This is a genomic window from Mycolicibacterium austroafricanum, from assembly GCF_902705885.1.
Taxonomy (GTDB): Bacteria; Actinomycetota; Actinomycetes; order Mycobacteriales; family Mycobacteriaceae; genus Mycobacterium; species Mycobacterium vanbaalenii_A.
The window spans coordinates 1-115343 of the sequence record NZ_CACSIP010000075.1 but is presented as its reverse complement, the minus strand read 5'-3'; the positions used below and the strand labels follow the sequence as shown (position 1 = coordinate 115343).

Sequence of the window (115343 nt, the reverse complement as noted above, 5' to 3'; positions counted from 1 at the left end):
TCGACTCCTCGGGTGAGCAAATCAGGGAGTGGCTGCGCTCACCGCAGCCGTGAATGTCCTGGATGAACGGCACCTGGCGATGACCGGTACACCGCGAGCTATTTCACGACGCGGGGCAGTGCGGCGAACTCCTGCCGGATGATGTCGTCCAGTCCGCGCGTCGTCGACAACCACTCATTCAGTGCGCGTTCGACCAGCAGCATGCCGACTGACGCCAGAAGCCAGCACTCGCCGTCGGGCGACGGCAGCCCGCGGCGCTCGGCAATCACCTTCGCCACGGTTTCGCGGTTGGCTTCGTGATTTCTGCGCTCGCGGCCGAGTAACACGAGCGACGATGCGACCGCCTCCTGATACTGCGCGATTCGCTTGCGGATCCGCTTGAGGGAGGGTGCCAACACCGCGAACGCCTCGGCCATCGCCTCGTAGTCCGACAGTGTCTCGTCGCGGCCCAGATACACAGCACTGAAGGCGTGAATGAAGTCGTACTCGCCGAAGAACAGCACCGACTCTTTGGTGGGGAAGTAGCGGAAGAACGTCCGCGGTGAGACGCCGACAGCTTCGGCGATGTTGTCGGTGGTGGTCTGGTCGTAACCGTTGGCGCTGAACAGATTCAGCGCCGCTTCCACAAGTGCAGCCCGCGTCCGGTCCGCATGCTCGCCTCTCGGCGAACGATCGCCCCGCGCCATCGATCCGCCTCTCTGTAGGTCGCTCGCAAGAGACTACAACGCGTCGCGCGCACGTGCGTGCATCCTTGACACCTGTGGCCGCGCAGACGATACTCGCCGATAGTGACAGTCGACTGTCATTCTGCGGATCTGCGGGTCTGCGGGTCTGCGGATTAGCCGGCGGCCGAGAAAGGGCATCTTTCGAATGACCAAGCTGAGTGTGGACGGCATCGCGAACATCAATGACCTGCCTTTCGGGCAGGACCGTTCACGCGCGTGGCGGGAACTGCATTCAACCGGGGAGGCGGTGCTGTCGGGGGATGAGATCGTCCTCACCAGCGCCGAGGCCGTCGAGTTCGCCGCGAAGAGGCCCGAGCTCTTCTCCTCGGCGAAGGCTTTCGACAAGCTGGGCAGTCCTGTCCCGCTCATCCCGATCGCGATCGATCCTCCCGATCACACCCGGTTCCGCCGGATGCTCGACCCATTCTTCAGCCCGAAGAAGATGGCGGAGCGTGAACCCGAACTGCGAGAGCAGGCAGGCGAACTCATCGATGCGATCGTAGCGAAGGGCGAGTGCGAGGTAGTCGCGGACCTCGCGGTTCCGTTCCCATCCCGGGTGTTCCTCACCTTGTTCGGACTGCCGATCGAAGATCGGGACAGACTGGTCAACTGGAAGGACGCGATCCTGCAGTTCGCCGACCTCAACAGCGGAGAGCCGACGCCCGAGGTCCTCGCGTATGCGCTGGAACTGTACACCTACTTGAACGAATACATCGCTCAGCGGCGGACGGACACGTCGGGTACCGACATGCTCACCCAGTTGATCCATGACACCGACGACGGCGGGATGAACGACAACGAGATCCTTGGGTTGTGCTTCATGTTCGTGCTGGCAGGCTTGGACACGGTCACCTCGGCGGTGGGTTTCTCCTTAGCGAAACTGGCCGAAGATGGCGACTTGCGCCGCCGGATTGCCGACGACCATTCCCTCATTCCGGCCTTCATCGAGGAGATCCTGCGCGTCGAGAGTCCGGTTCCGTTCACCAACCGGGTGACCACGGAGGAAGTCGAGGTGGCTGGCCACGTGCTGCCCAAGGATGCCAGGGTGCTCTTGAGCTATGGCAGCGCCGACCGTGATCCACGTCGTTACCCGAAGGCAGACGACGTACAGATCGACAGGAAGTCAGCGCATTTCGCCTTCGGGCGTGGTCCGCACAGGTGTCTCGGCTCGCACCTCGCACGGCTGGAGCTGCGACTCCTACTCGAGGAGTGGCACACTCGTATTCCCGAGTACACCCTGGCAGTCGACGAGCCGCCTCAGGTGCCGTGGCCCACCAGCACTATGGTCCTGCGCTCGATTCCGCTGAACATCAAACCGGCTTAGCCAACCCGGTCAGTCGATCCGCGGAATGATCTTCCTCGGCGGTTGAATGCATGTGCTCGAGGTGGGCCTGGAAATCGCCGAGAGGCGGTGGGTTGACCCCCGGGTCGGTGACGCCGAGGTTCGCGAGCCGATTGCGTCTTCGACGACCTGCTGCACGCTTTGGCCGAACTGGACGTTCGGGTCATTGAGGATTGTGTGCTCCCGGCCGATGGCCAGCATGGCGACGCTGTAGAACAGTGAGAACGGCCGCCCGCCCCCGGCGAATCAGTCCAGTCTCGCAATCGCTTTGGCGGCGATCTCCGGGTTGTGCAGCGGCAGGATCGTCAGTATCGACCGGACCTGAATCGATGACTTCGCACCCCGCGACGAACGCCTGCGCGGTGGTGGAATCGAGGTAGTGGTTGCCAGACAGTTCGACGTGCGGGCGAGCCTGCCGCCGGGCCGCCGCGACGTCGAGGAGATGTACGCCTTGCGCTGCGAAGCAGGCAGCTCGCTGTGACGTGGCCACCCCGCGGCTCGCCGGTGGCGCCACCACACCTGTTGTCCCCGGCCCTCTACAGCCGACCGTCGACCCGGCAATCTGGATGCACCCAGTGCGGCGAACGCTTCTCCTTGAAAGCGAGAAAGCCTTCCGTGGCCTCGGGCCCCTCGAGGCTCACTCTCATCCCGATGCGGTCGTACAGGCCCAGGTAGTTGTCGAGGCTGCTCTTGACCAGGGCCCTGGCGTGCGGTGCCGTACGACAACATTGCGCCAGCACCTCGCGGGCGGCCGGCATGAGGTCGTCGTGAGCGACCAGCCGAGCAACCAGACCCCACTCGACCGCCTCTGCCGCGGACAACACCCGGCCGGTCATCATCAGGTCTCGGGCGCGCACCGGCCCCACCAACCTCGCCAGCATCTGGCTGTAGTAGGTGTCGGCGATGCCTCGGTACAGTTCGGGCACCCGAAACGTCGCCCGCTCGCTGACGACAGCCATGTCGCTGCACATAGCGATTTGCATTCCGCCGCCCTGAGCCAGCCCGTTGACGGCAGCGACCACCGGCTTGGCTGACTGGCGCAAGGCGTCGAACGGTGTCACGTCCATGTTGAGCACCGCGGTCAAGTCCATCCAATCATCGCCGGCCCGTCGACCGAGATCTCCGCCGGGAGCGAACACATCGCCGGTGCCGGTGATCAACAGACCGGCGAGGCTCTCATCGGAGTTGACCCGCGAAATCGCGTAGCGGATACCGAAATACATCGCCGCCGTCATCGCATTGCGTGCCGCGGGTCGGTCCAGCACGAGCACCGCGAACGCGCCGTCCCGCTCGAATTTCAGGAACGGCGTTCCCAACCAATCTCCGTCCGGCGGACGGGGGCTGATGTCAGTCGGTTCGGTCGACACGGAGCTCCTTCGATCAGGACAGCGACAGCCGTGCTGTAGTCGATCGGCTGCGCAACGGACACAGTGAAATATGACAGTGCTCTGCCGTAAGTGTCAATGTCATGGCCATTCACCCGCGTTGAGACGCAATACGCTCCGCCGGTCGGAACAACGTTGACTGTGGCAGTTGACTGTCATACTGTTCAAGTTCCTCAGTGGCCCGGAAGAAAGGCACGTTCGTGACCGGCAATCGATTCGTCGTCCTGAGCAATCCGATCGAGGGTGAGGACGACAAGTTCAACAAGTGGTACGACGAGGTGCATGTACCTGAGGTGCTCGAGGTTCCCGGGGTGGTCGCGGCCCAGCGATACGCCCTGGCCGGTCTGGACGTTCTCGGCGAGGATCTGCCCACCCAACCGCCGCCACCCACGCACCGGTACCTGGTGATCTACGAGCTCGATCGTGAACCGCAGGCGGTGATGGCGCAATTCGTCGAACGGATGAGTTCGGGGGAATTGTCGCTGAGCGAGACGCTCGACCTGTCCACGGTGTCGTTCAACTGCTGGACGCCCCACGGCAACAGGCGACTGGCCGACTGAGATGGCTGAACTGCGGTCGGTGATTCAAGCGCAGCGAGCCTGCAGGAGGTTCGATCCGGACGCCGCGGTGCTCGAAGCGGATATCGAACACATGCTACAGCTTGCAGTCCACGCGCCGAGCGCCGAGAACACCCAGCCCTGGTCGTTCGTCGTAGTCCGTGCCGAGGAGACTCGAAAACAACTGACCGACTGGTGGACTGAGACATGGAACGCCGGAGGCGGCGACCGCGTCAAGCAGAGCATTCAGGACAAGACACTGGTCGCGGACCTCGAATACGGCCTCAGCAAGGGAGGATTGGCTGTCGCGCCGGTGGTGGTCGTTGTCTGCGCCGACACTGACCGCGTCGCCGAGATCCACGCGCCGTCGTCGATCTACCCGGCCGTGCAGAACCTGCTGCTCAGCGCCGCTGATCTAAGCTATGGCTCCTGTCTGACCACCGGCCTCACCACGTTCGGGGTCGACCACGTCCGCGAACTCCTGCAACTGCCGCAAAACCTGATCCCGATGGCGGCCGTCTACATCGGCCGGCCGGCGAGAAAGCTGTCGCCGCCGCGCCGTCGCCCCGCCACCGAGGTCACTTACCGCGAAAAGTTCGGCGCCGCGTGGTGATCGGAAACTTCCCGACCAACGAGGCCGCTGCATGACATTGGCGATAACCGAAGACCACCGCGCGTTGGCGGAGGTCGCCCGATCGATGGTGACCGGGCGTGGTGGTGTGGCGAGCGCGCGCCGCATCCTCCTCGATTCCGGGATCGGCGGAAGGTGGTGGGCCGACGACGCGCTGTGGAAGGAGATCGTCACGACCGGGTGGCTCGGTCTGCATGTCGACGAAGTCTTCGGCGGGCAGGGCTACGGGCTGCCAGAGCTGACGATCGTGCTGGAGCAACTCGGGCGCGCGGCAATCGGGGGCCCGTTCTTGCCTACGGTCGTCGCGTCCGCAGTGGTCGCCGAGTTCGGTACAGATGATCAGCAGCAGCGTTGGTTGCCGCAGCTGGTCAGTGGAGACATGGTGGCCGGGATCGGTGCGAAAGGTATCGCTTCGACGAACGATTCGCGTGTATCCGCCACGTCGGTGCCGGCCTTGGCCGAGGCGGCGGCCGATGTGTTCCTAGTTCCGGTGGGCGATGACCTCGCGGTGATTCAAGCCGGTAATGGAGTGAGCGTCCGCACAATCGATTCGGTCGACCGGCTCATGCGATCGGTTGTGGTGGTGAGCCTGGATTCCGCCGAGGTGGCTGACATCTTCCCCGGCGCGAGCGCCGGGGTGACTCGGATCCTGCGGCTTCTCGCCTCGGCCGAGGCGGCGGGCGGACTGAGCAGTTGCACCGAGATGACATCCGCTTACGCCGCGACACGCCAACAGTTCGGCCGTCCGATCGGCTCGTTTCAGGCCGTCAAGCACCATTGCGCGAATATGCTGGTCGACACCGAACTCGCTGTGGCCGCCACGTGGGACGCCTCACGCGCCAACGGATCAGAGTCCGAGCTGGCCGCTACGATGGCGGCCGGACACGTGTTAGTCGCCTATCAGCGCGTGGCGTTGCAGAACGTGCAGGTGCACGGCGGCATCGGCTACACCTGGGAACATGACGCGCACCTCTACGTCAGGCGCGCCACGGTGCTGAAGATGTTTGCCGGGGATCAGGATGCGCTGCGCGACAGGGTCGCCGAGTTGCACGCGCAGGGTGTGCGACGTGGACATTCGGTGGACCTACCGCCCGAAGCCGAGCAGTATCGACAGGCCGCGCGGGATTTCCGCGCCGAACACGAAGCAACCGGTCCCGACGCTCGGCACAAGCTGTGGGCTCGCAGCGGATACCTGCAACCGCACTGGCCAAAGCCCTACGGCCGCGGCGCTGACGGTGTCGAGCAACTGATCATCGAGGAAGTGCTCGACGGGCTGGAGAAGCCGAACCTCGGGTTGGGCGAGTGGGTGGTGCCCACCTTGCTTCAGCACGGCAACACGGAACAGGTCGACCGGCTGTTGTGGCCCAGCCTCGAGGGTGACATCCGCTGGTGCCAGCTTTTCAGCGAGCCGGGCGCCGGGTCAGATGCCGCGGCGGTCACCACAAAGGCCAGCCGAGTCGACGACGGATGGGCCGTATCCGGCCAGAAGGTGTGGACAAGCGACGCGGTGAACTGTCAGCGTGGTCTCGCCACTGTGCGCACTGACCCGAATGCGCCAAAGCACAGGGGAATTACGGCGATGGTGATCGACCTCGCCGCTCCAGGCGTCGAAGTTCGTCCGCTCAGGGAGATCACTGGTGAAACATTGTTCAACGAGGTGTTCTTCGACGATGTGTTTGTACCCGACCGTGACGTGGTCGGCGACGTGAATGCGGGCTGGACCGTTGCAATGGCGACGTTGGGAAACGAGCGTGTGTCGATTGGCGGTGGCTCGGTCACGATGACCGCGGAGGCGCTGATCGATCTGCTCGCGCGCCACCGTCCCGGCGACACCGGACTCGCCCGCGATGTCGCGGCGTTACTGATCGAGCACTACACGCTGGTCGCGTTGAACCTGCGCCAAGCCGCCAGGGCAGTCTTCCATTCGGGGCCCGGCATCGAGGGCAACATCGCTAAGTTGTTTGGCGCCGAGCACGCCCAGCGGGTCGCCGAGCTCGCTCAACGGATCGCGGGTCCGGCGATTCTGCTCGGTGAGGAGCAGGGGGTCGTGCACGACTATCTGTACAGCAGATGCCTCACGATTGCCGGCGGTACGTCGGAGATCATCAGGAACCTCATCGCCGAGCGAATCCTCGGGCTGCCCCGAGAGCCACCGCGCCGGACTGGGAATATCTGAAGAACGGCAAGCTGATGCTGTGACGGTGTGACGACACCGGCACATGGATTCACCCGCCACTCGAGCGCAGCCGAATCACCGGTGGAGCAGTGCATTTCGAGGAGGCAGCGCAGAGGGCGCAGTTTTCAGCTTCATCGTTCGAACTACGTCTCGTCGATCTGGGGAGAGCGGGTATCGGATCCTCGAGTTCGTCATCACGGAATTGGCGCGATCGTCGTGGTGATACTCGGGTGCTTGCGCGGAAAGTTGGTCGTTGACAACGCCTGCGCATCATGTGACAGTCAACTGACAGTTCACGGATCGCGAAGTGTGAGGTGTGACGGATCATGAAGCCCGTCGGTGGTCACCTCACAGCGATGCATGGCGTACGTGCCAAGGCCGAACCAATTCGAATGATTGTGGCGGAGTGCGTGATTAGGTGACCGTGGCAGTAGTGCGATGGCGAAGCCGGGCACTTCATTGCGTTTTCGCGATCACGTGGCGAGAACTAGGAAACAATAGGAGCGGCTATGGTCACACAAGCCGATGCGGCAGGGTCCGAAAACGTCGACGTCCCGACGAAGTCTCAGGTCCGCGATCCAGCAGCGGTACGCTCCGTCGCCGAGGAGTGGCTGCGCGCACACGTCGGGGGCGACGTCGAGGTGGACGACGTTACTCAGCCCAACGGTGCCGGGGTCGCCAATGAGACCCTGCTGATCCAGGCCAGCCGCACCGTGGATGGGACACGCGAGACCATAGGTTACGTCGCTCGTATCGGCTCCACCGAGCACCTTTACCTCGATCTGGACGTCAAGACCCAATACCTGATGTACAAGGCACTGTCGACGGAGCCGCAGGTACCGTCGCCGCTAGTGGTCGGCTTCGAGTCCGACACAACCCTTTTCGGCCAACCGTTCTTCGTCATGGAGCGGGTAGAAGGCCGTGTGCCTGCCGACAACCCGCCCTTCTACGTGAGCGGATGGGTTCTCGAGCTACCGACGGCGCAGCAGCGCGAAGTGTGGCGCGGCGCGGTGGAGGCGATGACCGAACTGCACAAACTGGATGTGTCCAAGTTCCCATTCCTGCAGCGACCTCACTTGGGCAGTACGGGGTTGGAGCAGGAGCTGAACTACTGGTTGGCCTACGCCAAGTGGTGCGGTGCTGACCGTCTTTCGGCGGTGCAGGCCGCTTCGAGTTGGCTAGTCACTCATCTTCCTCGGGATGCGCAGCCGGGGCTCTCGTGGGGCGACTCGCGACCGTCGAACATCATCTATCAGGGCACGCGCGTGGCTGCGGTTTTGGATTGGGACATGGCTTCGGTCGCCGGTGCGGAGTGTGACCTCGGCTGGTGGGTCTGCATGGAGCGTGCCATGACAGGCGGCCGCGGGCTGCCGCCCGTTCCCGGATTCGGCTCACTACGCGAGACCATCGACCTCTGGCAGGAATTGATCGGCCGCCCTCCGGAGTATCTCGACTGGCACCTGGTGTTCAATGCGTTGCGTCTGCAGTTGGTGATGGTGCGGCTGCCGATGTTGCTACTCGCCGCCGGCCAGGTCACCCTGGACCAGGCCGGCCAACTCACGGCGGTCGGCAACATGGAATGGGTCGACGGACTGCAACATGGACCGCCCGAGCGCTTCGAATCGCGCTGGTCCGGCTGGGATAGTTGAGGCGCTACAGCGATGCAACCGATCACTGCACATCCGGCCGCTGAACCGTTCCGAATCGAGATTTCCGACGGCGTCTTGGCGGATCTACGTGACCGTCTTCGACGCACCCGATGGCCCAACCCCGCCCAAGGCGGCGACTGGGCCATGGGCACCAGCGAACCGTTCATGCGCCGCGTGGTGGCCCGGTGGCTGCAGGGTTACGACTGGCGTGCCTGGGAGGCGCGCCTCAACGCCTTCGAGCAATACCGAATCATGGTGGACGGCTTAGGAATTCATTGTCTGGTCGAACGCGGCAGCAGCCCCTCGCCGATGCCCATTATTTTGACCCACGGATGGCCGGGTTCTCCCGTCGAGTTGCTCGGGATGGTGGAACTACTGGCCCACCCAGAGCGGTTCGGTGGGTCGGTCGACGAGGCATTCACCGTCGTGGTCCCGAGCCTGCCAGGATGCGGGTTCTCTGACGCGCCGCCGGGTCCGATATCACCTCGCGATGTCGGTCGCCTCTGGGCCGAGATGATGAGCAACATCTTCGGCTTCGGCAGGTATATGGCTCATGGTGGGGACTGGGGTGCGGTGATCACATCCTGGATGGCGGTTGACCGACCGCGTGGTCTGGTGGGGGCTCACCTCAACGCTGCCGTGGTCACGGCACCTTGGACCTTCGCCAATGTTCTCCCCTCACCTGAAGAGACGGCGCACCTCGAACGGCTCGCCACGCTGCCGGATGAGGAAAAGGCGTATCAACTCGTACACGGCTATCGACCGCAAAGCCTGGCCTTCGCGGTCCACGACTCACCTGTCGGACTGGCAGCCTGGATCCTGGAGAAGTTTCACAACTGGACAGTGGGCAAGCAAGATATCGACCCGCCGTTCGATCTCGACGACCTCATCACCAACGTAATGTTTTACTGGCTGGGCGATCCCCAAGCAGTCAGTTGGATGTATCGCTACCTGGTTGACTGGAGCGGATTCACCCTGGGCGAGGGCGAATTCGCAAGCGTGCCTTGTGGCTTCTGTCTGTTTCCTGATGACACCGCGCCGGCTCCACCAGAGGCATTCGTGCGTCGCGCCTACAACGTCGCCCACTATCGGCTTGAGCCTCACGGCGGTCATTTCCCGGGACTCGAGCATCCGCATGAGCTCGTCGAAGACATTCGCAGGTTACGCGCCGAGCTTGGGTTGGGTTGAGCCTTAGCAAGATCGGAACTGTCGCAACGCCATACGTGAAGGGAGATCAACAGTTCATGACCATCCAGGATTTGTCCAGCGGTCTGGCGATCGAGAAGGAAAGCGTGGTCTCGGAGCAACCAACCGAACCATTCTGGGCCGAGAACCTGCTCTTCACCCTCTACGATCCTGAAGCTGATTTGGGCTTCTGGTTGCACCTGGGCACTGTCCCCAACGAGTGGGACATGTGGGAGGACCGGGTGTTGGTCTGCCTGCCGGGCGACGAGGGCGTGTTGACGATGTGGGGTTATTACCGCACGCCCCAAAAAGAGAAGCCGGCGGGACCGAACCTGGCTTTTCGCTGCATCGAGCCGTTCAAGCGTTGGCGTGTGACCTTCGACGGCTTCGCCCAGAACGTCTCCAACGCCGACATGCAGAATGGGCTCGTCCCGGACGGTCTGCGTAAACGGCTCGTCATCGACCTAGAGGTCGAATGCGCGACACCGGTATGGGACGCGCACACTGCAGCACACGGCAAGGGCGGCAACGGCGAGATGACCTCCCAGGGCTGGGCAAAGGAACACTACGAGCAGCTCCATCGGGCGCGCGGTCACGTCCGGGTGGACGAGACGACCTACGAAATCAATGCCACAGGATGGCGCGACCATTCGCGCGGACCGCGCGGGGGTGGTACCGGCGAACCGTGGGGCGGGCACGTGATAGCCGGGTGCATTTTTGAGAGCGGCAAGGGCTTCGTCTTTTCGACGTACTGGCGACCCGATGGTCGAATTACCCTGGAGGGCGCGGCCGTCATCGATCCGAGCGGCACACTTCACCCGGCGCAGATTCTTGAGCCACCGAGACTGGAAGACCTGCAGATGTCGGGCGAGCGACTGCCGATCCGCCTGCGTTGGGACGGCGGGGTAATCGACACCGTCATGGAAACCCGCCGCTCCATCTGGACGTCGATGCAGAAGCTGCTGGCCGTTGGAAAGGACCTTGACGGACCCGGCCTGATGTACGTGCTCAACTTTGGGCCGTGCCAATGGGATGGCGAGGTCGGCCAGGTCTACATCGAGCGATCCGATCCCTTGAACGCCCCACCCAAGCGTATCTGGTCGGAATAGTCAGATCGCCCGACCTGCCGACACCTACCCGACCTACCTGCGGACGCAGTACTGCGGCCCGGACACACCCCGGGCCTGCTCGGACGGCACGCTGTTCGAAGACCACGAGACCTCTAGTGAGTACCGTTGGCAGCGCGGCGAATTCTTCTCGAATGAGGTCGTCCAGTCCCCGATTGGGCCTGCTGCACGATCAGGTAACAGTTGCGGTCACGCGGCCTGACTGGCCGGTGTGGTCATGATTGCTTCGAATTCGATCGGGGTCAACCGTCCGAGTCCGGCTTGGCGTCGGCGGCGATGGTTGGTGCCACCGGGGCCATGCGCTCGCAGTTCATCACCGCGCGGGTCCGCCGGCTCGTCGCGGGCGTGATTGCCAGGCTCACTCGGTTGATCAGCGGTAGGCGGTGATGAGGGCCGTCGCAGCGACACTGCCGTCTGCGTTGACTGCGCTACCTTCGGCCACCGCAACTGCGCGCCCGTTTCGCACCGCGACTCCCTGATAGTGTCCACCTTCCTGCGACAGAAACGGGCGTAGGAAGTTCACCCGCAGGGCCATCGTTTGGGCGGCATCGGTGTTCACGTTGAGGACGGCCGACGCCGCCATCTCCGCGCCGGCGGCAACAACGCCTCCGTTGACAACTCCCATGGCATTGTTGAGTATCGGGTCGACCTTTTGAGCGAGAGTTGGGGAAGCCGCCCCTTCACCGACGTCGAGCGCCATCATCGCTGCGAAGTCTCGCTGGAGGCTTGGAGTGGCTACCTCATCAGCGTGTCCTCCGACGTCGACGGAAGCCGTGGTCGTGTACAAGTTGCGGGCCGATCCGGAGCCGATGACCACGTCATTGACCGTGAATTCGCATGCCGACAGGGCGATCCGATTCCGTCGTCCGACCGGCCAGGAGCGTGCGACGACAGGCGTATCGAGCACGTCGTCCGCCGTGTCGAAGACACCGGGAAGTAGATCCACGGACAGCTCTGTCGACATGCTCCACTCGTTCGCGTTCCTGCGTATGTGATTGCTTCCACCGCTGACCGCATCGACGAGGATGGCCAGGGAACCTACTGCGGTGAGCCCGGTGAGGGGATTGCGCTTCGTCCACAGCGGCATCGACATGGTCATGGCGGCCGCGTCCTCGTCGATATCGATCATCTCGATGCCGAAACGGGGAAGGAGATGCTCGGCAGTCGGAATTGCGAGCGGAACGCGGTCACGTCGCATGGAGCCGCTCACAGTGCGGCCAGGTCGAACGGCAGCCGGTGTGGTGATCGACCACCGGTGAGGTAGACCGTCGTCGATTGCGTGAAGAAGTCACGCGCGGCTTCGCCCTGCTCTTTCGGGCCCATCCCGCTTGCCTTCAACCCTCCGAACGGCACGTGGGGATCTGCGCCGGCAGTCTCAGAGTTGACATGAAGCACGCCGACATCGATCGAGTCGATCGCGGCCAGGGCCGCCGTCACATCCTGAGTGAAGATCGAGGCTGACAGCCCGAAGTCCCCTTCGTTCGCCATCTGCACGGCCTGGGCGAAACCGTCGGCCCGCTGCACCGCGAGAATCGGACCGAAGATCTCACGTTCCCAAATCGGCGCTTTCGGGTGCTCGACTTCGAGCACTGTGGGGCTTATGTAGAAACCCGTGTCGTCGGAGTTGGCTCGCCGTTGATCCGCAGCAGCGACCACGGTCGCACCCGCGGCGATGGCCGCGGCGACCTCGCTGGCAATGCGGTCCCGCGCGTAGCCGTCGATCACCGGGCCCACGTTGACCGACGGATCGAGCGGGTCGCCAATCTGCAACGCGGCTACTCGGCGCTGCAACAGTTGGAGGAATTCATCGGCGATAGGCGCATCGAGAACCAGGCGCGATGTGGCGGTGCACTTCTGTCCGGCGGATCTGAATGCGCCTGCAACTACCTGGTCGAGTGCCAGCTCAACATCAGCGTCGCGAAGAACGATCGCGGCGTTCTTGCCGCCCATCTCGGCCTGCACGCTGACGCCCCTTCGCGCACAGTCAGCAGCGATGTGCCTGCCCACCTGGGTCGAGCCGGTGAAAGTCACGGCGTTCACGAGGGCGTGGCCGACCAGCGCGGCACCGGTGGCGTTCTGCCCGTAGACCAAGTTGAGAACGCCATTGGGCAGGCCCGCCTCGGTGAACACCTGAGCAAGTCGCATCGCGAGAAGCGGTACCGACATCGCCGGTTTCCACACCACGGTGTTGCCGTACACGAGCGCTGCAGCGATCTTCCACGCCGGTATGGCGATCGGAAAGTTGAAGGGTGTGATTGCCGCGACGACACCGACCGGACGACGAACGACGAGAAGGCGCTCACCCCGGCGTGCCGACGAATAGACTTCCCCCGCCCCCCGATCAGCGGACCCGGCGTAGTACCTGAGAACCTGCGCCGCCCGACGGACCTCGCCGACCCCCTCGCCGAGTGTCTTGCCCTCTTCGCGCGTCAACTCGGTGCCGAACTCCTCGGCGCGCGACTCGAGCAGTTCGGCGGCGCGCCAAAGCACCTGGGCGCGCTCGTGAATCGGCGTGGCTGCCCAGTCACGCGCGGACTTCCGGGCTGCGCAAACCGCGTCGTCCACTTCGCCCTCGGTGGCTTCCAGACCTTCGGCCACGATTTGGCCAGGTAGGGCGGGATTGAGGTCCAGGAAGCGCTGTCCGCCACCTTCGCGCCACTGACCGTCGATGAGGTGGAGCAGCCTGAGTTGGTCTGGCACTGTTCGATTCCTCCGAAAGTCTTGGCGGCACAGCTGTGGTGGCCTGACCATCCGTGCTGGACCAGTGTGGCCACGCTGAGAATCTTGGTGAGATCAACTCAAGATAGTAGAGTAATACAACTATACGTTAAACTAATTCAGATACGCACCAGCGGTCAGGAACATCCACAGGAAGAGACATCGGTATGAAGTTCGGCATTCTTTTCACCTCTCAGCCCAACCCCGACACCGAGCCGTACCCGCATCGCGCAGTGCACGAGCGTGTCATCAGCGAGGTCGTCGAGGCCGATCGCCTCGGGTACGACTACGCCTGGATAGCCGAGCATCACGTGAGCACGCGATACGGCATCATGCCCGATCCTCTGACTTTCATCGCCCACTTGGCGCCGCAGACCTCGCAGATCCGCCTCGGCACCGGTGTCATGACGCTCCCGCTGCAGAACCTTCTCCGCCTCGCGGAGAACGCCGCCCTGGTCGACATCCTGAGCAACGGGCGCTTGATGCTCGGCGTCGGCTCCGGGTACCGCAAGTACGAGTTCGAGGCGCTGGGGGCCAATTTCGACGCACGCCGCGACGTTCAGGTCGAAGCACTCGAAGTGCTGATGACCCTGCTCACCGAGCACCGGATCGAGCACCACGGCGAGTACTACGATTTGTCGGTAGGTGGCGACTACGAGGTGCTGCCGCACAGTCTGCAGACGCCCTACCCCCCGCTCTACATGGCTGCCGCATCGGAGCAGTCCATCGGGCTCGGAGCCCAGTTCGGTCTCGGCCTCTTGCTCTCGACGCTCATGCCGTTCGGAGAGGTCGCCGAAGTATCGACCTTCTACCGGGACAAGTGTGATCAGACTGCGGAGGTGTACACCCGTAACCCCGGCTTCCGGGACATCGACCTGGCACGGTTCGTGTACGTCGCCGACACCGACGCCGAGGCGAAAGAGCAGAGCGAAGAGGGCATCCTCCGCCATATCGCCAGCTTCACCCAGGGACAGACCTCCGGATACCTCGGGACAGTGAATGCGGGCGACAAGAAGGTCTACTCCGAGATCGACTACGACAAGTTGACTCAGGAGACCATCCTGCACGGATCGCCCGAAACCGTCATCGATCGGATCAAGGAAATCGAACAGCGCACCGGGGCTACGTCGCTGATGTTGCACTTCCCGCCGTACTACGGCCCGGAGCGCACCGCGGCGACACTCCAGATGTTCGCTGAAACCGTGATGCCGAAGTTTCGATGACGACTTCGGCCGCTGTGCCGTCGCTGCCGTCGGTCGCGTTCATCGGGCTGGGCAACATGGGCCTGCCCATCGCAACAAACATCAGTCGGGTCTGCCCGGACTTGATTGCGTATGACCGGGATGCCAACCGCCTTCTGGCGGCAGGCGCGGCCGGGCTCAAGACCGCTGACGATATCTGCGCGATGCTCGATCGCGATTTCGATGTCGTGGTGGTGTCGGTCAATACGCCGCAGGCGCTCACCGAGGTCTTGACGGGACCGCAGTCGATTCTCTCCAGGCCTCGGCGGCCCACCACCGTCGTCGACGTCGGCACCACCGGTCCGACCGTGTCGCGCGAAATCGCCGAGCGATTGCGTATCGACGGGCACCGGTTCGTCGATGCCCCCGTCAGCGGAGGCATCGGCGGAGCGCAGCGCGGCGAGCTGACGACGATGGTGGGTGCCACCGGCGAGGACGAAGCCATCGACCTCGTCCTCCGATCGTTCTGCTCCACCGTGATCTACCTCGGTGACGCCGGGTTGGGAGCCGTCGCGAAGCTCGTCAACAACGCCTTGGCGATCGGGACGCTGGGCCTGGTAGGGGAGGTGCTCGCCTACGGCGAGGCGAACGGACTTCCTCGCGCCACGTTGATTGACGTGATCGCGTCAAGCTCCGGCGACAGCAGGATCCTGCGGTCCAAGCGGCACATCATCCGGGACAGCTCCTACAACGATGCGCAGTTCGACGTGCAAATCGCGCTCAAAGACCTGCGGCTGCTGTTGCAGAGTTCGTGCGCAGCTGTCGGTGACAATCCGCCGATACTTGACGAGGTCGAGCGACTCGTGGCCAGCGTTGCCGACACCTGCGTGGGGCCCACCGACGTCAGTGTCATCGCCGAACCTGCCAACCACGTCGGTCGCGGGCGCGGTCGGTGTTAGCCGTGCCGAACGACTGGCGGCTGGCTGCAGTACGCATCGGGCGGTCGCTGGATCGCCGCGCCGGCCTGCTCGTCGGCGGGGAAGACGTCGAACGATGCGTCGAGTTGGCGTACTTCCTGTGGTGTGTGCGCAGTGCGGACGGCACGGTTGTGGTGATCGACGCCGGATTCACCGATAGGGCAGCCTGCGATCACACGATCGTCGACTACGTCTCGCCGCAAGATGCGCTGGACGAGTTGGGGATCGATGCGGCAATGGTCAAAACGGTCGTCATCACCCACCTCCATTGGGATCACATGGGCGGCTTCGAGAGTTTCCCGTCCGCTCGATTCCTCGTCGCCAGGTCCGAATGGGATTGGACGATCGGACGTTTGGGTGACACCAGCCGGATGCTCGACGAGACCTATGACCGAGCCGGATTGCGTGAAATCGCCACCCTCCACCCAAGCCGAGTCGAGCTTGTCGAGGACGGACACACGCCGGTTCCAGGCTGTCGACTGGAGGTGGTCGGCGGCCATACCCCGGGGCACACAGTTGTCCGGGTGAGTACCAGAAACGGTGACGTCGCGCTTCTCGGCGACTTAGCCTACCTGTCAGCGAACGTGTCACTCGAAGTGGCGCCGATGATCTGCTTCGATCGTTGGCGTACAAGGGATCTCTACGGGTCCTACCGCTCCGAATCTCTTCGATTGGTGCCCGGTCACGACCCCGCGGTGCTCGACATGCTCGACGAACGGCTGTCGCCAACCATCGCAATCATCAAGTAAGTAGGAGGAATTTGTGACGAACGAGAACGGTCAGCGCGCCGCGGCCGGTCTGGCCACGATGCGCGGGATGCTGGGTCCCGAGGTCGTCGAGCGGCTCACCAAGCGAAACGAGATCGCGCCGAATTGGCACAGGTGGACAACGGAAGTCTTGTTCGGAGACGCATGGCAGGGTGCCGACCTCGATCTCCGGACACGGAGCATGATCACCGTAGCTGCGCTCATTCCGCTCTCCTTCCCGAGAGAGCTCGGGCTGCACATGCGAGGTGCCCTGCACAACGGAGTGACCATCGAGGAGTTGGCGGCAATCATCCAGCACGTCGGCTTCTACGCCGGATGGCCCGCGGCAGGCCAGTCGCTGAACATACTGACCGAGATTGCGTCCGAGACCGTTGACGACCACGTCTCCTGAGGGCCACGATGAGGGCGGTGGGTGGTAGGCCGCCCCGACAGCAACTCAGACGCCACCATCATTGGCGTGAAGGACATTTCGCGAAGAGAGCTGGGGGCCCCAATGTCCGAGTCGATGCTCGAAACAGATCGACCGCCGGTGGCGCTACGCATTGGCCATGAACGTGTCAGCACAGCCTCAGGCGGCGTGTACCAGCACGTCAATCCGTGTAACGGACGCCCAGACGCGACGGTGCCGATGGCGGGGGAGCTCGAGGTGGACCGCGCCGTCGATTCTGCCCACCGGGCATTCCTCGACTGGCGCAGGGTCAAGTCAGCCGAGCGCCGCCGAGTGCTGCTGAGGCTGGCGGATCTCGTCGAGGCCCACGCCGAGGATTTCGCTCAGCTGGGCGCGATGGACAACGGAACCCCCACGAGCATCGGGCACTACATGGTGGGGCTCTCTGTCGAGTGGACCCGCTATTACGCCGGGTGGGCAGACAAGATCAGCGGTGACGTGACGGCGGCTCTGAGGACCGAGGGCGAGTTCAGCTACACCCTGGCCCAGCCCTACGGCGTCATCGGTGCCATCATCACGTGGAATGGGCCGTTGATCTCGTTGGCCATGAAGGTGCCGCCCGCTCTCGCGGCGGGCAACACGGTAGTGGTGAAGCCCTCAGAGCTCACACCTTTCACCGCCGGTCTCTTCGCCGATCTCGCTCAGGAAGCCGGTATCCCTCCAGGTGTTGTCAACATCGTCACCGGAGGTGCCGACGCAGGAGCCGCGCTGGTGCGTCACCCGTTGGTTACGAAGATCTCGTTCACCGGTGGTCCGGACACCGCGCGGCGGATCATGCACACCTGCGCCGACGAGATCAAGCCTGTCGTCATGGAACTCGGCGGCAAATCAGGCAACATCATCTTCGAAGACGCCGACCTCGACGCCGCTTGTAGTGCGGGCACCATATCGTCGGTCGGCATAATGAGCGGGCAGGGTTGCGCATTCCCCACGCGGATGATCGTCGCACGCCCCATCTACGGCGAGGTCGTGGACCGAGTCGCTGCGATCGCCAATTCCATCAAGGTGGGCGATCCATTCGCCCCCGATACCCTTGCGGGCCCGGTCGTCAACGAACAGGCAGTGCAGCGGATCACTGGGATGGTCGGGCAAGCTCAGCGCGACGGGGCTCGGCTTATCACCGGAGGCCGTCGACTGGGCGGTGAGCTGGCGGAGGGTTACTACTTCGCACCGACGGTCTTCGCAGATGTCGATCCGAAGGCAGAACTGGCGCAGAAAGAGGTATTCGGACCGGTTCTCTCCATAATCCCGTTTGACGATGAACAAGAGGCTGTCGAGATCGCCAACGGCACTCCTTACGGGTTGTCGGGGTACATCTACACGAACGATCTACGCCGTGCACACCGCGTGGCCGAGGATCTGGAAACGGGTGAGGTCCTGATCAACGGAGCAGTCAATCTCGGTGTCACCAGGCCGTTCGGTGGTATCGGCGTGAGCGGAATGGGCAAGGAGGGCGGACGCGAGGGGCTCTATGAATTCGTCCGCATCAAGACCGTCAGTATGACGTGAAGACACGACGGTCCGCGTCTTCCGGCGCAGGCCCCGCGCAATCCACACCGCTAAATAGCTAAATAGTTTAGACTTCTCGACGAGAATCCCGGCGCACCGTTGCGGGCATGGCGCCCCAGCGGTCGCGGTGATACCTCCGACAGAAGGACCTCGAGGTCATGGACGCCATTCGCGAACGATTTTTACAGGGGAGCCTACGACGCATCCGGAGGGTTCGGTCCGATGAAACTGGACCGCCGCCTCAAGCGCTCACCGAAACGGACGAATCGCGGTTGTCCGACAACGGACCGGAAGAAATGCCGGCTGCCAAGACAGCCGATGCCATGGGGTCGGTGGCTACGCAGGATACGGGTCCACCCGGCTCACCTGACTCGAAATGCGGGCTTGCCCTCATCGCGGGGACCATGATCTTGGTCGTGCTTGGTACGACATCGGCCTGGCTCGGTTACCAGGCTCTGCAGGCTCAGCGCGCGAACACGGAGCGTGAACACTATGTTCAGGCGGCGCGTCAGACCGCGCTCAACCTCACGACCATCGACTACTCGCGTGCGGAGGCCGACGTGCAGCGCATTGTTGATGGCGCGACCGGTGAATTCCGCGAGGGCTTCAGCGAGCGGGCCCAGCCGTTCATCGACACAGTGAAGCGAGCTCAATCCCGGTCGGTCGGCACCGTGACCCAGGCCGGACTGGAGTCGATGAAAGACGGGCAGGCGCAGGCGATCGTCGCGGTCACGGTAACCACCGCCAGCGTCACAGGTGTCGAAGACGCTCCCAAGTCGTGGCGCATGCGCCTGGGAATGGAGAGCACCGGCGATGGCGTCAAGGTCTCGCGGGTGGAGTTCGTGCAATGACGAACGTGAAGTTCGATCCGGAGGCCGCCGTCGGGGTGGAACCACTGGTTCCGGAAACCTCTGAGCTGACTGCGGAGGTCACGGATGACAACGACAAGGGTGACGCAGGCCCCACCGCGTTAGGCGTGACCGGGGGGCGGAGGTCGGGTCGCAAACGCCGCAGCCGCTCCCGGCGCCGCACGGTCGCCTACGGGCTCCTGCCGATTCTGGCCCTGCTGGCAACCGTGGCCGCCGCATACCTCAAGTGGGAAGTCGTGCGATATCAGGAGACCGATCGTGCGGCGACCGAATCCGTGGCAGTGGCGCAGGATACGGCGGTGTCGATGCTGTCGTATAGTCCTGAGACCGTCGAACGGGATCTCGGTGTCCCATTGGACCGAATGACCGAGAAGTTCCGCGCGTCCTACCTTCAGCTCACCCGCGACGTGGTGATCCCCGGTGCCAAGGAGCGGCAGATTTCGGCTGAAGCCATTGTCAAAGCCGCTGCTTCGGTCGAGGCAGAGCCTGACCGCGCAACCGTCATGCTCTTCATCGACCAGAACATTGCGATCGGCCAGGACCCGCCGGTTGTCAGCGCCTCGAGCATCAGTGTCAGGCTCGACAAGGTCGGCAACCGTTGGCTAATAGCCGCTTTCGACCCGGTGTGAGTAGCCTGGCGTGGATCTGGTGTCGCTTCCGCACGATGGCCAAGCGCGGCTCGTCTGAAAGGTGGATCGCCGGTACTTGGACCCGTCGTCGAAGAAAGCGAGCTGCGGTTCTTGTTCCCGCGCCAACATGAGTGACAGTGCGAACTTCGTTGCGTGTCCACGAAGAGGCGCTTAGCCAAGTCGATCCGGTTTGGAGCGCACGCGGGTGAAGGTGCGAATCGCATCCGCCGTTGCCTCCGGTCGGTCGACCATCACATAGGTGCGGCTGCCGTGGAGGATCTGCAGCGAGGCACGCGGGAAGGCGCTGGCGAGTCGTTCAGCGTGACTTACCGGGAACATGGGATCGTCTGCTCCCCAGAGCACGAGGACGGGAACCGAACAGTTCTTGATCGCCTGCGCGGCCGCCAACGTGTACCGCCGGTCAAGACCCGTAGTGAAGCGAACGGCGTCTCGGCGCACACTCGCCGAGGCGAGGAACCCACCGAAGATCTCGGCGTAGGCGTGAGGATCGATGCCTCTGAGTGTGACGGCGTCGACGAATCTCGTGATCCCTCTGCGGGTTGTCAAGATCCTCAGTAGCAGTCGCCCGGCCAGTTCGCTGGCCCGGCAAACGCGCACGAGTGGCGCGAATGCCTGGGGCGGGAAGTGCTCGTAGCTGTCGCAGTTCGTCAGGACGATCTTCGCTATGCGGCTGAGGTCCAGCGTTGAAGCTCCCAGCGCGGACAGCAGGACGCCCCCACCGGTGTCATTCGCGACGAGCGTGACTTCACGGAGGTTCAGCAATTCGATGAATCGCGCGATGCGTTGGCCGGCCGCGACGACACCCAAGTCGGCACTACTCCCGACAGGCTGTGCGTGCGCTCCGAACGGCCAGGTCGGCGTAATGCAGCGATGATCGACCGAGAGGTGGCCCACAGTTTCGCCCCATAGTGAGCCGGTGACGTAGGCGCCGTGAACGAAGACGACGGGTGTGCCGTCTCCGTCATCGGCATACCGAATGTCGACACCGTCGACGGCGACAGAACGCGTCACGCGTCAGTCCAACGCTGAGTCGATAGATTTCACCATGTGACTAGTGGCGGACAGCGATAGTTCGTTGGTCGGTGAGGTCCCTGCACAGGTGCGCCGACGTCGGCCGCACTTTGCATCCGCCCCGCCTCAACGATTCCATTCGAGCGGGAGGGTTTCCAATCCGATGGTGAGGCCTGTTTCGAGCAGGTTGGCATCAGCTGGGATCGCGTAATCCGGAATCAGTCTGTGCCACTCCTCGAGCGCGATCTTCAATTCCAGACGCGCCAAATGAGAACCGAGACAACGGTGTGGGCCGGCGCCAAAAGCGATGTGATTATTTCGTGTCCGTGTGATGTCGATGGTCGACGCGTCTGGGAAGGCCTCCGGATCGCGCATAGCGGCCGCGAGCGGCACCGAAACCATGTCGCCGGCCTTCATCGGGCAGCCGTGGAACTCCGTGTCAACTGCCACCTTTCGGCCCGGGATGACGATCGCGTAGGCACGCATGAACTCTTCGATGGCGTTCGGTATCAGCCCCGGGTCCGATACCAGGCGGTCCCTGTCGTCCGGATTCATCGCAAGGTGACGGAAGGCCCACCCCAATGTCACAGAGACCGTGTCTAATCCAGCCAAGAACATCAGGAGTCCGAACGAACACAGTTCCTCATCGGTGACCGGTCGTCCGTCGATCTCGAAGCCGATGGCCTTGCTGAATAAGTCGTCCCGCGGCTCGGCACGGCGCTCCGCGATCAGGGCGTTGAATCTCTCGGCGACCATCATCATTGCGGAGATCATCGCGTCGTTGTCGTCACTCTGACCGCCGTGGAGGGCCGCGTGCTCCCACTCCATGAATTGGGGAAGCTCTTCTACGGGAAGGCCGATCAGCTCGAGGAAGATGCTGGTCGGGTACAGCTGGGCGAAGTCGGCCATGAAATCGCACGACCCTCGCTCGGCGAGGGACTCCACGAGCCCTCGGGCACGCTCACGGATCCGCTCGGCCATCCGTTGCACCGCGCTGGGCGAGAAATGCGGAGCGAGCAACTGTCGCCATCTCCGGTGTTCGTCACCGTCGAGCATCTCCGGTATCCATTTGTAGACCGGATTAGGGTCCTGCACGTAGATGGCACTGCTGGAGAAGGTATGTGGATCCTGAAGGACCTCCAGTGCGCCCTGGTAGTTTGCGACCGTCCAGAATCCCTGGCCGAATTGGTTGAGGAAGTAGGGGTACTCCTGCCCTGTCTCGGCCCACTTCTCGAACCAGGTCCCAGCCGGTTTGAGTTCGGTGTAATCGAAATTCAGCACCGGGCAGCTCGGCGCAGCAGATTTCGACGTATCAGTCGAAGTCATGCTCGTCCTCCTTGTTGACTCTATGGCGGATGCGATACCCACCGTGAGTGTGACGCTCGTTATACTACAAACTAGTTATACAGTTATATCGGCGCAAGTACTATGGAGTCCTGACGTTTCGCAGCGGGCTTCGCGGCGCCGGGCGGAAAGTCGGGAGGATCTACCGTGTGGTTGGCGCCGCGATCAGTGTGGTTGACAGCGTGTATGCCCTGTCATAATGTCAGCGCCACTGACAAGTCGGGGTCAGTGATCGACGCCCAGTCGCCATCGTTGTGGGGTCTTGTTGGGGCCGTTTGCCGGTCTGTCAAACACCCCAGCGTTAGCCCACTGCCCGCGTTGTCCAACTTGTTGTGGCCGACGTGCGGAAACGTCGAAACGAAGGGAGTGTAACGATGCGACTCCGTGTCGACAGAGACAAATGTTCGGGTCACGCTCGCTGTGGCGCTGTCTCGGAGGAGATATTTCCACTCGATGAGATCGGGTATTCATCGCTGGACGAGCGCGATGTTGAGCCGTCGGAGCTCGCGCTGGTCATCGAAGGAGTGGAGGCCTGTCCCGAACACGCTCTCGTGCTCGAAGACGACAGCTGAATAGTGGCTTGGCGCGGTGCATTCGAGCCGAATGCGCTACGTGACCGAAGCCGTCCGGCGCGGAACCGATGGGGACCGGCGTGTCAGTCGGGTCGGAGACGCTGCCGTTCGCGTGAATGTCCACGGGTTTTTGACAACTACCCGGTGAGATGAAACAGCTCGCCGACGCTAACGAAGAGAGTGCGGAAACAATGAGTGGACAACTCACCGGACGAGTGGCCGCCGTGACCGGCGCCGGCCAGGGCCTCGGGCGCGCCATTGCACATCGCTTCGCTTCCGAGGGTGCTGCGGTTGCGGTCGTCGACGTCGACGAGGTCTGTGGCAAAAAGGTCGCAGAAGAAATTTCAGCGGCGGGGGCGAGCGCGATCGCGGTCGGTTGCGATGTTGCGAGCCGAGATCAAGTCCACGCCGCAGCCGAGCGCATCACCGCAGAGTTGGGGCCCATCGACGTGCTTGTCAGCAATGCGGGTGTGGTTCGCGCGGCCATGTTGTGGCAGATGACGTTCGACGACTGGACGACGGTGCTCGACGTCCATCTCAACGGTGCATTTCACTGGCTACAGGCGGTGGTCCCGAGTATGCGCGAAGCGGGCAACGGCCGCATCATCTTCACGACTTCCGCGGCGGGGATCAACGGCACTGTGGGGCAGGTCAACTACTCCGCGGCGAAGGCCGCGCTGTTGGGCCTCACTCGATCAGCCGCGATGGAATTGGCCCGCTACGGCATCACCGTGAATGCGGTGGCGCCGGCGGCCGCGACTGCCATGACAGAGAAGATCCGCACCGATGAGAAGCTCAAAGACAAAGCTCTGAGCAAGATTCCGCTGCAGCGCTGGGCGGAACCGGACGAGATTGCCGGAACTTACGCGTTCCTTGCATCCGCCGACGCAGGCTATATCACAGGACAGGTGATCGCCGCAGACGGTGGAATGGTGATGGTGAGGTAGCGTCCGCGATCCGAGCCTGCGCTCCAGTATGCGGCTAGCTCTCGCAACGAACCCCGTGAGCAGTGCTGATACAGCCGACGTCCACTCGAAGCAGCGGCCGAACCCCACTTGGCCGGGCGAATGCCGGACGGCTGGCCAAGGAGGTGGGGTTGGGGTGATGCCGCGCGACGAGTGGCAGTGATTCCCGGTGAACAATGCGGGCGACCCGCATCGGTATGATCGTGCCGGCATCGTCAAAGTCTGGCGTCGATTCATTCCCGATCCAGGGGAGGTCCGGTCGTGGCGCCTCGGAGCACGACACCGCGTCGTACAGCGGAGGAGAGTCGCCGGCGTCTGGAGGAAGCCGCAATTACGTTGTTCAGTCAACGTGGCTATGACGGCACCGGGACGCGGGACATCGCCGCCCGCGCCGACGTGGCGGAGAAGTTGATCTTCCGCCACTACGGCGGAAAGGATGCCCTTCTCGCCGCAGCAGTCGAGACGGCGATGGAAGAAGTCCTGGATGCGTACGCCGAGCGTTGGTCCATCCTTGGGCGACAGAATTACGAGCTCGACGACATCATTCCCGCATACGTGCGGGAACTGCGGGCGTTGGTGCGCCAGTATCGACGGCCGCTGATAGACCTCCTTGCGTTACGGGCGGACCAGAATTCCTCAGACGCGGATTCGATCTTCGGCCCTGTGTTCACCAGTCTGCAACATCTGGTAGACGAGGAAGCGCGGCGACAATCATGGTCGTTGGCCGAGGCGAGTCTGATGATGCGATTGGTGTCCGGTCTGATCATCAGTTCGGCATTGTTACCGGATCTGTTCGCTTCGGATGACGATCCGGAACCGTCGGAGAACCAACTTATTAGCAGTTTGACGCACCTCATACTGCATGGCGCTGTGTCTTTGCCGCGCACCCCATAGAACGGGCCGCTTCTCCCCGACGGCAACTGCGCCCCTATGAATCTCGTCACTCTATTGACCTCGGTTCGGTCACGCCGTAATGTCAGCACCGCTGACAAAACGCGGAGGCTGCGCTTCAGCCGTGAGATCTCCGATGCCGCAACATCATCGACGATGGAAATGTGGTTCAGATATGACGCAGATAAACGCTGTTGTTGGCTCTCGGGAGCCGAAGCGGCCACCGGTCGGCTGGGAGCCGGGAGCGCTGCGCCCACGAATGGTTCGTTGGCTGCTGGTCGTTTTAGGCTGCACGGCATTGGTTTTCGCCTTCGTGACTTCGGGCAGAAGTGTCGAGGGCACGCGCATCGGGCGTCCGCCGGGCAGTCACGTACCCGAACGGACGCAGTTCCTCGGAGTTTCGAACTGGTACTTCTACTTCGAGCTCGTGGCGATCGCGGGCTTTGTTGCCATGTGGTCGATCGCCATCTACCAGACGCGCAAGCGCGGCAAGGCTTCGCCGTTGCTGATCATGGTCGCCGCGATCACAGTGGTGTCGGTGTGGGACCCGCTCATGAATTGGGCAGGGTATACCAGTTACGACCCACGTATGTTCCACTTCGATGTCGACTGGCCATGGATCAATCTGGAACCGACCGTTCAACCGTGGGTGGCGATCTGGGCTTACGCCGGGTTCTTCCTGATCCCTGCGTGGTTCACGCTGGCGTTGTACAAGCGGTTGGCGCAGCGCGCCGCCCCCTCCGCCTTTCTGGTCCGCAGACCCCGGCTGGCGCTGCTGGCAATGTCGATTCCGATCTGCATCGTCTTCGACGCTGTGGCGGAGGCCTTGATGGTGCGGGCGGGAATCTATAGCTACGCCCAGGTAGTTCCGTTCGGCTCGATCTTCGTGGGGGAGCCGTGGCAATTTCCGCTGATCTGGGAAGCGGTGCTGTTCGGTTTGGTCATCGCTCCAACCGCGCCCCTAATGTGGGTCAACGATCAGAATCAAACGTGGGGCGAGACGTTTGCATTGCGTTTCAAGATTTTCCGCGGCCGGCCCAACCTCGGTGCGTTCGCGATGTCGGTGCTGGTATTCAGCGTCGTATACGTCTTCGTCTACTTCCTCTTCATGGGGGCGATTCGCATCTCCGGCATCTCCACAGGCGTCGGGACGCCCTGGCGATTCCCCGACACGGCCGTGTTCGACCCGCAGGGCTACTACGAGACAGCCGGGAACCCGGGGCCGTATTACGTGGGTACCTGGGGAGGGTGGGAACGTCGGTCGCCCACCGGTGGCTACGGCGGTTGACCGCTACCCTGGTACGTCGGCGCGGCTACGGAGAACCGAAACTTTCCAGCGGGGCGACGTATGGCATCCGGATAACAGAGATTGAGATCTGATGCGACCGACCTATTTTGCAACGGGAAACGAGCGGGAACTCTTCCGAGCAGCGCACGAACGGAACCTGCCCGTGATGTTGAAGGGCCCTACGGGGTGTGGCAAGACTCGGTTCGTCGAGGCGATGGCCGAAGAGCTTGGGCGACCTCTGATAACGTTGGCATGCAACGAGGATCTTACGGTTGCCGATCTTGTCGGCCGCTTTCTCATTCATGACGGGCAGACGCAATGGGTGGATGGTCCGCTGACACGTGCCGTCCGGACCGGGGCGATCTGCTATCTCGATGAGATCGTCGAAGCTCGGCAGGACACCACCGTCGTCATTCACCCGCTCACCGACCATCGCCGGATCCTCGTCATCGATCGAACCGCCGAAGTCATCCTCCCGGCCGATGGATTTCAACTCGTGGTGTCCTACAACCCCGGGTACCAGAGTGTTCTCAAGGATCTCAAGGAATCGACTCGTCAACGGATGGTGGCTATTTCATTCGACTACCCCGATGAGCAGGTCGAGGTGGAAATCATCCGCGACGAGACCGGCATTGACGAGCCGTCCGCACGACATCTGGTCGCCATCGGGAGCGCGATCCGCCGAGTCGACGCACACGGGCTCAAGGAAGTCGCCTCAACGCGCACCTTGGTGACCGCCGCACATCTATGCACCGCCGGTATATCGCTCTACGAAGCGGCCACCGCGGCGATCGCCGAGCCACTCACCGACGACAGGGCACTGAACGTCGCGTTGACCGAACTCATTGCCGCCAACACGATTAACGGTGCAGCCCATCCCTAGCATGTCGAGCACTTCGGGAGCGGGCGCAGACGTTACGCGGTTCAACCTACTGGCCCGCGCCATCGCAGGGAGTTCGGTTGACGTCGCATCCGTATCCGACGGCAGACCGGCCCGAACAGATGGTCACACCATCTGGTTGCCAACCGAACTCGCGGAGCTATCACTCGCGGCGAGCCGCGAGGCGGTGATCGTCCAAGCGTTGTTGATCGGAGGTGGATCACTAAGCCCGGAAATCGCGAACAAACTCAGAGGGCATCCCCATCGGGCTCAGCGCTACTTCGCGAACGAAGTCCAGCGAATACTCCACGCCAAACGCGACATCCCCGCAGTCGGACGACTCGTCGACCAGGTCAGCGGATCCACCAACGTCTCGGAGTCACCGGCGCAATCGCTGGTCCTGTCGAAGCGGGACGAATCCCGGCCGACCATCCCCGGCCGCTGGGGAATGCTCGCTCCAGGGCTCGTGGCGCGCCGTCGGCAAGGACCAGGAGGCGCCGCATCGCCGCTCAGCACCGGTCGCCAGTATCACGGTGACGAACTTCAGGAATCTGAACGGTCGGTGCTAGATGACATTTTCGACTATCTCAATGTGGCGCCGCCAGGCCGATTTGCGCGCATCATGGCGCGGATCCTGCAGTCTGGTCGTAGCCGGCGAAACGGCGGTCAAAGCGTCGCGGCCGAGACAGGCGCAACCAGCCAACTTCCGGGAGTGCTGACGTCTACGGCCCTCGCTCCTCGGGATGCTGTTGCCGCCCAGCGCAACAGCGGGCGCGTCCTGCGATACCCGGAGTGGGATGAGGGCACGGAAACTTACCGGCAGCAATGGTGCCGTATCCTCGAAGCGGTTCCCCCCGCGACGTCACGGGGACTGCCTTCGCCGGCACCCGACGTTTGGCTTCGGCGATCGGTTGCGCGGGTGGGGCTGACACGCAGGCGGCTGGGTGGTCAGGCCAGCGGTGATGACATCGACGTAGACGCCGCGATCTCCGCTCAGATCGATCTGCGAACCGGCTTTTTCGCAGGCGACAAGGTGTACGTCGCCCAAGCTGAACGGTGGCCGGATCTCGGCGTGGCGATCCTCGTCGATGCCTCGGGATCGAGTGGACAACCGGGCGTGCAGGGGACTGTTCTCGACGGTCAGAAGGAAGCTGCACTTGCCCTCGTCTGTGCGCTTGAGGCCACGGGAGTGCGGACGGCGCTATTGACCTTTCGATCGCAGGGGCGCAGGGCTGTTCATCTGGAGGTCATCAAGTCGTTCGACGAGGGGTTCGGCTATTCGACCCTGGCTCGCCTCGCGACTATTCGGCCCAGTGGTTTCACTCGGCTGGGCGCGGCTGTTCGGCATGCGACGAAGACCCTGGACGAGCATGCGGGTACTTCTCACAAGGTGCTGGTCGTATTGAGCGATGGGCTCAGCTTCGATCACGGCTACGAGGGGGCCTACGCGGAGGCCGATGCGCGGGTTGCGCTCACGGAAGCGCGTGCGCGCCAGATCGGATGTCTCTGTTTAGCAATAGGTTTCGATGACCGAACGATAGACCGAAACGCCGCGTTCCGCGATCAGGAGTTCATTTGTGCGAATTCCTGGGAGCACGCACGTCGCCGCCTCCCAGCATTGCTGCACGCCGCTGTCGGTAGATCGAAGTCTCGGCACCTGCGATGACCGCTTGGCCCGCCGGAGGGCGTGCGGCGTCGTCATGAGGAGGTGAGCGCGGTATCGCGGATCTTGCGCACCGCCTTCTTGGACAGCGACCACCTGTGCACCTCCGAGGGTCCGTCGTAGATACGGAAGGCGCGGACCTCTCGTGCGATGCGAGCGATCGGCAGGTCATCCGAGACGCCGAGGCCACCACACATCTGCATGCTTCGGTCGACGATTCGATTGATCGCCTCGGCTCCGAAGGTCTTGGCGATCGATGTCTCCGCCGACGCAGCATGGCCTCGATCCAGTTCCCAGCAGGCCCGCAAGAGCAACGCTCGGGTGGCTGCGAGGTCGATCTCGTTGTCGGCGAGCATGTTCTGAATCATTCCGAGGTCGGCGAGTCTTCCGCCGAAGCCTTCTCTGCCGGCAACGTGCGCTGCAGCCACGTCGTGAGCGCGTCGTGCCGCACCCAGCCACCGCATCACGTGAGTCATCCGGGCCGGCCCCAGACGCACCTGCGCATAGCGGAAACCCTCGTCCACCTCACCCAGCACGTCGTCGTCGGTGAGTCGCACATCGGAGAACTCGACTTCGCAGTGACCGCCCACCATCGAGTGATCCATCGTGGCGATGTGGCGACCCACGTGTACGCCGCGCTCTTCGCCGTCCACCAGGAACATCGTCGCGCCTCCGCGATCACCGGGCGCGCCCGACGTGCGAGCCATGACGATGAAGAACCCAGCGCCGTCTGCGCCGGTGATGAAGTGCTTGCGGCCGGTCAGGCACCACCCCGAGCCGCTTCGGTGTGCGCTGGTGGTGAGCATCGACGGATCCGAGCCTGCACCCGGGGCGGGCTCGGTCATGGCGAAGGCTGATCTGACCTGTCCGCCCACCAGCGGCCGCAGATAGCGGTCCTTCTGCGCGGGGCTGGCCACATGGGCCAGAAGGTGCATGTTGCCCTCGTCCGGGGCGGCAATATTCAAGGCCAGCGGGCCGAAAAGGGAGTATCCAGCGGCTTCGAAGACAGGTGCGCGGTCACACATGTTCAGCCCGAGTCCGCCGAACTCCTGCGGCGCGTGTGGGGCGAACACCCCGGCATCGCGGGCAGACTGCTGCAGTTTCACGCGGGCCTCGTCGCCGCCTGCGGCATCGATATCGCCACCGAACTCGTCCTCGACGGGCAGGATGTGCTCGGCGATCACCGCCGCGGTGCGGTCGGTCACGGCCTTCGTCTTGGCGGAGTGCTCGAAGTCGATCGGCATGCTTCTCCTCTTGCGCCGAGTGAGTGTTCGGTCGTGTTCAGAAGGAGGCTTGCACACTGCCGCATCAATTCGCAACAATAGGAGGCGTGTTGCACGCCGGCGTAGAGGAAAGTGGTCTTGCCGTCGACTCAGCTGTTCGGCAGAGCTGAACATGTCGGGAGAGCCGGGCAACGACATCGGCCCGTCGGTCAGACGTGCGCGCCACGTCGCCGGCCTGAGCGTGCGTGCCTTTGCCGAGCGGGTGAACCTCAGCGTCGGAACCATCAGTGCGATCGAGAACGGTAGAACCAGTGTGTCGACCCGGCGGCTACTCGAACTGGCTGATGCGCTCGGAACCACCGGCAGCGCACTACTTGATCCCGTCCTCGACCGCGGGATGTCAACCGCCGATGACGGCGGCACGTCGTCCACTCCCGCCGAAGGCGGCGACTGGCGTCTGTTTCCCGATCTGGCCCTCGACCCCGTCCTGTCCGCGGCGATCGATGCCTTCGTCGACACCGGATACCACGGGACCTCCATGCGGATGTTGGCCAACAGGGCAGGATTGAGCGTGCCGGGCATCTACCACCACTACCGCGACAAACAAGCGCTGCTCGTACAGATCCTCACCCTGACGATGTCAGAGCTGCACTGGCGAGTTGCCGCTGCACGCGAAGAAGCCGCCGACGCACGTGCTGAAATTGCGCGCATCGTCGAAGCCCTTGCCCTCTTCCACACCCACCACCGCAAGCTCGCCTTCATCGGCGCGAGCGAGATGCGCAGCCTCAACGGGCCGAACCGGCGCCACATCGCCGGTGAGCGCACTCGTCTACAGCACATCCTCGATGATGCCATCGATCGGGCAACGGTTGCGGGGCTGATCGACCCCGTCGACGGGGCTACCGCAGGGCGCGCGATCGCCACGATGTGCACCTCACTTCCGCAATGGTTCAACCCGGAAGGCCCGGACAGCCCCGAACACATCGCAGGCCGCTATGTGCACTTCGCCATGGAGCTGCTGCGCGCGAACGCTACTCCTGGAGGACTGCCTACATGACCGACGAAACATCAGCACTCATCACCGGGGCCAGCCGTGGTATCGGCCTGTCGATCGCCAAAGCCCTTGCGGCACAGAAAATATCTCTGACGATCACAGCCCGCAGTCGAGAAGCCCTCGATGCTCTGGTGCCAGAATTGACCGCATTGGGCTCGCCGCGGGTGATCACGGTCGCCTGCGATATGGCCGATCCAGCCGCCGCGGCCACGATCACCGAGACGCATAGGCGACATCACGACGGTGCCCTCACCGTGCTCGTGCTCAATGCCGGCGTGGGTACCGCAGGACGGATCGAAGCCTTTCCCGCCAATCGCCTCGACAAGACGATCGCAGTCAACTTCCGCAGCCCCTTCCTCACGCTTCAAGCGGCCTTGCCGCTCCTTCGTTCCGGCGCGTCTCGAAGGCCCGCACTAGGTGCCAAGATCATCGTGGTGTCTTCGATCACCGGAGTGTTCGCCGAGGCGGGGCTCGCCGCCTACGGAGCGTCGAAGGCGGCCCTGCTCTCCCTCGTCGACACCTTCAATGCCGAAGAATCCGCCAACGGGATCACCGCGACTGCCATTGCGCCAGCGTATGTCGACACCGATATGTCGGCGTGGACGCACGGCACCGTTGCACCTGAGATGATGATTCCAGCCGACGACATTGCCCACCTTGCCGCCGCGCTCGTCAACATGTCGGCACGGTCCGTAGTCGGGCCCGTTGTCGTATCCCGAGCCGGAACATCCGGTTACCACGCCTAGTGGATCAGCGCCCGTGTGATACGCAGAGGATCATCGAGCGCCGTCGAACTAGCTCATCGAGGCACATGTCGCTGTGTTCGACGACCCCGTCAAGAAGGGAATCCGGCATGCGGTGACGTTGTTCTACGACTCGCTCGACATCGCAGGCTGAGCGCTTCGTCCGGTTCCTGGGCGACGATCGCCTCGGCCCGGAAACGAGCATCCTTGGACACGAGGAACGACCCGTCACTCAACGTGCGGTCACAGCTATCCCCCACTACCCGGCCCCACATCGGATTCACCTGCGTACGGCGAACCAACTAAACCTACTTTGCCACAGTGCGTTTGAGGACGAAGGCCGCCGAGCGGCCGGGATCCCGCGCGGCCGGGATCGCCATTGGCCTACAAACTCATCGACATCGCACAGACCCGCTGGCGGGCCGTCAACGCCCCATACCTGGCCCGTTTGGTCCGGGCCGGCGCGACCTTCCATAAAGGTAAACTCCTCGAACGCCCCACCGGCTCCACACCCGCAGCATCCGGTGGCGAACCTCCGAAAGGCAGATCGCTTGAAACACGAATCAAGGGTCATCGGCGTAACCGGACGTGTGCTTCTCCCTAGCGAAGAATCTCAATGACCGTCCACAGCAAGGTCGTCGCCATCACCGGCGCCAGCAGCGGCATTGGTGAAGCAACAGCACGTCACCTCGCCTCACTCGGTGCGCGCGTGGTGCTCGGCGCCCGCCGCACTGACCGGCTGGACCGGCTGGTTGCCGAGATCGAAGCCGCAGGCGGGACAGCGGCCGCCACGCGCACGGATGTCACCCATCCCGAGGACCTCCAGTCGCTTGTCGGTATGGCGGTCGAGCGCTTCGGCCGTCTCGACGTGTTGGTGGGCAACGCCGGGGTCAGCAGGATCAGCTCTGTGGCCGACCTAGACGTCGAGGGCTGGTTGGCGATGGTCGACGTGAACGTCAAGGGGATCTTGCATGGGATCGCCGCCGCCCTGCCAGTGTTCCGCCGTCAGGGCAGCGGTCACCTCGTCACTGTCGTCTCGACCTCCGGCCTCAAGATCGTCCCCACCCAGGCGGTGTACGCCGGGACGAAGAACGCGGTACGCACTCTCCTGGAGGGTCTGCGACAGGAGAGCACCGACGGGGTCCTGCGGACGACGTCGATCTCCCCGGGTTACGTCCGCACCGAGCTTCTTGACGCCGCGGTCGATGATCCAGCCGTGCGCGAGCAGGCCAAGCAGAGCATGGCCAATCTCGGTATCGACCCCTCGGCGGTGGCTCGGGCGATTGCATTCGTGATCGACCAACCCGACGACGTCGAAATCGGGGACCTGACGATTCGACCGACTCGCCAAGGCTGAGTGACCCGATCATCGGCCGGAAGGCGCGAGCCCGTCACCGCTGCCTGAGCCTGAGTTGTCCTGAGCGGATGAGTTCCTCGTTCGTAAGCGGTTCGCGCGGTTTGAGCGCAGTGACGGCCACGACGAACCCGAACGTTCGGTGATCTGAAATCCTCAGAAACGCAGCACAAGGCGGCCACGGACACCGCCTCGTTGCAGGAGTCGGTGCGCCTCTGCGGCATCGTCGGCGGGCAGTTCGCGGGCCACGCGCAGTGTCAGCCCGCCTGTGGAAGCCAGGTCGGACAGGTAGTCCAATCGCGGTTTACGGGCGATGTCCGGCCCTACCCACACTGTCTCCACTTTCAGGTCGTATTCGGGATCTACCGCGCCGCCTAGTTCGGGTGGTCGCACGGCGACGTAGGTGCCCCCTGCCCGAATGGCTGGTGCGACAGTGTTGCCCAGTACTGCGCAATCGACCAGGGCGTCGACGCCACCTGGTGCGTGACGCCGAATGTGTGCTGCCACGTCCGGGCCGCGGTCGACGACGACGTCAGCGCCGAGGGTTTCCAACAGTGAACGGTCGTGGGGCGCTGCGTCGGCGATGACGCGGAACCCTCGCAATTTGGCGAGTTCGATGACATAGCCCCCTAAGACACCGGCACCGCCGGTCACGGCTATCAGCCCGCCAGCGAGCCTGTCGAGTTGGTCCAGTGCTTGGAGCGCGGTGAGCCCGTTCATCAAAACCGTGGAACCAGAGGCGAAATCGTGGCCACGTGGCAGCCGGGTTACCGACTCCGGTGCGACGACGACTTTCTCGGCGTATGTTCCGCCTCCTTCGATCACAGGCAGCTTGATCGCCAAGACCTCATCGCCGGGTCCGTAGCCGGTCGCCGGATCGGCATCGTCGACGGTTCCCGCGGCATCCCAGCCGGGAATGAGAGGGGGTTTCACGGCGGCATACATGGGGTGCAGGGGTCGATGCCCACGGGTGACCGCATCGGTAGGGTTCACCGCCGCTGCGAGGACGCGCACCCGCACCTGATTCGGTCCGACCGCCGGCTCCGTGATGTCGAACGCCTGCAATACTTCCGGGCCGCCTGGGGCGGTGAATCCTATGACCTTCACGAGCTATCCTCGACGCCGGGCACGCCTGTGAGGTCGCCGTGGTCCACGCGCGTGCCTGATGGGCCGTTTCCGCCGCCTGGGTTCCCGTTCTCCGGCTGCGGGACGAAGCCATCTGCGTCGTGCCCATTCGGGTCTAGAATCGCGCGCACAGCGGGATCGATCGCGGCGACGATGCGGCGTGCAGCATGACCCAGGCCGGTTAGTTCTGCGTCCGTGAGCGTCTCGATGACGAGGCGCCGAGCTTCACCAACGTGGCCGGGAGCGCTCTGCTCAAGCTTCGCCACTCCGGCGTCGGTGAGCTGGACCTCGGTCCGTCGGCCGGCTCCCCGGCGGGAAAGACGTTGCAGCCATCCGGAGGCCTCAAGGCGCGAGACCGCGTGGGACAACCGCGATAACGACCCACGCGCGTGAAGGGCCAACTCACTCATCGCCTGCTTGCGCTCAGGCGCTTCGGACAACTCCACCAACACGTGATACTCGAACAGGTTCAACCCCGCGTCTCGGCTCAGCTGCGCGTCCAACCGGGCGGGCAACAGGGTCACCAGGGCCATCAGCGAAGCCCACTCGCGAAGCTGCTCAGCAGTCAACCATTGGCCCGGCGGCGCCTCATCGATTGCCATCGGCTCACAGTACCGCACTTGAATATTCAAGTCCAGGGCCGCGGCGCTTGGTTTAATCGTCAACCTACCTCCCGAACAGCTACGTGCGCCCACGGGGACTGCCGCCCAATGGCGACGAACGCTGTCTCCGGGTGGCGCTAATGACCAGTTCGTGGGGGATAGTAACCCGCGGATCGGCGCATCAGCTTGAATATTCAAGCCATTTGTCCCATGATGAGTTGTACGTTCAACATAGAATCCCGAGTGCCGGGTCGAGTTTCCAGAGGAGAAGAGGAGCATTCACATGGTCGATGCACCCATTACCGATTTCCGCCACCTGAGCGGCACGTGGCAACTTGACCCCCAGGCCACCAGTCTGAGGTTCCGCTCTCGACTGTTGTTCCTCCCATTCGCCAAGGGAGCCGTGCGAGCCAAGGCGGGTCATGCCGAAATCTCCAGTGAGGGCAGGGGCTCGGGGATCTTCGTGGTCGACCCGGCGACGATTACATCGCGGATCGCGAAGCGTGACGCGCACCTACGCTCCGCTGACTACTTCGACGTGGAGCAGTATCCGGCGATCACGTTCACCTCTAGCGAGGTCCGCTCAGTCGGCCCCGGTGAAGTGCAGATCATCGGCGAGATCGAGGTCCACGGCCAGACCTCGCCGTTGACGGTGGCCGCCCACATCGTCGCGCGTGATCGACATGCCACCCTCACGGCCACCGCACGCATCGGCAACGACGTCCTACACCTAAACGGCATGAACCCCATCACCACCGACGTCACCGTGGAGGCCCACTACACATTGTCCGACACAACGTCGTAAATACCATCACACCAAGGAGATTGAAGGAGTGACACTGTTCCGTCTCGATGCGAGCATCCGCGTCGAAGGTTCCTACAGCCGCGACATCGCCGATATTGCGGAACGGGAATGGCTCGCCGCCGACGCCGAAAACCGGGCACGTGAACTCGGCCGACGGCTGACAGCCAGCTCAGCCACCCGGTGACGGGGACGAGCCTGCGACCGCGTGACCGGTGACAGCAAAGTCCACTGAGCCGACCATCACGACGCTCGCCATGCTTACTCGCCGGGGCTGACGAGTCCGGTCTCGTATCCGATGATCACGAGCTGGGCGCGGTCGCGGGCGTTCAGTTTGCCGAGGATGCGACTGACGTGCGTCTTCGCCGTGAGCGGAGACATGTAAAGCGACTTGCCGATCTCGGAGTTGGTCTTGCCACGTGCGACCTCGGCGAGCACTTCGCGCTCCCGCTCGCTCAGGACATCAAGGGGACCCGTGTCTCCCGGACGGCTGATCGGTCGGCGAACGAGGTCGGCGACCAACCGTTTGGTCATCGCCGGTGAGATGAGGACGTCGCCGGCGGCGGCGGCGGTGATCGCCTCGAGCAGGAGTCGCGGCGGGGTGTCCTTGAGCAGGAAACCGGAGGCGCCGACTCTGAGCGCCTCGTAGACGTACTCATCGAGCGCGAAGGTGGTGAGCACAAGCACCTTGGTGGCGCTGAGCCGTTCGTCGCCGCAGATCGCTCGGGTCGCGTCGAGCCCGTCCATGAGAGGCATCCGGATATCCATCAGCACGACGTCGGGGCGTGTCCGCCGGGTCTCGGCGATCGCCTGCGCGCCGTCGCCGGCCTCACCGACGACCTCGATGCCGGGTTCGTTGGCGAGCAGTGCTGCGAACCCGCGACGCACCAACTCCTGGTCGTCGACGAGCAGCACGCGGATGTCGCGCCTGGCCGCGGCCGGCGCGCCGAGCCGAGCGGTCATGCTCCCCGCCCGGGCAGTTGGTAGGGCACGAACGCGCGCACCGTGAACCCGCCGTCGTCGGTGGGTCCGGCGTGGACGGTGCCCCCGAGGAGCTCCGCTCGCTCGCGGATCGCGACCAGGCCGATGCCGGTGCCGGGCGCCGCAACGCGCGCGGTGGCCGGAGCGTCGTTCGACACGGTGACGTGCACGCCGTTGTCCGCGTGTCGGAGCCGGACGATCGTGGGGACGTCGCCGGCGTGGCGGGCGACGTTGACCAGGCACTCGTGCACGATTCGGTGCACTGTCACCACGGTGCTCTCCGCCACGTTCGCAGGATAGTGACCGTCCTCGACCACCTCGACCCTCCTCGAGAGCCCGGCGGCAGCGTCGACGACGTCGCTGATGGTGGTGGTGGCCGTCGGTGCCGGGCGAAGCGGGACCGACTCGTCGGACCGCAGGAGCCCGAGGAGGGATCTCAGCTCGTCGAGCGATCGTCTGCCTGCGTTGTTGATCTCGACGAGCGCCGAGCGAGCGGCGGCCGGATCGCGCTCGAACACGTGGGCGGCGATGCCGGACTGGACGGTGATCGCCGACAGCGAATGGGCGACGATGTCGTGCAGGTCGTACGCGATGCGAAGGCGTTCTGCCTGGAGCCGTTCGGAGACCTGGCGTTCCACTGCGTCGGCTCGACGCTGCAGGTTGGAGCGACGGGCGTCGGCGGCGGCGACCGGGAGCAGGAGAACGGCTGCGTCGGCGGCCCATTCGAACCAGAACGCCTCACCACCGAACTGTGCCCCGAAGCCGGCGACGACGATCGCGACGAGCGATCCGAACCAGAGCACCGAGCGATCGTCGCTCCGGCGCACGAGACGGTAAAGCGCGACGATGAGCAGCGCCCGCAGCGCGATCGGGCTGGAGGTCCATGCGAGGGTGACGACGTCCAGCACACCGATCGCGACGACGGTGGCCCGACCGAATCGACCGGCGACGACGAGCAGCACCGCGGCGACGGCCGCGATCGCGATGCCGGGGAGCTGTCGTCCGGCCACGACGTCCGGATCGATGACCAACGCACCGATCGACACCGCCAACGCGGCGATGATCGCAGCGAGATCGGCGCGAGAGGTGCGGTGATCGGTGTGCGTCACGGGTCCATCATCGTCGCAGCCGGTGGCGGTCGCGTACTCCGGCGCGAGGTCTTGCGGGGGCCGGTGCGTATCCAGACCACCGCGGAGAACACCAGCGTCAGCGCCAGCGGGGTGAGTCCGACGAGCCAGCTCAGCGCTAGCGGGGGTCCTGGCTGTTTGAGCACGTCGACGGCCAGGTCGCCGGTGCCTTTGCCCTGCGGGCCATCGATCGTGAACCGCAGCGTCCACGTCCCCGAGGAGGGGAGCGACTCCACGTCAAGGCCCCACACTTCGCGGTTGCGGGGATGCCGGGACAGCCGATCCGCGTCCTCCCGGCCATCGGGAGCGATCGCCGTGATGGTGCCGGACTTGCCTGCGATTCCGCCATCCGGTTCGAACGTGAAATCCAACGACTGCATGGCGCGCAGCGGCCACACTGTGAAGCCGACCGTCACCGGGTAGGGGCCCACCTGGACGTGCTCGGTGTGCACGACGTAGTCCAGCGGATCGGATGCCGCGGCCGGTGCCATGCCGATCGACAGCGCGGCGACGGCGCACAGCATCGCGACCAGCGCCCGCAACCTGCTGGGGATGGTCATGCCGTGCCACCGACGGTCACACTGACGGCAGGTGTCGCGTTGGATGCACGCAGCGCCCGGCCGAGTCGCCACGTCGCGCCGCCGAGCACCCCCGCGAGCAACCCCCCGGCGACGCACGTCAGCAGGATGCTGTCCGCCTGTCCGCCGTCCTCACCACCCAGGTCGACGCCCCCGGATCCCATTGAGTTGAGCAGCCAGGTAATCGCAATCACACCTGTCGCGCCGGATCCGGCCAGCAGCCAGGCGCTCGAGCCTGTCCACCGCAGCAGGAGTTCGACTACGACGCCGAACACGAAAACGATTGCGGGGATCAGCACCATGTCGATGGGGAAGCCCAACTCGACGAAGTCACGCAGCGCCAAGTGCTGCAAGTCGGCATACCAGCCGACCGCCCAGCTGGCGAACGACCAGGTCGCCAGGCTCAGAACCAGTGTGAGAAGACCGGTGCCGATGGCTCCGCCGCGCGACACGACTTGAGATCCGAGCAGCACGCACACGAGCGGAATGGTCAGCCAGGTCAGGGTGGGCCAGTCGATGGTCGCGCTCAGGTTGAGGTCTGCCAGCGCGCCGCTTTGGATCGAGGCGTACTGCCCGAACGCTGCAATCGCGACCATGAACCCCCATCGACCCCAGCGGTGTTCGCGAGCTGCTGCGAAGACGATCGCGGTGCCGATCATGGTGACGCAGATCGACGTCAGCCAACCTTGGTGTGGCGGCGACGCGACGGTCACGTCGAATCCGTACAGGCCGTGCCACCACTCGTCGTAGAGCCCGTAGAGCAGGAACGAGGCCGCGGCGATGCCGGCGACCAGATAGCCGATCGGCGCGGCGAATACGCCGAGCACCTTGAATGCACGACCGCCGACGGCCGGATCGGGATCGAGGCCGTTGCGCTGCGCGGCGGTGGCCCGCAACACCATGACCAGGCTGGTCACTCCGGCGATCGCGCCGCCGGAGTAGATGAACAAGTGCGGCAGGGTGAAGAAGCTGTCCGGACCGACGTCGAGGTGCCAGTCGATGTCCCAGGTCAACCCCGAAAGCGAGATCAGGGTGCCGGCGAGCATGACAAATGCCGGTAACTTGCCGCGCGAATCGGTACTCGTCATGGCGGTGTGCCTTTCTAGCCGTTGGGGGTGACGCGCAGAACTGCTTCGTGCACTTGGCCGGTGGCGGCGATGCGGACCGTGATCTCCCATTGCCCGGCCATGGACAGATCCACGTCGGCGCGGTACCGGCCGTCGCCTTGGGTCTCGGCGACCACAGGGGTTGTGGCATGGCCCATTTGGGGCATCGCGGGCTCGAAGGTGACCGAGTCGGGTAGCGGGGGCTGGCTGCCGTTGCTGGTGATCTCGACGGTGACCGGGCTGATCCCGACCTTCGGCGACTCGCCGGTCAGCTGCACACGGTACGGTCCTGCCGTCGAGGTGACTGCGCTGTCGTCCATCGATTTCGGCCACAGCAACCAGATTCCGGCGCCGAAGATGGTGGCGGCGATCGCGGCGATGATGACGAGGCGTTGGCGACTCACGGTTCGCGGACCTCGACTTCGGTTGGCGCGGTGAGGATGGTGTAGTCGCGTTCGGTCTGCACCCATACCTTGTAGCGGCCGGGCAGTGCGAACGAGTACGTGAAATCGATCTCGGGCCCGTACCGGGCAACCGATTCGTCAGGCTGCCCGCCTGCGGCTCCGGGTGCGGGCGGCACCATGGCATGCGCGTGCGACCAGATCGGTGCTTTCAGTGCGTGTGCGCCGACGTCGGGGCCTTCGGGTAGTGGTCCGACGACCATCATGTGTCCGACCATCCCGAGCCACGGCTGCAGATCGGGAGTGTCCCCGAACCTGGCCCGGATGGTGCTCGGGCTGCCCGCTGGCGCGATCGTCGCGGTGATTTCGCCCTGCGACGGTGGCGCCGCGATCGGTGGGCCGGCAGGGGATTGCCCGTCGACCGATCCACGCAGCAGCTGAACCCCGCCACCGCGCCTGGCGATTTCAGCGGTCATCGCGTAAGTCCCGCGTTCGGTGGTTTCGAACTTCGCTTCGTACCGTCCCGGCGCGACACGCACAGGATGAACGTGTGACATGGTGCCCGCAGGTGAAACGACGATGAGATGGATCAGTGCACCGTGGTGGATCAGCAGGTCGTCGGCTGGTCGCCCGGTGGAGGAGTCGGTGAGGTTCAAACGCAGCGTGGACTGGCCAGCGGACACCGTCATGTTCACCGGTGGCCGCGAATAGTTAACCGGATTAAGCGAATTTGCCGCAACACGCGCATAGGGATCACGGATGTTCTCGAGGGTGGGGTCAAGGTCCTGGCCGGGTTGCGGAGGCGGAGAGGAGTACACCGACAGCATCGCGCCGGTGACGGCCACCGTCAGCGCGACGATCATGCCGGCCGCCGGGACTAGCGCCACCCAGCTGCGGCGTGCGCGCAACGCCGCTGCCAGCGAGACGATCAGCAACGCGCCGGCGGTGAAGAAGCCGTAGTCACTGGCTTTCTTCCACGGCGGAATCACCTGCGCAGGAACCAGAAACGGGATCCGTGCCGCAGTGTGGCCGTCGTCCACGATCAGTTCCCACGGTCCGGCCCTGTCGACGTTCAGTGTCGCCGAATACATGCCGGGCGTGCCGAGCTTCACCTGGCCGCTGCTGGTAGTGGCTCCCGGTGCCGACGCGGTGAGTTGCAGGATGCCTGGAGCATCGCCGCGATGTGTGACGACATCGACGTGCAAAGGCCCAAGGACCGGGCCGACTCGCCGGATCGTGACCGTCAGTTCGCGACCGCCGAGCGACTGGGCGACGTGCACGTCTGCATCCGATCCGATGCCGTCGGCCCGCGCCGCAGGCGCGCCAACCAAGGTCATGACCACCAGCACGCCGCTCAAAACTGCCAGTGCCACAGGGGATAACCGCCCATTCCGACGCGAAGCGGTCTGGCCGGAGCCATATCGTTTGACCGCGCCAACGAGCATGGCTGCAGCGTTGTCAGCGGCGGCTGACAGCGGGCTCCCGGACTGTCGATCGACCACCGTGGAATCTGGGTGCGGGGACACGAGACCTCCGATGAGTGGTTGGTATCCACCACGATGACGGCGGCCGCTGGCGGCCGCATCCACCCACAGGAGGTGACGTGTACTCCCGCGGGAGTACAGCAGCGTCCGCGCGGCCGACCTTGGTGGCCGACGTTCGGCCGAGAAGCGTGACGGGTGCCGGTCATCGCGGAGGCTCGCGGTGGCCGTCAGCCTGCCGTGTCCGAGTCGATGGGAGTTGATTGAAAAGGTGGTCGCCCGCTGAGCGAGTCGATCGCTCCACGCGTTCGGGCGGCGGATGAGCGGGGCGACGCCTGTCCGCAGCGCCGAGCGCATGCGTCATACCTTTATGCCGAACAATTCTTGCGCATTTCGGAACGCGATTTTTTCCTTGGCCTCGCGTGGCAGATCCACTGCCCGAAACCAGTCGGTTCCTTCCTTCATGTTCGCAAACGGGTAGTCAGTTGCAAACATCACTCGATCCACACTGATGTACTTCAGCAGTAGATGAAGCAGTTCGTCCTGGAAGAAAGCGCTGGTTGTGTACCAAAAATTGTCGTTGAAGTATTGCCCGACAGGCTTATTCAGAGAACCTTCGGTAGATTCTCCCAGATCTTCCACGATGCGCTCGTAGTAGAACGGAAGACCCTCTCCCATGTGGCCGATAATCATCTGCAGTTTAGGGAATCTATCGAACACTCCGGTCATGATCAGTCGAAGGCATTGAGTGAGCACCTCTTGGTGCCAACCATATCCTGAACCGCTGAAAATGTATTCCTGAAACTCATAATTGTATCCTGGGCGCTCAAGATGATAATAAATATTGAAGACTTCTTTGGGTGGGAAGCCCGGATGCAGGTATATCGGAACATCAAGTGCCTCGGCACGCGCCAGAACGGGCTCGAAATCCTGGTGGTCGAGGAACTTGCTGCCAACGAACCCATTGGTCATGGCGCCGACGAAGCCGTCTTCGCGGACAGCGCGTTCCAATTCGTCTGCAGATGCCTGGGGGTCCTGCAGGGGCAGGGTCGCATAGGCCTGGTACCGCCCCGGATAGGTGGTCATCGGGCCATCGGCGATCATCTTGTTGAGACGATACGCAAAATCGTTGCCCTCCTGACCGGCGAGATCCTGCACGCCCGGCGTATGCGCGGAGAGAATTTGAACATCGATACCCGCCTCATCCATTGCGCCGATACGGCCAGGCCCGAGTTCGGCAAGACCAGTTTCCTTGAGGTACTCGACGTGATCTTCGTTGATCGCGTTCAGCGCAATCAGCTCGTCGGTGGTATAGGTCTCTTCCGTGGCGACAAATGGCAGGTCTTGGTCTCGCAACGAGATGTCCGAAATCTCTGTCGCTGGGGCATTGGAGGTAGTGGCACACGCGGACAATCCGGCACCAACACCAAGTGCAGCCGTGCCGCTTAAAAAGTTGCGGCGTCCCAGAAGTTTCTCTAGGGGTTTTGCGCTCGTCTTCATATCAGCTTTTACTCCGATGTTGCGTTGTACAGTTTGGGCGCAGCTTTCGCTTGGCAAAGATTTGAATTAGATCGTCAGAAGTCTGCGCCAGGGCACGACCGTTCTGCTGTTGACGCTGACTCAAATGATCGGCCACTGTGGACACTGGGTGCGGGGACACGAGACCCTCCGTTGAGTGGTTGGTATCCACCACGATGACGGCGGCCGCTGGCGGCCGCATCCACCCACAGGAGGTGACACGTACTCCCGCGGGAGTACAGCAGCGACCGATCGGCCGACCTTGGTGGCCGACGATCCGGCCGAGGAGCGTCCTCGATCACCACGGAGATGTCTTTCCCGATGATCGCCGGCAGTGGCACGAGGTCGGAATGTCTCCGCGACGGATCTGATAGTCGAGCGGGTTGACCGCAGTCGCATGCACGCGCACCCGAACCTGCCGGGGTCGACCTGCGGTACGGCGGCATCGCGCAACTCGAAGGCGTCGGCCCCTCCGAAACGGGCGAGTACAACGGCTTTCATCAAATCAGGCACATCGGTGCTCTCTCGTGGTTTTGGGGGCGCGACGGCGGTGCGCGTGTGACGGTGAGACGTGCTGCGGCACAGGCGATCAGCGCCTACACCGTGAGCCTGACAGGTGGATCACGCGTCGCCCGAGCTCAGCTTTCCGACTCGCCTTGGTGGGCGGAAGGCGAATCTTGCTTCCGCACCGGTGTGTTTGGGGCGGCTACTTGACGTCGACGAAGACGACGTTGCCGGTGGTCTGCAGGATGCGGTCGTCACCCTGGGCGTCCCAGACGTACTCGCGGATGGGCTGGCCCTGGCGGACCGAGACGACCTCGGCGTTGTCGAGTGCGGTCGCGCCCTGGCGGTTGACGATGACGCGGTTGCCGTCGGCCTCGAGCGCGGCAATGGTGTCAGCGGCGCTGGTTCCCGAGGGGCCCGCTTTCGGGGGCAACGGTCCGGCAGCGGCGGGGCCGGCCAGCCCGATGAAGGCGGCGGTGAATCCGGCGGCGATGGCGGTGACGGCGGTGACGGCGGTAAGGTTCTTCATGGTGTTTGCCCTTTTCTGTGTGTTCGCATTGGCTGACAGCGCGCTCCCGGACTGCCGATCGACCAGTGTGGAATCTGGGTGTGGGGACACGAGACCTCCGATGAGTGGTTGGTATCCACCACGATGCCGGCGGCCGCTGGCGGCCGCATCCACCCACAGGAGGTGACGTGTACTCCCGCGGGAGTGCAGCAGCGACCGAGCGGCCGACCGTGGGTGGCCGACGATTCGGCCGAGGAGCGTGACCGGTGCCGGCCGGGCTCGGACGTCGGGCTCGATCTACTCACCCGCGACAGAGTGCGGACATCCCCGATCCGTTGTGCAAGTGTGATCCTGGATAACTCGATCTCGGGCACCGGCTGCTACGGCGAGAGCGGCTAAAAGAACTCGTCGCGGTGCTACTAGTTCCCTGTGTTGCAGACCTGCGGAATGTCGTTGTGGCCGAGCCTTTCCGATAGAATTCAGCTGGCTTGAGCAACTCGCGATTGCGCGCGTCGATGGCTTCCTGGGGGGCGGGAGCCAACATGTCCCCGCCGGCACCTACAGTGCCCTGGGCGTAGATGACGTGCGGGCGCCGATCACGCGAATACTGGGCGAACGCTGCATCCAGATTGTCGGGGTTTTCAGACAATGCCATTGTCAGCAACCATGTTCCGGTGATGGCTAGGGTGGGTCCCCGCCCGGACAAGGGGAAGGCGCAGTGCGCCGCGTCGCCGACGAGCACCACCCTTCCTCGATGCCACGATGGCATGTCGATCAGGCTCACGGAGTCGAAGTAGAGTTCCAGGTCACGCCATGCCGCGTCGAGAAGTTCGGGTACCCACCATCGGCCGTGTCCGCCGTACTCCTTGGTGAGGATGCGTTTCTGGGCATCTAGATCCCGGTAGTCGTAGTTTGATCCAGGGTGCGCGGAAGGTCAGCACTGCCAACGCCACATCGCGATACGTGACGATCCTGGCCATGTGCCCGGGGAAGTTGTAGATCGGGTTCGGGGAACCGGTCATGCGATAGTGCGGCAAGCTCGCCAGAGCGGTGTAGAAGCCGAGATGACAACAGAGCATCACAGAGGGGTACGACGCTCCTGGCCGCGTGGTCCGCGGCCCGGCAGGACCGGGGACGATCGCAGGTGCACCCCGCCCTGTGCCCGCACCAGCGGGAAGGACACCACGGTCGTACCCGGGGTGAACTCCTTACCGACCTCGCGCCCTCCGACGGCGGCCCACTGACCTGAGGGTCAGGGGGTATCGGCCTGGATTCCGACGCCGCTGGCGACGAGGGGTTCTCGGTCATCGGCGACGCCGATGGGGCTGTCGGCCGACGGGTTTAGGTCGGCGTCCTTGAAGACTGCGAAGCTGGACGGCTGTTCGGTGAGGTAGGGGAAGTGGAAGCCGCACTTCGGGCACTGCTCACGTAGGACGGCTTGTTCCTGGCTCAGTTCGTATTGCTTGTCCTGCAATTCATTACAGCAGGGGCAGATGCGGAGGAGGCGGGTGCCTACGAGTTCGAAGTTGGTGATGATGTCTTCCATGATCGCGCCGTTGGCGGCCCAGGCCTTGGCGTACTTGTGGTAAGTATCGGTGTGCCAGTCGTAGAGCGCTTCTTTGCTGGTCCAGAAGCTACATTCGTTGAACCAGCCCGGATCATCCGGGTGCTCCCACCAGGTCAGGTGCAGAAAACCCGGCAGTGCCATCAGGTGGTGGCGAGTGTCGCCGAATACCACCTTGAACTTCTCGTAGGCGTCGGGGCTGGAGAAGCGTACGCGTTGCATGCTGAGGTAGATGGGCACAGATCACTCCTGTGGGTAGGGCACCGCGGCCGTGTCGGGCTGGGACACGACGTGGTTCGGATGAATACGGCATATTGGTTCCAAATCCTAGGGACAATTCGCCGTCCTACCAGAGCCAATTCGGACGCAGATCAGGGGTCCATGTGACATCGAAGCGAAACATTGCGTCGCCGGGTGGTGACACGTCGAATCGAACGCCCACGCCGCCGGCGTACAGGGTGCTTTATGAGCAGTTGAGGTCGAGCATCCTCAGCGGTCAGCTCGCAGGTGGATCGAAGCTGCTCCCCAGCCGGGTGTTGGCCGCGCAGTGTGGGCTGTCGCGCAACACAGTTCTGGCGGCGTTCGACCAGCTGGCGGCCGAGGGTTACATCACAGGTCGGCAAGGGTCGGGGACTTACGTCGCGCGGGTCCTTCCCGAAGAACTCCTGCAGAGCGCCCCTTTCTCCCAATCATCAGCGTCACCAGCGTTGCACCCCGGGGCGGCCACCCTGTCAGCCCGAGGTGAGCGGCTGGCACGGGCACGCCGGATGCCGATTCCCTCCGTGCTGGGCCACCAACCCCGCGGAGCGGCGTTTCTCATCGGACTACCCGCCCTGGATGCATTTCCATTTAAGACCTGGACCAGGCTCTACTCCACACGCTTCGCCACCTCCGCATCCGCCTTGATGCCATACGACAGCCCGGCCGGTTACCGCCCACTGCGAGAGGCGATCGCCTCCTACATCGCCACTGCCCGCGGTATTCACTGCACCGCCGACCAAGTCATCGTCATGAACGGCTCGCAACAAGCCCTGGAGTTCTGCGCCCGGATCCTGCTCGACCCTGGTGATGCCGCGTGGCTGGAGGACCCGGGATATCTCGGCGCGCGGGCAGCTCTGGTCTCGGCGGGCGCTCACATCGTCCCCGTGCCGGTGGACGAGTCCGGACTCGACGTTGCGGCCGGCATCGAACTCGAGTCGACCGCGCGGATCGCGATCGTCACTCCGTCGCATCAATTCCCGCTAGGGCACACCATGTCGTTGGAACGACGGCTGGCCCTCATCGATTGGGCGGCGCGCAACGAGTCCTGGGTCATCGAGGACGACTACGACGCCGAGTTCCGGTATGTCGGAAAACCTCTAGCGGCGCTCACCGCCATCGACACCCATCAGCGCGTGGTCTACGTCGGGACCTTCAGCAAGGTTCTGTTTCCCAGCCTGCGGCTGGGTTACATCATCGCCCCCGAAGCTATCGTCGACGGGTTCATCGCCGCGCACCTGAGCACCGACATGCATGCCCACCTCATCGACCAGGCAGTTGTCACCGACTTCATGGAGCAAGGCCACTTCGCTAACCACCTCAGACGGATGCGCGTTCTGTATCGCGAACGCCAACAACTCTTGATTCAAGAAGCCGAAAGAATTGGCGGCAGGATCGCATTAGCCCCCTCCGACGGCGGCCTGCACCTCGTAGGGCAGCTCGCGGATATCGGCGACGACACCGCGATCGCGAAAAGTGCTCTGCAACAGGGGGTTCACGTCTGGCCACTGTCAATACACCACTACCATCCCAGCAGATCATCAGCGCTTTTACTCGGATACGCAGGAACACCGAAACGTGACATGCGAGCCGGGTTCAACGTCCTGGCCAAAGTGCTACAAGACCGACCGACAACCACCCGCGCTAAGCCAGGTACCCGCACCATTTGAGGGGGACCCGCGATCGATTGGGCCGCGGCGACACAGTCTTAACCGGTGGAGCTGGGGGTGGCGTGGGCGTATTGGCCGTCCAGCTTGCCAAACTCGGCGGCGCCACTGTGATCGGGACCGGCCTCACCGGATGTGTTGATCTTCCTGCACCACGCCTCGTAGGTCGGCGTGCGGTGTTCCGACGTCGTTGACTTTCTGCGAGCTCATGCCTCTCTTTCTCGAAACATCGGAAGAGTTTCAATTTTTACATTCGATGGCCGTATCTTTGGCCTTCGGGTTTCAGTGAAGATGACATTGCCCCGCCGCCGGCGCCAAGCGGTCCGTCGTGATGGATCGTGGTCGAGAAAGAACGCCCTCAGTAGGTCGCGCCTGGGATGCGCTACGGCGGAAAAGTTCTCGAAAAGCGCCGCGGTGTGAGTTGGCAGGCTGGTGTTGGTCACTGGGAGTCATGCCGGACTGACGACATTCACAACTGTCCAGCTGGACCGCCTGCTTGCGGCGACACAACACGGTCGCCCATCGGCGATCTCATTTGGTCAACGAAGCGACGGCCACGATGACGGTCGCGGCCTGCGCTTGCCCTTTGACAAGCCGACCCACCTATCAGTCAGGGCGCCGGGTCGAGAACGACAACCGGTATGACGCGGCCGGCGCGGGCCGCGTGGTCGTCTATCTCCGGCATTATTGCTCTTTGGGCATCCCAAATACGTTGCCGCTCAGCTTCATCAGCCACCCGCGCGATGGCTCTGTACCTGGAGCTCCCGACTTCGATCTCGACTTTGGGATCGGCGATGATGTTGTGGTACCAAGCCGGGTTGGTCGGCGCCCCTCCATTGGAGGCGAATATCGCCCAGCTCCTGCCCAGATCTTGATAGATGAGCATGGAGACGCGTTCAAGCCGGCTCCTGGCGCCGATGCTGTGCAACACAAGCAGGGTCATTTCACCGTCGCCGAAACTGGCGAGTTTGCCATCGTTGGCGCGGAACTCTTCGATCAGTTTCGCGTTCGTGTCTTCGGTGTCAGCCATGTCGAGTCTGTTCCTTTTGTTGGGGGCTGTTGGTGACGGGTTCTGGAAACGGATTTCAGAAACTGGGAGAGCGTTTGCATCAGTGGCCGTCGGCCCCCTTGGATACTGGTCGACGAGTGCGACGCGCCAATTTCGCGCCGCGGGATCAAGTCTCGATGACGATCTTGCCGATGCTGCGGTGGCTCTCGAGCAACGTGTGGGCGATCTTCATGTTGTGCACGGTCAGACCCGCGAGTTGGGTGGTGACGATCGGGCGCACCTGGCCGCTGAGGACGTGCTCACCGATGGTCTGCAGAATTCGACCTTGGCTGCTGGGGTCCGTGCCGCCGCTTATTTGGCTGAACACCATTTCGGTGTGCAGCGAAACAGATTTCTGGATCAGCGGGGCGAGATCGAGCGGGGCACCGAGGTCGATGGTCGACAGGTGACCGAAGGGCCGCAGCAGTGCGCCGATCCAGGCGAGGTTGTTCACCGTGCCGGAGGTGGACAGCACCATGTCGACCTGATGGATACCGGCCTGCCCGAGTTGTTCGCAGACATCTCCGGTGTGGTCGACCACCAGATCGGACCCCATTTGGCGACACCAGTCCTGCGACTGCGGACGGGAGGCGGTGCTGATGACAAACGCTGAGGTTCTTGCCTTGAGCAGCTGTGTTGCCAAAGATCCGACCCCACCGGCGCCCCCGACGATCAGGACCCGTTCCACCCCTGCCGGGAGGGTCGGCTGATCGCGGAACATCGCCTCCCAGCTGGTCAACGTGCCGATCGGCAACGACGCGGCATCGGCGAAGGAGAGCTGGTCGGGGATGTTCGCGACCACGCGATGGTCCACGGCCAGCTGCTGCGCCCAGCAACCGTCACGTGTGACGTCGCCGGTACCCATCACCCGATCACCAACTGTGAACCCGCTCGCTGAGGTACCGGTCTTGACGACTACGCCGGCGAACTCCCAGCCCAGGATCACCCGCCCGCCCGGCCCGGCGCTGCGCACCGATCTGATCAACGCCTCTCCAGGGTTCACACCGATCGCGCGGATCTCGACCAGCAAGTCGCCACTACGAAGCCGCGGCTCGCCGACCTCGCCCAGTTCCAGCGCGAACGCGTCCAACGGATGTGCTTGCGTGTAGGTCAGTGCCTTCAATGCTCCTCCAGTTCAGTAGAGTTCGGCCAGCCGTCGATGCGTTCGGGGAGCGCCGGTGGTTGGTCTCCCGGGCGGGGTGCGGCGGGTCGGGACGTCGGTCAGTCCTGTCTTAGGGCATGCAGAGCCGAGAGCGGACCACCACCGACCTGCATCAGTCGGCCGCCGTCCCGCAGGGCTCCGATGTCGACCGGGGCGAAACCGAAACTGTCGACCAACTCACGAAATGTCGCCTTTGCGGCAGCGTCATCGCCGGCGTAGAACAACACTTGGCGCCCGGCTGGGTGGCGCGGGTCGGACGCAATGTAGCTGGCGTGCAGCGTGTTGAACGCCTTGATTACACGGGCATTCGGCGCCAGGGCGGCGACCCACTCGCTCCCGGTCTGATCACCGAGGTCGGCCACCTCGACCGGGTCCAGTCGCGCGAACTGGTTGGTGGCATCAACGAGGATGCGTCCGTCCCACGGTGGCAGGTCAGCCAAGGCGGCCGGGATGTCCGGCCACATCACCGTGAGAAACACCATGTCAGCCTCGGCGGCTTGGGCGACCGTCCCGGCCGAGGCCAACGGCCCCAGATCGGCTACCACCTCTTCCAAGGTGGACGGGCCGCGACTGTTGCTCAACATCACGCGATGCCCAGCCGCTACCAGATGACGGGCGAGGGCCTGGGCGATGGCGCCGGCGCCGATGGTTCCGAAGTTCATGAGCCTCTGGTCCTCTCACTTTTTTTGATGACGGTCCACATCAATAGTTTAATGCTGTCACGCGTCATCAATAAACGTCAAGCCGATCCGGGATGGACGAGACGGCCGTAGCTTCTCGATACCGGTCCGCGGGTGGGCTAACATGAATTTTGATGACGGACGACCTCGATGGGCAGACCGCGCCGAAGATGACTCATGTGCATGCTGGGGAGGGAGTTTCAGATGCCCCGTGTTTCACGGCAGCAGAAAGAACGCAACCGCGAGCGCATCGTGGCCGCTGCCGGTCGGGGCTTTAGGGCCCGCGGGATCGACGGAGTGGGCATCGACGAGCTGATGAAGACGGCCGGGATGACCCACGGCGGGTTCTACAATCACTTTGCGTCGAAGGACGACCTCGCTCTGGAAGTCCTCAACCAGGGCTTCACCGCCTCCCTCGGCTCCGTCGACGCTTTGATCGGTGCCCACCCCCGCTCCCGCCGGGCAGCCCTGAACGCCATCATCGACAGCTACCTGAGCACCTACCACCGCGACCATCCCGAAGAAGGATGTGCTTCTGCTGCCCTCGCTGCCGACGCCGGACGGCACGGCCTCCAGGCCCAAGAAGAGTACCGGCGTGGCTTGCAGGGCTACATCGCCGCCATCACCGACCTAATCCGGGGCGGCGCGAAGCAGACCGAAACCAAGCTCGACCCACGCAAGGCCCGGGAGCAGGCCATCGCTCTGTTCAGTCAGTTGGTCGGTGCACAACTCATCGCGCGCGCCGTCGCCGAGGCTGACCCTGAATTGTCCGATGAAGTCCTGACCGCCAACAGCAAAGAGCTCAAACGCCGTTGACCTCGAAGACAGCGATCGTGCCGAGCCCGAGCGCTCACCAAACGCAGGTGGCCACGGCGCACGCGGAGTCCGCGGATGCCCTTTACGACGTCACGAAGCACAGATGCGCCGCGGTCGAGTCACAGCAACACGCCACCGGATACCTCGATGCGTTCACCCGTTGTCCAGCGGAATTCACGGGACACGAGCGCTGAGATCGCGTCGGCGATTTCATCCGGGTCGCCCACTCGTCCGAGAGCGGTTTGTCCGGAGAGTGCCTCGCGCATGGCTTCGTCGTCGCGCATGGCTCCGCCGTTGAAGTCGGTTGCGGTCGGGCCGGGGGCGATCGAGTTGACCCGAATGCCCCGCGCACCTAGTTCGAGGGCCAGGCTGCGGGTGAGTGCTTCGAGGGCCTTCTTCGATGCCGCATAGACGGAGGTGGCCGGGCTGACGTGTCGGCTGAGCGAACTCGACACGTTCACGATGCTTGCGCCGTCCGACAGGTGGGGCAAGAACGCTTGCGTGAGGAAAAGCGGACCACGGACGTTAACGGCGAAGGTGGCGTCGAAGCTTTCAGCCGTAATGTCGCCGAGCGGCGCAAACAGGCCCACCCCGGCGTTGTTGACCAGCACGTCGATGGTGCTGGCGTTCCACTCCTGTTCGATGCCAGCGAGTACTGCGACGCGCGCCGCCTCGATGGAGGAGAGGTCTGCGACATCCAGCTGGACCGAGATGGCTTCGCCTCCCGATTCGATGATGTTGTCCACGACCTCGCTCGCACCGCCCCGCGAAGCCACGACGACGTTGATCTTGTTCCTGGCCAGAGCGAGCGCGGTGACTCGTCCGAGTCCGCGGTTGGCTCCGGTCACCAGCGCGATACGGATCATGCCATCTCCCAAACTGGATAAGTAAATAGATACTTACTTGTAAACTAGCCGGTGACCGTGATCCCGTCAATTCGACACAGGGGAGAAATAATGGCCCGCGACGCGGCAGCCACCAGAGAGCGGATCCTCGCTGCAGCTACCGACGAGTTCTCCGCGCACGGGTTAGCGGGTGGGCGGGTTGAGCGGATCGCGGCTCAGGCGCAGTGCAACGTCCGGATGATCTACGCGTACTACGGTGGCAAGGTTGGCCTGTTTGATACGACACTGGCGGAGGCGCTGCGTCGCATGGCCGAGAACGTCCCTCCGCGTCCTGAGGACCTTGCCGGCTGGGCCGGTGACGTGTTCGATCATCACCAGCATTTCCCGGAAGTGCTCCGGCTGAGTATGTGGGCCCAGCTCGAGCGGCCAGAGGCCCTTGCTGAGCCGCGCGAGGTCTATCAGAACAAGGCGCTCGCCGTCGCGACGGCTGCGGCTCGACCGCTCTCGGCCGTCGACGTTCTGGTCTTCATCTACGCCATCGCGCAAGCCTGGCAGCTGTCGCCGAAAGGACTTACTGCACTTGCGGAAAACCCAGCCAACAGTCACGGAATTGCCGCGCGACGACAATCGGTCGTCACCGCTGTCGAGCGGATGCTGCAAGCACAATCCTGAGTCGAAGACGCTGACCTAACCTCTCGGAGCTCGCCACCAAGGGGCCGAACGGCGGCTCCACCCGGCAGTTCATGAGACGTCCGAGGCCGATGTCTCGCTGTCACTGAGGCGCAGAGACGCGGGGCGCCGGTGTCCGGGCTGTCGCGCGACCTGCACCTCGTTATCGGGCATGGCGGGTCAGATCCTCACAGGGACCGGCTGTGAGGATTCGCCGACCGTGGTGTCGTCGTCGAGTTGCAGAAGGCGAAATAGGCGGTAGCCGAGGCCTGTTCGTGGCCAGATGACGGCGAACCAGATCACGCCGGCAGCGACGAGGACGCCGATGAACCATCCCAGCAGGTGGATGAGCACGCTGGCGATGATCGCGGACACCACGCAGACGCCGAAGACGGCGACGAGCATCGTGATGATGAGGCGCAGGGCGCCTGGCGCACGGTCAACACCGGCCAAGCGGTAGCCCTCCCGCAGGGAGTCGAGCATCACCCACAACAGCACGATGACGATGACGCTCATCGCGGCCAAGGTCAACGCGACCGGAGAGGTGAGCCAACTGCCAACTCTGTCGAGCGCTTCACTGGCGGTGGGGTTCGCAGGCCAGGCCTGGAAGGTCTCTTGGTCCGCGGAGAAGAAGCGTTGGTAACCGCGACCGTCCCAGCCATGGACCAGCACGAAGAACATAGCGAAGTAACCGAGACCGGCTTGCAGGAACGCCGCATATCTGCGGCCACCAAGGATCAGCCGCTCGGCAACCCAGTATCCCAGCAGTCCTTGGGTGACGTTGGTGATGACGAACAGCGTCACCACCCACGCCGGGATCGATCCGTGATCGGTCGCGACTTGCATGGTTTCCCAGTCGGGGAATGCCCATAACAGGTAGATCCCGCTAGGGGCGAAGAGCACCGCGCAGTACAGCAGTGTGACAACGCGATGCGGTGAGCTGAACCGGACCCAACGGTTGCGCGCTGGGCCGGACGGGTCCTTGTGGCGGCCAGCGCTAGCGATCTGGCGGGTGGCCGCGACCGCGAAGCCAGCACCGATCGCGTAGGACCAGAAGACGTCAACCTGAACCATGACTCCTACCCCTTTCCTTGTTTGGTCAGCTATCCGGTCCAGCCGGCGACAACTGCGGCGTCGTCACCGCATACGGCTTGGTCGCGCCGTCGGGGAGCAGGCCGCGAATGACTGTGTGGGCGGTGAACCGAACGGTGTCATCCCACGTGTAGTGGTGCATCAAGTGCCGGATGCTGGTGAAGTGATCGGCCAGTCCTGTGACCGTCGACCACAACAGCGACAGCACCAGGTCCGGATCAGGCGCGTCAGCGGGCTCGAACTCGGCGAGGGCGCGTTCCACGATCGCCCGCACCGCAGCGAGTACCCGGCCGGTGGAGGCGACGAGGTGATCGCGAATCTCCGGCTGCAGCCGGGCCTCGTCCTCGATCATGGCCAAGATGTCGAGGTTCCTGCCGAACTCGACATAGACGTCGCGGTAACTCGTGGCGACGGCGACGAACAGTTCTTCAAGGTCAGTGACTGACGCCAGCGCGGGTGCCAACTCGGCCGACATCTGATCAAGCCGCTCAGCGAACATCGCGGCGAACAGCGACTCCTTGGTGGGGAAATAGACATAGACCGTGCCCAACGCCACTCCCGCGCGCCGAGCGACTTCGCGCATCTGTAGCGCCGCCAGCCCGCGTTTACTCAGCAGGGCCCGACCAGCGCGCAAGATGTCGCGTCGACGTGCCTCCTTGTTGCCCCACTTCGACGCCAAGTGCCACCTCTCCTAAATTGAACAATGTTCATTTAATGAACATTGTTCATATTGGCGATCCCACCGCACGTCTGTCAAGACTGGGTCTGCTGGGGTGGTGCCGGTCATCGCCGAAGATCACAGCGGCACGCCGTTCGGTGCGCACTCGCGAGGTCCAACGCGGCATGCGCGGGTGCCTGGCAGCACCGGGAACACCCGGGTGGGGGGCGGTCGAGGGCTTGGGTCCGATCCGCGTGCGGTCATTCGAGCGCTGCGTTTCGATAGTTGTCGATCGCTTCTGCTGTCGCCCTCTTGAGCTCCTTGCGCAGAGTCGGGACGATGTCGTCACCGCCCGCGTGTCCGGAGCATCCCGCTACGAGGTGCGAGTGGGTAAGGCGACAGTGTCCCCTGCCACGTCGATCGCGATTTTGCCGTGGAGTACGTAAGAGCGCCTGTCCTCCAAGATTTCATGAGCCTCGCCCATCCGCGCGAGCGGCAGGGTCGCGCCGATGACCGGCCGCACGAGGCCGCGCTCGATCAGGTTGGTGAGTGCGTCCAGCTTGCCGCGGTTCTGCCGGGTGAACACGAAATGGTAGGCGGCATTCTTGCCCCACGCCTCGATGAGGTTCTGCGGCTGCGCGATGTCGACGATGCTGACGACGCGTCCGGAGTCCGCCAGCGTCAGTGGACTTCTCGTGAGCGCGTCGCCGCCAATCGTGTCGAAGACGACGTCGACTCCCTGGCCATGCGTGATCTCCGAAAAAGCGTCCACGTAGTCGCTCGACGTGTAGTCGACTGCCGCATCCGCTCCGAGCGAGCGCACGAACTCATGGTCGCCGGCTTTCGCGGTGGTGATCACCCGTGCGCCCATCGCCTTCGCGACCTGGATCGCGATCGTGCCGACGCCTCCCGCGCCGCCGTGGATGAGGATGGTCTCACCCACGGTCAGCTGAGCGCGTGTCACGAGCGACTCCCACACCGTCCCGCCGACGAGTGTCAGGCTCGCCGCCTCCAGGTGGCCGAGGTTCTGCGGCTTGCGGCCCACGAGGTCGACGTCGGCGACGTGCTGCTCGGCGTATGAGCCGGGGCCGCCGAAGATCTGGGGTGTGTAGTAGACCTCGTCGCCTGCGCGGAACTCGGTTACATCGGGTCCGACTTCCTCGATCACGCCGGAGATGTCGTGGCCGATGATCGCGGGCAGGGGGACCTCGTCTGCGTAGTCTCCACGACGGATCTGATAGTCGAGCGGGTTGACGGCGGTTGCATGGACGCGCACCCGCACCTGGCGGGGCCTGACCTCGGGTACGGGGACATCCCGCAGTTCAAAAGCGTCAGCACCGCCGAAACGGGGAAGGACAACGGCTTTCATGGTGTCAGCGATGATCGGAATTCCTCATCTGGAGTTTCCGGCGCGGCTGCGCCCGAGCGGATGTCATCTCAGTATTCGGCATCGGCGACGTGCGCTCCAGTGGCAAGATTGCCAATATGTGTGAGGATAGTGCCAACGAGGCAGTGCCGTGACGCGGCGACCCCATCACGTGGTGGTCCTGGTGCTCGATGGTGCTCTTCCCCTGGACGTAGGCATCCCGGCGGAGGTGTTCCACCCTGAAACGGGGTTCCCCTATGAGGTCGCAATCTGCGGGGTCGATGCGGGAACGGTGCCGGCTCATGGGGGCTTCGGGTACGCCGTCCCTCGTGGGCTGGAAGCGCTGGCGGGCGCCGATACGATCATCGTCGCGGGCTATGCACCGGCGGGTCGGGACGTGCCGGCCAAGGTGCACGAAGCTCTTCGGAGCGCAGCATCCCGAGGCGCGCGGATCGCGTCGATCTGCTACGGCGCGTTCGCCCTCGCCGACGCCGGCCTGCTCGACGGTCTTCGTGCAACGACCCACTGGGACGCGGCGGAGCAGCTGGCCGAGCGCTATCCACAGATCACGGTCGAGCCCAACGTCCTCTTCGTCGACGAAGGATCCATCCTCACCTCGGCGGGTGCCGCCGCCGGAATCGACCTGTGCCTGCACATCGTGCGACGCGACCTCGGGCTGAGCGCGGCGAACGCGATCGCCCGCGGGCTGGTGACCGCGCCCTACCGCAGCGGCGGGCAAGCGCAGTATCTGCCGACGAACAGCTCCGTACCCCACGGTGACACCTTGGCCGCGACCCGCGAATGGATCATGACGCGGCTCGACCAGCAGCTCACCATCGACGGCATCGCGGTGCATGCGCAGATGTCGCCGCGCACGTTCATGCGCCGCTTCGCCGAAGAGACCGGCACCACCCCGTTGCAGTGGATCCTGCGCGCTCGGGTCGACGCCGCCCGAGAACTCCTGGAGAGCACGAGACTGTCCGTCGACCAGATCGCCGAGCAGGTCGGCCTCGGAAGCGGATCGAACCTGCGGCTGCACTTCCGCAGGATCGTGGACGTGTCCCCTTCCGAGTATCGCGCCACCTTTTCGGGGGGAGCCGTGGGTATGTGGCCGGAGGCTCCTGTGACGCTGACGGGACACACCTAGTCGTAAGCCCGCTCAGCTGCAGTGCAAATCTCCCCAGGATGTAGGCCGGAAGAGCCGGTATCGGATGTGGACGAGACGTGCGCGGCGCGCTCTGGTAGGCCGAACCGCCACACAAAGCGCCGACTTCGCTCTTGTTAGCCTGCTTTCATGCCAAGCAAACTCAGTGACGAACAAATTGAGGCGTATCTCGATAGCCGTCCGAGCTGGGCGATACTGAGCACCGTCGACAAGGACGGATTCCCGCACGCGGTACCTCTGGGATACTTTCGCCTTGGCAGGGACATCGTCATGGGTGTGCGAGACGGTACCCGCAAAGTTGCCAACGTCGAAAGCAACCCGAAAGTGAGTATCTTGCTCGAAGACGGCTCGAGCATGGCAGATATCCGGGGAGTGATGTTCCAAGGTCACGCCCGCATTGTTCGCGAACGAAGCGAAGCGCTTGAGCTCGCGAGAGAAGGGGCCCGGGCACGGGGCGTGCCGGAGTCCGAATGGCCCACCGCACCACGACCGGGCGCCGCCTACATCCGCGTGACACCCGCTAGAACGTTGTCGTGGAATTACGGAAGTTCAACGTCTGACCAGGCTTAGTTTTGATGTACTCGGCGAGGAGTCGCCGGCGTAGGGAAAGCCGTGAACTCTCATTCTCCGGGTGACCGTGCGATGAGAAGCCACCCGATCACCGCCGATTTGCTGCGTGGTCTGGCCGAGCTGGAACCGACAGACCGAGGCTGGTTGCCCCACCGACTGCCGGCCCGAGCCCGCGCACAGTGCGGTGACCCGCAACTCGCGGCCGTGGAGGCACAACCCTCCGGCGTGCGATTGGCGTTCCGCACTCGCGCCACCGCGGTGGAACTCGATCTGCTGCGGACGCGGACGATTCTGGTGGGGGTGCCGGACCGCCCCGACGGCATGGTCGACCTGCTCGTCGACGGGCGCCTCACCCACCAGGTGACGACCACCGGTGGCGACGTGGTGCGAGTCGACCCCGCTACGGGACTCACCGAGAGTCAGCGCGGATCCGTTGGTACCGTGCGGTTTACTGGACTGAGCGCACAGGACAAGGACATCGAGATCTGGCTGCCGCATTACGAGCGCACCGAGATCGCCGGCCTGCGTACCGACGACGCGATCACGGCCGCCCCACCTTCCGGGCAGCAGGTGTGGCTGCATTACGGCAGCTCCATCAGCCAGGGCTCGAACGCAGCGAGCCCCAGTACGACGTGGCCCGCGCAGGCCGCCGCGCTCGGTGGGGTGGAGCTGATCAACCTCGGCCTGGCGGGCAGTGCGATGCTCGATCCATTCGTCGCCCGCACTATGCGCGACACACCCGCTGACGTCCTGAGTATCAAGACCGGTATCAATCTCGTCAACGGTGACGTGATGCGGGTGCGGGCGTTCGGACCTGCGGTCCACGGGTTCTTGGACACGGTCCGCGACGGACACCCCGACAGCCCGTTTCTCGTCGTGGGTCCGCTGTACTGCCCTATTCATGAAAATACGCCAGGGCCAGGTGCTTTCGACGTCGCAGCCCTCGCCACAGGGCAGATCCGGTTCATCGCTACAGGTGACCCCGCAGACACGACCCGCGGCAGACTGACACTGTCGGTGATCCGCGACCAGCTCGCCGAGATCATGGCCGCGCGGGCGGTCGACGACCCGCACCTGTACTACCTCGACGGCCGGGATCTCTACGGCCCCGACGATTCCGCCGAACACCCACTGCCCGACAACCTGCACCCTGACGCCTCGACACACCAGATCATCGGCGAGCGCTTCGCCCGTTTGGCATTCTCAGAGGACGCACCGCTCGGCCGATGACGCCAGCGTCGTCACAATATCGACGAACGTCGCATCCCCGAACGGGCGATCAGATCTTCTCTGCCTCGACGAGGTCGTGCGGCACCACCGAGAACGTCCGGCCAGTGGGGTGGAGGCCGGCGGTGGTGAGCAGTGCCGACAACTCCTCCAACGAGCGCAGACGTCCGCCGTCGCGTTGGGTCAACGTGTGCAGATCGAGAAGCGGTGAGAACGGATTCGGGCGATTACGTGGCTGGAGATACTCGACCACCACCAGCTTGCTGCCCCTGGGCATGCTCTCTGCCACCGCGGCGAGGATCTTCACGCAGCGTTCGTCGTCCCAGTCGTGCAGCACATCCTTGAGCAGGTAGACGTCAGCGGTGGCGTTGATGACGCGGAAGATGTCGCCCTCGACACGATCGATTCGGTCGGCGACTTCGCGGTCCGCGAGGAATTGCTCGGCTTCGGCGATCATGCCGGCACTGTCGACCAGTACCCCGCGCAGATTCATGCGGGACTCGGTCACGATCACCGACAGCAGCGTGCCGATCCCGCCGGCCACGTCGCACACCACAGCATCGTCCGGCCAGGGGTAAACCTTCGCAATTGCGCGGGCACTGATCTCGGTGGCCTGACGCATCGTCGACGCGAAGACTCGCTGCTCGTCCGGGTGCGCGGCGTACCACTCCCACACCGACATCCCGTGCACGAGCTCGAACGCGCTCTGGCCGCTGCGCACGCTTGCGGCGAGCCCGCCCCAGGCGTCGACGGTCGACCGCATCCCCTTGTAGCGCATCCAGGCCCGCAGCGACGCATAGTGATCGCTGCGTAAGACCGCGCCGGTGCGTGTCAGCTTCACCGCGCCGGTTCTGCGGTCCATCGTGCACAGGCCGCAACCGACCGCGCCGCGCAGCAGACGATGGGTGGCTTCGACGTCGCAGTTGATCCGGGCGGCGATCTGAGGTGCGGTCAGTGGCCCATCGGCGAGCACGTCGGCAATCCCGAGTTCGGCGATGGCCGCGGCGATCTGGACGCCACCGACGCCTTCGCCGAGATCCAGCATCGCGATCTGCGGCGGCACCATCATGTCTGCGAGCTGTTTGAGCTTGCGTCGCAAGGCGAGCGTGGCCAGCACCACGGGCAGAGGCGTCGATGGCATCCGTGCAGGCTACCTGCCGACACGTTGTGTCTGCGTGGCTGCTCTCGCTCCCGGAGCCGCTAAGACCGAGCTTTGTGCGTCCAGCGGTTCGGATCCGTCTCGAGGCCGCGCCGGTCCCATCCCATCAGATCGGCGGCCGCTCCGTAGGTGAACTCCAGGAAGTCCATCACCGCCCCGTCCGGGTCCTTCGCTTGGCGGGCAACCTCATACGGCAACAGATACTGCCGCAAGTTGGTGTCGTAGAAGGCGCCGGCGGGAGGCTCCGCAGCGTCGGCGTACCCGGCCGGTTCCGGATAGGCGTAGGAGTAGAACGCCCCTTCGGCCGCACCGCCAGGCCAGAATCCGCAACTGCTCAGCTCGTGGGAGTACCCCTCCTCCATCACCCAGTCGCCGCAATTCGGCGCCCCTCCGGGATGCCGGGGTGCGAGGCCACCGGAGAATCTCGTGCATGCCAGGTCGAAAGAACCCCAGAAGAAATGCACGGGACTGACTTTGCCGATGAACCCGGCACGGAACCGGCTGACCACCCGGTCCGCTTGCACCAGCTGTCGCCAGAATGCGTTGGCCGCGGCGGGGTCGTAGTCGGCGTGCGTGTCTTCGGCGAACGGGATGGCCGGGTCTACTTCGTTGGGTCCGCTGGAGATGGTGACTTCGATGCCCAGACCGCTGAGCGTGTCCAGCACCGCACGGTGGAACCGGGCGACGGAGGTGTCGCGCAGATCGATGGTGGCGGCGCCGCCGTCACTGACCCGCACCGCCAGTACATGGTCGACGAAGTCGAACTCCATGTCGAATGAGTCGGTACCCGCGGGGATCGCCGACGTCGTCAACCCTCGCGGTGACACGTAGAGCGGCACCTGCCACCAGTGGTTGACCAGCGGCGCGCGGGCCAGCCGCACCTTCCCCACGATCTGGCTCCACATGTGCAGCGATCTGCGCGTCGGCTCCCAGTCGTCGACGCGGAGAGCCGGCCAGCCCTCACCCGCTCGGGCATCGGTCATTCGAACCTCCTCGATGTTGTGAAACCGAACCGGCGCCCGGTATCGGTTGGGTCCAGCCGCCGCGGCGCCGACGAGCGGCCGGTCGACAACACCGAACGCACAATTCGGTGACAATCATCCTGACCATCCTGCACCCGTTCCATCGTGAGGCGGTGTGTACCGGCACGCAAGGGACCAAGTGCGGCCGGTCCACGCACCGGTTGCGGGAGGTGCATCTCAGGCTGTGGCGTCGATCGCGCTGACCGTGAGCTCGAAGGGGCCCTGCTGTTTGTCGAGAATGTAGACCGACACCCGGTCGATGCTCGAGGGGTCCAGAGTCTGCGGGGCGTCGGGTGCGGGATCGAGGCGCATGCCCACCGGCTGGAAGCCTTCAACGGGCAGGTCGTAGGTCCGCTGGACGGCGGCCTGGGTGGGGAAGCGCTGGATGTAGGACCACGGCTGCCCTGCAGTGCCCACCTTCAACACGTAGGTCTTGCCGTCGCCGATCGCGTGTACGCGCAACGACGTGGCGCCGCCGGCTCTTCGCCCGATATCGAGGTTCTGCGGACTCTGCGCCGAAGCGAAGCCGCCGTTGTTCTCCAGCGAGAGGTTGCCGGAGAACACGAGGCCGTCGTCGAACGTGATCCTCGAGGTGGACAGGCCGCCCATGACGGGGTCGTTGACCGTCGTCCAAGCGGCTACCTCGTCGGCATCGTCGAGGTCGACGAGAGCGACGTCGGGATTGGCTGCTTCGGCGGACGAGCGAGCAGTCTCCGGCACGTTCGTCGGCTCGTCCGCATCGGCGGTTCGCCCGGTGCTTCCGCACGACACCGTCAGAACTGCCAAGCAGACGAACACGATGCTGAACTGCCCACGCCGAAACCTCTGGTCTGTCTTCGACATCAACACCGGCCCGGATCGGCACGCATCTCGCGGCTTCGCATCTGCATGCCGTCGATCACGGCGTAGATGGTGTGAAGGTCCGGTACGTCGTTGACGCGCAGCTTCTCACCGCCGTCTTTTCCGATCAGCAGCACGCTGAAGGTGTTCTCCCCAATCGCATACTGCGCTGCCAACCGTTGGGATTCATCGGCGTTGAGCGCTTGGTCGTCGAGCGTGCTGTTGCCCTGCGCTACGACTGTGCCGATCACCATGTCACGATCAACGAACTCACATCGGCTGGCGTCGATGCGGCCCAGCGTCTCCACGAGCCTGGGGTCGCTGTCGGTGGGCGCGAACAGCAGCAACGGGCGATGTTCCCAACGGAAGTCACTGAGGTCGGCGGCCGCGGCACTTGCTGATCCGAGTGCGACGCCGGCTGCCAGAACAATCAGCGTGAGCGCACTCAGAATGAATCGCCGGAAAATGCGATTCATCACCATGGTAATTCTCGACTGTACCGACTCATCTCAGGTTGTCGAGATGCGACGAATTCCGACGACGCACACCGCCGTGGTTCCTACCCCCGCAGCCTCCGGGCAGCGCGCTCGACTCGCGAAGTTGCGGTCAGGGGTGCAGGTTCCACTGGCCGCAATCCTGGGCCAGCACGTCGTTGACGTCGACGCGGATGCCGCCAACGATCGGTCCCGGATTCGAGGCGGTGTCGATGATGCGCTGGTAGAGCACTGCGCCAGGGTAGATCTGGCCCTTGGACCACGACCGGGTCTGCCATGCCCACACCTTGCCGGGTGACCCCGACCTGCCGATCACCCCGTCGGCTGCGGCCCACTGGCACGGATTGATCCCGGCGTAGATCCCGGTGCGCATTACGCCGAGGACCGAGTTGATCCCGCGAAACCACTGCAGTGCAACGTTGTTCCAGGTGGCACGGTCGATGTCGTCGTCGACGCTGAAGAAGATCGGTGCGCTACGTCCGCCACCCGCAGCGGTGTGCAGGCGCCAGGCGGTTCTGGCGTCGGCGACGCCCCCGGCGAACCCGCGCGTGAAGTCCGATGGCGCTGTCCCGCCGGGCTTTCCGTATTGGTAATTGCTGACGATCACCAAACCCGCGGCGGTCAGCGACTGGGCGTAGGGCAGCGTGATCGGCTTCGCGCCGAAGGACGATCCGGGCCGCGAGGTCGATACGTAGTTGATCACCCCGGAGTGCCCGGCAGCCCGGATGTCCTGGGCCGGAATCTGGCGCATGGCGAAGTCGATCAGAGTCGGAGCGGCGGCTGAAGCTGGAGGTGTGGTGGCACCGGCCGCGGCGGCACCGAACCCGGCCAGCGCCGACGCTGCGGCGGCGTAGCGCAGTGCGTCACGCCGAGATACGGGGTGTGATCGCAGCCGACTGGTCGTCCACGGCGAATCCGGCATGGCGGGATGTTAACAAAGTGACAGCTGGGAACGATGTGGCCACGCCGAGCGCCATCGTGGGCCTGACAGCTCGGCCACTTTCACCATATGGCGGGGAGGGGGTCTTGCGGCAAGGCCCCCATCCTGGCGCACACTCGTGCGGCTGAGTCGTCCGAACAGGGGGAGTTGTGGTGCCGCAGATACCGAAACCGTTCGAGGTGTACCAGGCCGGTGTGTTCCTGCACGGCACCAGGGCAGACCTCTCTGTCGGTGACCTGCTGGTACCGGGCCGACTGTCGAACTACGACAGAGACCGCGTCATGAACCACGTCTACGTGACCGAGACGTTGGACGCTGCGGTGTGGGGCGCTGAGATGGCCGCCGGCGACGGCCGTTGCCGGATTCTTGTCGTGGAGCCGCAAGGCCACGTCGAGGACGATCCGAATGTGACGGACAAGAAGATGCCGGGGAATCCGACCCGCTCCTATCGCACCAAGGAACCGGTGCGGATCGTCGGCGAGATCACCGACTGGGTCGGGCACACCGAAGAACAGCTCCAATCCATGCGCGCGGGCCTCGCCGACCTCAGACGCCGCGGGCTCGACGTCATCTACGACTGACCCGCCGCGCTTTTCACCCGGCGTACGGGGTGGACTGCCGCCTACTCCGCCGGCGTCACATCCCCGCCGGAGCCCTTGACCGAGGCCTTCGCACGTTTCTCGGCGCGAACCGTCCTCTTGCCGCGCACGAACCCGGTCGCCGAGACCGTCGCCGACACCAGCGCGGTCTCTCCCCTTGCGAACGGGTGGAACCCGACGCCTGCACCGCCGCGGCCTTTCACCGGGATGTCGGCGACTTCGGTGACCTTCCAGCCCTTTTCGGATATCGACAGGATGGCCTCGCCGTTGTCACAGGTCAGCGGCAGGGCGGCGATGACAGTGTCTTCCGGGTCGCCCGCCGCCAACTTCACCCCGGCGACACCGTTGCCTGCCGCGCCCTGGGGATTGACCGCGGACGGGTCGATCCGCAGCACCTTTCCGCGCCGGGTCACCAATGCCAGATGTGAGCCCGGCGCCAGCACACCGGACTGGAGCAGTCCGGTGATGTCCGGCGCCACCGGGACGTCGCGGATCTTGTACGGCAGCCCGGCGCCGTTGGTGAACTTGACGCGACCGTCGGTCCACACCGCCCAACCCAGACCGGAGGTGAGCAGCTCACCCCGACTGTCGGAGAGCACGCCGCGGTCATCAAGTCGCCACGCTGCGTTGACCTTGCGCTCGCGCGGGCCGTCCTCGTCGGACTTGGATGTGATGGGGGTGGCGTCGAAGTCCAGCACCGTGCGGCGATCGAACTCCGGGCCTTTGAACAGTTTCGCCGTCTCGACCAGCTCCTTGTCGATCACCGTTCGACGTGCATCAGGATTCGACACCAACTCGGTGAGCTCGAGGAATTCGGCGTCCAGCTTCTCCGCTTCGGCCTGCAACTCGATGACGTCGAGCTTGGTCAGCCGGCGCAGTTGCAGGGCCAGAACGTAATCGGCCTGCTCGGTGTCGATCGAGAACCGATTCTGCAGCCCTTGGCGCGCCTCGTCGACGGTGTCGGAGTTGCGAATGACCGCTACCGCGGCATCGATGTCCAGGTGGATCGTCATCAAGCCGGCGACCAGATGGCGCCGCGCGGTGACCTTCTCCAGGCGGTATTCGCTGCGGCGCAACACCACCGAATCCCGCAGGTGCAGGAACGCGGCGATCAGTTCCCGCACCGACCACCATCGTGGCACCCGGTCCTCGTCGAGCGCCACCAGGCTGGCGGCGAACGTCGACTCCAGCGGGGTCAGGGCGAGCAACTGGTCGCGGATGGTCTCGGCGCTGTGGCCGCGTTTGGCGGTGACCACGATCCGCAACCCGTTTCGGCGGTCGGTGAGATCGGACAGATCCGCTACGCCGGAGAGCTCACCGGATTCGACCAGAGCCCGGATCCGCTCCTGCACGGTGTTACTCGCGACGCCGGGTGGCAGCTCGGTGACGACGACGTTCTTTCCGTCGACGGAGACGGTGCCGCGCACGGTGAACGCACCGCGGCCGGTGGTGATGTACTCCCGCAGACCCGCGGTGCCGACCACGGTCGCACCGCAGCCCCAGTCGGGGCCGGGAATCAGTTTGAGCAACCTGTCGTCGGTCATGTTCGGGGTTTTCAGCAGCGCGCGGCAGGCGGCCATCACCTCGCGGGGATTGTGGGCCGGTACCTTGGTCGCCCATCCTTCGGCGATGCCGACCGCGCCGTTGCAGAGCAGCACCGGCCACTGGGCGGGCAGTACCGTCGGCTCGATCCATTCGCCGTCGAACGTCGACACCATGGGCACGGCGTGGTCGTTGAGCTCGGCGGTCAGCGCCGCGCCGGGTGGGGACAACCGCATCTCGGTGTAGCGGTCGGCGGCGGGGATATCACCCTGGATGCGCGGGAATGCGCCTTGTCCGTCAATCACTTTCACGCGCTGGAACTCGGCGGCCATCAACGCCGCGGCCCCGTACATCGACGCGCCGCCGTGCGGATGGAGGTTGCCGGTGACCGCGGAGCACACCTTCGACGACTTCTGCGGCTTGTTGCCGGGCAGCAATCTGGAATCGTGCATCTGGTAGAGCAGGCGACGCTGCCCGGGCTTGAGCCCGTCGAACGCGGACGGGATCGCGCGATCGCTGACGCTGTAGAGGGCGAAGGTCAGCTGGTAGTGGTTCCAGTAGTCGTCGGCGCTCTGGTCGAGTACCAGGTCGGGGTTCTGTTCGGGGACGTCCAGGGTGGCGGTCACAGTGATTCTCTCTATGTCAGGTCGAGCGCAGCGGTGTCGACGCGGGCGGCGACGTCGGCCATCCACGTGCGCCGCCCCTCCGGCGGTCCACCGAACAGGGTGTGGTGCAACTTCGCTTCACTGTCGTCGGGGTGCACCCGAATGACCGTGCGGCGCTGCGGATCCAGCACGGTATTCCAGAAGTCGTCGGCGTCCATCTCGCCGAGACCTTTGTTCCGCTGCACCTCCACCTTGCGTTTCGAGGTGGCGCGCAGCTGGGCCACAGCGGCGTCTCGCTCGGATTCGTCCTGGCAGTAGATCCGCTCCTGGCCGTCCTTGACCACGAACAACGGCGGCAACGTCACGTAGACCATGCCCGCTTCGACGAGCGGGCGGTAGAAGTCCAGGAACATCGAGATGAGACTGGAATTGATGTTGCCACCGTCGGGGTCGGCGTCGGAGGCGAACAGGATCCGGTCATAGCGACACGATTCGGGGTCGCAGGCGTCGCGGACCCCGCAGCCCAGGATGCGTTCGATCGAGTCGAACTCGTCCTTGATCCGCGCCTTGTTCACTGTGAACCCGTAGACGTTGGGCGGCTTGCCTTTCAGCGGGAAGGCCGCCTGGAAGGTGGCGTCGCGAGCCGCCTTGATCGTGCCCAGCGCGGAATCGCCCTCGCACAGGAACAACTCGGCCCCCGACCCGCGGCCGGTCTCCCGGCTGGGCAGCAGCTTCGGCGGCAGCGACAGGTTGGTGCCCAGGCCTTTGGCTTTCGACGCGGCCCGGGAACGGGCTTTGGCGCCTTCGGCGCTGCGCCGCGCCCGGGCGGCTTCCAGCGCCAACTTGGTCCACAGCGTCACGGCGTCGGCGTTGCCGGGGTTTGCCGCCCAGATGGTGACGCTGCGTGCCACGTCCGGGGCCATCGCCACGTTCAGGGAGCGCGACGACACCGCGGTCTTGGCCTGCGAGTCCCAGGCGACGTCGGGTGCTCGGGTGTCGACGGCGAGCGCGGTCACCGCGGCGAAGTCCTGCGCTTCCGGGCCGTCCTCACCTTTGGCCAGACCCAGGTCGCGGATGCGGGAGGCGCGGTCGGCCAGGGCTTCGGACATCCCTTTCACTGCGGCGCTGAGGTGTGACCCGCCGCCGGGGGTGCGCACAGTGTTGCAGAACGCGGCGACCGTGGCCGGCTCGGCGGGCCCGGCGGTCAGGGACCAGCGGAACGGTGTCGGGCCACGACCGGTGGTGTACTCGCCGCGGCCTTCGACCACTGCGCGCACGCCTGGAACCGGGGTGCCGGCGGCGACGCACATCAAGTCCAGCAGGGTTTCCGAGCCCCACGGGCCACCGAACGGTTCGAGCAACTCCGGGCGGACCTCGTCGCCGGGCCACCCTTCGTCGACGACGCTCAGGTGCACCCCCGGGGACATCCGCGACGATGCGTGCGCGCGGAGCAGCACCTCGTTGATGTCGATACTGGAGTCCGGCACCACGGCCGGGTCGAACAGGATCCGCACTTCTGTGCCGTGTGCGTCGGGTTTGCGGTTGCCCGTACCGCGCAGCTTCTGGGTGTCGGCGCGGGTGAACGGGGCGTCCGGATCGAAGTCCCGGCCCTCGAAGATCCCCGGGTAGCCGCGGCTGAAACTCTGCAGGTAGGTCTTCCCGCCCCGGCGCACGGTCACGTCGGTCCGCGCGGAGATGAACACCGCGGCCGCGGCCCCGATTCCGTTCAGCCCGGCGCCGGTGCTCGCAGCGTCGGAATGCACGGAGAACTTGCCACCCGCGCGTGCGGTACCCAGCGTCTTGACGATGCCGTTCTTCCCGTTCACCGGGTCGGAGTCGATGGGCAGGCCACGCCCGTCGTCGGCGACGCTGACCGATCCGTCGGCGTGCAGGGTGATGGTGACGCATGCCCCACCGTGGCTGGGGTCGGCGACCTCTTCGATCGCGTTGTCCACCAACTCGCGCAGCGCGGTGTTGAGCACGTCCAGGCCGAGGTTCACCGCAGGCCGCAGGCGAGTGTGCTGGACATCGTCGAGCTCGGTGATGTCGGCAGCCGTGTAACTCACTGCTCGTCCTTTCCATCGAGGCCGGGTAGCGGTGGACCGAAACGCGCAGGTGATCCACTCGGCGACCGCAGGTGTCGCAGGAATAGTAGACGGCCGAGCCGACATCTCCGTGCAGCCAGGCGGTGTGACATGGCGAAGAGGCACCGCATTGTCGAAACAGGCCGTCTCGCAGGTGAACTCCTGCTGCGTGCGACCCCTGGACGCGCGCCGGGCCTCCCGCTAGCGGTACTCGGGGTTCTCGTATCCGAAGTGACAACCGGCGTCCCATTCGGAACGCTGATTTCCATAGGCCGGGAATCCGCCCGCGCTCTTGAGCAGTTTCGCCATGTGCATCAGGTTGTAGGTCAGGAATGTGGTGTTGCGATTGACGAAATCGTTCTCGGGCCCGCCGGAGTTCTCGTCCAGGTACGACGGACCCGGGCCCGCCGCGCCCACCCACCCCGCGTCCGCCTGAGGCGGCACCGTGTACCCGATGTGCTGGAGGCTGAACAGAATGCTCATGGCGCAGTGTTTGACGCCGTCTTCGTTGCCGGTGAGCAGGCATCCGCCGGCCCGGCCGTAGTATGCGTATTGGCCCTTGTCGTTGAGGACGCCGGAGTAACCGTAGAGTCGCTCGATCACCTGGCGCATCACCGAACTGTTGTCGCCGAGCCACACGGGGCCGGCGAGCACGAGGATGTCCGCCGCCAGCACACGCTGCTGCAGCGCTGGCCATTCGTCGGTCTCCCAGCCGTGTTCGGTCATATCAGGCCGGACGCCCACCGCGATGTCGTGGTCCACCGCCCGGATCTGATCGACCTCGACACCGTTGCTACGCATCAGTGCCACGCTGCGATCCACCAGGCCCTGGGTGTTGCTCGCCTCGGGGGAGCGCTTCAATGTGCAGTTGATGTACATGGCCTTGAGGCCGGAGAAATCGGGAGCGGACTGCGTGGTCAAGGGGACTCCTTCTGATCGGCAGATGTGGTCCGGCTGAGCGTCGATGCGGATGTGCGACTGAGTCGATGCGGGTGTGCGACTGATCAGATTCTGCCGCCGGGGAACATCGTCCTGACGGCCTGGGTGATGTTCTCCCGGGCGGCGGCGGCGCCGACGGGATCCAGTGAGCTGATCGCCATCACGTAGCGGCGTTCGGGCCCGATCACGCCGGTGGACACGTGCAACTGGTTGCCGCCGTTCCAGCAACAGAACCAGCCCTGCTTGAACGCAACCGGCTCGCCGGAGAGCGCGTCGGGGATGCCGAACCGCTGCGGGTACCCGTCGGTACCCGTCGGGGTGGCTTGCGCGAGGTTGCCGATGATGACCTCGGCCTGTTCGGGCGGCAGCCCTCCGGCGCCGTCCAGCAGCATGTCGTAGTAACGGACGAGATCGCTTGCGGTGCTCTGCGTGACGTCCCATTTCCCGTTGGCGGGCGCGGTTGTGCCCGTCAACCCGTACCGATCCACGATGCGCGCGATGATGGCGTTCTGACCGCTGCGGTCCCAGAACATCTGGGCGGCGCTGTCGTCGGAGGAGCGCAGCATGATGTCGAGCGTCTCGCGGTCGGCGGCGGACAGTTCCGTTTCCCCTCGCGACTCCTGAAGCAGCAGATCGTCGGCGATGAACAGCTTGACCACTGACGCGAGGGGGAAGGGCTGGTCGGCCCGAATGGACGCGACCTGACCGGTGGTGCGGTCCAGTACCGCGGTCTTGATGTCGGCGCCAGAGGAGGCGGCGGCGTCTGCGGCGGCCTGGCTGACTCGGGCGTCGAGCCCGTCGAATGGCGCCGCCGGCGGGGCGGGCGGGGCTTCAGGTATCGCCGGAAGTGAAGCCGGCGGGGTGACGGCGGGTGCCTGGGGGCGGTCGGTGGCCGGCGGCGCACCCGACACATGCGCCTCACAACCGTTGACGAGCAGCGCCACGCAGCCGACCGCCACAGCCGTCATCACTTGATTGCGCAACCTTCGACGCATGGGCTCCTCCAACCAGTCCCTGAACCAGGCGAGCGGGGGCTGAGCTGCGCCATTTGGTTACCAAGCCTAACCGGCCGGCCGGAGACACGGGGAAATGAACCGGGGCGATCTGGAATGCATCGGCTGAGTCTGGCGCCGCAGCGTGGCCGCGCCTCCTGTCGACTGTCGGACCCTGCGGCCACAATTCCGGACATGGGCAAGCGCAACCGCGAGCGGCGGAAGGTCAAGCAGAAGCACCGACGCCGGTCGGCCACCGGACGCGAACACGTCGGGCCGGATCCAGGGCCCGATCGGGCGCAGATCCTCGAGCGTCTCGTCATCTCATTGAGTACGGCTGCCGCCGTCGCCACCTCACAACGCGCGGCCGAGCTGTTGGAACAGTCCCGTGGTTACGAGCGCGAACTCGACGTTGCCGCCGACCTCGCCGTGCACGAGGCGATCCGAGCGGCTTGGGAACATGGGTGGTCGCCGACTGATCTCCACGAGATCGCGCGCCGGAGGGTGGACGCAGACACCGCACGCTACCTGGACGAGGCCATCGTGCTGGAGTCCCGGCGATACTCGGTGGGCACGCTGCACCCGCGGTGGCGCGTGGCGCTCGACGACATCGCGGCGGCGGTCGGGTCGTCGGCGACCGCCCCGCAGATGCGGCGCTGGGCTGCTTCACATTCTGCCGACGAGTGCAGCGTACTGACCGTCGTCCTGCAAGTCCTGAACCTCCTGGGGAGGATCCCCGCGATGGAGGCGCTGCTTCCGCTGCCGGGTTCGCACCGCCAGCTGGCCGCTGTGGTCGACGAGGTCGACGAGAAGATGCTTTCGCGGGTGCGCGCATTGCTGGCCAAGGCCGAGGCCACTGAGTTTCCCGACGAGGCCGAGGCGCTGTCAGCAAAAGCGCAGGCACTGATGGTTCGGCACTCCTTGCGGGAAGCGGTCGCCGATCACGACCATGGACGGCCATCCGTCGCCGCGGCGCGCAGGGTCTGGATCGACAACCCCTACGTGGCGGCGAAGGTCGCCCTCGTGCAGGCCGTCGCAGAGGCCAACCGGTGCCGCACCGTCTGGCACAAGGACCTGGGCTGCGTCGTCAACGTCGGCGCCGACAGCGATCTGGACGTCGTCGATCTGCTCACGACGTCGCTGCTGGTACAGGCCAGCCGGGCGATGTGGTCGCCGGACGCCGGCACGACGTTCGTGGTCAGTCGCGTACGAAGTCGTTTCGGCTGTCCTTCCTGGTCGCCTACGCCACCCGGATCGGGGAGCGACTCGCCGCAACCAGTTCGTCGGTCACCGAGGAACTGCAACGCGACGACCGGTTGCTGCCCGTGCTGGCAGCGCGCGACCGCGCAGTCGACGAGGCGTTCACCCGGCTCTTCCCGAAAACGGTCACCAGCCCGCTTTCGGCGTACGACGCCGTCGGCCTGGGGGCGGGGCGCTCGGCGGCCGACACGGCGATGCTCGACGTCCGAGACTCGATCGCGGGCTGAGTAGCGGCAGCTCCGGCGGCAATTGCCTTCGTCCGGTCGGCGGCCGCGGGCTGGCCGAGCGGCCATGCCATCGACCGGCTACCGTGTCCGAGGACACGTAGCCGGACCGTGATCGGTACCCGCAGCGAAGGATCTTTTGGTTGACACGAATGGGCAGGGTCCACCGCGCGCTTCTGCGGACAGCGTGTGGCGCGATGACCGTCGCGGTGATGCTGGCGCTGTCGGTGCTGGGCGGCGTGCGGGCAGATCCCGCGGCTGACGCGCTGGCCAGGCTCAACGAGGTGTCCCAACAGGCGGTGCAGACCCGCGAGGCCGTGAGCGCCGCGCAATCCGATCTCGACGCCAAGCTGGCGGCTCAGACAACGGCCGAGGAACGCCACCGCGTCGAGCTGGCGGCGCTCGAGGGCGCGAACTCCCAACTGCAGACCTACCAGTCCGCTGTCGACCGCCTGGCGGCCACGATGTACATGAGTGGGCGCACCGGCCTGTTGGCCGCGGTGCTGACCGCCGACTCGCCGCAACAGCTGATCGACCAGATGTGGGCGCAGCGGACGATGCCGGCGGAGATGTCCAATCGGGTGAACGCCCTCCAGCTCGCTCGTGCGCGTGCTGCCGAGGCCGCCCGAGCCTCGCAGACAGCGGCCGCCGACGCTCGCGCCGCCGCCGAGCGCTCCGCCGCGGTGCACGAAGACCTACAGGGCAAGTGGGACGAACTCCAGCGACAGATCGCCGACGCGGAGGCGCAGTACGCGGCGTTGACACCACAGCAGCAGGCAGTGTTCGACAACCCCGCCACACCTCCTCCACCGCTGGGCGCCCCGGCGCCGCCCGACCCGGCGATCATCGCGATGCCCGCGCCGCCTCCCCCCGAAATCGCCTCGCCGCTGGCGGCGGCGAGCGTGGATGTCCCGGAGGCGTTGCCGGTCGGCGTCGCACGGGAGACAGGCCTGCAGCCCAACACCATCCTGGCCGCCCGCGCCATCAGCGCCCGATTTCCCCAGATCGCCCACATCGACGGAGTGCGCCCGGACTCCAAACCGTGGCATCCGAGAGGCCTGGCGATCGACGTGATGATCCCGAATCACGGCAGCGCCGCGGGCATCGCGCTCGGAGACGAGATCCTCGCGTTCGTGATGGGCAACGCGGGCCGGTTCGGCTTGCAGGATGCGATCTGGCGCGGCACGTACTACACCCCTGCAGGTCCGCGAGGATCGGGCTACGGCCACTACGACCACATCCACATCACCACGAGACCGAGCAGGTAGCCGACCCGCTAGCGGCCGTACAGATGCAGTTCCCGGGCCGCCGCCGTGGCCACCTGGCCGCTCAGCGCCGCGATCGGCGGTCCCCCACGCTGGTGGATGACGTTCGCGAGGACGACCACGTAAGTGTCTGAACCCGGGTCGATCCACACAGTTGTCCCCGTGAAGCCGGTGTGGCCGAAGCTGCCGACGGGAAAGACCACACCCCGCGGCCTGGATTGGCCGGTATCGATGTCCCAGCCGAGCCCCCGAAGGTTCTGGCCACCCACTGCCGGATAGTTCGGTGCGAACCGGGTGTCCGTCGCAGCGTGCGCTGCGTCGAGCTGTTGAGCGGTGTGTCCGGGCTGCTGCGGCGTTGTCATCAACTCCGCCGTCGATTGTCTCAGCGGAAACGGGCTCGGCCGGCCGGCGAGGCGATCGAGCAGTGCCTGCGCGAACCGGCCGACGTCGTGCGCCGTCGAGAACACCCCGGCACTGCCGGTCACGCCACCCATCCGGCGTGCCGTCGGATCGTGCACGGTACCGCGGAGCGGGTGGAAGTAGTCCGGGTTCCTGGCCGGATCGTCGTGGCTATCTTCGTTGCGGGCCGTCGGCGCCACCCGGCCCAGCAGATCGGTACTCCACGTGCCCTCCGGGCACTGCGCCACGTGCTCCGCCAGGGGGTCGACCGAGAGCGCATTCCCCGTGATCCGATGCGGCCCGCACGCTTTGGCCGGCGGCAGATAGTGGGTGTCGGTCATGCCCAGCGGCGTGAACACGTTGTCGTCGACGTAGACATCGATCGTCTCGCCGGTGAGCCGTTCGATCAGCACACCGAGCAGGATGAAGTTGATGTCGGAGTAGTGGAACAGCCCGGGATCGAACACCACAAGCGCGGCGAGGGCACGCCGAACGCCGTCGGCCTTGTCGGCGCTGTCCAGCCCCCACGGACCGTCCAGGCTCAGATCGCCCGCGATGCCCGACGTGTGCGTGAGCAGCATGCGCAGCGTCACCTGCGCGCGCCGCGGATCTGCTGCCGGGTTGAACTCCGGCAGATACGACTGCACGGGTTCGTCGATCTGCACCCGGCCTTGTTCGTAGAGCTGTAAGAAGGCCGTCGTCGTCGCGAGGCTCTTCGTCAGCGACGCCAGATCGAAGATCGTGTCCTCGGTCATCGGCTCCGCAGGCGCGGGCGCCCCGTCGAGGCCAGGTTCGCCGGCGAGCTTGCGTACCCCGAAGGCCTGGTGGAAGACGACCTTGCCGGCGTGCCCGATCTGGACCACCGCGCCTGGCAGACGGTGCGCCGCGATCGCGTTTTGCACCAGCCGCGCGACGGTGGGGAACTCACGCGCCGCCGACATGTCCCACCCGTGAGGTGCCGGCGGAGGCGGCGTCGGCGCGGTCGTCGGTGTCGACGTGGCCGGCGGGGAGGCGGCCGGCGGCGGGGGCGCGGCGCGTTCGCACGCAGGGACCGCGCCGAGGATGAGCAGGACAGCACCGACCGCGGAGACCCGGCCGAGGCACGATCCTGACACCGTCACCAGATCGACGGTAGCCCGGTCCGCTGACCGGCGCGACGGCACTCACCCGGCGGCACGCAGGTCATCGATGACATCAACCTGCTGACGCGTGTCGATGAGCCGCCGCCGACGCGCAGCATCACCCAACAGCAGGCGCAACTGGCGCCGTGCCCGGTGCAGCCTCGACATCACCGTGCCGACAGGAGTGTTCATCATGGCGGCCACCTCTGCGTACGGATAGCCTTCGATATCCGTCAGGTACACCACTTTCCGGAAGTCCTCGTTCAGCACCGCCAACGCCGCCCGCACTGCGTTATCGGGCTGTGCCGCAAGGAATGTCTGCTCAGCGGACAATGTTCCCTGTGCGCCGGTATCGTCGCCGGTATGTTCGGCGACGGCCTCCATGGACACCTCGGCCACCCGCCTCTGTGAGGCTCGATAGTTGTTGATCCACGTGTTCCTCAGGATCTGGTGCATCCAGGCTCTGGCGTTCGTCCCGGGGCTGAACGTCCCGTAGCTGCGGAAGGCGCGAAGAAGCGCGTCCTGCAGCAGATCTTCGGTACCGGCGCCACCATTGGTCAGCCGTGCCGCCGCCCGCAACAACTCCGCCCGCAACGGCATCACCTCGCGCTCGAAACAAGCTGCCAAATCCGGACATTCGTGCCCATCCTTGTAGTGCATCATCGATTCACGTTCTGCTGTCACAGGTTTCATGGGTACGACGGTAGGACCGTCATCGGGCACATCGGGGATTCTCACATCGAACACAAAAGATCGCGGGGCCCAGCTCGATGCACGTGGGAGGTGCCGACGGCCCGTAGATATGAAACGTCTATGAACACTGGTCAGTGGCCGGCGCAGGCGCGACAATGGATCGGTGACGTCTGCGCCGGTGAACAACAAGCACGCACCCCGTCGCGCGATCCTGGGCCAGCTGCCCAAGATGTACCGCGTGGACGGATCGGCCATCCGGGTGCTGCTCGTCGACGACGAACGCGCCCTGACCAACCTGGTCCGGATGGCGTTGCGTTACGAAGGGTGGGAGATCGACGTCGCCCACGATGCCGCGGAGGCCGTCGACAAGTACCGGGCCAACACCCCTGACCTGCTCGTGCTCGACATCATGTTGCCCGACACCGACGGGCTCGGTGTGCTGACGCAGATTCGTGAATCCGGCACCTACACACCCACGCTGTTCCTCACCGCGCGTGACTCGGTGGCCGACAGGGTCACCGGGCTGACCGCCGGCGGCGATGACTACATGACCAAACCGTTCTCGCTCGAGGAACTCGTCGCCCGGTTGCGAGGGCTGTTGCGCAGAACGGCCTACCTCACCCCTGCCGACGACGAGTCACTGAAGGTGGGCGATCTCGCACTCGATGTCGCGAGCCGCGAGGTCACCCGTGGCGGGGTGCCGATCTCGTTGACGTCCACCGAGTTCGATCTATTGCGGATGATGATGCGCAACCCGCGACGGGCCCTGAGCCGCAACGAGATACTGCGTCAGGTGTGGGACTACGACTTCGGCGGGCGTACCAGCATCGTCGACCTGTACGTCTCGTACCTGCGCAAGAAGATCGACACCGACCGCGAGCCGATGCTGCACACCGTGCGTGGTGTCGGGTACATGCTGCGACCGCCGGAATGAAGCGAACCTGGAAGAGCTGGAGTCTTCGACGTCAACTCGCCGTCGGCGTTTCAGTCGTCGTCGCGGTCGCGCTGGCGACGTTCGGGACGATGGCGATCCTGACCATGCGGTCCTCGATGCTCGGCATGATCGACGCTCAGCTGTCCGGCGCCGCGGATGGATTCAGCAAGACGGTGACCAAGTACCGGAGCACGCCGCTGCCCACCGGCGAGCTGCCGCCGCCGGGGGCGATGAAGCCGCTCACGTTCGTCATGGGCCAGGCACCCGGCAACGTGATCGCGCTGATCCAGAACGGCAGGGTCGTCGACTCGGCGCACTTCGTCGACGGTGAAGCTGAGCCGTTGCCGCCGGCGGCCGTCGCAGCCATCGAGGACCTGCCGCCGCCCGGCGCGCAGCCGCGCACGGTCCAACTACCCGGACTGGACTGGTACCGGATGGTCAGTCACCCCGGTGACGGTGACGAGATCCTGGTGACCGGGGTGTCGCGGTCACCGGCATGGGTGGCGATGGTGCGGGCGACGGCAGTCGTCGCCGGCATGACCGCGCTGGCCCTGGTGATCGCGGCGCTGTTCACCGTCGCGATCGTCGGCCTCGCGTTGCGCCCGCTTCGCCGTGTCGCCGCGACGGCCGCGGAGGTGGCGACACTTCCCCTCGACCGGGACAACCACGCGATCACCGTGCGGGTGCCCGCCGGTGACACCGATCCCCGGACCGAGGTCGGGCTCGTCGGTGACACGCTGAACAGGCTGCTCGATCACGTCGAACACGCGCTGGCCGATGTCGCCGCATCCGACCGGCGCATGCGCCAGTTCGTCACCGACGCCAGCCACGAACTCCGCACGCCGCTGGCCGCCATCCACGGCTACGCGCAGTTGACCCGACAGGACAGCTCGGTGCTGCCCGAGACCACCGAGTACTCCCTGGCGCGCATCGAGGCCGAGACGCAGCGAATGCATGCGCTGGTCGCAGACCTGCTGCTGCTGGCCCGGCTCGACGAGGGCCAGGATCTCGACACCGACGATGTGAACCTCACCGAGATCGTCGTCGACGCCGTCAACGACGCCGCGGTGTCGGCACCCGCGCATCACTGGTCGGTCGAGGCGCCCGACGGTGCGGTCTGGGTGCGTGGGGACCGGGCCCGGCTGCACCAGACGCTGGCCAACCTGTTGTCCAACGCCCGAGTGCACACACCGGCAGGCACCACGGTGACCACCACGCTCGTCGCCGAAACCTCCGAGGACGGCACCGGACACGTTGAGCTGACGGTGACCGACGACGGCCCCGGCATCGACCGAGAGTTGCTCCCTCACCTGTTCGAGCGGTTCGTCCGCGCCGACAAATCGCGGTCCCGTGAGGCAGGCAGTTTCGGACTGGGCCTGTCGATCGCCGCATCCATCGTCGAGGCGCACGGCGGATCTGTCAGTGCCGATTGCGATTCCGGCACAACGACTTTCACTGTCAGGTTGCCCGCCAGATTGTCCGCAGCCGCCGTGACCGCGCAGTACGCACCGATGGTGTAGCGGGCACCGGCGTCAAGCGAGACTCGCCGGATCGTTGGCGTGAAGCGGCGGGCGTAGGGCCGAGGTGACGAGGTGGCGACGCAACCGGCCGTTCGACGTCTGGAAGAGGTGTGTGAGGGCCGCGACGTTGCCGCGGACGTCGTCGCGGGCGGTGAGGTAGGTCCAGCGATGAGGCTCGGGCAGGGCGAAGAACTGCTCGAAGAAGCCCGGGACGTCGGCCGGGCGCATCCGCAACAGCGCCTCCAGGCCGACCCGCCGGAAGTGGTGGACTACCCGCGCCTGAAACGGCCAGACGGTTTTGCGGGCCGCGGCCAAAGCGTCGCCCGGGCCGTCGGGCAGGTGCGCGGCGAGCGAGGCGGCGACCTGCGGAGCGAGACGCAGGGATGCAGCCAGGCTGAATCCGGTCGCGGGATGGATCAACGGTGCGGCGGCACCGAAGCCGAGCACGCCCGGCCCGCGGTGTCGCGGATGGTCGACCCGGAACGAGACCTTCTCCGACACTGCGTCTGTCGGGGGGTGCACGCCGTGACGGGCCAGCCGGGCATGAAGCCGCCGCCGCAACGTCGGCAGCGGCAACCCCGGCCGGCGCGCCAGCGAAGTCTCCTCGACCAGCACCCGGCCACCCCCGAGTGGCACCACGTAGAGGAACGTCGGCCAGCCGGTTTCCCCGTGATCGGCGCGCCAATCCATGAACAGTGCGTCACCGGGCCCGACCAGCGGCGCAGCGGCTTCTTCGTCGACGACCAGTCCGTACGCAGTCTGGGCAGCGGCCGCGCGGCGCGACGGGGTCGGGTCCAGCGGACGCGACCGGCCGCCGGCGTCGACCACGACTGAGGCCCGCAGCTGCGACCCATCGGCCAGGGCGACGACACCGGCCTGCGGTGACCCGACCGCGCGCCCGGCAAGGACCTGCACCCCGGCCAGCCGGTCGGCGAGGTGCGCCCGCAGCGCCGGCACGTCGAGGACGGCGTAGTCCCACCCCAACCGGTGCTCCGTCAGCGCTATCGCCCGACCTGCCGCGCGGGCTGCGACCACCGAAGCCGGCAGATCCTCGGGCAGCTCCGGGCTCCACATCCCGTAGGTCGCCGTCCACGGTCGATCCGGGGCCGGGTCGAGCAGTCCGGTCACCAGCCCGAGGCGCCCGCATGCCCCCGCCAACGCCATCCCCGCCGGCCCGGCCCCGACCACCAACACGTCCATTGGTCCCATCGTGCCCGCTGGCGGCGTGAAAGCTCACCTCACCGGCCGCGAACGGCCCATCCTCGACCAACGCCGCTGTGATGTCGCCGATGCGAGGCGACGGGACTGCAGTGCGGATCGGGTCCGCTCACCGCTCCAGCCGGCGACGGATCCGACGGGCTGATTCCTACGCAACAGTGTCGGCATCGAGGATGAGCCCGCGCACCGGGGTTTTCGGTGGACACTGGCGACAGTGACAGTGACGGGGCCGGCCCTGCCCCTTGATGGACTGCGGGCGAAGATCGAGACCATCGTCGGACACCTCGATGCCCGCGACGCGTTGCGCGATTCGCTCGGCCGCGGGGAGGCCGTGCTGGACTTCCTCATCGGAGCGCGTTCGCGTGCGCTCGAACCCGACGCCCGCGAGTGGCTGCTCGACTACCTGCGCGAGATCTCCCTGCCTGGCCGCCCCGGCATCCTGCCGCACCCCGTCGACGTCGTCGTCACCCGGGCGCCCTGAATCCATCTGTTGTCGAAATCCGTTGAGCGATGGAATCAATCGCCCGCCTCTCCTGTTTGCAGGAGCAGTTCCGCCCGTCGACGGAACTGTAGAGAGGGAAGAGGCGAGCGCGATGAAGAAGATCGGATTGGTAGGCACGGTCGCCGGCGCGATGATGGCAGCCGTGATCGGTGTTGCCGGCCCTGCGCAGGCTGATGGCAATGGGTCCGGTTTCACTGGACGCGACGGCGGCGCAGGCATTGACTGGGGGTACGGGTACGACCGTGATCACCGCAACAACCCCTGGCGGGACAAGATCTTTCCGTCGGTGAAGGTGCCGCAGGTGGACACGTCGGTGCGCAACTGAGCGACTGTCGTGACGCGAGGGCGTCCGCATCTGCGGGCGCCCTCACGCTTTTCTGCGGATCGGGCTGCGAACCCTCCTGAAGTACCGTCGTCGCTGCGAGGTGATGACGGACGGAGGCGCCGGTGTGGTGGCGGAACACTGCAGCCAGGCTCGACCGGCTCGCGGCCGCGACTCCAGAATCGCGTGACCGGGTGGTCGACGCCGCCCGTGCGCTGTGCATCGTGGTGGTCGTGCTGTGGCACTGGACACTGTCCGTGACCCACCGGACCGCTGACGGCACCCTGGTGATGGCCAACCCGATTCATGTGGTTCCCGGTGCCTGGGCGGCGACCTGGGTGCTGCAGGTCATGCCGCTGTTCTTCGTGGTCGGTGGTTACGCCAACCTGGCGGCCTTCGAGCGGGCCCGTGCCCTCGGGGTGTCGGCCGGGAAGTTCGTCGGCGACCGGCTGCGCCGGATCCTCTGGCCCACCGCTGTCTGGGCAGCCAGCTGGCTGATCGGCGAGACCGCTGCAGCGGCACTGCCGGGCGAGCACCGGTGGATGTGGCAGTGGTTCCCCGGCTATCTCATCCCTCTGTGGTTCGTCGGCGTCTACACGGTGTTGATCGTGCTGGTGCCGGTCACCGCTGCGCTGCACGCCCGCGCAGGAGCGGCGGCACTGGCCGCGCTGGTGGGGCTGATCGTCGCCGGCACTGTGCTGCAGCGCGGCGCGGGGACGGGCTGGGTGGGCTGGGTGACCGCGGCGCTGGTGTGGGTGTTCTGTCACCAGCTCGGTTACGTGTGGCGCGGAGAGCGACTCGGCCGTCGCCCGCTCATCGTCAGGTCGGCCGTCGCCGTGGCAGGACTGGCCGCGTTGGTCGGGTTGGTGACCGCGGGCTTTCCGCGGTCGATGGTGGCCACGGTGGGGGCCGCAGAATCGAACCTGTTCCCGACCAACGCCACCATCGCGGCGTTGGCGGTGTTCCAGCTGGGGCTGCTGATCCTCGTTGCGCCGGCGGCCGACAAACTCCTGCACCGACAGTCGTGGTGGAAGCCGGTGGTGGCTGTCAACGCCGTCGCGATGACAGTGTTCGTCTGGCACATGACCGCTTTCCTGGCGGTGCTGTGGGCCTACGAGCGGGTGGGCGCCACGTTGCCGGCCGAGCCGACCGCTGCGTGGTGGTCGCAGCGCTGGTTGTGGCTCGTCGGGCCGCTGGCGGTGCTGGCCGCGCTGGTCCCGGTGTTCGCCCGCGTTGAGGCCGCCGCCCGCCGGCAGAGCCGCGACGCCGAGACGTAACCGAAATCACGTTTGTGTCGGTGGCTGCTGCGGCAACCCGAACCCGATTGGGGTCATCACCGGTCCCCGTTGGGAAAGGCAGGTTCTTGGAGACGCACTCTGCCACCGATCTGGACGGCATCGCCGAATGGGCGGTTGTTCTCATGGAGCGCCTCGGGGGCCTGGGTGCGGGCCTGGCCATCTTCATCGAGACCTTGTTTCCGCCCATCCCCAGTGAAGTGGTCCTCCCGATGGCCGGGTTCGCTGCGCGGCTGGGTGAACTGTCGCTGATCGAGGCGGTCGGCTGCACCACCGTGGCGTCGGTGCTCGGGGCCTGGGTGCTCTACTGGCTGGGTGCGCGCCTCGGCCACGAACGCATGCGGAAACTCGCGATGAAAGTTCCCCTCGTGGATGTCGAGGACATCGACAAGACCACTGCGTGGTTCGCGCGCCACGGAACCAAGGCCGTGTTCTTCGGCAGGATGTTGCCGCTGTTCCGCAGCTTCATCTCGATCCCGGCGGGTTCCGAGCGCATGCCCCTGGGTGTATTCACGATGCTCACGGCATTGGGCAGCCTGATCTGGAACAGCGCGCTCATCGGGGCCGGTTACCTGCTGGGCGCCAACTGGCATCGTGTCGAGCCCTATACGGCCGTGCTGCAATACGTCATCGTGGTCGCCGTCGTCGTCTCCACGCTCTGGTTCGTCGTGTCACGACTGCGGCGCAACCGGCCGGCCTACGAAACGCGTTAGCCTCAGCCGGACTTCGCCTTGCCGAACCGCGGCACCCCTGCCAGCAGACCCCGTTGCGGCACACCGAGAATGGGCTCGGCTGTGACACCCAGTTCGGCCAGGACATCGTTGGCGGCGAGCACGCCCGACATCGCAGATCGTTCCATGAGCCCGCTGAGATAGGGCATTTCGACGAAGTCGCCGGCGACTCGGAGTCCGCGTGCGTCGGTGCGAATCCCGGGCCGTGTCCCAGCCGAACCCGGCGGGAACGCGGGCGCGGTCGCCTCGAGTTGGTCGTAGGTGTGCAGGACGGTTGCGTCGGCCGTCTCGGGCCACAGCGTGGCGAGTTCGTGGCGCAGCGCACGCGCGGCTTCCGTCGCATCGTCAAGGCGGCACGAGTACGAGTGCAGTTCGACGATCGACCCGCCCGTGACGCCGGCCCACCGGACACTCGGTTCCTCGAACCTGGAGTACACGGCGATCGAGTCGAGATTCGGCTGTCCGCTGACCGCGCTGAACGGGGCGCGCGCGGCAGCGACATCGCGGTCGAACCAGATTCTGCTGACCGCGAATGGCGGTGCCACCCGCAGGTTTTCGCATTGACGAACCAACTGTGGCGCCACGCCTGACAGAGCGGAGGCGGCAACCACGGTTCGCAGTGCGCCCGGGTCGAGAGCCACCACGAGGTGGCGTGTGGTCAGTGCTTCTCCGCCGGCGTGGACCCGCCAGCTCTGGCCGTCCGGTTCGACGGAGCTGACCCGAACCCCGGTGCGCACGTCGGCACCGTGCCGTTCCAGGTGGCGCCGCAACGGGTTCCAGACCGCGGTGGCGTAGTCGGTGGCGGGGACGTCGAATCCGATGCCCTCGGGGTTGCCGAGAAAGTAGTAGTGGAACATCGCCACCAACTCGGCAGCGGACAGCTCCGCCTGATTGCAGAAGAACGATCGTGCGAACGCCTCGAACAACATGCTGCGGCTGCGTTCTGTCATCCCGAACTGATCGAGGAAGGTGGCGGCGTCCATGTCGTCGAACTCGGCGTAGGTGGCGGCGCGGTCGTAGGCGAGCAGGGCGCGGCCGGTGTCGGCGTTGGCCGCGGCGAGTTCTCGCCGCGTCAGGCTCTTGGAGCGCAGTGCGAGTGCCAGCAGGTTGAGCGGGGGTGCGGCAGGCAGCCCGGACAGGTCTTCAGCAGGCCAACTCGCCGAGATCACCGGGTAGCTCTTCACCGGCGTGAGAAACGCCAACTCCGGGTCGGCGCGCCGAAGGATGGCACGCCAGGTGTAGTAGTGCCGGAAGAACGCGTGAAACCCGTGCTCGACCATCTGTTCGTCGCCGCCGGGGAGGCGCTCGGGCCAGGCGCCCAGTCGACCGCCGAGGTAGCGGGCGCCCTCAAGAAGCGTCACCGCAACGCCACGTTCGGCCAGCACGACCGCCGCGGACACCCCCGCGATCCCGCCACCGACGACGACGGCCTCGCTGCCGGGCGGCGCGTGGTGGGCCAGCAACGGATCCGGGGTCACCAGACGCCGCGGTCGCATCCGCAGCGGTGCTGCTCGACTGGTCATCGCATCGGTCACGTCGTGTCCTCGATCATCGGCTCGCGGCGGCGGGCGAACCGCGCCAGGGAGATGGCGAACGGCACGGCGACTGCCCCCATCAGCACACCCCCGGTCACCGCGGATCCGGGCAGTCCGAAGAACGCCGCATGCCCGAGCACCGACGAGAAATAGACCCACAGATACAGCGCCGCCGCGGGCCACGACGGTTCGGCCTGTCGCGGAAGCACCCAGTGGAGAAGCGACATCACCACCGTGGAGACCAACAGCCATCCGGCGTAGTTGGACAGCGGGATACCCGGTACCAGGGGGAGTCCATCCTGCGGATCAGACCAGGTCCAATGGCCGGCGCCGACCATCTGCGGGTCCAGGAACACGTCCCACGCGGTCAGCGCGAACGCGCCCACCAGCACCACGGCCAGTCCATGCCGGGCCAGAGTTCGCCCCACGACCAGCGCCGGCCACGCCATCATCACCCAGGCCATCGGCACGACGACGGGCACACCGACCAGTTCTGGACCCAGGGTGCCGGTGTAGCTGTACTGCCCGAAAGGCCACCCGGTCGCGACGCCGATCGACTCGGCGAGCAGCCCTCCCACCCCGGCTGCCGCGATCAGGGACAGCACGCCCCTGGCGCCGTGCACCCGGCCGATGTCGGCGAGTGAGGCCAGGCAGAACACCACGACGCTGGTCACGGTGACCGGGGTGCGCCACGCCTCGGGCATCAGCGGGTACAGGATCTGCACCGCGATGGCCGCCGCGACCAGCCCCCACACCGCATGACGGGAACGCGTCGGCGCGATCGGCACCGCAACCGCCACGGGCAGACCTCCACAGTCACGACGTCGAAGCCGGCGCGGACATGCCCGCCAGCGTTGCGGCATCGCGAAACTGCGTAGAGTTTGCAGGTGCCCGATGCGCGCTCGAACAAAATCGTACGCGTCGTCGTTGCCACCGGATCCGCGTTCTCGTGCCTGGGAGCGGCCCACGCGGTGCTCAATCTGCGCATGTTGCGGCGTCCGCCGGCCGTGCCGTCGCAGGTCAATCGCGCGGTGTCTGTGCTGGTACCGGCACGCGACGAAGCGCACCGCATCGGCCCCACCGTCCGGTCCCTGCTGGGCCAGCGCGGCCTCGCCGACGTCGAGATCTTAATTCTCGATGACGGTTCCAGCGACGGCACCGCGGACGTGGTGCGCGACGTCGCCGCCGGCGACCCCAGGTTGACCGTGCTGACCGGCACCGCACCGCCACCGGGGTGGTTGGGCAAGCCGCACGCCTGCGCACAGCTCACGGCCGCGGCGCGGGGCGAGATCCTGGTGTTCACCGATTCCGACGTGGTGTTGGCGCCGGACGCGGTCGCCGCTGCCGCGTCGCTTCTGCGGGGTCCCGAAGCGCTGGCACTGGTCAGTGCCTGGCCACGGCAGATTGCCTCGGGGGCGCTGGGCCGCCTGGTGCAGCCGCTACTGGCCTGGTCCTGGCTCACGACGCTGCCGCTGGCGATCGCCGAACGGTCCGGGCGGCCGTCGATGGCGGTGGCCAACGGGCAGTTCATGTTGGTCGACCGTGCTGCGCTGGAGCGTGCCGGCGGCTGGCAGGCGGTCTCAGGCGAGGTGCTCGACGACATCAGCTTGGCCCGGGCGGTCCGGGCGGCAGGTGGGCGCACCGGGGTCGCCGACGGTTCGGCGCTGGCGACGTGTCGCATGTACGACACCGGAGCCGAGCTGAGCGAGGGATACCGCAAGTCGCTGTGGGCGGCGTTCGGCTCGCCGGCCGGCGCCGTCGCCGTCGGTGCTGCGCTGTCGGTGATCTATGTGCTGCCTGCCGTCGCGGCGGTCACGGGCTCGCCGACCGGAGCCCTCGGGTACGCGGCCGGCGTAGCCGGACGGGTGTCGGCGAGGCGGTGGTGCAGCCCGACTGAAGGAACCGCCATCCTGGATGCCGCCGCGCATCCGTTGTCGATCGTGACGTTGTTGGTGCTGCTCGCATCGTCGTGGATCGGTCGCGTGCGCGGCACGTTGCGCTGGAAGGGGCGGGCACTGTGAGCGGGGTTCTGGTGATCGGGGCGGGGCTGGGCGGACTCGCCGCGGCGGCCCGCCTGGCTGCGCTCGGTCACCAGGTGACGGTGCTGGAGGCAGCGCCGGCGGTGGGGGGCAAGCTCGGCATCGTCGAGCGCGACGGCTTCGCGTTCGACACCGGACCGTCGCTGTTGACCATGCCCGACGTGCTGACCGACCTGTTCACCGACACGGGGGGCCCGGCTGACCTGGCGCTGTCACGAGTCGACCCGGCCTGCGCCTACCGCTTCGCCGACGGCACCGAGATGACGCTGCCGCACGATCCGGCGGGAGTGCCGGCGGCGATCGACGAGGCCCTGGGGCGCGGGGCGGGCGAGTCGTGGCGACGTCTGCACGAAGAGTCCCGCCGGCTGTGGGACCTCGTCGGTGACCCCGTTCTACGGCAACCGGTTTCGCTGGGGGCGTTGGCTCGGATGAGCACCCGTCCGGCAGACCTCAAGGCGGTGGCGCCGTGGCGGACCATCGACGGTCTCGGACGCCGGGCACTGCCGGACCCTCGGCTGCGGATGTGGCTCAACCGCTACGCGACGTATTCGGGATCCGACCCGCGCCGCACGCCGGCAGTGCTCGCGGTGTCGTCGTTCGTCGAGCAGGAGTTCGGCGCGTGGTACGTACCCGGCGGGCTGCGGTGCATCGTCGACGCCCTCGCGACCCGGTGTCGTGAACTCGGCGTCGAGATCCGAACGGACACCAGGGTCGACGCCGTGCTGGTATCGGGCGGCCGGGCGAGCGGGGTGCGCGCCGGCGGGCGGGAGCTCTCGGCCGACGTGGTCGTCAGCAACGCCGACGCCGGCGCGCTCTACGGGCAGCTGCTGCCGTCCGGAAGCGCCCGGTCGGTGCGACGGCTGCGCCGCCGGCCCCGTTCGATGGCCGGGTTCGCCATCCTCCTCGGTCTGTCGGGGCGGGTACCGGGCCCAGCCCATCGGGTGTACTTCCCGGGCGACTACGACGCGGAGTTCGACTCGATCTTCGGCGAGCAGCCGCGCCCGGTCTTCGACCCGACCGTGTACGTGCACGCACCTGACGACCCGGCGCTGCGCCCGGACGAGGACTCGGAAGGATGGTTCGTGCTGGTCAATGCACCGGCACACGACCCCGGCCACGGTGTCGACTGGGACGCCCCCGGGCTGCGCGAGCGCTACGCCGATCATGTGCTGGGAGTGCTGGCCAACCGCGGGGCCGACGTCCGATCACGCATCCGGTTCACCGAGCTGATCACACCGGCTGACCTGGAACGCCGCGCCGGCGCTCCGGGCGGGGCCATCTACGGCACCGCCTCACACGGGCCCAGGGCGGCGCTGCGCCGCCCCGCCAATCGCAGCCCGCTGCCCGGTCTGTTCCTGGTCGGGGGTTCGGCGCATCCCGGCGGTGGCATCCCGCTGGTCCTGATGTCGGCCGAGATCGTCGCTGATCTCATCGGTCCCGGCGAAACGTCGGCGGCATCGACCGACGGACGCCGCGGAGCAACTGCGCCATTCCGACTACTCCGACGACGATCCACGCGCTCGTGAAGACAGCTGCCCAGTTCCACCCCGTCGGGGGCACGCCGGCCGGGAACACCGCGGTCCCACCGGCTGCCAGCGCGACGACGATCAGCCGTGTCGGACGCTCGGCGACGGTGACGGCACCGACGCCGGGCATGCCCACCGCCTGTGCCCGCGCACGGAGGTACTCCAGCAGCAGCACCAGCGTGACCGCCGCCAGCACTGCTGCCGGCGGGGCGCCCAGGGCGTACAGAATCGCCCCCAGCAGCAGATCTCCGATGCGGTCGGCGACCGAGTCCACCACCGCCCCGAGTGGACGGGCTCGTCCGGTGCGCAACGCGACCGCACCGTCCAGCCCGTCGAGCACGCCCGCGGCGAGCACCAGCGGCACCACCAGCAGGGGCCAGCCGGGACCGGCGACCGCGGCCCAGGCCGTCACCAGGGTGAGTACACCGGCTGCGGACAGGACATCCGGGGGGATGCGGGTGACCGGACCGGCTGCGAGCGCGCGCACCATCCGCAACCAGCCCCGGACCACCGGCGACGGCCGAACGCCACCGTGCAGCTCTGACCAGGCCGAGTCGTCTGCGCCGCGCTGCTCGGAGTTGTCCGACGTCATGACCTCAGCCTGCCAGCGCAACCACCCGCGTGTAGGGGAGATCCGGTGAGCAGGTTCCGTGAGTTCGCGTCGGGGGTGCGAAAGACGTTCCCCGGCAGTGACCTTGCGTTGTGGGCTGCCGGTGCGACGTACTTCGGCGTCATCGGTCTGGTGCCGCTGGCGCTGGCGTCGCTGTGGGCGGTGGGCGCGCTGGCCGGACACGACACCGTCACCGCCGCGATGGACTCCGCGATCGAAGGTCTGCCCGACGGGCACGGCACCCCCACCGCACTGCGAACCCTGACATCGGTGGCGTTGTCGATGTCGTGGGTGCAGGCCTTGGTCGTGCTGTTCCCCGCGAGCCTCCACGGCGAAGGGCTGCGGCGCGCGTTCGTCCAAATGTCCTCAGAGCGTGACACACTCACCGGATGGCGGGGGCGGGCAGGCCTGCTCGTCGTCGCCGCGGTGGCGCCGTTTCTGGTCCTGGCGGTGCTGATGTCGGCGCCGTACATCGGTCCACTTTTCGTGCGCGGCGGATGGTCGCTGGTGTGGGGCGTGGTGGTCGCGTTCCACATCGTCTGGCTCACCGTCTCGACGGCTCTGCTCGGGGTGTTCGGAGTCATCGGACCGGGTCGAATCGGGTGGCGGGCGCTGGTGCCCGGTGCTTTCAGCACGGGCGCCGTCGTGGCGGGTTTTCTGCAGGGGTTCGTGCTGTTCCTGGCGATCCCGATCCCGTGGTCGGCACCGTTCGGGGGGCTACCGATCATCGGCGCCGTCACCGCCTTGGCGCTGTGGCTGTTCGTCCTGCATATCCTGGTGCTGTGCGGCTTCCGGGCCACGGTGGTCTTCGACCAATTGCTTCGCGAGAAGTGAGGTCCCACCGATGCCTGCCGACACCGCGATCCACTTCTTTCTGCAACTGACCGTCATCCTCGCGGCGTGCCGGCTCGCCGGCCTGGTCGCGCNGCGCCTCGGGCAACCGCAGGTAGTCGGGGAGATGATCGCCGGCGTCGTTCTCGGCCCGTCGTTGCTCGGCAGGTTCGCCCCCGGAATCCAGGACGCGTTGTTCCCGTCGGGTACGGCGAACACCGTGCTCTACACCACGGCACAGATCGGCCTGGTGCTCTACATGTTCATCATCGGGCTGAACTTCGACGCCAACCACGTCAGGCAGCGCGCCGGCACCGCGGTGGCGGTCTCCGCTGCGGGAACGGTCGTTCCGTTGATCCTCGGAGCGCTGGTCGCCATACCGCTGCTCGGCGGTGGCGGTTTCTTCGGCGCCGACGTCACCCTCGGCATGGCGATGATGTTCCTCGGCGCGGCGATCGCCATCACTGCGTTTCCGATGCTCGCCCGGATCATCTTTGAAAAGGGGCTTTCCGGAACGACTTTGGGGACGCTCGCATTGGCCTGCGGTGCCACCTCTGACGCCATTTCCTGGTGCATCCTGGCCGTTGTGCTGGCCGTCCACGGGGGCAGTCCCGTCCTCGCCGTCATCGCGATCGTCGGCGGAGTTCTCTACAGCGTGGTGCTCCTGACGGTCGGGCGGAAGTCCCTACGCGTGCTCGGCCGAATCTCGGAGGAACGACAGACGATCACCACGCCGGTGTTGAGCACGGTCCTGATCCTGCTCATGGCATGCGCCTGGTTCACCGACACCATCGGCATCTACGCGATATTCGGCGCGTTCATCCTGGGTGTGGCGATGCCGTCCGGATTCTTCGCCGACCGGCTCACCGGCATTCTGGAGCCACTCACCACCACGTTCCTGCTGCCGTTGTTCTTCGTCTACTCGGGGCTCAACACACAGATCGGTCTGGTGAACACGCCGTCGCTGTGGGCGGTGACGTTCGGCGTGCTCGCCGTCGCCATCGCGGGAAAAGGAATTGCGTGCGCAGTGGCCGCCCGTCTCAGCAAGGTGCCGCTACGCGAGTCCGTCGCGCTGGGCTCATTGATGAATGCCCGCGGATTGATCGAACTCATATTGCTGAATATCGGACTGGAAGCGGGCATCATCACCCCGACGCTGTTCACCATTCTGGTTTTCGTGGCCATTGTGACCACGCTTATGGCATCACCGGTTTTCGAATTCGCATACCGGCGAATCCGGGCATCGAATAACTGGTTGTGAGCCCGCATCCATCGCCATCCCCGACCCGGAGATTGCTGCCTTTCGTCGCTGGCAGGGGCCTTACCGCGTGTAACGTTGCGCACGCTGGGACACTCCTTCAGCCCATCTCGAGAAGGGGAAACGCGTGGACAGACGAGCGCAGCTTTCGCACTTGGATGCAGAAACGCGACAAGCGTTGGCGCGGAGAATCCGGAGCCAACTGCTGGAACCCGACGCTCCCGCGACCGAACACGATGTCGCCATCGTGGGTGGCGGCGTCGCGGCGCTCACCCTCGCATTGGAGATACTCGGTCAGCGACCCGGAACCCGTGTTCAGATCATCGAACCTATCGCCTATCCGGTGCCCGAAGTCACCCATACGGTCGGGGAGTCCACCGTCGAAGTGTCCGCGCATTACCTGCGGGATCGTCTCGGTCTGGCCGACCACCTGAGCACGTCACACATTCGTAAGATGGGTCTGCGGATGTTTTTCTCACACAACGGAAACACCGATATTTCCCAGCGAATGGAACTCGGCGGTTCCACGTTCGTCCCGCTGGTCACTTATCAGATCGATCGGGGCCGGCTGGAAAACGAATTACATCGCCGGTGCATTTCGAAGGGCGTCGACATCGGGTGCGGTCGAGTGCGGTCGGTGCAATTCGGCGCCGGAAATGAACCGCACCGGATTGCTTTCCAAAGCGGCGAGACATTCAGCGAGACAACGGCACGGTGGGTGGTCGACGCATCGGGACGGAATCGGGTGCTGCCCCGTCAACTCGACCTCAAGCACAGCAACGAGCACCACTGCAATGCCGTGTGGTTGCGTGTCGCGACGGAAATCGACGTCAATCGGTGGAGTGAGGACCCGGCGTTCCACAATCGCCTCGTCGAGGGTGACCGAGCAATGTCGACGAATCATCTGATGGGTGAGGGCTACTGGGTCTGGCTGATCCGACTGGCCTCCGGCGCCACCAGCGTCGGCATCGTGGCCGACCCGGCGTTCCATGCGTTCGACGACTTCAACACGCTGCCCAAAGCCATGGCATGGCTTCGTGAGCACGAACCGCAGTGCGCGGCGGTCCTGGCAGCGAACGACGAGCTGATCCGCGACTTCCGCGTCATGAAGAAATACAGCCACGGCGTGACGAAGATCTTCGACGCCCCTGACCGCTGGTGCCTGACCGGTGACGCAGGCGTGTTCCTCGACCCGCTGTATTCGTCGGGGCTGGATCTGGTTGCGATCGGCAACGGCTTGATCACCGACATGATCACCCGAGAACTCGACGGGCAGGACGTGGTCGCACGGGCTGGAATCAGCGATTCCCTCTTCCGGTCGCTGACCGACATGTGGCTGGCGATCTATCAGGATCAGTACCCGCTGATGGGCACGCCGAACGTCATGTCGGCCAAGGTCGTCTGGGATATCGCCTTCTACTGGGGGTTCGTCGGCCTGCTCTACATGAACGATCGGTTCGTGCGGGTCGCCGACGACCCCGACTTCGTGCCGCAGCTGGAAGGGCTGATCGCCCTGAGCAATCGGGTCCAACGGTTCTTCCGAGAATGGGCCGACGTGGAGCGCAGCACCTCCTCGGTCCCCTTCCTGGATCTGTACGCCCCGCTGAACTTCATGGTGTCGCTGCACGAAGCGATGGTTGAACCGGCACCGAACTTCGCCGAGCGATTCGATACCAACGCCCGGCTACTGCACCAGCTCGCAGGCCAGCTCGTCGAGACCGTCCTGGCGGAGAAGTCGTCGATGTTCGGAGACGACGACGTGATGCGGCAGGTGCAGGCCTGGCAGCGGGATTCGCTGCTGCGTGAGCTGCGAGCGATCTACCGCCGCGAACAGCCGACCAACCCTGTCAGCGACGGCTGGATCGTCACGGCCGCACCGGCGTTGCAGTCGAGTTGACCGCCGCTTTGAGACGAGTTCTGCGCGGCCGCGAGGCCAGAGGATGAACATGCCTGCTGAAGACCACACCCACGAGCCGTTGGCGATCGTCGGCATCGGCTGCCGCTTCCCCGGCGGCGGGGACTCCGCGGCGGGCTTCTGGGAGTTGCTGCGCAGCGAAACCGATGCCACCCGCGTCGTCCCGGAGACACGCTGGAACGCCGCGCGGTACCACGATCCCAATCCGGCGAAGATCGGCAAGATGGTCACCCGCCGAGGTGGATTCCTCAGCGAGATAGATCAATTCGATCCACAGTTCTTCGGGATGTCCCCGCGGGAGGCGCACTCACTCGACCCGCAGCAGCGTCTCCTGTTGCAGGCCACCTGGGAGGCGCTGGAGGACGCGGGGATCCCCGCCGATACCGTGGCCGGCACCGATGTCGGGGTTTTCGTCGGAGGCTTCACGCTGGACTACCAGCTGCTGCAGAACCAAGGCCGCACCAGTCGTTACCGGTTCAAGTCCCATTCCGCCACCGGGATGATGATGACGATGCTCGCGAACCGGCTTTCCTACGCGTTCGACCTGCGCGGACCCAGCATGTCGATCGACACGGCGTGTTCCAGCTCGCTCGTCGCGGTACACCTTGCAGCACAGAGTATCTGGAACGGCGAAAGCCATTTAGCTTTGGCCGGCGGGGTGAACATCATGGCCGGCCCCAACACTGCGATCGCCGAATCGAAGAGCGGGTTCCTGAGCCCCGAGGGACGCTCGAAAGCCTTCGACGACTCCGCGGACGGCTACGCGCGAGGCGAAGGCGGCGCGATAGTCATCATCAAACCGCTGCAGCGCGCGCTCGACGACGGTGACGAGATCTACGCCCAGATCCTGGGCACCGCGGTATCGCAGGACGGCCACACCGACGGCATCACCGTGCCCAGCGAGGAAGCCCAAGAAGCCGCGATCAGAACCGCTCTGCGGCGAGCGGGCGTCGGGCCCGCCGAGGTCGGGTACGTCGAAGCGCACGGCACCGGAACGCCTGTCGGTGACCCCATCGAGATGAGGGCACTGGCGAATGCGCTGACATCGGACCGGCCGGGATCCAGCCCGCTTCTGATCGGATCTGTCAAGACCAACATCGGTCATCTCGAGGCCGGCGCCGGCGTGGCGGGACTGATCAAGGCGGCGTTGGTCCTCAAACACGGCTACATCCCGGCGAATCTGCACCTGCGCAGCCCCACCCGTCACGTCTCGCTCGCGGAACTGAAGATCGACGTTCCCGGTTCAGGTCGGCCGTTCCCCGACTGCGAGCGACGTGTTGCGGGAGTCAACTCGTTCGGATTCGGAGGCACCAACGCCCATGTGGTGCTCGCCGAACCGCCGGCCTCGGTCATCCCCGGCGCTCCAGACGGTTCCGCTGCGCCGCCGCTGGCTGTCGTGCCGATCTCGGCACGCAGCGAGGAGGCGCTGGTCGCGACCGCCGGCCGGTTGGCCGAGCACCTGGACACCCACCCCGCCGTCACGCTGTCGGATCTCGGCTACACGCTCGGCCAGCGACGCACGCACCTGAGCCATCGCAACATCCTGATCGCCGACAGCATCAGCGAAGTGCAGGAACAACTTCGAGCTCTCGCCGAGGGCGGACAGGTCTCCACCGGCCGAGCGGACTCCAGTACGTCCCCGCTCGCATTCGTCTGTACCGGGATGGGACCTCAAGGGTGGCGGATGTGCCGCGGGTTGCTCGACGTGTTCCCCGCCTTCACCGACAGCATCCTGCGAAGTGACAAGGAGCTGTCCCGCTACACCGACTGGTCTCTGATCGACGAACTCCGGCGCGACGAGACCGCCTCTCGGATGGCGGAAACGGAGATCGCCCAACCCGCCAACTTCGCGATACAGATCGCGCTCGCCGAGCAGCTCGCGCATTTCGGGATCACCCCGGACGCCGTGATCGGTCACAGTGCCGGCGAGGTGGCGGCGCACCATCTCGCCGGGCTGCTGACGTTCGAGCAGGCGGTCCACGTGGTCTACCACCGAAGCCGGCTTCAGCAACGAACCAGTGGGCTGGGCCGCATGCTCGCGGTCGGTGTCGACGCCGATTCGCTGATGCACGTGATCGACACCGAGGCGCTGGGCGAATTCGGGCGGCGGGTTTCGGTGGCCGCCGTCAACAGCCCGTCAGCAGTAACCGTCGCCGGTGACCGCGATGTCCTCGACGATATCGCCCGGCAGCTGGACAGTGCCGGGATCTTCAACCGGTATCTGTCGGGGAAGGTGCCTTACCACACCCATTACATGGAGGCGGTGAAGAAGGATCTGGTGAGCGCGTTCGAGGGACTGTCGTCGAAGGCGGCCGCGATTCCGTTGTATTCGACCGTCACGGGCGAACAGCTGGACGAATACGACGACGGCGCCGCCTACTGGTGGCAGAACACCCGCGCCACCGTCCTCTTCGAGCCGGCGATCCGCCGGATGCTGGATGACGGACACACCCACTTCGTCGAGCTCGGACCCCACCCGGTGCTCGCTGCGTCGATCTTCGAGACCGCGGGCAAACAGCGGGTCTCGGTGACGCCGACCCAGCGCCGCGACGAGGATGACAGCCGCACCTTGTTGAGCTGTGTCGGCGCGCTGCACTGCCACGGCCACGACGTCGCCTGGGACGCCGTGTACCCCCGGGGCACGGGGCGCCTCCTGAAACTGCCCAGCTATCCCTGGCAGACCAAGCGCTTCTGGAACGAGACCGACGAAGCGACGGAGGCGCTGTTCTACGACGCGGTGCATCCGCTTCTGGGGCAGTCGGTGAACGGCGTCCACCCCACGTGGGAGGCCGAGATCAGCACTGTCCTCAACACTTTTCTGGCCGATCACCGGGTGCAGGGCAGCGTTGTCGTGCCCGGTTCGGTGTACATCGAAATGGCCCTGGCGGCAGCCCGGGAAACCTACGGGTCGAACCACAGCGTGGACAACCTGGTGCTGCACCGTGCCGTCATCCTCGACGACACCTGTGATCCCATCCTGCGGACCACCCTCAACCAGGACGACGGCACACTGGAGTTCGCCGCGTTCAGCGCCACCGCCGACGGTGACCTCAAGTGGACGATCACGGCGACTGCGGAACTCAACACCCTTCCGGCCCCACCCAGCCGTGACCACCCGGCTGAACAAGCCGAGCAGGTCACCTCGCTCGGCAGGGAGGACTTCTACGCCCTCACCCGGACCATCGGTTTCGACTACGGGGAGGCCTTCCAAACGGTCCGGAACGTGACGGCCGGCGAGGACTGGGCCGTCGCCGATCTCGTCGTGCCGGCACCGATCGCCGAAGAGCTCCACGAGTACCGCTTCCACCCCGCCCTGATCGACGGGGCTTTTCAAACACTCTTCGGCGCACCGTTTTCCGGGCAGGAGGATAACGACGACCCATATCTGCCGACGCGGATCCGGCACTGTGCCGTCTACGGTTCGCCCCAGGACCACATGACGGTTTCGGTTCATGTCGTGTCGGCGACCAAGGAGATGGTCGAGAGCGACATCACGATCACCGACCGTGACGGGAACCTGCTCGCCGTGTTCGACGGCTTCGCGGTGCGGTCGCTGCGCGAATCCTCCCGTATGTCGCCGGACCGAATCGACAAGGGGCTCTACGAAGTCCAGTGGGTCGACATGCCCGACAGCGACGACGCAGCCGCACCAACCGAGCAGGAGAGCGCACCCTCCTGGCTCGTCTTGGTCGACGGGTCCGGTGTCGGCACGGCGGTCGCGGCGGAGCTGCGGGCACGAGGCCACCGCGTCCACACGGTGGGACACCACCCCGTCGAGACGCTCACCGTCGTCGACGGCGCTCGCCTGAACAACCCTCGAGAGCCCGATCAGCTCGACCGGCTGCTCGACGCGCACCTGGGCACCGTCGGTGACCTGTCAGCCGTCGTCGACTGCCGGCCACTCGACATGGCCGCGCCGTCGCACGACGCGCAACACCAGCTCGGTGTCTTCGGCGTCGTCCGCCTCGTCAAGGCCCTCGCAGAGCGCAGCACCGGCACCTCCCGCCTTCATCTGGTGACCGCCAATGCCCAGCCGGCGCCCGGAACGCACCTGCTCGATCCGGATCAGGCTGCCATCTGGGGCCTCGGTCGAGTGATCGGCCACCAGGAGTTCGCCGAACACTGGGGTGGACTGATCGACATCGACACCCGCAACGACCCCACTCACACCGCCACCCGGATCTGTGAACACCTCCTCGGTGACGGAGCCGAAGACCAGATCGCGATCCGCGGCGATACCACGTTTGTTCCGCGCCTCCGGCCGTGCAGCAGCCTGACCCGGCCGTTCCCCACCAAGCTCACCCCGGACGCGACCTATGTCGTCACCGGTGGCACAGGCGCACTCGGCCGCGTCGTCACCAGCTACCTGGCCGACCACGGAGCACGCCACATCACATTGCTGAGCCGCAGCACCATCCCGTCGAGGGACCGATGGCCGACGCTCACCGAGGACGACCCCCACTTCGCGACCGTCGCCGCCATCCGCGCCGTCGAACGCCGCGGTGTGCACATCAGCACCGCCAGCGTCGATGTCGCCGACGTCGACCAGTTGAGTGCGTGGCTGAGCGAGCACACCCGGGACGGCGGCCGACCCGTCCGGGGAATCATCCACACTGCGGGCTCGGTCGCCGACCAGCTTTTGGTCAACATGAGCGAAGACGACTTCACCAAGGTGATGGCTCCCAAGGTTGCCGGAACCCGGGCGCTGCACCATACATTCAGAGATCACCGCCTGGACTTCTTTGTCATGTTCGGTTCTGTCGGGTCGACCATCGCAGCACCCGGCCAAGGAAACTACGCCGCTGCCAACGCTTTTCTCGACGCCTTCGCGCACTTGCGGCAGTCGCAGGGCCTGCCTGCACTCACCATCGGGTGGGGTCCGTGGTCGGTGGGGATGGTCGAGGACCTGAAGCTGGAGAAGATCTACGCACAGCGAGGTATCGAGCTGATCACTCCCGCCGTGGGGGCGAAGATCCTCGACCGGCTGATCAACCAGAAGGTGCCGAACGCCGTCGCCATCACCGCCGACTGGAGTCGGGCCCGTCACGCCGGAATGGGCGGGCGGCTACCGATGATGTTCTCCGAACTCGGGACGACTGAAACACCTTCTGACGGCGTCGATTCCGACTCGTCGCTACTGGACCTTCTGGCGGCTACACCAATAGCCGACCGGCCGGCCGTGGTCGCAGATCATGTCAGACGAGTGGTTGCCGCTGTCTTCGACTGTGCCGTCACCGACATCGAGCCCGGCGACATGCTCGACGACATCGGCCTCGATTCCATGATGGCGATGGATTTCCGGGTGCGGATCAACTCGCTGTTCTCGATAGACCTCCCGGTGCTCGAGATCCTCAGGGGCGTCAGCGTCAACTCACTGTCGGATCGGATACTCGCCGAACTGCATTCGGTTCACGGTGACGCCCCTGCGGCCGATGACGAGGCCACCCCCGCGCAACCCGACGACGGTCAAGACGTGGAACGGCTGCTCGACAAACTGTCGGATGCCGAGCTGCGAGAGCTGCTGGCCGAGCTCGAGGCAGAGACCGCCGAACAGGAGACGGGGGGCACGCACCCGTGACACCTGCGGTACAGGCGCGAGGACTCTCGAAGACTTACGGGTCCTCGCCAGCGGTGCGGGATCTGGATCTCGACGTGAGCTACGGCGAGATCTTCGCGATTCTCGGCCCGAACGGGGCAGGTAAGACGACGACCATCGAGATCCTCGAAGGCAACCGGAAACGCGACTCCGGACAGGTGCTGGTGCTGGGTGAGGATCCCGGAACCGCGGGCCGAAGCTGGCGTGCCCGAATCGGAATCGTCCTGCAGGAGGTCAGCGACGCCGGAATGCTCACGGTTCACGAAACCCTGCAGATGTTCACCAGCTGTTACGGCACCGCCCGGGTTACCGGGGAAGTGCTCGAGCTCGTCGGGCTCGCCTCCGTTGCGGATTCCAGGGTGCGGACGCTCTCCGGCGGCCAGCGCCGCCGGCTCGATGTCGCTCTCGGCATCATCGGCATGCCCGAGCTGCTGTTCCTGGACGAACCGACGACCGGGTTCGACCCCGAGGCCAGACGCCAATTCTGGGACTTGATCAGGCTTCTGGCCGCTGACGGGACGACCATCCTGCTGACCACCCACTACCTGGAGGAAGCCGCTGCGCTGGCAGACCGGGTGGCGGTCATCGCAAACGGCCGGGTGGTGGCTGTGGACTCACCGGCACGGCTGACCGCGCACGTGGACTCAGCCGCCACGGTTCAGTGGATGGAGGGTGACGAGATCCGGGTGGAGCAAACCGAATTCCCCACCGAACTAATCAGACAGCGAAGCGCGGACGGCACTGAACTGGCTCACCTGACCGTCACGCGGCCAACGCTGGAAGACGCATACCTGCATCTGATCGGACTGGCGTGATGTCGGTCGCACACACCGCCAAAGACTCAGAGCCGCGCCACCGGGCCGACGATTCCAGCACCGCGGTCCCGTCTGCTGTGCACATCGGGTTCTCGCGGGTCCTCCCCGAACTGAAGATGTTCTACCGCCGGCCCGAACAGGTCGCGCTGACGTTCTCCATGCCAGCGGTGATCACCCTGCTGCTGGGTTCGATCTTCAGCGCAGAACTGCCCGGCAGCGAGGTCAGCACCGGCACCGTGATCGCGGCGAGCATGCTCGCCTACGGGATCTTGTCGACATCGTTCATCAACCTGGGTATCAGCATCGCGGTCGACCGCGACACCGGTGCTCTGCGACGACTGCGCGGAACGCCGACCCCCGCATCGGCGTACTTTCTCGGCAAGATCATGTTGGTCGGCATCGTCAGCCTCGCCGAGGCCGTGATTCTGCTGCTGGTCGGGGTGTTCGTCTTCGGGCTGCGGATGCCCGCGGATGCCTACGAATGGTTCACGCTGACGTGGGTCTTCATCCTGGGCATCGTCAGCTGTTCCCTGCTGGGCATCTTCATCAGCAACGTCGCCGGCAACGCGGTATCGGCCGCCGTCATCACCAACGGTCCCGCGGTGGGTCTGCAGTTCCTGTCGGGGACCTATGTGCCGCTGATAGTCCTGCCGACGTGGATGCTGATCGTCGGTTCGGTGTTCCCGGTCAAGTGGATCGCGCAGGGTTTCCGGTCGGTGCTGCTGCCGCCGGAGATGGTGGCCTTCGAACCAGCCGGCAGCTGGGAACACGGGCGGATCTTCCTGGTGCTGACGGCATGGAGCGTCGTGGGCCTCATCGGCTGCCTCGTGGTGTTCCGTTGGTCGGACAGAGACTGACATCGGTATCGTGCCGCCGGCCTGCTCAGGTCGCGATGTTGAACACCCACACCGCCAGCGTCGTGGTGGCGACGCTGATCAGCAGGATCGCGATCAGGTTCAGCCAGATGCCGCCCTTGACCATGCTGCCGATGTTGACGTAGCCGGTGCCGAAGACGATCGCGTTGGGCGGGGTGGCGACCGGCAGCATGAACGCCGACGTGGCCGCGAGCGCGACAGGAATCGTCAGCAGCAGCGGATCTGCACCGATTCCCACCGCAACCCCGCCGATCACCGGCAGGAATGTCGCTGCGGTCGCGGTGTTGCTGGTCAGCTCGGTCAAAAAGATCACCGCCGCCGTGATGATCCCCACCAGAAGCAGGATCGACAGCCCTTGCAGGCTCTGCGCCTGGATGCCGATCCACTCGGTCAGCCCCGAAGAGCTGAACTGTGAGGACAGTGCCAAACCGCCGCCGAACAGCAGGAGAACACCCCAGGGCAGCTGCACCGCAGTAGCCCAGTCCAACAGCCGCACACCGAGGTTCGCCCCGGCCGGCAGAATGAACAGCAGCACTCCGGCGGCGATCGCGATGCCCGCGTCGGAAATGGGGGGATCCTCCCAGATCAGCGGAAACGATATCCAGCTGATCGCCGCCAACGCGAAGATCACCGCGACGCGCCGCTCGCCGCTTGACGGGCGTCCGAGCTTGGCCAACTCTGTGGTGAAAAGCTCCTTGCCCCCGGGGAGTTCATCGATCTCGGGTTTGAAGATGAGCTTGGCCAGCAAGACCCAGGTAATCACCAACAGGATCGAGGCGAGCGGGAGCCCGAGCAGCATCCACTGGCCGAAGCTGATGTCGATGTTCTGCTCGTCTTCCAGGTAACCCACCAGAAGTGTGTTCGGCGGTGTGCCGATGATCGTCGCGAGTGAGCCGACCGAGGCTGCGTACGCGATGCCCAACATCAGCGCCGTGCCGAAGTTGGACTGCTTCACCTGCTCCTTGACCTCGTCCTCGTCGACACCTTCTTCTCCGACTGTTTCCTCGCCGCGCGGCACCGAGACTGTGCCGGCCAGCATCAGGACCGAGACGCCGATCGGCACCATCATGACGGCGGTCGCGGTGTTGGAGACCCACATGCTCAAGAACGCGGTGGCGAGCATGAAACCGGCGATCACCCGGGTCGCGCTGGTGCCCATGGCCCGAACGGTCAGTAGCGCGATGCGCCGGTGCAGATTCCACCGCTGCATGGCCAGGGCGATCAGGAACCCTCCCATGAACAGGAAAATGATGTCACTGCCGTAGTAGGCGCCCACGTCGGAGACACCAACGTCGTCGACCAGGATCGGGAAGACCACCAGCGGCAGCAACGCGGTCGCCGGGATCGGGATCGCTTCGGTCATCCACCACGCGCCCATGAGCACCGCGATGGCGGCGGTGACCTTGGCCGGGTGCGCCAGATCGCCGGGCAACACCAGGTAGACCAGCACGGCCAGCAGCAGGCCGCCACCGAAACCGATCCAGCGCCGACGGAACGTCGACGCGCTCTCGGCGGCCGCGCGTTCGCCCGCCGATCGCTCGTCGACCTCGTCGTCGCCGTGCGCGTCCCGGTGATGGCGTTCGAGATCTTCTTGAGCACCGTGGTCAGTGGACATCGAGCAACCCCCAGAGCGTCGCGGCCCGACGGTCATCGAAAGGCCTGACTGTCGTGATGTACATCACGACAATTCTCTACCCGCTGCGCGGAGCGCTGAAGCGTGCGCCGTCGATCACGACGACACGACGCACTACGAGAAGCGGATGTTCGCCGTCGCCAGGCCGAAGATCTTGCGGCTCCCGGACTTCGCGGCGACGATGACGACGCCGGAACGTGTTGCCGAGTCCAGCGACTTGATCCGTCCGCTGAACTCGATGTCGGTGCCCTCGGTGGCTGACACGATCGCCGGTGCCGACAGCCGCACCGCGTAGCGGGTGACCGCGCCGGGATCTCCCGACCACGCGGAGACGAATCCGGCGCCCAGACCCATCGTCAGCATTCCGTGTGCGATGACATCGGGCAGTCCGGCCAACTTGGCGATGTCCTCGTCCCAGTGGATCGGGTTGGCGTCGCCGGCCACGCCGGCGTAGTTCACCAGATCGCCGCGGGACAGTCGGGTGTGGTGCACCGGCAGCTCGTCGCCGACCTTCACGTCATCGAACGACGGCGTTCCCGGCGCGCGGGTGGTGCCCCCCTCGGCGATCCGGACCTCGCCCTCGGGCCGCACCGTCTTGTGGTAGTCGGTCTCGAGGGTGCCGATCCCGGAGAAGTCCACGTCGTGCATCATCGCGTTCTGCACAGCGGTCTTGATCTGGGGATCGAGGTCCTCGGCGGTGACGCCGACGACGGTGGTGTGCAGAGTGTGCACCCGCTCGCCGGCGGTGTCGGTGAAGGTGTTGGTCACCGTGATCATGTCTCTGCCGGCGATCCTGCGTACCGACGTCAGCTCGACGTCGACGTGCAGGTCGTCTCCGGCGACGATCGGGCGGTGTTGCTCGAAGACCTCTTCGGTCTGCAGGTAGGTGTCGTAACCGACGACGACCGATTCGAACATGCGGCGATTGCACGACATGCCGGGTGCCGAGGTGAACGTCAACGGCGCCACCAGGCCTGAATAGCCCAGGTCCGCGGCTGCGGCGACGTCCCAGTGCGCGGGGTGGTAGTCCTGCACCGCGCGGGCGTACTCGCGTACCTTTTCGCGTCCGACGAGGTACGTGTCGTCCATCTGGTAGTAGTGGCCGACCCGCGCTTCGAGCGCTGGTGCGTCTGCTGCTGCGGTCATGACTGTGCTCAACTTTTCTATCGGCTTGTCCGTCAAGCCGACCAGAGCACACTAACGCGACGGCGGGGCGGCACCGCACGCCGATGCGCCCGTCGGCGACGGTGCGACGATGGACCGATGACCGCAACGCTGGTCGCGAAGCACGTGGCAGGCGGATTCGCCCACCGCACTCTCTTCGAGGGCCTGGATGTGACCGTGGCGCCCGGTGACGTGATCGGCGTCGTCGGGGCCAACGGTGCCGGCAAGAGCACGCTGTTGCGGATCCTGGCCGGGGACCTCGACCCCCTCGACGGTGTGGTCAGTATCGCGCCGGCTGATGCATTTGTCGGGTGGCTTCCGCAGGAGCATGAGCGGGTGCCGGGCGAGACGGTCGCCGCCTACATCGCCCGGCGCACCGGCTGCGCCGACGCCACCCGCGCCATGGAGGCGGCGGCCGCGGCGCTGGCCGGTCCGGACGACAGCGTCGGGGAGGTCGATCCGGCCACCGCGTACTCCGCTGCACTGGATCACTGGCTCGCCTCGGGCGCCGCGGACCTCGACGAGAGGCTGCCGGCTGTGCTGGCCGACCTGGGCCTTGACTCCGACGCCGTGCGCCCTGAGGTGACGCTGATGACTGCGCTGTCGGGTGGGCAGGCGGCGCGGGTGGGGCTCGCGGCTCTGGTGCTGTCACGATTCGACGTGGTCCTGCTCGACGAGCCGACCAACGATCTCGATCTCGATGGGCTCGCGCGGCTGGAGCAGTTCGTCCGCGAGCTCCGAGGAGGTGTGGTGCTGGTGAGTCATGACCGGGAGTTCCTGGCCCGCACCGTCACCCGTGTCCTGGAACTGGACCTGGCGCAGAACACCACCACCGTGTTCGGCGGCGGGTACGAAAGCTACCTCGAAGAGCGCGAGGTCGGCCGCCGCCATCGACGTGAACAGTACGAGGAGTTCGCCGAGAAGAAGGCGGACCTCGTGGCTCGGGCGCGTACTCAGCGCGAATGGTCCAGCCAGGGTGTCCGCAACGCGATGCGCAAAGCTCCCGACAACGACAAGAACCGGCGACGTGCGGCCACCGAGTCCAGCGAGAAGCAGGCGCAGAAAGTGCGTCAGATGGAGAGCCGGATCGCCCGCATGACCGAAGTTGCCGAACCCCGCAAGGAATGGACGCTCGAGTTCACCATCGGCGCCGCGGCACGATCGAGTTCGGTAGTCGCGACCCTCGACAACGCCGTAGTGCGGCAGGGCGACTTCGTTCTGGGGCCGGTGTCGTTGCAGGTCGACGCCGGCCAGCGGATCGGCATCACCGGCCCCAACGGGGCAGGGAAATCGACACTGCTGCGGCTACTCCTCGGTCGCCGTCGGCCCGACGCCGGCCGGGCGAGCCTCGGCGCCAACGTCGCAATCGGCGAGATCGACCAGGCGCGTGCCGATTTCACCGGCGCCGGACGCCTCGTCGACCGCTTCGAGCAGCGCGTGCCGTCGTGGTCGACTGCCGATGTTCGGACCCTGCTCGCGAAGTTCGGGCTGCGGTCGGACCACGTGGAACGCGAGGTCGACGAACTCTCACCCGGTGAACGAACCCGCGCCGGCCTGGCGTTGCTTCAGGCACGCGGGATCAACGTGCTGGTTCTCGATGAGCCGACCAACCACCTCGACCTCGCCGCCATCGAACAGCTCGAGCAGGCGCTCGAGACCTACGACGGGGCGTTGCTGTTGGTCACGCACGACCGCCGAATGCTCGAGAACGTCCGACTGGACAGGGCGTGGCTGGTCGACGGCGGACGGGTTGTCGAGTCGTAATCCGAATAGTCGCGGCGCGAACGGCGTGGCCGCAGCCGAGTTGCAATAGGGTTGCTCCGTGGCCGAGCGCAGCGCGACTGCTTTTGCAGCACAGATCCTGGACCCCGGCGATTCCGGAGATCAGGCGGTGTTGGACCGGTTACGTGACGACCCCGGGGTGCAATTCCTCGACCGCCGCGCTGAGCAACTGGCCAGCCTGCGTGCACTTCGCCCCGCGCCCGACCAGCGGGTGCTGGCCGAACCGGGTCGCTGGGCGTACTACCCGTGGCGGCGCACCGTTGTCGCGGTACTCGGGCCCCGCGGGTTTCGGGCAACACGACTCGATCGCAACCGCAACAACATCACCACCGAGGAACAGGGCCGGTTGGGATCACTGACCATCGGCGTCGCCGGTCTCAGTGTCGGTCATGCGATCGCACACACACTGACGATGCAGGGTCTGGGTGGTCGACTCCGCCTGGCCGACTTCGACCATCTCGAGTTGTCCAACCTGAACCGGGTCCCCGCGACGGTGTTCGACATCGGGCTGAACAAAGCCCATGTGGCCGCACGAAGAATCGCCGAGATCGACCCCTATATGGTGGTCGACGTCTTCGACACCGGGCTCACCGCACAGACCATCGACGCGTTCCTGGAGGGTCTCGACATCGTGATCGAGGAGTGCGACTCCCTCGACATGAAGGCGGTCTTGCGGATCGGTGCACGAGGTCGCCGTATCCCGGTGTTGATGGCGACCAGTGACCGCGGAATCGTCGACGTCGAGCGGTTCGACCAGGAGCCCGAACGGCCGATCCTGCACGGACTGCTGGGAGCGTTGGACGTCAGTCTGCTTCCAGGAATGAGCAGCCGCGAGAAGATCCCGCACATGCTGCGGCATCTGGAGGCCGACAGGATCTCCCCGCGTGCGGCGGCGTCGCTGATCGAGGTCGATCGCTCGCTGTCGACGTGGCCGCAACTCGCCTCCGACGTTGTTCTCGGCGGTGCGGCGCTGGCCGAGGCGGTCCGCCGGATCGGCGTGGGAGAGACCCTCAACTCGGGTCGGTGTCGGATCGACATCGGAGGGGCGCTCGATCAACTCGACGAACCCGAGATTGCCCACCCGCAGCTGTCATCCGAAGGCGCCGGGGCCGACACCCCGGCATCGTCGGTCGACGACGGCATCGTCGTCGCCGCGATGCGCGCACCCTCGGGCGGCAACTGTCAACCGTGGCGGATCGAGGCAGACGCAGCGCAAGTCACCATAAGTATTGCCACAGAACACAAGTCCACCATGGATGTCGGCTACCGCGGCAGCGCGGTCGCGCTCGGTGCTGCCATCTTCAACGTCAGGGTGGCCGCCGCCGCTCGCGGGATGCTCGGTCCGGTGAGCATCTCCGAGGACGTCGGCGGATCCCCGCTGCAGGCGACCATGGTTTTCGCAGACGGTCGCGACGCCGCACTCGCCGATCTCGTCGAGCCGATGCTGGCGCGCGAGACCAACCGGCACCACGGAAGGCCTGGCGGCATCGACGAACCGACTGCGAAGTTGCTTCCCGCCGTTGCCGAAGAGCAGGGCGCCGGTCTGCGCCTGCTGACCGGACGCGCGGAATTATCCGATGCTGCAGGAATTTTCGCGGCGGCCGACCGTATCCGATACCTGACGCCGCACCTGCACCGAGAGATGTTCGGTGAACTCAGGTTCCCGGGGGATGCCGACCCGGACACCGGTCTGGACATCCGCACTCTGGAGCTCGACGCGGCGGACTCGGCGCTGATCGCGTTGCTGCGCCGCCCCGACGTGATGGCTCACCTCGCCGACTGGAACGCCGGCAGCGCGCTCGGCTACGACACCCGCGACCGGGTGCTCGCCAGCTCCGCGTTGGCGGTCGTCACCGTCTCGGGGGAGGGCCTGCGTGACTACGCCCGGGGCGGGTCGGCGGTCGAGGCGGTCTGGATCCTGGCTCAGCGCGCAGGCTTCAGTGTCCAGCCGCTGTCGCCGGTGTTCCTGCACGCGCGCGATGCCGCAGACCTCAAGGAGCTGTCGGCGCCCTTCGCGGAAGAGCTGGGGCAGTTGCAGAGAGACTTCCTGCGCTTGACTGCGACTGATCCCGGCGATGCTGTGGTCCTGGTGCTGCGGTTGACCGAGGCACCGCCACCGTCCGTCCCGAGCAGGCGCGCCGTGAACCGAGTCCGACTGCGGTCCAGCTGATCTGGTGTGGTGCTTGCGTCGGCGGTCCGGCTCAGAACGGCTTGGCGGTGAATCCCCAGCGCAGCAGCGCGGCCTCGCGGCGGGCCGACCCGCGCAGCTCGCCGCGGCGCACCCCCGGCGCGGCATGAGGCTTGCCCTCTGCGCCGAAGAGCCAGTACGCCTGCAGGTAGGGCAGCGGAGTGGAGTGGCCGGAGTGCATCCCCACCAGCCCGGCCGCGGTCAACTCGGTCGACAGTTCGGCGAAGGTGAATGCCGCTGCCTCACTGGCGATTGCATCTTCACGGAGGATATCCGGCGACTCAGGATCCACACACACCAGCATGTCGGGGCAGGCGGCCGGATCACGCAGCCGCTGGAAGTCCGAGATCCACACAGCGGCCCCACTTCGGCGGCGCACGGCCGCAAGCTGGTCGAGGGCCCCGCGCAGGATGTCGAAGTCCGGCAGCTGATGCAGCGTCCACATGCAGGAGATGGCGTCCCACGGTGCGGCGGAGAGCTTCTCCGGCAGCGCGGTGATGTCAGCCTGCACGAGGTCGACCCGATCTGCCAGACCTTCGCTGTCGAACAGCTTGCGTGCGGTGGCCAGCATGTTGGGAGCAAGATCGACTGCTGTGGCGTGGATGTCGGGCCGGCGCCGCAGAACCGCGCTCAATGCGCGGCCCGATCCGACGCCCAGGTCCAGCAGCCGGCCGCCCGGAGGGAGCAGCGCATCGAGCGAGCGCGCGCACAGGTCGTAGACGGCGCGCATCCCCGGGTTCGAGGCGCCGCCGGTGTGGAACTCGTCGACCGAGACCGGGTCGTCCATCACCATGGGTTCGGGGATGCGCACGCGCCCGCTCGGGTGGAGCCGCTCGCGGACGACGATTCCCGGCACCCGCCACAACGGTCGCACTGTTGGCATCTGGAACCCTTCTCCGCACCGGTGCGCTCACGGCTCGCCCGCTGCACACGTGGATTATGCAAGACGACGCGCAACGGCGCGCTGCCGGTGCGGGCCGACGCGCGCCAAGGAGGGCGTCGCGCGGAATCCGAATGGCTCGGTAGGCTCACTGCATTCGCGTTCGGCGCCGCTCTCCAGGGAGGACGACTTGGTTCACAGTGAGGTCGACGCGGGTGAGCACAAGCCGCTGCCCCTCCCACCGGTGAACCCGCTGCCGTTCCGGCAGCGGCTTGCCGCGGTCAGGGAGTTCAGCACCGGAACCGCGAGGCTGCGGGATGCCGGTGGAACCGTGACCGCGTTCACGCTGGGACCGCGGTGGCTGATGCCCCCGATGGTGCTGGTGACATCGCCGCGCGGCATCCGGGACGTGCTGGCCACGAAGGACGCCTCCGTCGACAAGACGACACCGGTGTTCGAGGAGATGCGTCGCATCATCGGCGCCAATCTGGCAGACCTTCCGTTCGAGCCGTGGAAGCCGAGGCGGCGCACGCTGCAGCCGGCGTTCACCAAGCAGCGGGTGGGCGAGTTCGGCGGTCACATGTCGCAAGCGGCTCAAGGCCTGTGTGAGAAGTGGCCGTCGGACGGTGTGGTCGATCTGGACGGCGAGTGCCGAACCCTGACGCTGCGGGCACTCGGCCGGTCTGTTCTCGGTCTGGACCTCGAGCAGCGTGCCGACGATGTCGCCGAACCGTTGCGGGTGGCATTGAGCTACGCGATCGGCCGCGCGACACGTCCGGTGCGCGCACCCCGGTGGTTGCCGACGCCGGCGCGGCGCCGCGCGCGGGCCGCCAGCGCCCGACTGCACGCACTCACCCAGGACATTCTGCGCGACTGCCGTGCCGACCCGAGCCGGGTCGCTCCGCTTGTCCGTGCGTTGATCGCGGCGCAGGATCCCGAAACCGGCGCCCGGCTGTCGGATCAGGAGATCTGCGATGAGCTGATCATCTTCCTGTTCGCCGGCCACGACACCACCGCGACGACGTTGACCTATGCCCTGTGGTCGCTGGGCCGCCATCCTGATCATCAGCAGCGCGTCGCGAAAGAGGTTGCAGCCCTGCCAAATCGGCCTCTAACGCCTGATGACGTCGCGCAGCTGGAATTTACTGTGCAGGTGATCCGGGAATCCCTGCGGCTGTGCCCGCCGGCACCGACCGGCACTCGTATGGCGTGTCGCGATGTCGAGGTGGCGGGCTACCGCGTGCCCAAGGGAACCATGCTCGTCATCGGGAGGATGGCCGTCCAACAGGATCCGGCTCTCTGGGACGATCCACTTCGATTCGACCCCGACCGGTTCGCCCCGGAGAAGTTCAAGGCGCTTGATCGCTGGCAGTACATTCCGTTCGGCGGCGGTCCACGCTCTTGCATCGGGGATCATTTCGCCATGCTCGAGGTCACGCTTGCATTGGCGACCATCATCCGTAACACCGAGATACAGTCCCTCGACGACGAATTCCCACTCGCTCTGCACTTCACCATGATCGCCGGCGGACCGATCCGCGCACGAGTGCGACCGCGATCGGGCTAGGAGTTCACGCCGGGCCCGGTGCGGCGAGATGCTCGGCGAAGAAACCCAGGAAACTGGGCCCGAAATCCGGATACTGCTCCACATCGTGGGGTACGTCGGCGCCGGCCAGGACCGCTTCGAGATTGGCGGCGGTGCCACGCGGAACGATGTGGTGACACCAGCGTCATCGTGTGACGATAGCCAATAGCGGTCAGAGTTGCGGGTATGGCGCCCAGCGCTTGTCGAAGCCGGCCTTGCGGGTTGCCAGTTGTGCTGCGCGCTCCGCGGCGGTGACGTAGACGGTGCCCGCGGGCAGATGCTCGTCGAGGTCTTCGAGCTTGACCACCACCGACTGCACCCCCGGTGTGTCACTTGATTCCGGGTCCAGATCCTGGAAGCGCATCGAGATGATGCCCTGGTTCAGGCCGCCGGTCGAAATCCAGTTGGCGACAGCGGGATCGGCCACCGAGACCACCAGCGTGTAGGTCCCGTCCAGGTTGGCGACCGCCTGGTCGTTGTTCAGGCTTGTCTGCTGATTCCAGTAGTCGTCGGTGATCGTCCAGTCGTTGTAGACCGGAGCGGTGAAGAACCCGGCATTGCCCGGGTCGATCGTCAGCACCAGCGCCTCGTCGTCGGCGAGTTGGAAGTAGCCGTTGCTCTGCAGCTGGTTGGCGAGGAACTCGGCGTTGCTGGCCGGCTGCGTCAGCACGTTCGGGGCCCGAAGCTCACCTGTGTCCGGGTCGGTCGTCGCCAGCGCCATGTACTTGGCCTGCTCGTTGGCTCCCCTGACCAGCAGCAGCAGAGCGGTGAGCATGCCCCGGACGGGGCGTGACTCGGCGATGCCCAACGGCGGGATCACCGACACCAGCGAGGTCAGTAGCGGGCTGTCGTTGACCAGCCCGCCCAGCAGGACGAACCCGCCGAGCTGAGCGAACAAACTGTTGCGGGGACCGCTCACCCGGTGCACCGCCAGCCCCATCGGGTCCTCGATCGTCCAGTCGCCGAGAGTATCTCGCGCGGCGATCAACGTGGATCTGGAGGTCAGCTGCAGGTGGTTGGTCTGGCCCGGCGCGGCGGACTCGCCGCTGACGGTGATCACGAATGTGCCGTCCTCGTCGACCTCGAGGTCACTCAGCGACAAGATGGTCGACGTCGTGCCGGCGGTCCCCTCGAGCACGCTGAAGGTGATGTCTGCGGGGATCCCGTCGTACAGGCGGCCGGTGATCACATATTCCGAGGTCTTGTTGACCGGCATGAAGCGGTAGATGGTGTCCGGGTTGTCGTAGAGCAGTCGTGACCCGCCGACATCGAGTCCGTACCAACTGTGCGGCGGCGCGACCTGGGTGACGACGGCCGGATCCATGGGATTGAGGATCTGTTGCTGGAACGCCGCAGCAAGCGCGTACTCGTCGATGGCCCGGGTCAGCGCCTCCCGGTTGGCCGCATCGGGGCCACCCACGAGGGCGAACTGTTTGTTGGCCGCCGACAGGAAGCCAAGTCGCAGAATGAGTTTCATGAACGCGACCGGAAGGGACTTTGCGGTCTGCATGGCGATCTGCTCGCGGGCGATCTGCTCAGGTGTGCCCAGCGGGCTGACCTGGTTGCTGAGTGCGTTGTCGACGCTCACGCTGGTGTACTGCTGTGCGGACGCGGCAGCTGCGTCGGGACCGGCGTGGCGTTTGGTCGTGGCCGCCAACGCCAGGTCGACGGGCGGGGCGAGCGGGGCCTGGGGCTCTTCGGGGGCCGACCGAACCGCAGCCTCGCCGCCCGGCACCTCCACCTCCGGGTCCGGGGCCGAAGCCGGGACGTCCACGGTGACGGCGGCGAACTCCTCGGCGACCGCCTCGATGGCGTCCCCGTCCCCGTCCCCGTTCCCGTCGTCCCCGTCGTCGACGGAAGCGGCGTCTGCGGCCGCCGCGTCGTCGTCGGACTCGCTGCCGGCGTCCGTTTCGGTGCTGGTGTCGGTGTCGGTGCTCACGTCGTTGGTCCGGGTGGTTCGGGTTTTCCGTGCCGAGGACTTGTCCGATGCGTCCGAGTCCGCCGACGAACTCGACTCCGACGAACTAGGGGACGAACTGGAGGACGAACTAGAGGACGAGGACGAAGTCGAGCCCGAGGACGAATCGTCGGTGTCCGCGTGCGCGGTCGGCATGGCAAGCGCAGCGCCGACCCCGAGGAACACCGCGAGGGCACCGACCCGGCCGATGAACTTTCCGGAACCCGCTTCACCCTTGGATCTGCAGGTCAGCCCTTCGGCCGCAAAGATCGGTGAGCGCATCACGCCTCCTGAAGGTGTGTCCTGGATCACTTCGGCCTATCAGGTGTAGCAGGGGAACTGCGCAGTTCGCAACAGCATCGCGAATGCGTCTCATGAACTAGACAAAACCATCAGAGTGTCTTACTGCCGCGGCGCAGGCCTCGGGCAGCGCTGGCATGGTGGGCATATGAGCGCCGATCGGATCTCTCCAGTAGTCGTCACCGGAGCGAACGGTTTCGTCGGAGCACGCACGTGCGCCGAACTCGTCAGACGTGGAGCGACAGTGCGGGCTGTGGTGCGTCGTGCGGGAAGCGCGCCGCGCATCGACGGAGTGGAGGAAAGGGTCGGCAGCTTCGGCGAACAGGAGTTCGCCGAAGACGTGGTCGCCGGGGCGAGCGCGGTCATCACGACCGTGCATCCCATGGGCTCGGACCGGCCGACGCAGCATCGGGTGGCCGTCGAAGGAACCCCGGTCATCGCGCGGGCGGCCGCCGCGGCCGGCGTCGAGCGCCTGATCCACACGTCGACCGCAGCCGTTTACGACCGGTCGCCGGGCGCCGGTGACGTCGACGAGTCAGCGGCGTTGGTGGACGACGACGCCGGCGACTATCCCGTCACCAAGCGCGACACCGACGCTGCCCTCGCCGCGGTGGCCGGACTCACCCGCGTCCTGGTGCGCCCGCCGGCCATCCTCGGACCCGGTGCGACCTCGGTCTGGAACTCGCTTCGCCCCGCCGACATGGCGAAGCCGACGTCCGCCCGCAAGGCCGTCCCCGGAAAGACGTTTGCGTGGGTGCACGTCGACGACCTCGCCGCCCTGCTGGCTGCGCTCGCGGACGGTGGGGTCTCCACGTCTGACGACACGGAGCGTGGCCCCCTCGAGGGTGGCTGCACGGCGGTCAATGTCGCCGGCGGTCCGGCGACCCAGCGCGACTACTTCGAGGCCGTCGCCGGTGCGCTGGGCTTCGAGCCGGTGTGGGAGCAGGAGCCCGCGTGGACCGGCCAGATCGTCGCCGACCGCGCCCACCGCTGGGGCTGGACTCCCCGCGTCGACCTGGCACAAGCCCTCGGCGAACTCCGCGACGGCCTGCGGGCCCAGCGGCACACCGAGTGACGGCGCACGCAGCGAGGGCTCGGTTTGGCGCTTGTTGTGGAGCGGCACTACGTTTTGTCACGTGATGTCCTCAGCTGCTGGTGCAGTGACACGATGGATCTTGCCTGTTCTCGCGGTAGCGGTCGTCGCCGGCGTCGGCCTGGCCCCTGCTCCGGTGCAATCCGGTCCCGCCCCGACGGTCCAGCTCGTCAGTGACGCAAATCCACTGGTCGGTCTGCCGTTCTACGTCAACCCGAACTCGAAGGGCACACGCGCCGCGGCGAGCGATCCGGATCCGCTGCTGGCCGCCGTCGTCAACACGCCAACGGCCTACTGGATGGACCACCGCTCCACGCCGTCCGTGGATGCGAAGTACATCGCGGACGCGCAGGCTGCCGGCACCATGCCGATCCTCGCGCTGTACGGGATCCCGAACCGCGACTGCGGCAGTTACGCCGCGGGTGGATTCGGATCGGCCGGTGCGTACCGAAGCTGGATCGACGGCGTCGCGGCCGCCATCGGCGGGGGACCGGCGGCGATCATCCTCGAGCCTGACGCGCTCGCGATGGCCGACTGTCTGTCACCTGCCCAGCAGCAGGAGCGCTTCGACCTGATTGGCTACGCCGTCGACACGCTGACCCGCAACCCCGCAACCGCGGTGTACGTCGACGCCGGCCACCCTCGGTGGGTGGCCGCCGACGTGATGGCAGGCCGGCTGAACCAGGTCGGTGTGGCCAAGGCGAGGGGCTTCAGCCTCAACACCGCCAACTTCTTCACCACCGAGGAGAACGTCGGCTACGGCGGAGCCATCTCGGGGATGACGGGCGGCAAGCCCTTTGTCATCGACACGTCGCGCAACGGCGCCGGACCGGTGGAGAACGACGAGCTGTACTGGTGTAACCCCAGCGGCCGCGCGCTGGGCGTCAGGCCCACCACCGCCACCGGCAACCCCCAGGTCGACGCCTTCCTGTGGGTCAAGCGTCCCGGCGAATCCGACGGGTCGTGCCGAGGCGCTGCGAGCGCCGGCACCTTCGTCAACCAGTACGCCATCGAGCTGGCCCGCAACGCCGGCTGGTAGGACTGGACCCGCCTAGGAGGCTGACTGCCCGCCGGTCTCGTTGGCGCGCATGATCTGTCCGATGCGGCGAAGAACGTCGAGTTGCGCATCGTTGTACAGCTCCGACATCGCTTCCGCGATGGTTTCGTCGGCGAACCGCTTGCCCTTCGGCGCGTCTGTCAGTGAATCCAGCAGGCCGGGGTGCGCCGCGTACAGAGATTGGATGTAGGGGATCATTCTCTCCGCGACATCCTGCCGAGTGGCGTCATCGGCGTCGGCCGGCAGCGCATCGAACGCCAGCGCCACGGGTTCATCCGGGGCATCGCGCAGAAGGTCGGCGTAGACCCGGAGCCCCTCCGGGCCCAGCACGCGAGTGAGGACAACAACGAGCGAGCGGTCGGCTGCGGACATCTTGGCCATGGCATCCGGTGCGATGAACGCCGGTGGCAGCTCTGTGGGCGCCTCGCTCTTTAGGATCAGTCCCAGTTCCACCCGCGCGCGCTGCAGCCGATCGATGGTGGCTGCGAGTTCGGCGTCCAAGGACCGCAGAGCTTCTTCTGGGTGCTCGTCGGAGTCGTCCATGTCCGCGATCTGGGTCAACGAGAACCCTAGGTCGGTGAGCCGTTTGATCCGTACCAGCCGGACGAGGTGCGCGACGCCGTACTGCTTGTAGCCGTTGCTGCGACGCTCCGGCTCGGCGAGCAGACCGACCTGGTGGTAGTGCCGCACAGCCCGCAGGCTGGTGCCTGCGAGCTCGGCGACTTCACGGGTACTCCACGCCACTGGACCATTGTCCACAGGCGGCGAGCTTGACTGTGCCGCAGCGTCCGGGTGTGTCCTTGAGGCATGGCAACACACGCGCACATTCCCGTCGAGGACTTCTTCAAGCCGCCGACCCGGACCGCGGCGACGATCTCGGCGGACGGCAGCAGGATCGCCTTTCTGGCGCCGTGGAAGAACCGTCTGAACGTATGGGTGGAGGATCTTGACAGCCGGGGCCAATCCGTCGGTGAACCGCGGTGCGTCACGGCCGACGAAACCCGCAGCGTGATCAACTACGAGTGGACTGACGATCCGCGGTGGCTGCTGTACACCCAGGACAACGGCGGCGACGAGAACTGGCACATCTACCGCGTCGACCTCGACAACCCCTCCACTCCCGCTGTTGATCTGACGCCGTATCCCGGGGTCCGAACCTATTTCGAGTTGCTTGCCGACCGACCCGGCAAGGCGATGGTCGCCCTGAACAGGCGCACGCCCGAATTGATGGACGCCTACGAACTGGACATCGCCTCCGGCGCATTGACGCTGCTCGCCGAGAACCCCGGGAAGGTCGCCGGATGGTTCGCCGGGCGCTCCGGTGAGCTGTTCGCCTACTCCCTGACCGCCGACGGCGACGTCGAGATGTCGACGTGGGAGCCGGAACAGCAGAGCCTGCGTTCCATCGCGGTGTACCCCGGCGCCGACTACACGTTGAGCATCTGGCCGATGGTGGTCACGCCCGACGGAAAAGGCCTGTGGCTCGGCTCGAACCGAAACCCGGACCGGACGTCACTGGTGCGGCTGGACGTCGCCACCGGTGAGGAGACCGACGTCGACGAGCACCCCACCCTCAGCATCGATCCGATGGGCGGTCTCGCCCCCGTACTGCCCCAACCTTTGATACTGAGCAGGCGGACCGGTGAGCTGCTTGCGGTGCGCTATCTCGGTGAGCGACAGGATATTCGCGCGCTGGACCCGCATTTCGCCGCGGTGTTGCAGAACCTGGAGAAGCTGGCCGACGGCGACCTGGCCAAGATCTCGTCCGACGACGCCGGACAGCGTTGGGTGGTCAGCTTCACCCACGACCGGGAGCCCGGTGTCACCTACTTCTACGACCACAGCACCGGCGAGAGCCGGGAGTTGTTCCGCCCACTGCCGCATCTGGATCCCGAGGCGCTGGCGACCATGACCCCGGTCACCGTCCGCTCCCGCGATGGGCTGAGCCTGCACTCGTACCTGACGCTGCCGGTGGGCGCTACCGGTCCGGTGCCGCTGGTGCTGCTGGTACACGGCGGCCCGTGGGCACGCGACACCTGGGGCTATCAGCCCGACGTACAACTGCTGGCTAACCGCGGGTACGCGGTGCTGCAGGTCAACTTTCGCGGATCCACCGGTTACGGTCAGGGTTTCGTGAAAGCGGCGGTCGGAGAGTTCGCCGGCAAGATGCACAACGATCTGATCGACGGCGTGAACTGGGCCGTCGACCAGGGGTACGCCGATCCCGAGAGGGTCGCGATCTTCGGCGGATCCTATGGCGGATACGCCGCCCTGGTCGGTGTCACGTTCACCCCGGACGTGTTCGCCGCCGCGATCGACTACGTGGGCATCTCCAGCCTGGCGAACTTCATGCGGACACTTCCGGAGACCGCCCGGCCGCATCTGGCCAACAACTGGCACCTGTTCGTCGGTGACCCCGGCGACCCCGAGCAGGAGGCGGATATGCTGGCCCGCTCACCGATCACCCGGGTGGACCAGATCCGCACGCCGCTGCTGGTCGTCCAGGGCGCCAACGACTCCCGCGTCGTACAGGCGGAATCGGACAATCTCGTCGAGGCGCTGCGGGCCCGCGGGGTCGACGTCGAGTACATGGTCAAAGACGACGAGGGGCACGGGTTCCTCAACCCCGACAACGTGATCGACATGTATCACGCCGTCGACCGATTCCTCGCCGAGCATCTCGGAATTGAAGAGGGGCGGACAGCATGACCGATGCCGAACAGGGCCCGACACTGCTCGAACGCATGGGCGGGGTGTCGGGGCTCGCGGCCGCGGGCGTGCCGTCGCTGGCCTTTGTCATCGCGAATGCGATCGCAGGGCTGGATGCGGCGGTGGTGGTGGCGATCGCTGCCAGCATCGGCCTGGTCGTGTTACGCAGATGGCGCAGGCAGCCGATCCAGCCCGCTGTCTCCGGTCTGCTGGGGGTCGTGATCGCGTCGTTGATCGCGTTGTACACCGGCTCGGCAGAGGGCTACTTCCTTCCGGGCATCTGGATGAGCGTGGGGTTGGCAACGGTCTTTGCGGCATCCGTGGTGGTGCGTCGGCCACTAGTGGGCGTGATCTGGAATGCGCTCACCAGCGCAGGTGAACGGGCGGTATGGCACACCGACCGAAAGACGTTGCACGCGTTCGATATCGCCACGCTCACGTTCGTGGCGGTCTTCGCCGCGAGGTACGTCGTCCAAGGCCGGCTCTATGATGCCGGTTCGGTCGAATGGTTGGCAGCGGCGCGGGTCGCCATGGGTTACCCGATGCTTGTGTTGGCGCTACTCGTGACCTGGTGGGCGGTGCGACGCGCGCGTGACCGGTTCGCAACTACGGTTGTCGCCGAGAAGGTTTCCGCCTAGCCGACGCGGCCGGTTTTTGTCGGACGTGTCTGTGATGATGGGGTCATGTCCTCGGCGGCAACTTCTTTGGCTCCTAAGGAGCGGCTTGAGGTGTTGTTCGCAGAGTTGGCGGAGCTGGCGGGTCAGCGTAATGCGATCGACGGGCGGATCGTGGAGCTCGTCGCCGAGGTCGACCGCGACGAGCTGTGTGGGTTGACCGGGGCGCGGTCGCTGGAAGCGCTGGTGGCGTGGAAGGCCGGGGTGTCGCCGCGTA

Annotated in this window: 103 protein-coding genes and 4 pseudogenes (1 of these 107 running past the window's edge); 61 read left to right on the top strand and 46 right to left on the bottom strand. The window is 65.6% G+C overall.

Annotation, left to right across the window (positions count from 1 at the left end; all coding sequences use genetic code 11):
- Positions 1 to 53: the 3' end of a CaiB/BaiF CoA transferase family protein gene (locus tag BEMPMBAN_RS31440; protein WP_234897805.1), read on the top strand. It extends 1111 nt beyond the left edge of the window; the window shows 53 of its 1164 coding nt (coding positions 1112-1164); its start codon lies beyond the left edge, outside the window; it ends in the stop codon at positions 51 to 53.
- A 45-nt stretch (positions 54 to 98) separates the two neighbouring features.
- Here the strand turns inward: BEMPMBAN_RS31440 and BEMPMBAN_RS31435 are convergent, their stop codons facing one another.
- Entirely contained in the window at positions 99 to 626 is a 528-nt protein-coding gene (locus BEMPMBAN_RS31435) for a TetR family transcriptional regulator (RefSeq protein ID WP_483238005.1), read from the bottom strand.
- A 244-nt stretch (positions 627 to 870) separates the two neighbouring features.
- Here BEMPMBAN_RS31435 and BEMPMBAN_RS31430 point away from each other — a divergent pair, with 244 nt between their 5' ends.
- The gene (locus BEMPMBAN_RS31430; protein WP_159235370.1) at positions 871 to 2049 is read left to right on the top strand and encodes a cytochrome P450; all 1179 of its coding nucleotides are present in this window, start codon (positions 871 to 873) and stop codon (positions 2047 to 2049) included.
- Positions 2050 to 2603: 554 nt separating this feature from the next.
- On the opposite strand, the gene BEMPMBAN_RS31425 is transcribed toward BEMPMBAN_RS31430, so the two are convergent.
- Entirely contained in the window at positions 2604 to 3434 is an 831-nt protein-coding gene (locus BEMPMBAN_RS31425; protein WP_159235369.1) for an enoyl-CoA hydratase/isomerase family protein, read from the bottom strand.
- Between the two features lie 218 nt (positions 3435 to 3652).
- On the opposite strand from BEMPMBAN_RS31425, the gene BEMPMBAN_RS31420 reads away from it, so the two are divergent.
- From BEMPMBAN_RS31420 to BEMPMBAN_RS31395, 7 genes and pseudogenes are all read left to right on the top strand, one after another.
- Positions 3653 to 4012, top strand: coding sequence for a DUF4286 family protein (locus tag BEMPMBAN_RS31420; RefSeq protein WP_159235368.1), 360 nt, complete (start codon positions 3653 to 3655; stop codon positions 4010 to 4012).
- Position 4013: 1 nt separating this feature from the next.
- Positions 4014 to 4622, top strand: coding sequence for a nitroreductase family protein (locus tag BEMPMBAN_RS31415; RefSeq protein WP_159235367.1), 609 nt, complete (start codon positions 4014 to 4016; stop codon positions 4620 to 4622).
- A 31-nt stretch (positions 4623 to 4653) separates the two neighbouring features.
- Positions 4654 to 6816, top strand: coding sequence for an acyl-CoA dehydrogenase family protein (locus BEMPMBAN_RS31410; RefSeq protein ID WP_159235366.1), 2163 nt, complete (start codon positions 4654 to 4656; stop codon positions 6814 to 6816).
- Between the two features lie 14 nt (positions 6817 to 6830).
- Positions 6831 to 6955 (top strand): annotated as a pseudogene (locus BEMPMBAN_RS33240) (Zn-ribbon domain-containing OB-fold protein); the annotation flags it as partial.
- A 370-nt stretch (positions 6956 to 7325) separates the two neighbouring features.
- Complete coding sequence (locus BEMPMBAN_RS31405) at positions 7326 to 8465, top strand: phosphotransferase family protein (protein WP_159235365.1); 1140 nt, start codon at positions 7326 to 7328, stop codon at positions 8463 to 8465.
- A gap of 12 nt (positions 8466 to 8477) precedes the next feature.
- On the top strand, positions 8478 to 9653 hold the full coding sequence (locus BEMPMBAN_RS31400; protein WP_159235364.1) for an epoxide hydrolase family protein: 1176 nt from the start codon (positions 8478 to 8480) through the stop codon (positions 9651 to 9653).
- Between the two features lie 56 nt (positions 9654 to 9709).
- A complete protein-coding gene (locus tag BEMPMBAN_RS31395) occupies positions 9710 to 10759 on the top strand; it encodes a DUF7064 domain-containing protein (RefSeq protein WP_159235363.1) in 1050 nt (349 codons plus the stop codon).
- A 388-nt stretch (positions 10760 to 11147) separates the two neighbouring features.
- Here BEMPMBAN_RS31395 and BEMPMBAN_RS31390 read toward each other — a convergent pair whose 3' ends face one another.
- On the bottom strand, positions 11148 to 11975 hold the full coding sequence (locus BEMPMBAN_RS31390; protein WP_159235362.1) for a PaaI family thioesterase: 828 nt from the start codon (positions 11973 to 11975) through the stop codon (positions 11148 to 11150).
- Between the two features lie 8 nt (positions 11976 to 11983).
- Positions 11984 to 13477, bottom strand: coding sequence for an aldehyde dehydrogenase family protein (locus tag BEMPMBAN_RS31385; RefSeq protein WP_234897804.1), 1494 nt, complete (start codon positions 13475 to 13477; stop codon positions 11984 to 11986).
- 185 nt (positions 13478 to 13662) lie between these two features.
- Here BEMPMBAN_RS31385 and BEMPMBAN_RS31380 point away from each other — a divergent pair, with 185 nt between their 5' ends.
- The 7 genes from BEMPMBAN_RS31380 to BEMPMBAN_RS31350 all read left to right on the top strand — a co-directional run bounded on the left by BEMPMBAN_RS31380 (position 13663) and on the right by BEMPMBAN_RS31350 (position 19875).
- On the top strand, positions 13663 to 14718 hold the full coding sequence (locus BEMPMBAN_RS31380) for an LLM class flavin-dependent oxidoreductase (RefSeq protein ID WP_159235360.1): 1056 nt from the start codon (positions 13663 to 13665) through the stop codon (positions 14716 to 14718).
- Positions 14715 to 15635, top strand: coding sequence for an NAD(P)-dependent oxidoreductase (locus tag BEMPMBAN_RS31375; RefSeq protein ID WP_159235359.1), 921 nt, complete (start codon positions 14715 to 14717; stop codon positions 15633 to 15635). The genes BEMPMBAN_RS31380 and BEMPMBAN_RS31375 overlap by 4 nt, the downstream gene beginning before the upstream one ends.
- Before the next feature lie 2 nt (positions 15636 to 15637).
- On the top strand, positions 15638 to 16402 hold the full coding sequence (locus BEMPMBAN_RS31370; protein WP_159235358.1) for an MBL fold metallo-hydrolase: 765 nt from the start codon (positions 15638 to 15640) through the stop codon (positions 16400 to 16402).
- A gap of 13 nt (positions 16403 to 16415) precedes the next feature.
- Entirely contained in the window at positions 16416 to 16811 is a 396-nt protein-coding gene (locus BEMPMBAN_RS31365) for a carboxymuconolactone decarboxylase family protein (protein WP_200846186.1), read from the top strand.
- 102 nt (positions 16812 to 16913) lie between these two features.
- Positions 16914 to 18377: an aldehyde dehydrogenase family protein gene (locus tag BEMPMBAN_RS31360; RefSeq protein WP_425295027.1), complete on the top strand. Its 1464-nt coding sequence runs from the start codon at positions 16914 to 16916 to the stop codon at positions 18375 to 18377.
- Between the two features lie 158 nt (positions 18378 to 18535).
- A complete protein-coding gene (locus tag BEMPMBAN_RS31355; RefSeq protein WP_159235356.1) occupies positions 18536 to 19228 on the top strand; it encodes an Rv1363c family protein in 693 nt (230 codons plus the stop codon).
- A gap of 5 nt (positions 19229 to 19233) precedes the next feature.
- The gene (locus BEMPMBAN_RS31350) at positions 19234 to 19875 is read left to right on the top strand and encodes a hypothetical protein (RefSeq protein WP_159235355.1); all 642 of its coding nucleotides are present in this window, start codon (positions 19234 to 19236) and stop codon (positions 19873 to 19875) included.
- 171 nt (positions 19876 to 20046) lie between these two features.
- On the opposite strand, the gene BEMPMBAN_RS31345 is transcribed toward BEMPMBAN_RS31350, so the two are convergent.
- Together BEMPMBAN_RS31345 and BEMPMBAN_RS31340 are read right to left on the bottom strand one after the other, a co-directional pair.
- Positions 20047 to 20907, bottom strand: coding sequence for an alpha/beta fold hydrolase (locus tag BEMPMBAN_RS31345; protein WP_159235354.1), 861 nt, complete (start codon positions 20905 to 20907; stop codon positions 20047 to 20049).
- A gap of 126 nt (positions 20908 to 21033) precedes the next feature.
- Positions 21034 to 22275 carry a cytochrome P450 gene (locus tag BEMPMBAN_RS31340; protein WP_234897802.1) on the bottom strand — a complete coding sequence of 414 codons (1242 nt, stop codon included), beginning with the start codon at positions 22273 to 22275 and terminating at the stop codon, positions 21034 to 21036.
- 350 nt (positions 22276 to 22625) lie between these two features.
- On the opposite strand from BEMPMBAN_RS31340, the gene BEMPMBAN_RS31335 reads away from it, so the two are divergent.
- The 6 genes from BEMPMBAN_RS31335 (at position 22626) to BEMPMBAN_RS31310 (ending at position 28513) form a co-directional block, all read left to right on the top strand.
- Complete coding sequence (locus BEMPMBAN_RS31335) at positions 22626 to 22823, top strand: ferredoxin (RefSeq protein ID WP_159235353.1); 198 nt, start codon at positions 22626 to 22628, stop codon at positions 22821 to 22823.
- A gap of 149 nt (positions 22824 to 22972) precedes the next feature.
- Positions 22973 to 23770, top strand: coding sequence for an SDR family NAD(P)-dependent oxidoreductase (locus BEMPMBAN_RS31330; RefSeq protein ID WP_234897801.1), 798 nt, complete (start codon positions 22973 to 22975; stop codon positions 23768 to 23770).
- Between the two features lie 279 nt (positions 23771 to 24049).
- Positions 24050 to 24682 carry a TetR/AcrR family transcriptional regulator gene (locus tag BEMPMBAN_RS31325; protein WP_272952267.1) on the top strand — a complete coding sequence of 211 codons (633 nt, stop codon included), beginning with the start codon at positions 24050 to 24052 and terminating at the stop codon, positions 24680 to 24682.
- Between the two features lie 172 nt (positions 24683 to 24854).
- Positions 24855 to 25967, top strand: a complete 1113-nt coding sequence (locus BEMPMBAN_RS31320) for a spirocyclase AveC family protein (RefSeq protein WP_159235351.1) — start codon at positions 24855 to 24857, stop codon at positions 25965 to 25967.
- A 91-nt stretch (positions 25968 to 26058) separates the two neighbouring features.
- A complete protein-coding gene (locus tag BEMPMBAN_RS31315; protein WP_159235350.1) occupies positions 26059 to 26850 on the top strand; it encodes a CbbQ/NirQ/NorQ/GpvN family protein in 792 nt (263 codons plus the stop codon).
- A gap of 136 nt (positions 26851 to 26986) precedes the next feature.
- Complete coding sequence (locus BEMPMBAN_RS31310) at positions 26987 to 28513, top strand: nitric oxide reductase activation protein NorD (protein WP_159235349.1); 1527 nt, start codon at positions 26987 to 26989, stop codon at positions 28511 to 28513.
- Positions 28514 to 28545: 32 nt separating this feature from the next.
- On the opposite strand, the gene BEMPMBAN_RS31305 is transcribed toward BEMPMBAN_RS31310, so the two are convergent.
- The gene (locus BEMPMBAN_RS31305) at positions 28546 to 29754 is read right to left on the bottom strand and encodes an acyl-CoA dehydrogenase family protein (RefSeq protein ID WP_159235348.1); all 1209 of its coding nucleotides are present in this window, start codon (positions 29752 to 29754) and stop codon (positions 28546 to 28548) included.
- A gap of 151 nt (positions 29755 to 29905) precedes the next feature.
- Between BEMPMBAN_RS31305 and BEMPMBAN_RS31300 the strand changes: the two genes are divergently transcribed.
- From BEMPMBAN_RS31300 to BEMPMBAN_RS31285, 4 genes and pseudogenes are all read left to right on the top strand, one after another.
- Entirely contained in the window at positions 29906 to 30790 is an 885-nt protein-coding gene (locus BEMPMBAN_RS31300; protein WP_159235347.1) for a TetR-type transcription factor C-terminal domain-containing protein, read from the top strand.
- On the top strand, positions 30787 to 31533 hold the full coding sequence (locus BEMPMBAN_RS31295; protein ID WP_159235346.1) for an SDR family NAD(P)-dependent oxidoreductase: 747 nt from the start codon (positions 30787 to 30789) through the stop codon (positions 31531 to 31533). Before BEMPMBAN_RS31300 ends, BEMPMBAN_RS31295 begins: the two co-directional genes overlap by 4 nt.
- A gap of 257 nt (positions 31534 to 31790) precedes the next feature.
- A pseudogene (locus BEMPMBAN_RS31290) lies at positions 31791 to 32134 on the top strand (hypothetical protein); the annotation flags it as partial.
- Positions 32135 to 32146: 12 nt separating this feature from the next.
- On the top strand, positions 32147 to 32887 hold the full coding sequence (locus tag BEMPMBAN_RS31285; RefSeq protein ID WP_159235345.1) for an SDR family oxidoreductase: 741 nt from the start codon (positions 32147 to 32149) through the stop codon (positions 32885 to 32887).
- Positions 32888 to 33040: 153 nt separating this feature from the next.
- On the opposite strand, the gene BEMPMBAN_RS31280 is transcribed toward BEMPMBAN_RS31285, so the two are convergent.
- Positions 33041 to 33991, bottom strand: a complete 951-nt coding sequence (locus BEMPMBAN_RS31280; protein ID WP_159235344.1) for an NADP-dependent oxidoreductase — start codon at positions 33989 to 33991, stop codon at positions 33041 to 33043.
- Positions 33988 to 34611 (bottom strand): MarR family winged helix-turn-helix transcriptional regulator, encoded by a 624-nt coding sequence (locus BEMPMBAN_RS31275; protein WP_200846185.1) that lies wholly within the window; start codon positions 34609 to 34611, stop codon positions 33988 to 33990. Before BEMPMBAN_RS31275 ends, BEMPMBAN_RS31280 begins: the two co-directional genes overlap by 4 nt.
- A gap of 283 nt (positions 34612 to 34894) precedes the next feature.
- Here BEMPMBAN_RS31275 and BEMPMBAN_RS31270 point away from each other — a divergent pair, with 283 nt between their 5' ends.
- A complete protein-coding gene (locus tag BEMPMBAN_RS31270) occupies positions 34895 to 35416 on the top strand; it encodes a YceI family protein (RefSeq protein ID WP_159235343.1) in 522 nt (173 codons plus the stop codon).
- A gap of 28 nt (positions 35417 to 35444) precedes the next feature.
- Complete coding sequence (locus BEMPMBAN_RS31265; RefSeq protein WP_200846184.1) at positions 35445 to 35600, top strand: hypothetical protein; 156 nt, start codon at positions 35445 to 35447, stop codon at positions 35598 to 35600.
- A gap of 74 nt (positions 35601 to 35674) precedes the next feature.
- Here the strand turns inward: BEMPMBAN_RS31265 and BEMPMBAN_RS31260 are convergent, their stop codons facing one another.
- The 10 genes from BEMPMBAN_RS31260 to BEMPMBAN_RS31215 form a co-directional block, all read right to left on the bottom strand.
- Positions 35675 to 36376, bottom strand: a complete 702-nt coding sequence (locus BEMPMBAN_RS31260; protein WP_159235342.1) for a response regulator — start codon at positions 36374 to 36376, stop codon at positions 35675 to 35677.
- Positions 36373 to 37503 carry a sensor histidine kinase gene (locus BEMPMBAN_RS31255; RefSeq protein WP_159235341.1) on the bottom strand — a complete coding sequence of 377 codons (1131 nt, stop codon included), beginning with the start codon at positions 37501 to 37503 and terminating at the stop codon, positions 36373 to 36375. The genes BEMPMBAN_RS31260 and BEMPMBAN_RS31255 overlap by 4 nt, the downstream gene beginning before the upstream one ends.
- Complete coding sequence (locus BEMPMBAN_RS31250) at positions 37500 to 38081, bottom strand: hypothetical protein (RefSeq protein ID WP_159235340.1); 582 nt, start codon at positions 38079 to 38081, stop codon at positions 37500 to 37502. The genes BEMPMBAN_RS31255 and BEMPMBAN_RS31250 overlap by 4 nt, the downstream gene beginning before the upstream one ends.
- Entirely contained in the window at positions 38078 to 39187 is a 1110-nt protein-coding gene (locus BEMPMBAN_RS31245) for a hypothetical protein (RefSeq protein WP_159235339.1), read from the bottom strand. Before BEMPMBAN_RS31245 ends, BEMPMBAN_RS31250 begins: the two co-directional genes overlap by 4 nt.
- A gap of 14 nt (positions 39188 to 39201) precedes the next feature.
- A complete protein-coding gene (locus tag BEMPMBAN_RS31240) occupies positions 39202 to 39609 on the bottom strand; it encodes a FixH family protein (protein WP_159235338.1) in 408 nt (135 codons plus the stop codon).
- Positions 39606 to 40943: a DUF8832 domain-containing protein gene (locus BEMPMBAN_RS31235; protein WP_234897800.1), complete on the bottom strand. Its 1338-nt coding sequence runs from the start codon at positions 40941 to 40943 to the stop codon at positions 39606 to 39608. Before BEMPMBAN_RS31235 ends, BEMPMBAN_RS31240 begins: the two co-directional genes overlap by 4 nt.
- Before the next feature lie 504 nt (positions 40944 to 41447).
- Positions 41448 to 42587 (bottom strand): amidohydrolase family protein, encoded by a 1140-nt coding sequence (locus BEMPMBAN_RS31230; protein WP_159235336.1) that lies wholly within the window; start codon positions 42585 to 42587, stop codon positions 41448 to 41450.
- A 724-nt stretch (positions 42588 to 43311) separates the two neighbouring features.
- On the bottom strand, positions 43312 to 43638 hold the full coding sequence (locus tag BEMPMBAN_RS31225) for a hypothetical protein (protein WP_159235335.1): 327 nt from the start codon (positions 43636 to 43638) through the stop codon (positions 43312 to 43314).
- 280 nt (positions 43639 to 43918) lie between these two features.
- A complete protein-coding gene (locus tag BEMPMBAN_RS32875) occupies positions 43919 to 44386 on the bottom strand; it encodes an FAD-dependent oxidoreductase (RefSeq protein WP_234897809.1) in 468 nt (155 codons plus the stop codon).
- 483 nt (positions 44387 to 44869) lie between these two features.
- Entirely contained in the window at positions 44870 to 45421 is a 552-nt protein-coding gene (locus tag BEMPMBAN_RS31215; RefSeq protein ID WP_234897799.1) for an antibiotic biosynthesis monooxygenase family protein, read from the bottom strand.
- 143 nt (positions 45422 to 45564) lie between these two features.
- Here BEMPMBAN_RS31215 and pdxR point away from each other — a divergent pair, with 143 nt between their 5' ends.
- Both pdxR and BEMPMBAN_RS31205 read left to right on the top strand, forming a co-directional pair.
- The gene (pdxR, locus tag BEMPMBAN_RS31210; RefSeq protein ID WP_272952266.1) at positions 45565 to 47109 is read left to right on the top strand and encodes a MocR-like pyridoxine biosynthesis transcription factor PdxR; all 1545 of its coding nucleotides are present in this window, start codon (positions 45565 to 45567) and stop codon (positions 47107 to 47109) included.
- 20 nt (positions 47110 to 47129) lie between these two features.
- Positions 47130 to 47249 (top strand): annotated as a pseudogene (locus tag BEMPMBAN_RS31205) (NADP-dependent oxidoreductase); the annotation flags it as partial.
- A gap of 467 nt (positions 47250 to 47716) precedes the next feature.
- Here BEMPMBAN_RS31205 and BEMPMBAN_RS31200 read toward each other — a convergent pair.
- The 3 genes from BEMPMBAN_RS31200 to BEMPMBAN_RS31190 form a co-directional block, all read right to left on the bottom strand.
- Positions 47717 to 48136: a nitroreductase/quinone reductase family protein gene (locus tag BEMPMBAN_RS31200; RefSeq protein ID WP_159235334.1), complete on the bottom strand. Its 420-nt coding sequence runs from the start codon at positions 48134 to 48136 to the stop codon at positions 47717 to 47719.
- Between the two features lie 145 nt (positions 48137 to 48281).
- Complete coding sequence (locus tag BEMPMBAN_RS31195; RefSeq protein WP_159235333.1) at positions 48282 to 49277, bottom strand: alcohol dehydrogenase catalytic domain-containing protein; 996 nt, start codon at positions 49275 to 49277, stop codon at positions 48282 to 48284.
- Between the two features lie 98 nt (positions 49278 to 49375).
- Positions 49376 to 49978, bottom strand: a complete 603-nt coding sequence (locus tag BEMPMBAN_RS31190; RefSeq protein WP_159235332.1) for an NADPH-dependent F420 reductase — start codon at positions 49976 to 49978, stop codon at positions 49376 to 49378.
- 195 nt (positions 49979 to 50173) lie between these two features.
- On the opposite strand from BEMPMBAN_RS31190, the gene BEMPMBAN_RS31185 reads away from it, so the two are divergent.
- Entirely contained in the window at positions 50174 to 50812 is a 639-nt protein-coding gene (locus BEMPMBAN_RS31185; protein WP_337761929.1) for a TetR/AcrR family transcriptional regulator, read from the top strand.
- 119 nt (positions 50813 to 50931) lie between these two features.
- Here BEMPMBAN_RS31185 and BEMPMBAN_RS31180 read toward each other — a convergent pair whose 3' ends face one another.
- Complete coding sequence (locus BEMPMBAN_RS31180; protein ID WP_159235330.1) at positions 50932 to 51678, bottom strand: SDR family NAD(P)-dependent oxidoreductase; 747 nt, start codon at positions 51676 to 51678, stop codon at positions 50932 to 50934.
- A gap of 90 nt (positions 51679 to 51768) precedes the next feature.
- On the opposite strand from BEMPMBAN_RS31180, the gene BEMPMBAN_RS31175 reads away from it, so the two are divergent.
- Positions 51769 to 52329: a TetR/AcrR family transcriptional regulator gene (locus BEMPMBAN_RS31175; RefSeq protein WP_159235329.1), complete on the top strand. Its 561-nt coding sequence runs from the start codon at positions 51769 to 51771 to the stop codon at positions 52327 to 52329.
- Positions 52330 to 52506: 177 nt separating this feature from the next.
- On the opposite strand, the gene BEMPMBAN_RS31170 is transcribed toward BEMPMBAN_RS31175, so the two are convergent.
- The 3 genes from BEMPMBAN_RS31170 to BEMPMBAN_RS31160 form a co-directional block, all read right to left on the bottom strand.
- Positions 52507 to 53400, bottom strand: coding sequence for a hypothetical protein (locus BEMPMBAN_RS31170; protein WP_159235328.1), 894 nt, complete (start codon positions 53398 to 53400; stop codon positions 52507 to 52509).
- A 25-nt stretch (positions 53401 to 53425) separates the two neighbouring features.
- Positions 53426 to 54097 (bottom strand): TetR/AcrR family transcriptional regulator, encoded by a 672-nt coding sequence (locus tag BEMPMBAN_RS31165; RefSeq protein ID WP_159235327.1) that lies wholly within the window; start codon positions 54095 to 54097, stop codon positions 53426 to 53428.
- 352 nt (positions 54098 to 54449) lie between these two features.
- A complete protein-coding gene (locus BEMPMBAN_RS31160; RefSeq protein WP_234897796.1) occupies positions 54450 to 55445 on the bottom strand; it encodes a zinc-dependent alcohol dehydrogenase family protein in 996 nt (331 codons plus the stop codon).
- Between the two features lie 148 nt (positions 55446 to 55593).
- On the opposite strand from BEMPMBAN_RS31160, the gene BEMPMBAN_RS31155 reads away from it, so the two are divergent.
- The 3 genes from BEMPMBAN_RS31155 to BEMPMBAN_RS31145 all read left to right on the top strand — a co-directional run bounded on the left by BEMPMBAN_RS31155 (position 55594) and on the right by BEMPMBAN_RS31145 (position 58407).
- Positions 55594 to 56589, top strand: coding sequence for a GlxA family transcriptional regulator (locus BEMPMBAN_RS31155; protein ID WP_159235326.1), 996 nt, complete (start codon positions 55594 to 55596; stop codon positions 56587 to 56589).
- A 147-nt stretch (positions 56590 to 56736) separates the two neighbouring features.
- On the top strand, positions 56737 to 57177 hold the full coding sequence (locus BEMPMBAN_RS31150) for a pyridoxamine 5'-phosphate oxidase family protein (RefSeq protein WP_159235325.1): 441 nt from the start codon (positions 56737 to 56739) through the stop codon (positions 57175 to 57177).
- A gap of 72 nt (positions 57178 to 57249) precedes the next feature.
- Positions 57250 to 58407, top strand: a complete 1158-nt coding sequence (locus BEMPMBAN_RS31145) for an SGNH/GDSL hydrolase family protein (RefSeq protein ID WP_159235324.1) — start codon at positions 57250 to 57252, stop codon at positions 58405 to 58407.
- A 49-nt stretch (positions 58408 to 58456) separates the two neighbouring features.
- Here BEMPMBAN_RS31145 and BEMPMBAN_RS31140 read toward each other — a convergent pair whose 3' ends face one another.
- The 5 genes from BEMPMBAN_RS31140 to BEMPMBAN_RS31120 form a co-directional block, all read right to left on the bottom strand.
- Positions 58457 to 59545 (bottom strand): methyltransferase, encoded by a 1089-nt coding sequence (locus tag BEMPMBAN_RS31140; RefSeq protein ID WP_159235323.1) that lies wholly within the window; start codon positions 59543 to 59545, stop codon positions 58457 to 58459.
- 59 nt (positions 59546 to 59604) lie between these two features.
- On the bottom strand, positions 59605 to 60546 hold the full coding sequence (locus BEMPMBAN_RS31135) for a DUF5996 family protein (RefSeq protein WP_159235322.1): 942 nt from the start codon (positions 60544 to 60546) through the stop codon (positions 59605 to 59607).
- A 216-nt stretch (positions 60547 to 60762) separates the two neighbouring features.
- On the bottom strand, positions 60763 to 61305 hold the full coding sequence (locus BEMPMBAN_RS31130) for a CIA30 family protein (RefSeq protein WP_234897795.1): 543 nt from the start codon (positions 61303 to 61305) through the stop codon (positions 60763 to 60765).
- Positions 61306 to 61427: 122 nt separating this feature from the next.
- Positions 61428 to 61901, bottom strand: a complete 474-nt coding sequence (locus BEMPMBAN_RS31125) for a DUF4174 domain-containing protein (protein WP_159235320.1) — start codon at positions 61899 to 61901, stop codon at positions 61428 to 61430.
- Between the two features lie 130 nt (positions 61902 to 62031).
- Entirely contained in the window at positions 62032 to 62841 is an 810-nt protein-coding gene (locus BEMPMBAN_RS31120) for a DUF1906 domain-containing protein (protein ID WP_159235319.1), read from the bottom strand.
- A gap of 170 nt (positions 62842 to 63011) precedes the next feature.
- Here BEMPMBAN_RS31120 and arr point away from each other — a divergent pair, with 170 nt between their 5' ends.
- Positions 63012 to 63440: an NAD(+)--rifampin ADP-ribosyltransferase gene (gene arr / locus BEMPMBAN_RS31115; protein WP_159235318.1), complete on the top strand. Its 429-nt coding sequence runs from the start codon at positions 63012 to 63014 to the stop codon at positions 63438 to 63440.
- Between the two features lie 41 nt (positions 63441 to 63481).
- Here arr and BEMPMBAN_RS31110 read toward each other — a convergent pair whose 3' ends face one another.
- From BEMPMBAN_RS31110 to BEMPMBAN_RS31095, 4 genes are all read right to left on the bottom strand, one after another.
- Positions 63482 to 65626: a DNA gyrase subunit A gene (locus BEMPMBAN_RS31110; RefSeq protein WP_159235317.1), complete on the bottom strand. Its 2145-nt coding sequence runs from the start codon at positions 65624 to 65626 to the stop codon at positions 63482 to 63484.
- 11 nt (positions 65627 to 65637) lie between these two features.
- Positions 65638 to 67671: a toprim domain-containing protein gene (locus tag BEMPMBAN_RS31105; RefSeq protein WP_159235316.1), complete on the bottom strand. Its 2034-nt coding sequence runs from the start codon at positions 67669 to 67671 to the stop codon at positions 65638 to 65640.
- 219 nt (positions 67672 to 67890) lie between these two features.
- Complete coding sequence (locus BEMPMBAN_RS31100) at positions 67891 to 68568, bottom strand: flavodoxin family protein (protein WP_159235430.1); 678 nt, start codon at positions 68566 to 68568, stop codon at positions 67891 to 67893.
- Positions 68569 to 68693: 125 nt separating this feature from the next.
- A complete protein-coding gene (locus BEMPMBAN_RS31095; protein ID WP_159235315.1) occupies positions 68694 to 69623 on the bottom strand; it encodes a serine hydrolase in 930 nt (309 codons plus the stop codon).
- Between the two features lie 192 nt (positions 69624 to 69815).
- Here BEMPMBAN_RS31095 and BEMPMBAN_RS31090 point away from each other — a divergent pair, with 192 nt between their 5' ends.
- The gene (locus BEMPMBAN_RS31090; protein WP_234897794.1) at positions 69816 to 71111 is read left to right on the top strand and encodes a DUF2786 domain-containing protein; all 1296 of its coding nucleotides are present in this window, start codon (positions 69816 to 69818) and stop codon (positions 71109 to 71111) included.
- 145 nt (positions 71112 to 71256) lie between these two features.
- The gene (locus tag BEMPMBAN_RS31085; RefSeq protein ID WP_159235314.1) at positions 71257 to 72372 is read left to right on the top strand and encodes a coiled-coil domain-containing protein; all 1116 of its coding nucleotides are present in this window, start codon (positions 71257 to 71259) and stop codon (positions 72370 to 72372) included.
- Between the two features lie 8 nt (positions 72373 to 72380).
- Here the strand turns inward: BEMPMBAN_RS31085 and BEMPMBAN_RS31080 are convergent, their stop codons facing one another.
- The gene (locus tag BEMPMBAN_RS31080; RefSeq protein ID WP_200846193.1) at positions 72381 to 73892 is read right to left on the bottom strand and encodes a serine hydrolase domain-containing protein; all 1512 of its coding nucleotides are present in this window, start codon (positions 73890 to 73892) and stop codon (positions 72381 to 72383) included.
- A gap of 39 nt (positions 73893 to 73931) precedes the next feature.
- The gene (locus tag BEMPMBAN_RS31075; protein WP_159235313.1) at positions 73932 to 74582 is read right to left on the bottom strand and encodes a sigma-70 family RNA polymerase sigma factor; all 651 of its coding nucleotides are present in this window, start codon (positions 74580 to 74582) and stop codon (positions 73932 to 73934) included.
- 229 nt (positions 74583 to 74811) lie between these two features.
- On the opposite strand from BEMPMBAN_RS31075, the gene BEMPMBAN_RS31070 reads away from it, so the two are divergent.
- Together BEMPMBAN_RS31070 and BEMPMBAN_RS31065 are read left to right on the top strand one after the other, a co-directional pair.
- A complete protein-coding gene (locus tag BEMPMBAN_RS31070; RefSeq protein ID WP_200846192.1) occupies positions 74812 to 75516 on the top strand; it encodes a response regulator transcription factor in 705 nt (234 codons plus the stop codon).
- Positions 75513 to 77036, top strand: a complete 1524-nt coding sequence (locus BEMPMBAN_RS31065) for a sensor histidine kinase (protein WP_159235311.1) — start codon at positions 75513 to 75515, stop codon at positions 77034 to 77036. Before BEMPMBAN_RS31070 ends, BEMPMBAN_RS31065 begins: the two co-directional genes overlap by 4 nt.
- Before the next feature lie 12 nt (positions 77037 to 77048).
- Here the strand turns inward: BEMPMBAN_RS31065 and BEMPMBAN_RS31060 are convergent, their stop codons facing one another.
- The gene (locus BEMPMBAN_RS31060) at positions 77049 to 78236 is read right to left on the bottom strand and encodes a lycopene cyclase family protein (RefSeq protein ID WP_234897793.1); all 1188 of its coding nucleotides are present in this window, start codon (positions 78234 to 78236) and stop codon (positions 77049 to 77051) included.
- A gap of 232 nt (positions 78237 to 78468) precedes the next feature.
- Between BEMPMBAN_RS31060 and BEMPMBAN_RS31055 the strand changes: the two genes are divergently transcribed.
- The 4 genes from BEMPMBAN_RS31055 (at position 78469) to BEMPMBAN_RS31040 (ending at position 81086) form a co-directional block, all read left to right on the top strand.
- Positions 78469 to 78735, top strand: coding sequence for a hypothetical protein (locus tag BEMPMBAN_RS31055; protein ID WP_159235309.1), 267 nt, complete (start codon positions 78469 to 78471; stop codon positions 78733 to 78735).
- A 112-nt stretch (positions 78736 to 78847) separates the two neighbouring features.
- The gene (locus BEMPMBAN_RS31050) at positions 78848 to 79081 is read left to right on the top strand and encodes a hypothetical protein (RefSeq protein ID WP_159235308.1); all 234 of its coding nucleotides are present in this window, start codon (positions 78848 to 78850) and stop codon (positions 79079 to 79081) included.
- 122 nt (positions 79082 to 79203) lie between these two features.
- Positions 79204 to 80355: an acyltransferase family protein gene (locus BEMPMBAN_RS31045; protein WP_200846183.1), complete on the top strand. Its 1152-nt coding sequence runs from the start codon at positions 79204 to 79206 to the stop codon at positions 80353 to 80355.
- A gap of 143 nt (positions 80356 to 80498) precedes the next feature.
- Positions 80499 to 81086 carry a DedA family protein gene (locus BEMPMBAN_RS31040; RefSeq protein WP_159235427.1) on the top strand — a complete coding sequence of 196 codons (588 nt, stop codon included), beginning with the start codon at positions 80499 to 80501 and terminating at the stop codon, positions 81084 to 81086.
- Positions 81087 to 81088: 2 nt separating this feature from the next.
- Here BEMPMBAN_RS31040 and BEMPMBAN_RS31035 read toward each other — a convergent pair whose 3' ends face one another.
- Entirely contained in the window at positions 81089 to 82639 is a 1551-nt protein-coding gene (locus BEMPMBAN_RS31035; RefSeq protein ID WP_159235307.1) for an FAD-dependent oxidoreductase, read from the bottom strand.
- Positions 82636 to 83439, bottom strand: coding sequence for a carotenoid biosynthesis protein (locus BEMPMBAN_RS31030; protein ID WP_234897792.1), 804 nt, complete (start codon positions 83437 to 83439; stop codon positions 82636 to 82638). The genes BEMPMBAN_RS31035 and BEMPMBAN_RS31030 overlap by 4 nt, the downstream gene beginning before the upstream one ends.
- An 87-nt stretch (positions 83440 to 83526) precedes the next feature.
- Between BEMPMBAN_RS31030 and BEMPMBAN_RS31025 the strand changes: the two genes are divergently transcribed.
- Positions 83527 to 84660 (top strand): glycosyltransferase family 2 protein, encoded by a 1134-nt coding sequence (locus tag BEMPMBAN_RS31025; RefSeq protein WP_234897791.1) that lies wholly within the window; start codon positions 83527 to 83529, stop codon positions 84658 to 84660.
- Positions 84657 to 86204 (top strand): phytoene desaturase family protein, encoded by a 1548-nt coding sequence (locus BEMPMBAN_RS31020; protein WP_159235306.1) that lies wholly within the window; start codon positions 84657 to 84659, stop codon positions 86202 to 86204. The genes BEMPMBAN_RS31025 and BEMPMBAN_RS31020 overlap by 4 nt, the downstream gene beginning before the upstream one ends.
- Here the strand turns inward: BEMPMBAN_RS31020 and BEMPMBAN_RS33010 are convergent.
- Entirely contained in the window at positions 86107 to 86796 is a 690-nt protein-coding gene (locus tag BEMPMBAN_RS33010) for a CDP-alcohol phosphatidyltransferase family protein (protein ID WP_159235305.1), read from the bottom strand. The two genes, BEMPMBAN_RS31020 and BEMPMBAN_RS33010, sit on opposite strands and share 98 nt — an antisense overlap.
- 45 nt (positions 86797 to 86841) lie before the next feature.
- On the opposite strand from BEMPMBAN_RS33010, the gene BEMPMBAN_RS31010 reads away from it, so the two are divergent.
- From BEMPMBAN_RS31010 to BEMPMBAN_RS30985, 6 genes are all read left to right on the top strand, one after another.
- Positions 86842 to 87648: a YhjD/YihY/BrkB family envelope integrity protein gene (locus BEMPMBAN_RS31010; protein WP_159235304.1), complete on the top strand. Its 807-nt coding sequence runs from the start codon at positions 86842 to 86844 to the stop codon at positions 87646 to 87648.
- A gap of 10 nt (positions 87649 to 87658) precedes the next feature.
- Positions 87659 to 88906: a cation:proton antiporter domain-containing protein gene (locus tag BEMPMBAN_RS31005; RefSeq protein WP_159235303.1), complete on the top strand. Its 1248-nt coding sequence runs from the start codon at positions 87659 to 87661 to the stop codon at positions 88904 to 88906.
- A 124-nt stretch (positions 88907 to 89030) separates the two neighbouring features.
- Entirely contained in the window at positions 89031 to 90800 is a 1770-nt protein-coding gene (locus BEMPMBAN_RS31000) for an NAD(P)/FAD-dependent oxidoreductase (protein ID WP_159235302.1), read from the top strand.
- 49 nt (positions 90801 to 90849) lie between these two features.
- Positions 90850 to 96396, top strand: a complete 5547-nt coding sequence (locus BEMPMBAN_RS30995) for a type I polyketide synthase (RefSeq protein ID WP_200846182.1) — start codon at positions 90850 to 90852, stop codon at positions 96394 to 96396.
- On the top strand, positions 96393 to 97229 hold the full coding sequence (locus BEMPMBAN_RS30990) for an ABC transporter ATP-binding protein (protein ID WP_159235300.1): 837 nt from the start codon (positions 96393 to 96395) through the stop codon (positions 97227 to 97229). Before BEMPMBAN_RS30995 ends, BEMPMBAN_RS30990 begins: the two co-directional genes overlap by 4 nt.
- Positions 97229 to 98086 (top strand): ABC transporter permease, encoded by an 858-nt coding sequence (locus BEMPMBAN_RS30985; RefSeq protein WP_159235299.1) that lies wholly within the window; start codon positions 97229 to 97231, stop codon positions 98084 to 98086. The genes BEMPMBAN_RS30990 and BEMPMBAN_RS30985 overlap by 1 nt, the downstream gene beginning before the upstream one ends.
- Positions 98087 to 98111: 25 nt before the next feature.
- Here BEMPMBAN_RS30985 and BEMPMBAN_RS30980 read toward each other — a convergent pair whose 3' ends face one another.
- Both BEMPMBAN_RS30980 and BEMPMBAN_RS30975 read right to left on the bottom strand, forming a co-directional pair.
- On the bottom strand, positions 98112 to 99719 hold the full coding sequence (locus tag BEMPMBAN_RS30980) for an SLC13 family permease (protein WP_159235298.1): 1608 nt from the start codon (positions 99717 to 99719) through the stop codon (positions 98112 to 98114).
- 132 nt (positions 99720 to 99851) lie between these two features.
- Positions 99852 to 100883: a fused (3R)-hydroxyacyl-ACP dehydratase subunits HadA/HadB gene (locus BEMPMBAN_RS30975; protein ID WP_159235297.1), complete on the bottom strand. Its 1032-nt coding sequence runs from the start codon at positions 100881 to 100883 to the stop codon at positions 99852 to 99854.
- A gap of 117 nt (positions 100884 to 101000) precedes the next feature.
- On the opposite strand from BEMPMBAN_RS30975, the gene BEMPMBAN_RS30970 reads away from it, so the two are divergent.
- On the top strand, positions 101001 to 102665 hold the full coding sequence (locus tag BEMPMBAN_RS30970) for an ABC-F family ATP-binding cassette domain-containing protein (RefSeq protein WP_159235296.1): 1665 nt from the start codon (positions 101001 to 101003) through the stop codon (positions 102663 to 102665).
- Between the two features lie 58 nt (positions 102666 to 102723).
- Positions 102724 to 104853 (top strand): Rv1355c family protein, encoded by a 2130-nt coding sequence (locus tag BEMPMBAN_RS30965; RefSeq protein ID WP_159235295.1) that lies wholly within the window; start codon positions 102724 to 102726, stop codon positions 104851 to 104853.
- Positions 104854 to 104884: 31 nt separating this feature from the next.
- On the opposite strand, the gene BEMPMBAN_RS30960 is transcribed toward BEMPMBAN_RS30965, so the two are convergent.
- Positions 104885 to 105754: a class I SAM-dependent methyltransferase gene (locus BEMPMBAN_RS30960; protein WP_234897790.1), complete on the bottom strand. Its 870-nt coding sequence runs from the start codon at positions 105752 to 105754 to the stop codon at positions 104885 to 104887.
- A 187-nt stretch (positions 105755 to 105941) separates the two neighbouring features.
- On the opposite strand from BEMPMBAN_RS30960, the gene BEMPMBAN_RS30955 reads away from it, so the two are divergent.
- Positions 105942 to 107318 carry a cytochrome P450 gene (locus BEMPMBAN_RS30955; RefSeq protein WP_200846181.1) on the top strand — a complete coding sequence of 459 codons (1377 nt, stop codon included), beginning with the start codon at positions 105942 to 105944 and terminating at the stop codon, positions 107316 to 107318.
- Positions 107319 to 107508: 190 nt separating this feature from the next.
- Here BEMPMBAN_RS30955 and BEMPMBAN_RS30950 read toward each other — a convergent pair whose 3' ends face one another.
- A complete protein-coding gene (locus tag BEMPMBAN_RS30950; protein WP_234897789.1) occupies positions 107509 to 109275 on the bottom strand; it encodes a hypothetical protein in 1767 nt (588 codons plus the stop codon).
- Here BEMPMBAN_RS30950 and BEMPMBAN_RS32865 point away from each other — a divergent pair.
- The 3 genes from BEMPMBAN_RS32865 (at position 109262) to BEMPMBAN_RS30940 (ending at position 111725) form a co-directional block, all read left to right on the top strand.
- A complete protein-coding gene (locus BEMPMBAN_RS32865; RefSeq protein ID WP_234897788.1) occupies positions 109262 to 109624 on the top strand; it encodes a hypothetical protein in 363 nt (120 codons plus the stop codon). The two genes, BEMPMBAN_RS30950 and BEMPMBAN_RS32865, sit on opposite strands and share 14 nt — an antisense overlap.
- Before the next feature lie 117 nt (positions 109625 to 109741).
- Positions 109742 to 110668 (top strand): NAD-dependent epimerase/dehydratase family protein, encoded by a 927-nt coding sequence (locus BEMPMBAN_RS30945; RefSeq protein WP_159235294.1) that lies wholly within the window; start codon positions 109742 to 109744, stop codon positions 110666 to 110668.
- Positions 110669 to 110732: 64 nt separating this feature from the next.
- Positions 110733 to 111725, top strand: a complete 993-nt coding sequence (locus BEMPMBAN_RS30940) for a glycoside hydrolase family 6 protein (RefSeq protein WP_159235293.1) — start codon at positions 110733 to 110735, stop codon at positions 111723 to 111725.
- Between the two features lie 12 nt (positions 111726 to 111737).
- Here BEMPMBAN_RS30940 and BEMPMBAN_RS30935 read toward each other — a convergent pair whose 3' ends face one another.
- A complete protein-coding gene (locus BEMPMBAN_RS30935) occupies positions 111738 to 112487 on the bottom strand; it encodes a helix-turn-helix domain-containing protein (protein ID WP_159235292.1) in 750 nt (249 codons plus the stop codon).
- A 63-nt stretch (positions 112488 to 112550) separates the two neighbouring features.
- Between BEMPMBAN_RS30935 and BEMPMBAN_RS30930 the strand changes: the two genes are divergently transcribed.
- The 3 genes and pseudogenes from BEMPMBAN_RS30930 to BEMPMBAN_RS30920 form a co-directional block, all read left to right on the top strand.
- Positions 112551 to 114452 carry a S9 family peptidase gene (locus BEMPMBAN_RS30930; protein ID WP_159235291.1) on the top strand — a complete coding sequence of 634 codons (1902 nt, stop codon included), beginning with the start codon at positions 112551 to 112553 and terminating at the stop codon, positions 114450 to 114452.
- Positions 114449 to 115090, top strand: coding sequence for a DUF3159 domain-containing protein (locus BEMPMBAN_RS30925; protein WP_159235290.1), 642 nt, complete (start codon positions 114449 to 114451; stop codon positions 115088 to 115090). Before BEMPMBAN_RS30930 ends, BEMPMBAN_RS30925 begins: the two co-directional genes overlap by 4 nt.
- A gap of 45 nt (positions 115091 to 115135) precedes the next feature.
- Positions 115136 to 115343: pseudogene (locus tag BEMPMBAN_RS30920) on the top strand (DUF222 domain-containing protein); the annotation flags it as partial.

What these genes read in the sequence shown, in the direction of transcription:
- BEMPMBAN_RS30960 (WP_234897790.1), bottom strand. Translation starts at nt 105,754, where the DNA reads ATGCCAACAGTGCGACCGTTGTGGCGGGTGCCGGGAATCGTCGTCCGC.
- BEMPMBAN_RS31150 (WP_159235325.1), top strand. Translation starts at nt 56,737, where the DNA reads ATGCCAAGCAAACTCAGTGACGAACAAATTGAGGCGTATCTCGATAGC.
- BEMPMBAN_RS31090 (WP_234897794.1), top strand. Translation starts at nt 69,816, where the DNA reads ATGGGCAAGCGCAACCGCGAGCGGCGGAAGGTCAAGCAGAAGCACCGA.
- BEMPMBAN_RS30945 (WP_159235294.1), top strand. Translation starts at nt 109,742, where the DNA reads ATGAGCGCCGATCGGATCTCTCCAGTAGTCGTCACCGGAGCGAACGGT.
- BEMPMBAN_RS31225 (WP_159235335.1), bottom strand. Translation starts at nt 43,638, where the DNA reads ATGAAGAACCTTACCGCCGTCACCGCCGTCACCGCCATCGCCGCCGGA.
- BEMPMBAN_RS31260 (WP_159235342.1), bottom strand. Translation starts at nt 36,376, where the DNA reads ATGACCGCTCGGCTCGGCGCGCCGGCCGCGGCCAGGCGCGACATCCGC.
- BEMPMBAN_RS30985 (WP_159235299.1), top strand. Translation starts at nt 97,229, where the DNA reads ATGTCGGTCGCACACACCGCCAAAGACTCAGAGCCGCGCCACCGGGCC.
- BEMPMBAN_RS31170 (WP_159235328.1), bottom strand. Translation starts at nt 53,400, where the DNA reads ATGGTTCAGGTTGACGTCTTCTGGTCCTACGCGATCGGTGCTGGCTTC.
- BEMPMBAN_RS31330 (WP_234897801.1), top strand. Translation starts at nt 22,973, where the DNA reads ATGAAACAGCTCGCCGACGCTAACGAAGAGAGTGCGGAAACAATGAGT.
- BEMPMBAN_RS30970 (WP_159235296.1), top strand. Translation starts at nt 101,001, where the DNA reads ATGACCGCAACGCTGGTCGCGAAGCACGTGGCAGGCGGATTCGCCCAC.
- BEMPMBAN_RS30995 (WP_200846182.1), top strand. Translation starts at nt 90,850, where the DNA reads ATGCCTGCTGAAGACCACACCCACGAGCCGTTGGCGATCGTCGGCATC.
- BEMPMBAN_RS31295 (WP_159235346.1), top strand. Translation starts at nt 30,787, where the DNA reads ATGACCGACGAAACATCAGCACTCATCACCGGGGCCAGCCGTGGTATC.
- BEMPMBAN_RS31230 (WP_159235336.1), bottom strand. Translation starts at nt 42,587, where the DNA reads ATGAAGACGAGCGCAAAACCCCTAGAGAAACTTCTGGGACGCCGCAAC.
- BEMPMBAN_RS31125 (WP_159235320.1), bottom strand. Translation starts at nt 61,901, where the DNA reads ATGAATCGCATTTTCCGGCGATTCATTCTGAGTGCGCTCACGCTGATT.
- BEMPMBAN_RS31245 (WP_159235339.1), bottom strand. Translation starts at nt 39,187, where the DNA reads ATGACGAGTACCGATTCGCGCGGCAAGTTACCGGCATTTGTCATGCTC.
- BEMPMBAN_RS31070 (WP_200846192.1), top strand. Translation starts at nt 74,812, where the DNA reads ATGTACCGCGTGGACGGATCGGCCATCCGGGTGCTGCTCGTCGACGAC.
- BEMPMBAN_RS31375 (WP_159235359.1), top strand. Translation starts at nt 14,715, where the DNA reads ATGACGACTTCGGCCGCTGTGCCGTCGCTGCCGTCGGTCGCGTTCATC.
- BEMPMBAN_RS33010 (WP_159235305.1), bottom strand. Translation starts at nt 86,796, where the DNA reads ATGACGTCGGACAACTCCGAGCAGCGCGGCGCAGACGACTCGGCCTGG.
- BEMPMBAN_RS31145 (WP_159235324.1), top strand. Translation starts at nt 57,250, where the DNA reads ATGAGAAGCCACCCGATCACCGCCGATTTGCTGCGTGGTCTGGCCGAG.
- BEMPMBAN_RS31285 (WP_159235345.1), top strand. Translation starts at nt 32,147, where the DNA reads ATGACCGTCCACAGCAAGGTCGTCGCCATCACCGGCGCCAGCAGCGGC.
- BEMPMBAN_RS31180 (WP_159235330.1), bottom strand. Translation starts at nt 51,678, where the DNA reads ATGATCCGTATCGCGCTGGTGACCGGAGCCAACCGCGGACTCGGACGA.
- BEMPMBAN_RS31320 (WP_159235351.1), top strand. Translation starts at nt 24,855, where the DNA reads ATGACGCAGATAAACGCTGTTGTTGGCTCTCGGGAGCCGAAGCGGCCA.
- BEMPMBAN_RS31120 (WP_159235319.1), bottom strand. Translation starts at nt 62,841, where the DNA reads ATGCCGGATTCGCCGTGGACGACCAGTCGGCTGCGATCACACCCCGTA.
- BEMPMBAN_RS30980 (WP_159235298.1), bottom strand. Translation starts at nt 99,719, where the DNA reads ATGTCCACTGACCACGGTGCTCAAGAAGATCTCGAACGCCATCACCGG.
- BEMPMBAN_RS31235 (WP_234897800.1), bottom strand. Translation starts at nt 40,943, where the DNA reads ATGACCTTGGTTGGCGCGCCTGCGGCGCGGGCCGACGGCATCGGATCG.
- BEMPMBAN_RS31405 (WP_159235365.1), top strand. Translation starts at nt 7,326, where the DNA reads ATGGTCACACAAGCCGATGCGGCAGGGTCCGAAAACGTCGACGTCCCG.
- BEMPMBAN_RS31390 (WP_159235362.1), bottom strand. Translation starts at nt 11,975, where the DNA reads ATGCGACGTGACCGCGTTCCGCTCGCAATTCCGACTGCCGAGCATCTC.
- BEMPMBAN_RS31400 (WP_159235364.1), top strand. Translation starts at nt 8,478, where the DNA reads ATGCAACCGATCACTGCACATCCGGCCGCTGAACCGTTCCGAATCGAG.
- BEMPMBAN_RS31380 (WP_159235360.1), top strand. Translation starts at nt 13,663, where the DNA reads ATGAAGTTCGGCATTCTTTTCACCTCTCAGCCCAACCCCGACACCGAG.
- BEMPMBAN_RS30975 (WP_159235297.1), bottom strand. Translation starts at nt 100,883, where the DNA reads ATGACCGCAGCAGCAGACGCACCAGCGCTCGAAGCGCGGGTCGGCCAC.
- BEMPMBAN_RS31135 (WP_159235322.1), bottom strand. Translation starts at nt 60,546, where the DNA reads ATGACCGATGCCCGAGCGGGTGAGGGCTGGCCGGCTCTCCGCGTCGAC.
- BEMPMBAN_RS31185 (WP_337761929.1), top strand. Translation starts at nt 50,174, where the DNA reads ATGTGCATGCTGGGGAGGGAGTTTCAGATGCCCCGTGTTTCACGGCAG.
- BEMPMBAN_RS31100 (WP_159235430.1), bottom strand. Translation starts at nt 68,568, where the DNA reads ATGTACATCAACTGCACATTGAAGCGCTCCCCCGAGGCGAGCAACACC.
- BEMPMBAN_RS31175 (WP_159235329.1), top strand. Translation starts at nt 51,769, where the DNA reads ATGGCCCGCGACGCGGCAGCCACCAGAGAGCGGATCCTCGCTGCAGCT.
- BEMPMBAN_RS31200 (WP_159235334.1), bottom strand. Translation starts at nt 48,136, where the DNA reads ATGGCTGACACCGAAGACACGAACGCGAAACTGATCGAAGAGTTCCGC.
- BEMPMBAN_RS31190 (WP_159235332.1), bottom strand. Translation starts at nt 49,978, where the DNA reads ATGAACTTCGGAACCATCGGCGCCGGCGCCATCGCCCAGGCCCTCGCC.
- BEMPMBAN_RS31050 (WP_159235308.1), top strand. Translation starts at nt 78,848, where the DNA reads ATGAAGAAGATCGGATTGGTAGGCACGGTCGCCGGCGCGATGATGGCA.
- BEMPMBAN_RS31300 (WP_159235347.1), top strand. Translation starts at nt 29,906, where the DNA reads ATGTCGGGAGAGCCGGGCAACGACATCGGCCCGTCGGTCAGACGTGCG.
- BEMPMBAN_RS31415 (WP_159235367.1), top strand. Translation starts at nt 4,014, where the DNA reads ATGGCTGAACTGCGGTCGGTGATTCAAGCGCAGCGAGCCTGCAGGAGG.
- BEMPMBAN_RS31085 (WP_159235314.1), top strand. Translation starts at nt 71,257, where the DNA reads ATGGGCAGGGTCCACCGCGCGCTTCTGCGGACAGCGTGTGGCGCGATG.
- BEMPMBAN_RS31095 (WP_159235315.1), bottom strand. Translation starts at nt 69,623, where the DNA reads ATGCGTCGAAGGTTGCGCAATCAAGTGATGACGGCTGTGGCGGTCGGC.
- BEMPMBAN_RS30930 (WP_159235291.1), top strand. Translation starts at nt 112,551, where the DNA reads ATGGCAACACACGCGCACATTCCCGTCGAGGACTTCTTCAAGCCGCCG.
- BEMPMBAN_RS31160 (WP_234897796.1), bottom strand. Translation starts at nt 55,445, where the DNA reads ATGAAAGCCGTTGTCCTTCCCCGTTTCGGCGGTGCTGACGCTTTTGAA.
- BEMPMBAN_RS31430 (WP_159235370.1), top strand. Translation starts at nt 871, where the DNA reads ATGACCAAGCTGAGTGTGGACGGCATCGCGAACATCAATGACCTGCCT.
- BEMPMBAN_RS31060 (WP_234897793.1), bottom strand. Translation starts at nt 78,236, where the DNA reads ATGGACGTGTTGGTGGTCGGGGCCGGGCCGGCGGGGATGGCGTTGGCG.
- BEMPMBAN_RS31270 (WP_159235343.1), top strand. Translation starts at nt 34,895, where the DNA reads ATGGTCGATGCACCCATTACCGATTTCCGCCACCTGAGCGGCACGTGG.
- BEMPMBAN_RS31395 (WP_159235363.1), top strand. Translation starts at nt 9,710, where the DNA reads ATGACCATCCAGGATTTGTCCAGCGGTCTGGCGATCGAGAAGGAAAGC.
- BEMPMBAN_RS31305 (WP_159235348.1), bottom strand. Translation starts at nt 29,754, where the DNA reads ATGCCGATCGACTTCGAGCACTCCGCCAAGACGAAGGCCGTGACCGAC.
- BEMPMBAN_RS31335 (WP_159235353.1), top strand. Translation starts at nt 22,626, where the DNA reads ATGCGACTCCGTGTCGACAGAGACAAATGTTCGGGTCACGCTCGCTGT.
- BEMPMBAN_RS31075 (WP_159235313.1), bottom strand. Translation starts at nt 74,582, where the DNA reads ATGAAACCTGTGACAGCAGAACGTGAATCGATGATGCACTACAAGGAT.
- BEMPMBAN_RS31065 (WP_159235311.1), top strand. Translation starts at nt 75,513, where the DNA reads ATGAAGCGAACCTGGAAGAGCTGGAGTCTTCGACGTCAACTCGCCGTC.
- BEMPMBAN_RS30925 (WP_159235290.1), top strand. Translation starts at nt 114,449, where the DNA reads ATGACCGATGCCGAACAGGGCCCGACACTGCTCGAACGCATGGGCGGG.
- BEMPMBAN_RS31140 (WP_159235323.1), bottom strand. Translation starts at nt 59,545, where the DNA reads ATGCCATCGACGCCTCTGCCCGTGGTGCTGGCCACGCTCGCCTTGCGA.
- BEMPMBAN_RS31275 (WP_200846185.1), bottom strand. Translation starts at nt 34,611, where the DNA reads ATGGCAATCGATGAGGCGCCGCCGGGCCAATGGTTGACTGCTGAGCAG.
- BEMPMBAN_RS31315 (WP_159235350.1), top strand. Translation starts at nt 26,059, where the DNA reads ATGCGACCGACCTATTTTGCAACGGGAAACGAGCGGGAACTCTTCCGA.
- BEMPMBAN_RS31360 (WP_425295027.1), top strand. Translation starts at nt 16,914, where the DNA reads ATGTCCGAGTCGATGCTCGAAACAGATCGACCGCCGGTGGCGCTACGC.
- BEMPMBAN_RS31250 (WP_159235340.1), bottom strand. Translation starts at nt 38,081, where the DNA reads ATGACCATCCCCAGCAGGTTGCGGGCGCTGGTCGCGATGCTGTGCGCC.
- BEMPMBAN_RS31040 (WP_159235427.1), top strand. Translation starts at nt 80,499, where the DNA reads ATGGAGCGCCTCGGGGGCCTGGGTGCGGGCCTGGCCATCTTCATCGAG.
- BEMPMBAN_RS31355 (WP_159235356.1), top strand. Translation starts at nt 18,536, where the DNA reads ATGGACGCCATTCGCGAACGATTTTTACAGGGGAGCCTACGACGCATC.
- BEMPMBAN_RS30940 (WP_159235293.1), top strand. Translation starts at nt 110,733, where the DNA reads ATGTCCTCAGCTGCTGGTGCAGTGACACGATGGATCTTGCCTGTTCTC.
- BEMPMBAN_RS32875 (WP_234897809.1), bottom strand. Translation starts at nt 44,386, where the DNA reads ATGCCATCGTGGCATCGAGGAAGGGTGGTGCTCGTCGGCGACGCGGCG.
- BEMPMBAN_RS31410 (WP_159235366.1), top strand. Translation starts at nt 4,654, where the DNA reads ATGACATTGGCGATAACCGAAGACCACCGCGCGTTGGCGGAGGTCGCC.